Origin of the sequence: Paenibacillus sp. MAEPY2, from assembly GCF_000499205.1 — a bacterium.
Classification (GTDB): domain Bacteria; phylum Bacillota; class Bacilli; order Paenibacillales; family Paenibacillaceae; genus Paenibacillus; species Paenibacillus vandeheii.
The window spans coordinates 1-99998 of the sequence record NZ_AWUK01000035.1; the positions used below are offsets into that span (position 1 = coordinate 1).

A 99998-nucleotide genomic window follows, 5' to 3' on the forward strand; every position below is an offset into this window, starting at 1 on the left:
TTATCCCCAGATTTCTTTGATTCCCTTCTCTAAAAGGGAAAATCCGGTGATAAAGGCGAACGCTTCGCTTCTCCAGGTTATTTCTGTCCTCTCCGCTATCGTGTAAATGTTTAGTTGAACATATCGAATTCCTGTTTTAATTTGTAATTAATATACAGTCTTCACATAAGGCTGTCAAGTCTTGATATACATGAATTATTCTATAGCGATTGAACTGACCATGCCTCAAGTGAAAGTCCAGGATCTGCTTTGGCATCGAATTCCGAGATTTCTCCCCGCTGCCATTTCAAATATGCCGCAGCTCCAATCATCGCTGCATTGTCGGTGCAATATTCCATCGGCGGGATCAGCAAATCTAGCCCTTCCTTCGCACAACGCTCCTGCAAAGCTGAACGCAATCCCCGGTTTGCCGCAACGCCACCGCATAACAGCAATTGACGTGATCCATACTCACGGACAGCCCTTACCGCTTTCTCTACCAGCACTTCAACAACCGCTTCCTGAAAGCCCCTTGCCACAGCAGATGGTTCAAGTGTTTCTCCACGCATTTTGGCTTGATTCAACACATTCAGTACAGCAGATTTCAAACCGCTAAGGCTGAAATCATACGAATCCGCTTCAAGCCAGACACGCGGCAAAGGTACCGCCTGCTCTGCTTCAGCAGCCATCCGGTCCACATGCGGTCCTCCCGGGTAGGGACATCCCAAGGCTCGTGCCACTTTGTCATAAGCCTCGCCTACCGCATCATCACGCGTACGCCCGATCAGTTTAAACTTGCCTTCGGATTCCATATGCACAAGCTCTGTATGACCACCCGAAACAACCAATGCCATCGCTGGATATTGCAGCTCATGAGTAAGTCTGTTGGCATAGATATGTCCTGCAATATGATGTGTACCAATAAGCGGTTTGCCAAGCGCCATGGCCATCGTTTTCGCTGCCACGATACCGACCAGCAATGCACCGACCAGACCAGGCCCTTGCGTGACGGCGATCGCGCTCAGATCACGGGGACGAATGCCCGATTGCTCAATAGCCTGCTCCAACATCAATGTAATGACTTCAACGTGTTTACGCGAAGCCACTTCAGGCACAACGCCGCCAAATGCCTTATGTGTCTCGATCTGACTGGAGATCAGATTGGACAGCACTTCCCGTCCATCCTTGACAACCGCAACGGATGTTTCATCACAGCTTGTCTCCACGGCCAATATATAAGATGGTGCCGAGCTTAGCTTTTCCTTGAAATCATTCATGAATCCGTTACGCTTCCTTCCTCTTCGCCGCTTCGGTCTGCGGGCGGCAAATTCGCCCACATAATCATCGCATCCTCCCCATTGTCGGAGTAATAGCCTTTGCGAAGACCCGCCGATTCAAACCCTTTTTTCTGATACAAGCTCTGGGCAATCCGATTCGAAACCCTAACCTCCAGGGTCATTCGTTCCATCCCAAGATAAGCCGCTGTTCTCATTAATTCGTCCAGCAGCTTCTCGCCGAGCTTTCGCCCACGATAGGCTTCCCTGACCGCAATATTGGTAATGTGGGCTTCATCCATGATCGTCCACATGCCGGCATAGCCGATCGCCGTTCCTTCCAATTCCATGACCATATATTTTGCAAAATGATTGTGTGTCAATTCATTCTGAAACGCTTCTTCCGTCCAGGGCAGGGTGAAGGCTTCATGTTCAATAATCATTACATCGGGAATATCATCCAGAGTCATGAACCTGAACTGAAGCGCTGCTTCCTGCTCTTCTTTCTCCACGTTGTCCATCTGCTTCCCCTCCCCTTTTAGTGCGTGTTCAAAAAGACCGGTTTTCAGTACCGAGAAGATGGGATGAAGCTAGAAATGGAGTAGCGGAGCGTAGGGAAAACTACGTGAGCAACGGACATTTCGGCTGAATTCCATATTCGATGCTGATGATGCCACTAGGCATCCTTCGTAATCAAAAGCGGACTTTTTGAACAACCTCTTTTAGCCTTTGCGCAGCAGGTTGGCTTCCGCTTCAGCCAACTGGGTATAGTTGGGCACCAATGCATGCACGTCATCTCGCTGACCAGCAAGCAGCGCTTCGGCGCCTAAGCGCCCAACCCAGCGGCCCTCCAGCTCATAGGGTACGAGCTGGAGCGCGGTTCCTGCGGGGCAGCAAAGCTCAGCCGCTGCTGCCGCATGCGGGCCCGTCTCGCCGACAATCCAGACGGCAGCGGGCCGCTCTTCCGGCGCCGCCTCCGCCATGCGGGCGGCGAGGGCTTCCAGCCATCCGTCCACCTGACGGATGGCATCTGGCGCCAGCCGCCGGGGCGCAGCGCTCCCGGCGGAGGCAAACAGCGCGGTATAGGCTTGACCGCGCCGTGCATCCACGAGCGGAACGATCCAGTGGACAGGGGCGGCACCTGTGCCGCCCTGGTCCGCGGATGGCGTTCCGCCAGCCCCTGCTGCGGCATCCTCAGCCGCAGCTTCGGCCTTGGCGGCGAGTCCGCTGTGCCAGCCGCCCCAGGCCAGGGCCTGAAGGCTGGACACCCCGGCAACGGGGATGTCCCATGCCCAGGCCAGCGTCTTCGCCGCGGTCACCGCAATGCGGATGCCCGTGTACGAGCCTGGGCCAATGCCGACGGCAATGCCGTCCAGCTGTCCCGGCTGCGTGCCGCTGGCTTCCAGCAGCTGCTCCATCACAGGCACCACGTGCACTGAATGGTTGCGTTCTGCCCGTTCATTGCGTTCTTCCAGAAGGGCGTGACCTTCCATAACTGAGGCTGCCATCACCGCAGTCGACGTATCCAACGCCAAAAACCGCTGGCGCGGCTTTTTTTGTAAATCTTCCATCATCATTTGACTCCATTCTGTCTGAACTGTTGGCACATGGCAGCATACGTCTCACCATACCCATCCAGCGTAATCGTTCGATCCTCAGGACCTGTCGTCTCGATCTGCACATGCAAGTGTTCTTGCGGCAGCAATTCGGGAATAATACTGGACCATTCCACCAGACTGACTCCGGCTCCATAGAAATACTCATCCAGTCCAAGCTCGTCCGCTTCTTCCAGTGATATGCGATACACATCCATGTGATACAAGGGCAGACGCCCTTCATATTCCTTAATCAGTGTAAACGTGGGGCTGTTGACCACATCACGTACACCCAAATGCCAGGCAAACTTCTGTGAAAATGCTGTTTTGCCCGCGCCCAGATCACCGTCCAGTGCAATCACCATGCCGGCGGTTGCCTGTTCAGCGAGTGCGGACGCGAGTACTTCTGTATCTGCAATGCCATGGGAGTGATACACCCACTGCTCGTGCGTCTGATTCAATATACGCCCCACCTTTGGCGGTCCTGCCGCCTGAGTTCACTTTGAACCTTATTATATCGGTCCCATTCTTCCCCCGCAACATCGAAGGATCAGAAGCAGGACAGAAGCCAAGCCAAACATTCACACGAACGACAAATAAACCGGCCCCTGACGGCACCGGCCTTTCTTGGACATCCCGCAGCACGTCCTTTTGCTTCTATTCTTCCAAACGATCTACACGGACAGTCTGGGTATTCCCCGGTCTGCTTCCTACCTGTACCGTTGCCATGCCGTTGGCTTCATCCACATTTTCAATCCAGACCGGGTCTCCCTCCAACGTAACAGCAATCGTATCCTTTGATTCAAAAATAGCTTTGGCGCGTTGCACATCCATCATGATTATTCATACTCCCCTTCCGGATCTTCATGTGATTCCCGAACCATACTGTCCGTTGTACTTTCACCTATATAACCGTTATCTTCCGTGACTTGTCCCCCGCCCAGGCCCTCATTCACCATCCGGTCAATATCCAGCATGAACGACTCCCGGTCCAGCGGCAGCTCTTCTGAAGTGACAGCCTCCCAGTTAACCGCTGTTGCAGGCGTATGAAAATCCTCAGATCCTTTGGACTCAGCACGAGGATACGGAGAGAACGTATGGGCGTGAGCTTCATCTTCGTCTCGTTTGTTCTTCATAGGGTACCTCCTGACGTGGTAGTTAATAACTAATATCATCCTCTTTCTAACCAGCGTTTACATATGCAGATCTTAAGGATGTTTCTGTTATCATCCCCCACTCTTTCTGAAGCATACCGTTCCGGGCAAATACGGTTATCCCGCCCGTGAAATGCCCATACTAATCATAAAATGTTCTCGGAAAGGAGCCGTTCATGCATACGGTCTGGAAAGGTGCAATTAGCTTTGGTCTGGTTCATGTTCCTGTCAAAATGTTTTCGGCTACCGAAGACAAAGACATCTCCATGCGTTATATTCACAAAGTCTGCGGTAGTCCACTCGCATATGTACGCAAATGTCCTTCCTGCGACGTTGAGGTTCAATGGGAAGAAATCACCAAAGGATATGAGTATGAGAAAGGCAAATTCGTCTTGTTCGAAAAGGACGAGCTTGAGGCGTTAAATGAGTCCAGCAGTAAAACCATTACCATTCTGGACTTCGTGGATTTAACGGAGATTGATCCGATTTATTTTCAAAAAACGTATTACCTCTCCCCCGATCAGGCGGGTGGAAACGCGTATCAGCTGTTAATGACTGCTATGCGCGATACAGGCAAAATTGGCATCGCCAAAATATCCATTCGTTCCAAAAGCAGTTTGGCTGCGATTCGTGTGCTGGAAGATTGCCTCTCCATGGAAACCATTTTCTATCCGGATGAGATCCGTCCCGTTTCTCAGGTTCCCAACCTCCCAGAGGTTCTGAACGTTAACGAGAAGGAATTGACCATGGCAAAACTGCTGATTGATCAGTTATCTACTCCTTTTGAACCCGGTAAATATACAGACGACTACCGCGCCAAACTTCTGGATCTGATCAATCACAAAGTGGCAGGTGAAGAAATCAAGATCGCCCCTGCCAAACCGGAAGCCAATGTCATGGATTTGATGGCAGCGCTGCAAGCAAGTATAGAAGCTGTGAAGCCCATACCTTCCGACCCTGGAACCACCACAGCCAAACCCAAAAAACGTACTCCCAAGAAAACCTCGGCACAAGCGACGGCTGGAGGAGAAACGGACACTCCTGCTCCTGCCAAAAGAAAAAAAGCTGCTCCCAAACCCAAGGCGTAAGCGGCAAGAAGCATATAGATTGATTTGTCCTCAACATCAACATTGGAGATCCGGCCCTGAAGCCGGATTTTTGTTTTGTATTTATAAACCGAAAATACAATTGACGAAAGTTGGTTTATATTTTATATTAACTTATGAAAAGTAACTTATTTATAAATGTACAGATGAGCCTCATATCTACATGAGCCAGACCTTACAATAGCTCGAATACATTGCCGAGGACAGCACCTTAAAAACCACTAAACTTGTTTTCAGGAGGAAATCATTATGACTACTACTTATCAGATTCCTGCTACAACCCATCTGGGTGAAGTAAGTCTGCGAATCAGCAATTTGGAGCGATCCATTCAATTTTACACCGAGGTGGTCGGGCTTAAACTGCTTGAACGCAGTGAAAAAGTCGCTACGTTGACAGCCGATGGAAAGCAGTCCCTTCTGCGCCTTGAGCAGTTAACTGATGCAGTGACGATGCCTGTTCGCTCCACTTCAGGCCTGTATCATTTCGCTATTCTGCTGCCTGACCGTAAATCGCTGGGCCTTGCCCTCCGTAATCTGGCTGAATCCGGCATCGAAATTGGTCAGGGTGATCATCTGGTCAGTGAAGCATTCTATATTTCCGATCCGGATCAGAACGGGATCGAAATCTATGCAGACCGTGCCCGCGAAACCTGGAAACGGGATGCAGATAATAACTACATTATGTCAAGTGATCCTGTTGATGTAGACAGCCTGTTCGCTCTGGCCGCAAACGAGCCTTGGCAAGGCCTGCCGGCCGGAACGATCATTGGTCATGTTCATTTCCATGTACGCAGTCTTGAAGAGTCCCGTCGCTTCTATACGGGAGTGCTGGGTTTTGATATCGTTGGCAATTTCGCCAACATGTCCGCCCTGTTTGTGTCGGCAGGTGGTTATCACCATCACATCGGCCTGAACATTTGGGCTGGTGCAGGTGCGCCAGTGAATCCGGACAATGCCACGGGAATTGACTACTTCACAATCATTTATGACGGAAAAGAACCATTGGAACAAGCTGTAGAACAACTGCGTCAATCGAACGCGTCTATTGAACAGCAAGGTACGGACTGGTTTACTGTAGACCCACAGAATATTCGCATTCGCTTGACTACAACAAGCTAACACGGGAAATTCGTGACGAGAATGTTATGCGGTAAGTTGAGTATATTGATTAGCCTGGACACAAATTTTCTCGCTCCATATGGGGAAATTAGTTGTCCAAGGCTTTTTTGTTTTTTTTATATTGATATGTCTTTATCCATTACCTAATAAAATTGGTGTAATTGGTGCATCCTAACCAAATATCTAGATCGACATGCGAAGGAGATCCCACATGATTGAGAAGGGGCGTATAACCGTAAGACAACTGGGTTCCCTGATGTTCTTGTGCACAATTGGTGAACAGATTATCGTCTTCCCCTCTATGATCACCTCATATGCGCATCAGGATGCATGGTTATCCGCATTAGTAGGTGTTGCTGGAGGTATGGGAGTATTGGCCATTATGCTCGTTGTATACAAACTGCAGCCTCAGATGAATTTGATTCAACATGTACTACATACTTTGGGACCCTGGATTGGGGCCTTATTCAGCTGTTTTTATTTATTCTATTTTCTAATGGGTACCTCCACTTTCATAAGAGAAATTGGGGATTTCATGACGACCCAGATCCTGCCTGAATCTCCACTCTTTATTGTTAATTTTCTCTTTGTTTGTACTCTTGTCTGGGGACTCTTTTCCGGTCTGGAACCCATAGGCAGGAGTGCCGAAGTTTTTCTTCCCCTGATTGTGGTTTTCCTGCTCATTCTGACTGTATGTCTGTTCCCACATTCACATCTGGACAACATCAAGCCCATTCTTGCGGAAGGCTTTCTAAATCCCTTTAAAGGCTTTGTCGCTGTGCTTACCTATCCTTATTGTGAATTGTGCATCTTTCTTATGCTCTTTCCTTATGCCAAAAAGGAAACTCATTGGGAAAAGGATATCCTTCTGTCAGCCATGATAGGTGGATTGATGCTCACCCTAACGCTAACCATCTGTCTACTGGTCATGGGGCCATTTATGACGCAGCACCATTGGTTTGCAGCATTTAATCTGTCGCTGAAAATCAATATAGGCAACTTTTTGCAGCGCATTGAGGCCTTTATGGCCTCCGTCTGGATTATTGCTGTCTTTTTCAAGAGCATTCTGTTCTTCTATAGCTTTGTACTGGGAATCACTCACCTCTTCAAATTGTCCAGCTATCGTCCACTCATTTTGCCGGGTGCACTGCTCATTCTGGCCATTTCCATCGTTCTAGCTCCCAACGAGAATTTCTATCTGAAGGTTGTTATTCCGTATTGGATTGATTGGGACCTGACCTGTGGCATCGGAATTCCTTTGCTGCTCATTATGGTACATAAACTAAAGACACGGCTGCGTAAGGGTTAAACTTGCGCCAATCAACCTTGGAAGATCAAGCTCAGGCAGATTTGAAAGAGGAAAGGAGTTTTAAGCACATGTTCAATCCCCTGGTTCCTTTTGAACCTGTATCCCGAGATGTAATCCCTACCGGGCCAAACTGGATTGCCCAAATCAAATGGGATGGGGTTCGTATGCTTGCTTACGAGGACGGACAGGGAATTCAGTTGATTAATCGCAGATTGCACAACCGAACTGCACAATATCCTGAGTTGGTCCAGCCACGCAATCTGTGCTCCGTCCCTTCTTATATTTTGGATGGAGAGATTATTGCCCTGGATCCGGATACGGGAAAACCGTCCTTTTATCACGTGCTGCGACGAGATCGCATGAGCAGACCGGATGGCATTGCCCAAGCTGTACACCAGATTCCGGTAACTTATATGGTGTTTGATATTCTTTTTTGCGATGGGGTATGGGTCACAGATCAACCTCTTGCAGAACGTCAGCACCTGCTGCATCAAGTTCTGAATCCTGCTCCCCATGTTCAGGAGGTGACCAACACGTCAGATCCCGACGCCCTGCTCACGGTTATGAGACAGCACCAGATGGAGGGAATTGTATGTAAAGACCTTTCCAGCACCTATGGAATCAACGGCAAGGATCAACGCTGGCAGAAGGTCAAGATTTTCCACGATCTATATGCGATGATTGGCGGGGTCACGTACCGCAGTGGTATCGTCAATGCAATCGCCGTCGGTGTATATGATGGGCCTAACTTTGTCTATATTGGTCATGTCGGCACTGGTAAACTGAACTCGGACTCCTGGCGTAAACTAACCGAAGAAGTACAACCTCTTATTCGGAAGGATAGACCATTTCACAACCTACCCGAGAGAAGCGCGGAGACGACATGGATCGAACCGCAAATCGGTGTCAAAGTGCAATTCATGGAACTCACCCATCATCGAACACTACGCCATCCCAGTATCCAGGCTTTTGCTTCCGTGACCCGGGAGGAGTGCCAGGCCAGTCAGATCAGTCACCTTTTAGTTGAACGATAAACCCTTTTTCCATCCGCTTGAGATAGTAAGAGGGCTTTCTCTTCCCCTTTAAAATCATACTTGTTCACTACAGGAGGTGTTCTTCATGCCCCGTTCGATCAAGGGCACCATAACCATTAATGGAATGGAACTTACAGTGACCAATCCAGACAAGTTGTTATGGCCTGAAGCAGGTGTAACCAAGGCCATCTATTTGCAAAAGTTGGCGGCTTTGGCTCCCTATCTGCTGACTTACACGCGAAATCGGTTGCTTACCACAATACGTTATCCCCATGGTGCAGGCGGTGAGTTTTTCTATCAGAAAAATGCTCCAGATCCCGTTCCCGAGTTTGTACGAACCGAGGTGCATGAGGGGATACGATATGTGGTGATGAACGACCTTCCAGACCTGCTATGGCTTGGGAATTTGGCTGCTCTGGAGTTTCACCCTTCCTTGCATGCCGTAGGCAGCCATCTTCCTTGTGAGTGGATAATTGATCTCGATCCTTCCCAGGAAGAAGAACCTCGCATCATGCAGGCTGCCCTAATCGTGGGCGAAACCCTGACTTCGCTTGGTTTGCGATCGGTACCAAAGACCTCTGGTGCTACAGGTGTACAGATTATTGTTCCGATTCACCAAGGTGTAACCTTCGATGAGTTAAGGGACATTGGTTATTTTGTAGGCAAATATGTCACTCAAAAACATCCCGATCTATTTACACTGGAGCGTCTTAAAAAAGACCGGGGGGACCGCATTTATTTCGATTACCTCCAGCATTACGGTGGTAAAACGCTCGCAGCTCCCTATACTCCCCGCGCCAAACCAGGCGGCACGGTGTCCACTCCACTCACATGGGATGAGGTTCGGAGCAACGTTTCGGTCAAGGATTACCACTTAATGAATATCGTGGAACGCCTGACGCAGACCGGGGACCTGATCGCAGCTCTCGAGCCCCAGCCTGTTGAACTGATCATCCAGCATTTAAAACAAAAATAGCCGGTCACCCTCAAACAAGGGTACCGGCTATCTTTCTGTTTATGTGCGATGAGATTCGCTAATGTATACCTTTTTTCTTGAAACGTCCGCCCTTCACATCGTGAATGTTACCAATCGCCACAAAGGCATGCGGGTCCCAATCCTCAACAATGGATTTCAGCTTCGCTTCTTCCAAACGGGTAATAACCACAAAGATAATTTTCTTCTCGTCTCCGCTGAAGCCGCCCTCTCCATCAAGATAAGTGACGCCACGACCCAGACGATCGGTCAACGCTGAACCAATATCACGATACTTCTCGCTAATAATCCATACCGATTTGGATTGATCCAATCCTTCATTCACAATATCAATCATCTTCATTGCAATATAATAGGCAATCATGGAATACAGGGCGTTTGGCCAGCCAAATACAAAACCTGCACCAGCAAAAATAAATACGTTAATGAACAGTACGATCTGACCTACAGACAATGGTGATTTCTCACTCAGCAGAATGGCGACAATCTCCGTACCATCCAGTGAACCGCCGGAACGAATGACGAGACCAACACCGACACCCAGGATCAATCCGCCAAATACAGCTCCAAGCAGTGGTTCACCTGGCGTCAGTGCAGGAACACGGTGCAGCAACGACGTTCCAATGGACATCACGACGATCCCGAGCAATGTAGATAACGCAAACGTTTTACCAATTTGTTTATACCCCAGAATGAGGAAAGGCAAGTTAAGCAAGGTTAGGAAAATTCCGAGTGGCAGATTCGTAAGCTCTGACACCATAATCGAGATCCCTGTTATTCCGCCATCAATAACGCCATTCGGCACGAGAAATACTTCGAGTGACACAGCCATCAGTGCAGCACCGACCAGAATCATCACAATGCGCTGCAGAAGCTTCAGTGAAAACACCGAGCTTTTAACATTGCGGTCCGGCTTGGATGTTAGTTCTTTAACCGATACATTGGACATCGTATCCCCCCGTTATGATCAATATGTGAATCCATTTCATAAATCATTTAAGTACCCGAGAGGAACCCTGCATACAGAAGAACAACACCGTCCTAATGCGATATGCACCCCGTTATCAAAGCACCTAAAGGCTATATGAAATGTATTCAAGTATGTCTTAATTCTGGTTAACACTTCCAAAAGAGAGCAAAAGGGAGCCTGTTATCCCGCAGACTCCCCTCCTTCGCCAAGACATAATTTATATAAACATTATATCATAAAAGATCAAATTTGAGCAAAATAGTTAGCAAAAAGAAGATAAATTCACAAAAAGTGAACTTATCTTGAGAAATTCGCCCTATAACGGCTAAAGCAGCGGAGAAAGCATGCGAGAAAGGATTTCTGCCCCTTTTTGCCACCGTGAACGCTGCTGGAACACCTTCACTTCAATCTGGCTGCATTGATCCAGATCACGTTCAAAGTCCTCAGTCAGCCGATCCATGGATGAAGTATCAAACAACACGGCGGTCAACTCGAAATTGCAGAAAAAGCTGCGCATATCCATATTGGCCGTGCCTACCGTTGCAAGCAATTCATCCACAATCAGGACCTTGGCATGCACAAAACCTTTACGATATTGATAGAACTTCACTCCAGCACGCAACAATTCTTCTACATAGGACATCGAGGCCCAATGCACAAGTCGGGAATCCGATTGATACGGAATGATGATTTTCACATCCACGCCACTGACAGCGGCCGTTTTGATTGCTTCATACAATGCGGGATCGGGAATGAAATAGGGTGTTGTGATGTATATGCGCTCGCAAGCCACGGAAATCGCACCAAAGCACATTTCCTGAATGGCATCCCAGTCCTGATCCGGTCCACTGGACAGAATCTGAATCCGCTCTTCTCCGCTGCAAATATGTGGTGGGAACAGTTGTGTCAGTTGAGGCTCTGTAATCTGCTCGCCGGAAGCAAGCTTCCAGTCGTTCAGGAAAGTATTTTGCAGGAAATATACGGCATCTCCCTCGATCTGTACATGGGTATCACGCCAGAATCCAACCTCCGGATATTGTCCGAGATAATCGTCTCCTATGTTAATTCCACCCACAAATCCAATCCTTCCATCCACCACCACAATTTTACGGTGATTCCGGTAGTTCACCCTTCGGTCAATCGTTGCAATGAGCGGCGGCAGAAAATAATGAAATTCCACGCCTGCATCCTGAAACTTGCGAATAAAGCTCCAGCTCATCTTGTGACTGCCGAGTCCATCGCAGATCAACCGCACCTTGACGCCTTCTTTCGCCTTGCGAATCATCACGTCCTGAAACTTGGTACTGATGACATCATCCCGAAAAATATAAAATTCAACATGCAGATGGTGCTCTGCCTGCTCCATTGCCCTCAACATGGCTCCAAATGTCTCTTCACCATTCGTAAGTACTTGACTCCGATTGCAGCCTGTAATTGGGCTCTCAGACAGGTGTGACAGCATGTTGAACAAACGGTGCTGATGGGTATATCGGCTGCCCGACATCTGATCGGCATGATCAATAATATGAGCCTGCTCCCAGATCGTTTCCCGTATTTCCCGAAAGATACGCGAACCGCCTTTACGAACCTTCTTGCGTTTGTTATAGTCTTGGGCCACAAAATAATACACAACAAAGCCGATCAAAGGTACACAGAATAAAATAAAAAGCCATGCCACAGCTTTCGCCGGATTGCGGAATTCCAGCAACAGAATGGTGGCTGCCTGAAAAGTAAATACGAGCAATATAATGACCAGCCAAAACATTCGGCTTCCTCCTCATGGCAAGGTGTAACCCTGCCGTTCTCTCTCACTGTATAAGCTTTGACGATAAAGCCTTTAGCTAATCATTAGATACCCAATGTATGCCCTGTTCGTAACGTTTGCTTAGATAAAATTTTACATACAAAGCTGATATGCAAAAAGCACTAAGCCATTTCATTCCATGCTTCGCTGTTGTATATTCTGACTGTGTTCCCTTCTACATATGCTTCTTCCCAGTCAGCAGATCAGCACTCCATCGCCATTTCGCACACATTGCCTTCCAGACTCTTCCTCTTTTCTTGACCGGAAGGTGGTCTTCTTACGTAAAATTAGATATAATATTCGTTAAAAACTTATTACTTAAAGGAGAAGACTAGTTAATGGACAGTGAGAGGTATGCGTTAAATTTAGTATTGGTTGCGATTTTGATAGGATTTTCGGCGTTTTTTGTTGCGGTGGAATTCGCATTGGTGAGGATTCGTCCGAGCCGGATCGACCAAATGATTGCAGAGGGAAACAAGCGTGCCTTGGCTGTCAAACAAGCCGTTGCCAACCTGGACGGATATTTGTCCGCCTGTCAGTTGGGTATCACGATTACATCTCTGGGACTGGGCTGGCTGGGTGAACCAACGGTTGAGAAAATTCTCCACCCTGTGTTCGAAAGCATGAACATGCCTGAGACGGTTTCTTCATTCTTATCGTTTGTTATTGCGTTTGTTGCCATCACGTATTTGCATGTGGTTGTTGGTGAACTTGCACCTAAAACGATTGCAATCCGTAAAGCCGAAGCCGTTGCACTGTGGACGTCTACACCTATCATCTGGTTTAACCGAATTATGTATCCTTTTATCTGGCTGTTAAACAGCTCAGCGAATCAACTGGTCAAGTTGTTCGGAATCAAACCTGCATCGGAGCATGAGGATGCGCACTCAGAAGAAGAATTACAGATTATCATCAATGAAAGTTTTGAGAGCGGCAAAATCAATCAAGCTGAGTTCGGATATGTAAGCCGGATCTTTGCTTTTGATGAGATGCTTGCCAAAGAAATCATGGTACCCCGGACTGATATGGTCTGCCTTTATGTCAATAGATCAAACGAGGAAAACCTGGATATTATCCGGCAAGAGCAATACACCCGTTTTCCAGTGGTAAATGAGAGCAAAGACGATATTATCGGTATTATTAATACCAAACAATTTTTCCTGGAGTTGTATGGAAATGAAGAGCCCGTCGATCTATCTTCCCTGATTCAGCCTGTATCGGCTGTTCACGAAACGACTCCCGTTAAGGACCTGCTGAAAAAGATGCAGAAAGATGGCGTGCATATTGCCGTGCTAGTCGATGAATATGGAGGTACATCCGGGATCGTAACGATTGAAGATGTACTTGAACAGATCGTCGGGGAAATCCGGGATGAGTTCGACGCAGATGAAGTGGAAGATATTCAAGTCATCAATGAGAACTATGTGATTATGGATGGCAAGGTATCCTTGTCCAAGGTAAACGACATGTTCACCTCAAACCTCGATGCTGACGAATGGGACACCATTGGCGGATGGCTTTATAGCCATCGTCCAGAGATGAATGAACAGGAAGAATATGAGTTCGAGAATCTGATTTTTGTTTTGCTGGAAAAAGACAAGAATCGTTTCTACAAAGTCGCTGTTGTTCCCAAGGAACCACTGACCATGTCCGACTACACGGATGAAGACGAGTCGAATTCATAAGCTATATTAGTTGATCATTTAAGCTTCGCAATATAGGTACTTTAAAAGGGGTTGACCATCGTCGTAAAGATGATGGCCAACCCCTTTTCATAGGGCAGGCGTATTGGGTATGTGTGACTCTTGGACCTCGGTTGAATTAATTGGCTGGATCGGCCTTTTCCTCGACAATTCGATTCTGAATTTTCCGGAAAATGATTTTGATAATCATATATAACGGTATAACGATAATCATCCCAAGAATGTTTCCCAGGTCCGCCCCTACAAGCAGCAAGATGACGGTAGTCAACGGATGAATATCCAACTGTTTGCCATAGACATATGGAGAGATCAGATTGTCCTGGATTTGCTGGGCAATGACAATGATGACAAGCGACCAGATCGCCATCGAAGGTGATTCAATGAACCCCACAATGACGACAGGAATAGCCGCCAGCAAGGCCCCCACATAAGGAATGAAGTTCAAAATGATGGATACAACTGTCAGAAGAAGTGCATACGGCAACCCTAGAAATAGAAAACCAATGTACATCAGAATTCCCAAGGCCACATTGACAATGACACGGCCTACAATATAGCTGCTTAAAGCTTCATCGATTTCATGGACCGTCTCTTCTCCATCTTTACGATAACGTCTCGGGAGCAGAAGTGTGAGATTGGTTCCAAATTTGCTGCCTTCCTTAAGCATGTAATACAGCATGATCGGGAACGTCGCCAGAATGATAACCAGATTGGATACGACCGAGAATAACCCGGATACATAATCCGTTACCTGAGCAATCCCTTGACTCAGAAAATCAGAAAAGCGCGAGAAGAGATCGGAATCCTCAGGTAAATATTTTGAAAGGAAACCGCTCCTTTCGAATTCAGCCAATTGATCACTGAGCGAAGTAACCAGTACCGGGGCATTTTCCACAAAGTTCAACAGCTGCTCACGCAGTGAAGGCCATACAAGCACACTGAATCCTGCCAAAATTAAGGCAATCACCACGTAAATGATAAGGACTGACAGTGCACGCTTCATTTTGTGCCGTTCCATATAGTCGACAAGCGGACGCAGCAGATAATAGAAGAAGCCAGCAATCAGCAGCGGAATGATGATGATGTGTATCAGCGAGGTCAAGGGAGTGAAAATAAAGTTGACTTTATCCCCCAAATACACGATGAGCAGCAGCAAAATAATCGCTGTGCATATACGGTAAAACTTGTTGTTTATCAAGAAACGTGATCCCTCCATACGCTGCTCTGCCAAATGCGACTGCGGCGATAATATGTATGTAATTAATGCAACTTACTACAGCTTGGGCAGCGTGTTCCATTCCAAGCCATATTCTCATGTATGATTATATGTACCCTTAAATGCTAGTCATGCCACAGCGAATGCTGAATATACTCTCTTTTCCACCCTGAAGTAGAAATTGGGCAAAAAAAAGAAGCAGGCGATTAGCCTGCCACATCTCTTTTGTTGAATACAACCCATGAGATCACCATGAAAATGACATAATATACAGCCAGTACGGCAACAGAAAAACCAAGTGTCATGCCTGCATTGCCTCCACCAAGTAGTCCCAAGTCTGTTGCTGAACCCATGTATCGACTGAGGTCCATGTTATTAAACAGAACATATTTGGCCCACTCGTACCGTTCGGGGTTGAAAATTAGTGAGAACAAATTCTGTGTAAACATGATAAACAGAGAAAGCCCGATTGCCAGAGCTCCCGAACGAAACACGGAGGAGACCATAAAGGCAATAGCGAGTGTAATAAACAAGTCCACGTACAGATATCCCCATAGTGCAAATGCGTGCGAAGCAGAAGCACCACTTCCATCCTGAACTACGGAATGGGAGAACAACATATACGACATTACGGTTGCCAGAATAACAACAAGTAACGTACTCAGAATACTAAATCCAATCACGGACAAATATTTGGATGCCAGTATTTTGCTGCGTGACCACGGACGAATCAGCAGTAATTTAATAGTTCCCCAGGTGAATTCTCCAGCTACCGCTTCAGCCGCAATGACGACACAGAAGATGGTATTCAGGAAAAAGACGATCTGAACGGTAGTAATCGCTGCTTGCCAGTATGGAACCTCACTGGACCCCATGCCTTCATTGAGCAGAACCGGCATCAACAGCGAGATTAATGCCAGAATGGATAACATAATCCAGGTACGCGGACGACGGAAAATTTTCATGTTTTCATTCAGTATGAGATTGCCGAAATTACCCAATGCTGCCGCCCCCAGTCACTTGCAAAAATTGATCTTCCAGCGTATGGGTAACGTTACGGATACCATATACCTGGAACCCTTCACTGACCAGCCTCGCATTCAAGTCCGGAATCTGCTCACGGGATAACCGAATCACAATAGCATTGCCCTGAACTGTAGCCTCACTAATCAGTTCAGCTGCACGCGGTGCATCATTCACCTCAAAAGCAACTTCAGTAAGGACATCTGCCCCCGCCTCAGCTCTTAGATTTCTCACATCAATCAGCTTACCGTTCTGGATAATTGCAACGGTATCACACATCAATTCCATCTCCGACAGCAAGTGGCTGGATACAAAGACGGTGATGCCTTCTTCCTGACAGAGCTGACGCAAATAATCCCTAAGTTCCCGTATTCCCTGTGGATCAAGCCCGTTGGTGGGCTCATCCAATACCAATAGCTTTGGTTTATGTAGTATGGCTTGGGCAACACCCAGACGCTGTCGCATACCCAGAGAATAGGTCTTTACCTTATCATGAATGCGGGCTGTGAGCCCGACACGTTCAATCGTCTCGGCAATGCGTTCTTTCGTAATGCCAGGCGACATTCTGGCAAAGTGCACTAGATTCTGGTATCCAGTCAGAAACTTGTACATTTCAGGATTTTCAACAATAGCCCCAACCTGAGCTATGGCCTGCTCAAATTCATTCTTTACACTGTGTCCCGAGATGATGATATCTCCTTTACTAATGGACATCAGTCCCACCATCATTCGAATCGTTGTTGTTTTTCCCGCCCCATTGGGTCCTAAAAAACCAAAAACCTGCCCCGGAGAAATATCCAGAGTCAGGTCACTGACCAATGATCGGGAGGAGATGATTTTACTGACGCCCTGAAGACGGACGACCGGCTCCTGCTGCATTCCATTTCCTCCTTCATCGACGGACATTCACATCATGCCCGTTTCTCATATGAACACAGTGTATCATAATCTTTAGTATATTGTCCCGCAAACTGGGATTTCCCCTGACGTTTCGTATGAACTACACACGCTTCACAGCATCCAAGCGGCATTTCGCTCCGATAAAATCCGGTGCGAAATACGTGATTGCCTCCACAGTCCTCTTCCTTTAGTTCGACAGAGCCCCTAGCGACCGACACAATCATCCCACAACTGACACAGTAAAAGCGGTCCATTTCGATCAATGATATTCCTTCCCCTCACAAGGAGCATTGAAGTCCCTGTTATTTGTCGTTAGACGCTGAATTTTGATACATTTTGTATCTAACTCGTAATTTACTTGACACCGGGACTAATGTCAACCCCTTGCAGGTTTAAAAAGAAATGAAATGCAAAAAAAGCTCTATAAATGCGACTAAAGTCTCGCATTCATAGAGCCTTTTTAAGTTCAAATGATACAATCCGGTTCATAGTATGGGTTAATACTATCAATCAGTTTTGTCATGCTCGGTCTCGTTGTCCCCATTCTTCGGATAATACCAAAGCAGCGTCCAATCATCCCCATCCTTTACAATATAACAATCCTGCACGATTTTAAATTGACCAAAGGTTCCCGTAAACTTCTGGGTAACCCCAATGCGATATGCCTCTGCAAATGGCTTAACGCCATCAATTACCGTAACGTCAAACTCCCGTTCCGGCTTCTCCATCTCCAAATCAAAGGTTTCCACCCCGAAATGCTGCATGAAAATATGCGCTCTGGACTGTAAATAAGCGCTTTTGGGAAAACGCTCTTTCATCAGCGGATGAAACAACTCCCATGAACTGCCGAAGTCACCTGTCTGCTCATATTTGTAAAACTCTTCGGCAAGAGCAGCAGCTTCGTCTGGTGCATCCGCACGAAACAGATATGGGATGGTTCTGCCGATGAGCCACAACAAAAGCAATACAAGTGCTATGAATCCGATCTTTTTAAGTAATGCATTCCGGTTCCTTCTTCGCAGCATGCCCCGTCCCCCTTGTCCTACTTCCATACTTATGATGGATAGCAGGCAAGTAGAAGCTGGAACTAACGAGCAGCATTTCCTGGGAAATCACTTTCTTTTGATTGAAGATTCTCTTGGAGACCTGAATCTTCTGAAAACGGCATTAACCCCCATATATATGGCAATTCCGCCACATCCGCCAAGCAGATCCACGCCGACATCACGGATCGAACTCGTCCGGTTAGGGCTGAACTGCTGAATATATTCATCAATGGAGGCGATCATTGCTACTACGGTCAGGGCAGCAGCGATACAAGCCAATATTCGCATTTTCCTGTATCTCAGCCCACCATAGATAAGTATCGCCAACACAGCATATACAAATAAATGGGCACTCTTCCGAAATATAAACTCAACAAAATCATAAGGTCGTTGTCTTAAGGAATAATCAAGCTCACCGTAAGTGAACTGCACATCGGGTAATGCAAATCCGATCTTCACTTTTTCAGACCACTTATGCAGCCAAGGCTGGATGGTCTGCTCCTGATACGATTGTGTCGAGAAGTGCCAGATCACCAGAACCCAGGCCGCAATCAGCAGCAAAGACAAGATATAAACATAAGGTCGCTGTTTACGTCTATGCTTATACCTTCGTTTCCCGTACTCCTCCTCCATAAGCAAGGTCCTCACCACTTTCATAAACCTTTCATTGAATCTGTTTATTTCTCCAAATGTTCTTCAATTATTCCGTTAATGCGATCTCTTTCCTGCTGGTCCACGATGTAATAATAAATCCCATTGATTTTCTCACCTTTGCCCTGGATCTCCACCGTATCTACATTCTCCAAATCATTACGATAATCGAGGAGGAGTTCCTTCATCTCATCAAAAGTTACATCCGTTCTGACATGATTACCTAGTTCATCAAGCATATTTTGGATATTAAATACACTGGAGAATTGCATCGTATTCTTAAGCATCTGCTTCAGTATCTCTCGCTGTCGATCATTACGTCCCAAATCCCCTTTCGGGTCATCATAACGCATTCTTGAAAAACCAAGCGCAGCAACACCATCCAGATGAATATTCCCTTGATCATAACGCTGGCCCTCATAATCAAATGCAAAAGGATTATTTACATCTACACCGCCGACCAGGTCAATAATTTTGGAAAACCCCTCCATATCCACTTTCATATAATAATGAATGGGGACTCCCAGAAATTGCTCGACGGTATTTACCGACATGTCCACGCCCCCAAAGGCATAAGCATGATTGATCTTATCTACCGTATTGTGTCCCACAATATCTGTCCGTGTGTCCCTTGGAATATTAAACATGAGTACTTGTTTTTTTCCTGGGTTTACACTTAGTACGATAATCGTATCCGAGCGTCCTCGATCATTCGGACGCTCATCCACGCCCAGAATAAGCGCATTAAAAGGCTCTTTGCTGTTAATATCCACCGGTAGCCCACCTCTGCTATCTGTGACCGAGACGGGCTTTACAGGATTTCGAGGCTCATAAATTTGGTCAGCGGTTGTTTTCACGGATTGGTAGAGATATATGGCATAACCAAATACAACAACTACAAAAAAGGAAACAATCCAAATCGAGATTTTCATCCACTTTTTCATTCGTTTTTCCTCACTCACAATCAAGATGAAAGCTAAATGTTTGAGCTCGACCTAAATAGCTGCTGATTAAATAATGGCTGCCGTCTTCCCCTTCGCGGATGTCAACCCCGGACGACCTACAGAATAATATTGAAGACGGGATGCACGAATCTGCTCGGGACTGTACAGATTGCGTCCATCAATCATGACAGGGTCATTCATCAGATCAGCAAGTTCCGCTAAATCAATATGGACGAATTCCTTCCATTCGGTCAAAACACATAATGCGTCAGCCCCTTTGGCGGCTTCAAGTGGATTTTCTTCCCACGTAACGGAAACGGCATTAACTTCCTTGCAAAAATTGTCTGTTGCAATCGGGTCATAAGCCTTAATCATTGCACCGGCTTCGCTTAACTGCTGGATAATGTCAATAGCTGGAGCATCTCTTACATCGTCAGTATCAGGCTTGAAAGCAAGTCCCCAGACTGCAATTGTCTTTCCTTTCAATGACCCTAACGCTTCTTCCAATTTGTGAATGACATGAAAACGCTGCTCCTGATTGACTTTCACCACAGATTTCAATATTTTGAAATCGTAGTCCACCATTCCCGCAATCTGAATTAACGCCTGCGTGTCTTTCGGAAAACATGAGCCCCCGTATCCAATGCCTGCTCTCAAAAAAGCCGATCCAATACGCTTATCAAACCCCATACCTTCGGCTACGCGAGTAACGTCGGCTCCTACTTTTTCACATATATTAGAGATTTCATTGATGAATGATATTTTAGTTGCCAGGAACGCATTGGATGCGTATTTAATCATTTCAGCTGAACGAATGTCTGTAATTATAAGATTCTCCGTTAATGGACGGTGAAGCTTCTTCAGCGTTTTAATCGCCCGATCACTGTCTGTTCCGATAACAATGCGATCCGGATTCAACGTATCCTTTACAGCCGAACCTTCTCTAAGGAACTCGGGTACAGATGCCACATCGAAAGGCTGCGATGAGATACTGCTAATCAGCTCACGAACACGATCATTGGTGCCTACAGGAACAGTGCTTTTGGTCACGATAATTTTGTAGCTCTCAATATGGCTTCCAATCTCTATAGCTACTTGCTCTACATAGCTTAGGTTGGCTTCGCCGCTCGGAAGAGAAGGAGTGCCTACAGCGATAAAGATAATATCCGACTGGCTAATCGCTTCAGCAATATTGGAGGTGAACGATAGATTGCCTGCTTGCATGTTGGAAGCCATCAACTCTTTGAGGCCAGGCTCATAGATGGGAACGTTACCCTTGTTGAGCATCTCTACTTTGGCCTCATTGTTGTCTACACAGATGACCTGATTGCCGATTTCTGAAAAGCATACTCCTGATACCAGACCTACGTACCCTGTTCCAATCACTGCAATATTCATCTTGTTTTCCCCCAATTCACGCAATTTTGGATAATATCTGTCCATTCCATCTCTACTCGCACGATATCCTCTTCCACCAGTTCACTGCCCATCTGCACTTCAATGATCTCAAGTTCGGTTACAGCCTTCACGCTATGTTTACTGCCAGCCGGAATTGAAAGGACATCTCCCTGATGAATCCGACTCAGTTCACCATCGAGAATCAATTCGCCATGCCCTGAAACGACCGTCCATACTTCGTTTCGTTTGAGATGATACTGATAAGAAAGATTCTTCGCCGCTCCTATAATCATCCGCTTGGTTAAAACCTCTTCCGCTTTATCATTGCGTGTGTAGTCCAGGACCTTATAGCAGCCCCAGCGGCGCTCCTCATACATAGGGCGTTCAGTGCTATCTTTGAGCACTTCCTTAATCTGCGGACTTGCTTCCTTTTCGCTCACAAGAATACCGTCAGGACTTGTAGCAACAATGAGATTGGAGACGCCAAGCACACAAACTGGGATATTCAATTCATTGATTAAATGGGTATTTACAGAGCTGTTCGTCATGACACCTTTGCCTACGATGTTGGTACTCATCTCATCTGTTAATGTGTTCCATGTACCCAAATCTTTCCAATATCCATCATACGGTGTTACTACAATATGTTTAGCCTTCTCAACCACCTGGTAATCAAAGCTGATTTTCTTCAATCTTCCGTATTGTTTCAGCATCTCTTCATACTGTATTGGCAGTTCAAGCAAAATGAGAAGATTGATTAAATAATTCAATTGAAATGCAAAAACCCCGCAATTCCAAAGGGCAGATTGTTCGATCATCTCTGCCGCTTCAGTCTCACAGGGTTTCTCTTGAAAACGTGATACTTTGGCGTAATGCTTGTGTTTTTCAGCTTCATGTTGATCTGGAATAATATAACCGTATTTTTCTGAAGGATAAGTGGGTTTCACCCCGATTAATGCCAGCTCCGCACCAGACTCAGCCAATATCCCTTCAAGCTCCGTTACTTTATAGAAAAAGGATTCCTCCACATATGGGTCAACAGGAAGTACAGCTATCGTTTCGTTCAGACTGACACCCTGTACGGAGTACAGATATACAGCTGCCAAGGCAATCGCGGGAAAGGTATCTCTGCGCTCCGGCTCAACCACAAGATTAACCTCATCGCCCAGCTGACTCCGTAAAATCTCCACCTGTGGCTTGCTCGTTGCTATCGTGGCCTGTTCGCTTAGTCCCGTATGCTGTAGCTGCCTCCATACCCGTTGAACCATGGATTCAGTTTGCCCTTCCGGGCCCTCCAGTACTTTTAGGAACTGTTTCGATCTCGTATCGTTGGATAAGGGCCATAACCTCTTGCCTGATCCACCGGAGAGAAGTACGATTTTCATGTTTATCACTCCACTCTCTATATTTTCACACACATTAAGCATTCATCCTGTCTCATTTCAACATTTTTTTCTCGTTCAGGCGTTTTAGCAAAAAATGAATGTCTTCTTTGTTAAAGATCATTTGTCTCATCGGAATATTGTATATCTTTTTTAATGAGATCAGAGAAACCATAATCCGCACTACAGAACCTGTGAGCAAAGCAAGACCAATTCCGTATAATCCGTAGTGAGGTGTAAGCAGGAAGAATAAAGTAATGGTTATGGCAACTGCTGAACTTTGTCCAACCAAGATGACTCCTGGCCGCCCTAGAGCGTTAAATGAAGAAGCAAGTATGCCCGCTCCTCCGCCCACAACACATTCCAATGAGAGTAGATAAAAAGCACCACTAGCTTCCAAAAATTCTTCTCCAAACAATAACCCTATAAAGAAACGACCAATGATCATACTAGGCACGACAATGATCATCATAAAAATCATACTGATTCTAAACGATCTGCCTACAAGGCTAAATACTTTGTCTTGTTCCAAACCAGCAGCTTTTGGGAATATAACGTTCGTTATCGCCGTCTGGAATACATTAAACATACGGGATAGTGCGTATACAACTGAATAGAGACCAAAATCACGCGGAGTTAACAACGCTAAAATAATAATTTTATCAAACTGATTATAAAGTGTATTGAGCAACTCGACTCCGCTTACTTTTGCAGCAAAAGTAAACAAGTGCAAACTAGATTTGATACGACCTATAACTTCGGAAATCTGTCTTGAAATATGCATCCGAAGTGTATATGCATAAAAGCACAGTACAATAACGAAGGATATAAAACTTACGATAATAGCTCGTTCCAATGATAGGGTTCCGCTAAGCCATAAAAAAACTAGCCCTACGAAATTAATGAGTGGCGCAAGCATCCTCGCAAAATTATAGATCTGAAACTTCTCTGTGCCCTGTGCCGTCGCTGCTAATACGCCAATGATCAGGAAAATGGGAGAAAGGGAGATAATATACACTCTCGCGATGGAAATAACTGAATCAGAATAATTCGATAACCATGATGACACCCCAAACCAACTTATGATTCCGAGAATAATACTGATTGGAATCTGTACCAGAAATCCCATCCCCGTATAAACAGAGATTTGATTACTATTCTTTTTGATATGATAGATTAGTGCCGTTGGCAAGCCTAACGTTGCCAGATTGGTAAGAAATCCTGGCCAAAACAGAATCGCAGCCAGTTCCCCCTTGCCTTCCGCTCCAAACATTCTACTGGTAATAATAGATGTCACTGTTGTAATTCCCATAATCAGAATGTTGGCGAAACTGGTCATTAATATAGACGTGTACATACTTCGCTGCTTGATATTTCCTTTCGAAGCCAGTTCTATCATATAGATTAACCTCTCTCTGTTTAACCAGGCATAATTATAATTCTACCTCCACGCTCCGTGTCCTTAGAGATCCCTTCTTTTCTTTCTGATAGAGGACCTCTTCAAAACTGTCTAAATATTTCCTGGACATCATTTTCCAATCATTGCGTAATGCAATTTCCCTAGAAACTTTCCCCATTTTTTTCATGTCTATCTCGTTGAGAATAAGAGAATTGAGAGTATTAGTTAACTGATCAGCATCGTTTGGATCACTCAGGACGATTCCTGAGGGCATATTTTCGCCTGAGCTCTGTATAATTTCAGTTACGCCCGATTGCTCTGTTATAACGACCGGTATTCCTGAGGCAAGAGCTTCGAGTACAACCAGACTGCAAGCCTCATAACGCGACGGAAAGATAAAGAGATCCACATTGCGCATGATATGTCCCATATCCTTGCGGTAACCCAAAAAATGAACCCTATCTTCAATATTCAAATCTTTGGCCATCTGAGGATATATACTTCTGTCAGTAGAACCAGCAACAACAAGAGCTAACTCAGGCACGGTTACCATTGACTTTAGCACGGTGTCTAGGTTTTTTCTTGGACTACTGATATCACCAGCAAAAAGACCTACAACCCGGCTGGGGTCGACATCCATTTTGCTCTTCTTCCCAGCTTCACTGGGATAAAATTCACGCACATCCACTCCATTATGAATGACTTGTATCTTATCATGCTTAATGCCCAATTTTATTAGTTCGTTCTTCACTTTCTCAGAAACAGCAATAATCTTACCGCTTTTGCGAAAAGCGTACCGTTCGAGATACGCATTCACAAGAGTATAAAGACCAAAGTACCAACGTTTCCAAGAGCGATTTACGTGGAAACTATGTACGGGGGATTTAATCCATGTGCTGTGTACAAAGTGAACTGCATTGATGTCCCCTTTAGCCCAGGTGATAAAACCATTGACCATGACCAGATCAACCTGTTTTGTTTTTCTTAGCTTGCGAATATGAGTCGCACTTTTAAAGGCAAAGATCTGATAGCGCAATAGCTGTGGCAACTTGAGAGAAGGAAATACCTTAATCCATATAGCACCCTTATATTCAAGTAACTGTGGTTCCACCTCATTGGCAATCATAATAACTTCATGCCCCTGTTTCAATGTTTCAACTGCAACCTCATAGTTGACTCGGCCCTGTCCCTCTCCTTTTACAATCCTATGAGTAACAATACATATTTTCATCCTTAATCCTCCTAAATTGGGACATGAAGATTGTGGATACAATTAGATCAGTTTCTTCAAAAGCTGACCGCGATGCGACCATAGGCAGTGATTGATAACCCAATCATAACCGTTATTCCCCATTGTTCTGGCCAGTCCCTCATCCGTAATCAATTCTTCAATACGATTGGCAATTTCCTTATCATCCGTAGGATTTACGAGATAACCAGTTATTTCATCCTTTACCGCATCAGGAATCCCACCACTATTCCCCGCAATTACAGGCAATCTGTAGTAATTAGCTTCAAGGAATACAATTCCGAAACCTTCAACATCACCTTTTTCTTTAATATCACGGCTAGGCATGACAAACAGATCAGAACATTCATATAAACAATGCAGCTCATGGTCAGTGATGCCGCCTGTGAACACAACTACAGAATCTAAACCGTACTGCGTTACCAGACGTTCCAATTCCCCTCTGTGTGGACCAGCTCCACATATCAGATATTTCAGATTAGGAATCTGCTCGATCACATGACTAATAGCTTTAAGAGTGACATCATGTCCCTTGCGCTCAACCAGACGAGAGACGGTTATCATCACTTTTTTGCCATGCAGATCATATTTATCCCGGATATCTTCATTGAAATCAGAACCACCAATTAGTTTGCTTACGTTTAAGCCTGGTGGAATAATGACAATCTGCATCTCCGGAATGCCTAGCTCCATCAGCTTTGACTTGGTATACTGACTATTCGCAATTACCTTGTCAGAACGCCTCAAAATGAACAACAGGATTGGGAACAATCTGCTGTTCACCATCCCCATAACATCTAAGCCATGGACATAAGGGAAATATTTCACTCCAAAAAAAGTTTTCATAAACGGGCCTGCGATGCCTACCGGAAATATGTTGACAAAGTGTATCTCGTCCGTCTTTTTACCCCATTTCAGAATAATCAGCTGAATGATCAGAATAAACTGCGATAAGATGAGCAGGAGCTTATTGGAATTCCAAAAAATTCGCTTCCGGATAATCTTAAAATCGGTCTTCTGGTCAAATTGTTCGGACTCTGCAACATTCTTTATTTTATTCGTTAGAACAGTGGTCTCTTCTGCCGGAATCTGAGATATAAGTCCATAGGCATAATCATGAATCCCCCCTTTTTCGGGCGGAAAATCAATAGCAACAAACACTTTATTCATAGGTTCTATCTCCCTTGAGAGGCCTTATGGAAACAAGTATCTACATCGTGTTCATAATGATGTTCACCGTGTCTTTAGCACATTTGTTCCAGGAAAACAGACCCGAGTGGTCTTTTCCTTTATAAGACATCTGCTTGCTCAATTCTGGATCTGATGTAATTTCAATCAACCTTAATGCTGCTTCTTTTGGACTGTCAGGATTAAAATACAATACGGCATCTCCGCAAACTTCAGGAATGGATGCACGGGAAGATACAATAACCGGACAACCGGATGCCATTGCTTCCAACGGCGGCAATCCAAAACCCTCATATAATGAAGGGAAAATAAATCCTGCTGCATTTTCGTAAAGCGCCTTTAACTCCCCATCTGTTACATAGCCCACCCAATTGACTGCATCGGATTCGTCCCATGTTTGATCACCAAATACTTTGCTGTTCTTGGAACCAACAATAACAACGTTCAAATTATGAGCTTCGATCTCGGGTAATACTTCAAAAATTAGATTGAAATTTTTGTAGGGATTCATCGTACTTACAGCCAGAATGTAGGGAGATTGTATACCATATTTTTCAATCGTACCTGTAGCAGCCTTTTTCCTATGAATATGATCGATTCCCAGATGGGTGACCTCGAGCTTGTGCTCTGCTATTCGACAGTGCTGTATCAGCTCTCCTTTGGAGAAGTTAGAAACCGTAATAATTTTTTTTGAGGTTTTACCCAGTTGAACCATCAGAAATTTGTACCAGACACGGAAGGCAAAAGAAAAAGCCTTTGGGTAATTGAAGACAGCGGCATCATGGATCGTTACAATTTGGTTTTTGTTAAACGCCGGGCCAGTATTACATAGATTGATTAACAATCCTCCCTTAACGTTAAAAGGAAGTTCAAGTTGCTCCCAGAGATGTCCCTTCAGTTTACCGACTGTTTTGTGGCGTACATGTTTGAATTCCGGTTGGGTAATTATATTTGAGGGAGATAACAGACAAAATTCATACTCCCTCCCATCAATTTCCCCTCGATCTATCAATTGATCGATTTCTTTCACGAGTTCTAGTGCATATCGCTGTACGCCTGTGATGGTCTGGGTTAAAAAACGAGCATTAATATATATCTTAATCATGTGCATCTCCAGCTCTCTTCGAAAATTCTAAGGAACCCTTAACGTTTTTTTCCTGAAAGGAAGCTCCTTTATATGCCTCATAATAGAGTTCCACAAGCTCTTCATTCATCCGAGCTGCACTAAACTTATCCTTATAAATGGCATAACCTGCTTCACCCATTTTCACCAACTCAGTCTTGTTAAGGTTCTTCAGGATGTTCAACAGCTCATGAGAATGTTCAATGTCAAAAATGTATCCACTCTCACCCTGTTCGATGAGTTCCGGTAAAGCTCCGCGATTGCTTCCAATGACCGGTTTATGGTTCTTCATCGCCTCGATCGCAACAAGTCCGAACCCTTCCCATCTGGATGGCATAATGACTGCATCACATTGCTGGTAATATTGATCTATCTCCGCATTATTCACCCATCCAAGACGAATAACATTTTCAGGAAATTCCCATACTTTGTCCTCAAGTATGGTGTCTCCAATAACATACAAGCGAATGTGTTGCTGCAATTCCGGATTTTTTTTAAACATATTCAGTACAATATCAAGCCCTTTTTGACGGTCATACCTACCCACGAATAACAACTGAATAATATCCTTCTCTTCAGAAGATTTGCTTAAGGGTATAATCTTACTAGCTTCGCTTTCACGTATACCGTTATAGACAAGCTTAGACTTAGAAACGGATAATCCCAAACGTAAAGATTGCTCCAGTTCATATTTGGAAATATTAACAATGACATCCGTTTTGTATTCCATAAGTTTTTCTATTAAAAAATAACCTTTTCTGTACAACGTTTTGGTGTCCATTAGAAAAGCCCAACCATGAGAACAATAAAAAACAGTAGCCTTCTTGGGTTGAAAAAAAAATAAGCCCCTTACGAGAAGACCCGCAAATGAGCTGTGAACGTGAATAATATCCGGTTTAAGTTCTTGGATGACTTTAAGGATCTGCCGCATTGCCGAAACAAAATACTTAGGATGACGTTTGTATTTATAATTCAAAATATGACCCGGCTCCAATTCAAAATTGGTAGCACTTTGATATTCACTCATCAGCAGATAAACATCGAAAAATTGACGTTGGTATCCAACAACTTCATTAAGATAGGTCGCCATTCCACCAACGACGTATTCGCCGATGTGTAAAATCCTCAAATTCTTCACCTAGCTCTCTGTGGTATTTCTCCTGAATTACGAGAATGAACAATAGCCATGCCAATGAACATCCAGAAGAAAACGTTGGCAGGAAACAACTCAAGTACATTCGTTGTAAAGCTAGCAGCTGCTACTCCTGCACCAAGTGCGAGTGCCATCTGTGGCAGACGCAAAGGGCTTGAGTCAGTTGACGTATTCATTTCCTTAACAAGCGAGACAACAATCCACATAAATAAAACGATAAAATAAATAATTCCGATCCAACCTGTCTGTTCGTATAAGGAAAAATACTGATTGTCTACCGCAAAATTACTTGATTCCAAACCGATCATATGCGTTCTCCGGCTTGCAGCCCCTACCGAACCGATTCCATTGCCTATCGTTCCATTCATCGTAAACGGAGAAGTGAGACTGTTCCCCCATGTCTGCAATCGATCCAATAAAGAAGAAATAGAAAGAAGATTATTGGACTCAAGCGCTCGCCCCCCGAAAAACACAACTATTGGAAACAAAATGAAAGTGACTGCCAATATCAATGTGTTCTTTTTGCTATACTTTCGAATCTGGAGGAAAAACATCACTACCTGATAAACAACCCAAAGAACCAAAGCGGAACGAATAGTGGATAAGAGCAAAAAGCCGATCGTCAGAAATTGAATGATTACTCGAAATACCCAATGTTTCAATGCCATTTTAGTTCGTTCTGCAATCAATCCTGTTATAAGCAAAGCATACGCATAGCCGTCAGGTGAATAGGTTATAGATGACAGGCGAGGTACACCTTCTAAATAGTTTTTAATGTTCACTCCATAGATAAAACCAAGCGAAATCAATTTTTCAATCCCAAGTGAGTACTGAACCAGCCAACCAACGATTAATAAAATAAATATAATCAGGTTTGTTCTGGCAAACGCATAGAAGCCTTGACATTGGGAGATAAGCATCCCAGTAAACATCATAATTAACGGTAAAAATGTGATTTTAATCCCATATATAAATGTTACAACGCTTGCACCCAGCAACAGATTTAACGCACCTAGTGCAATAACCGACCCCAATATGAATAGAAAAGGTCTAATGAATAATGTCTGGCTTCGGTATACTTTTCTTAAAGCAAAGATCGCGACCAACACCATGCCTAAGTCCTTTAGTGAACGAATGATGATGTTATCGACATAGATAGAGATCAAACCATAGATAGACAAATAGATCAGCAATATATGGACGGTTGGAATGAATAGTGAATACTCTGATTCCGGTTTCACATAAACATAAGAATGGGGCCTGGCATTCAAGGAAGTAATTTGCATTTTACCCTCCACGCCTTATTAACTTATCGTATATATTGATATGTTCTTTAAGAAGATAGGCTTCATTAAAAGTCTGGCTATGCGCATAACATTGTTGTTTCAATTGAATCTTATCCTGTTCGGATAAATGATAATATTTAAGAATTCCTTGAGCAATAGCCTCTGAATTGTAGGCAGGAAATGAAAAATCCCCAGGTTCAACCAGAATCTCTGGCATGCCTCCCACACGAGAAGCATACACAGGTGTGCCTACCTGATAGGACTCGATCACTACTCTTCCAAATGGTTCAGCCCACGTGGAGGGAACAACGGTAATATCCATCTCTTTCATCTGTGAGGCAATCTGAGATTTATCCAGTTTCCCTCTGAAAATAATGCGTGGTTCTGACCCTGCTAACTTTTTCAAATGATGCAGCAGTGGACCATCACCAAAAATATGCAGGTTGCACACAATATCCTGTCCAAGACTTTTTACCGCATCAATTAGATATTGAACACCCTTTACTTCCGTTAATTGCCCAAAATAACCGACATTTAATGGCTGATGATGGTGAATCTCTTTCTGTGCATACAACTGCTGAACATTGTTATTCTCCTCTACAATGTTATGAATGACATGTTTGGAGGATCGTTCGAAGAAACCAAGCATTGTATGACTCCCAAGGATATGATTGGATATACCAATTACCGAAGATATCATTCGGCTGTATCTTCTTGATATTTGTCTATATAACCTGGAGTAGGCAGATATTTTGATCGGGTCAATTAATGAAAAGTCACGTAGTGTATGCACGACTGGAATATTCAACTCATGTGCGGCCTTCCAGATCGCCAGACTTAGACCAGGGATATTCTGGGTATGAATAATAGCAGGTTGTAGACTGGAGAGATACGCCTTGATGTATCGGTATTGCCTGATATTAAAAATATCCTGAACTCTCCACATGATCTTATTCGCGGTTGACACTTCCTTTGCAGAATCCCCGATCCAGTACCGATTATTGTAGGGAAGCCGTGAGATTTCGATTCCGTTAATTGTGTCACTACGCACTTCCCGTTCTTCATGTCCACCCACAGTAATCACTTTGACATCATAGTTTTGACTCAACGTCTGCGCCAGGATTTGTGTTGATATCTCTGCACCCCCAATGATATTTGGGGGATATAAGCTGTGAGCAATTAATACTTTTTCCATTCTTCTCAACTCACTTTAATCAGCTTCATGGGGTTTCCTGCAGCATCGCCCGGTAATGGTCAATCGTAAGTTTTAATCCTTCTTCCAAGCCAATCTCTGGTTCCCAATTTAAAATTTCTCTAGCCTTGTCAATTACCGGACGTCTAACCTTAGGGTCATCTTCTGGCAAAGGTAAAAATACGAGATTGCTGTCTGATTGGGTAAGTTCTTTAATCAAAGAAGCAACTTCAAGTATGCTATATTCCGTTGGATTACCAATGTTGATAATTTCCCCATTTGCTCGATCTGCAGCCATCAGTTGCTGTAAACCTCGAATGTTATCATCCACATAACAGAATGAGCGTGTCTGTGATCCGTCCCCGTACACTGTAATATTCTGTCCTGTTAGTGCCTGTGTTACAAAGTTGGAAATGACACGCCCATCATCGTTCCGAAGTCCTGATGAATACGTATTAAAAATACGCGCCACTTTCACGGAAACACTGTGTTTCGTGTAGTACTCATAACAAAAGACTTCGCCCAAACGCTTGGCCTCGTCATAACAGGCTCTTGGTCCCCAAGTGTTCACATTCCCTCGATAACTTTCAGGCTGTGGATGAACTTCGGGATCTCCATAAGCTTCACTCGTACTCGAATACAGGAACTTTGCTCCTTTAACACGGGCCAGTTCGAGCAAATGATAGGTTCCTCGAGTGTTCACCCAGATCGTACCGATCGAATCTGCTTGATAGAATTTGGGTGAAGCAGGTGAAGCCAGATGGTAGACTTCATCCACTGGCTGATCTATCAGAAAATCCAGTGAGTCGGACAGCGTAACATCAGCTTCACGGAAAAAAAAGAGGGGGCTATGAGCCACCTCTTGCAGATTACTAGCAACGCCTGTTGAAAGATTATCTATTCCGGTAACCTGATGTCCCTGATGAATTAATGATTTGACTAGATGTGAGCCCAGGAAACCGGCCGCGCCTGTCACTACAACATGCTTCAATGCGATCACGCTCCATATTATCTAAATGAGTAGGTTAAAATGTATTACTTTTGATCATAACACCAACGGTTTTAAAAATGATAATGATATCCATCTTCAGAGAGACGTTTGAGATATAGTGAAAATCATATTGCAAATTATGATGAATCGGCTCCTTGCGAGCATTACTTACCTGCCATAAACCAGTAATTCCAGGTTTCACTAGAAAACGTCTACGCTCCAGATCCGTGTAGCTTTCTTCTACGATTCGCTTCATTTCAGGTCTGGGACCTATGAAGCTCATATCACCTTTGATAATATTAAGCAATTGTGGCAGCTCATCCAGGCTAGTTTTACGAAGTAATCTACCCAGCCGTGTAATTCTCGGATCATCGCTTGTTGTGGGGGAGGCGCTGTACTTCGGAGCGTCCGTACGCATGGTTCTGAATTTATAGATACTAAATTTAACTCCGTTTTTCCCGTAACGTTCTTGTCTGAATATTACGGGTCCTTTAGAGTCAAGCTTAATCATAATCGCTGCAACAAGCATGACCGGTGATGTAATCAGCAACAGCACCGCCGCAATAATAAAATCGATAAACGGTTTTATTACGTCAGCATATCCGCCAACACGCTGCGAGTAAGGCTGTTCCAATACTGTCGAAGTGCCATCCTTAGCTAGGGCTTCTCCACTGCCAAAGTATTCCGGTCTTGAAAGTTTCACAGACTATCCCCTCCAGCTACAAGCAATTGATTCAATTGTTCCTTCATCAAAATCTCTTCAATCGCCATGAGGACAGGTGCACGCAATTCTTTATTTTTAAGAGCAAAGTCAAGTGTAGTCAAAATATAGCCCAGCTTCTCACCCACATCAAACCGTGAACCTTCAAAATCATAAGCACTAATACCTTCATCCCGATTCAGCATTTGCAAAGCATCAGTAAGCTGAATTTCTCCACCAGCACCTACGTTTTGTTCTTCCAGATATTCGAATACCTTAGGTGTTAAAATGTAACGACCCATAATAGCCAAGTTGGAAGGCGCTGTACCCAACGGAGGCTTCTCAATCATGCTGTTTACAGAAGACAAGCGCCCCTCTGTATGCAGGGGATCAATAATTCCGTAGCGGTAGGTTTCACTCGGACTCACCGTTTTCACACCGAGTACAGACTGGTTGACCTTCTCATATTGCTGGATGAGCTGCTTTGTGCACGGCACATCAGACACCACAATATCGTCACCCAGCAATACAGCAAACGGTTCATTACCAATAAAGTTTCGAGCACACCATACCGCATGCCCGAGTCCCAGCGCTTCCTTCTGCCTTATGTAATGAATATCAACGTTGGAGGACTTCCGGACTTCTTCCAGTAAGCTGAGCTTTCCTTTTTCGAGTAGATTTTGCTCCAGTTCAAACGCGCTGTCAAAATGATCTTCAATCGCTCGTTTACCCTTGCCAGTTACAATAATAATATCCTCTATTCCGGAAGCTACAGCTTCTTCCACGATGTATTGAATGGTCGGTTTATCCACAATAGGGAGCATTTCTTTAGGCATTGCCTTTGTAGCGGGTAAAAATCGGGTTCCCAATCCGGCTGCGGGAATGATTGCTTTCCTCACTCTAGTCATAAATACCACCCTATCCATTATTATTTTGTATGTTTAAAAGCATGAGTTGGATCATTTAAATCCATGAAACCATGAAATAAATTGATGCAATTCTTACTTTTAATTTCATAAAAGGGCATTAAACCCATCCTCACATCACACCCTTGACGATATACGTCTAAGGTACACTACCCACAGTGTGACCGAGTGCCTACCTTGATAAAGGTATAGTAGACATAACCTTGACGATATTATTTGTGGGACCATTATGCAAATTCGTTAAGCATTTTCCCCATAATAGGCATTCCGTCTTTTGGGCACCTGTACATTGTTCAAGACAGCTCCGAGAATACGTGCGTTCACATGTTCAAGATGTGCTTTTGCCTTTTTAACGAGATCCTTCTTCACCTTGCCCGCGCTCACAACAAGAATGACACCATCACACAATGAACTAATAATTAAAGCGTCCGTAACTGCAAGAACAGGAGGTGTATCAAATAAAATCACATCGTATACTTCCTTCAAATCTTCAAGCAGAGCTGTCATTTTACGTGATCCTATCATCTCTGAAGGATTAGGAGGTATTGGGCCAGAGGAAAGGACATGCAGCCCTTCCACTCCGGTTTCCCGAAGGACTTCCGTAACCTTATATTGGCTGGATAATACACTAGTCAACCCCACGTGGTTGGGAACATTAAACATGCGATGTACCGCAGGTTTACGTAGGTCCGTATCCATAAGCAGCACTTTTTTTCCTTCCTGGGCGTAGGTAACTGCCAGGTTGCCAATCGTTGTCGTTTTCCCTTCACCGGACAACGCAGAAGCTATCATGATGGTTTGGATCTGACTATCAATAGATGAGAATTGGATATTAGTTCTTAATTTCCGATACGCTTCAGACGACGTAGACTTGGGATTGGCCATAGTAACTAGGCTCCCTTTTTCATTGGTTAACCGTGGCATACTGGCCATCACCTACCTGTTTTTGAGATGTCGTTGACTGTTTAGAAAAACGGGCTTCTTCTTTTCTGATTCTGGAAATAACAGCAAGTGTAGGTATACCAAGTTCTTTTTCCAGTTCATCTTCCGTTTTTAAGGTATCGTCCAAGTATTCCAACAGGAATACAAATCCTATTGCTAGCAGAAGTCCAACAAGGAAACTGATCAGGATGTTTATAACGGGATTGACATTAATGGGTCTGGAGGAATCTGTAGGCTTGGCTTCACTCAGAATGGTTACGTTGTCTACTTTCATAATTACGGGGATTTGGGATTTAAACACTTTGGCAACCGCGTTTACCGTTTTGGCCGCTTTTTCAGAAGATAAACCAGTGGCGGTCAAACTCATAACCTGGGATTCGTTCGCGGTCGATACCCGGATGCTCTGTGCCAGTTGATTCCCGCTCATGCCTAGATCGGGGTATGTAGCAGCAACTTTATCGAGGATTGCTGAAGATTTAATAATTTCGATATAAGAATTAATCACCTTTATATTGGTTTGAATCGAACTAATATCCAGAGTTGGTACTCCTTGAGCATTATATGCCTGATTAACGATTAGTTTAGCGTTAGCTTCATAAACAGGAACAGTTAAAAAATAACTTTTCACCCCTGCTCCTATACAAGCAACCGCAACAAAGGCAATGATGATCCAAATTCGTTTTCGTAAAATTTGCATATACTCTTTTAGCTCCATCTCGTATTCCTCCCATTTAAGTTAGCAAATTATGATAAAAATCGTTTTCTCTAAGCCGGCTACCAGAACAACAATCTACGCTTTATGATCACAGTTTCTTCCGGTTCTATGATTTGGTTGTTCCATACCGACCAAGCATTATTTTGCAAACTTTGAACGAGTCGGCTTCCAAATCGACGCTCAAGCAGGTGATAGGCAGCTGTCATCATAAACGTTCGATCTTCCAGGTTATGAGCATCGGATGAAATGAAATGAAATCCGTTTTCTTTGCAAAAATGGAAACACCATTTCTGAACTTTTCGCCCGAAAAGTCCCATGACCGATTGAGCCGTGATTTGACATAGAGCACCTTGCCCAAGATATTCAACCAATAAATCGGGATTGTTCTGGATTGGACGATTTCGTTCGGGATGAGCAATAATAGGAATGATACCCGCTAACTTAAGTTCTTGGAGTATCCCGGGGAACTGCGAGGGGATATGACCAAAGGGCAATTCCAGCAACATGTAGCGGCTCCCGGCGAGTGTGCAGCACTTTCCTGCGTATAAGTCTGCAATCAGGTTGTCATGCACCCTGATCTCCTGTCCGGGACGGATCTCCAAGCGAATGTTGCGTTTGCGAAGTTCTGCATGTAGCAGGTCCACTGCCTGATTGACCACGTTGGGTTTATTGTTGTACTGCCCGTTCAGGTGATGCGGAGTAGCAATGATCGAGGTAATTCCTGAGGCTGCCGCTTTCTCAACCATCGCAATGGACTGTTCCATATGAACAGGACCATCATCCAGACCGGATAAAATGTGGCAGTGCATTTCAACCATATCCAAACTTCCTCAATGTATGATCCCCCTCGCCCCTTTATTCATTGCGCAAATGCTTTTGGTGTTAAAGAACTAATGCATAACGCTATGAAATATAGTAAAATGGCGTTAAGTACATGCTTGTTCAGAATATGTTTAGAATGTGTTCAACTCATATGGTAAAATCAATGGAATGATAGGTTTCCTGCAAGTTAGGTTGTTCCGATGCCTTCTCATACTGGAACCGGGAAATGGTCGGAAACTGTACTTCTCGAATCATTGTATTTAACTGTCCCGTTATATATAGTGTCTGCTCTTGCTGAATATGCAAGTTTGAATGATACAATGTGAGCTCACCGAAGGGCTGTTTCCATTGCAACCTTGCGTGGAGTCGTACACATACATGGCTATCTTCTACATCCAAACCGATCAGCATCTCTGATGATATTGGCAAGTCCAGGTCGCTCAGGAAGGTGATCGCTCGTGTGTCCATACCAAGCAACAGAACGGGGCGTCTTTTGCGGTCTACCCATTTGCCATGGAACTCCTGAATGTACATATGGACATTTAATTTGAGATCCGCCCATTCCTGAATCATTGAATTCATGGCTTCATTCCTTTAGAATGGTTTAGCTTGCAAGAGTTGCCTACACTCCTTCTCACAGGTATATTGGCTAGGCAACGTGGTCATACTTAAAATATCCCAAATGATACATTTTGTAACTCCATACGTCCAATTTACGATACAATTTGTATCATGTCAAGCAGTATTTGGACATGGTTCTTTTGATTTACGACAATATGAGATGTCCTTAGACAGACCTATATACAACTAGGACTACTAAGGCATTACGATTATGCAGGAAAGCTGCCCTGATCAAACACTTGGCTCAGGATTGTTTCAATATATATTTGATGGCGTTCAGGGGGAAATAGCATATGAGCTACGGAAATCGCATTGCTGAATTAAGGGAACAGCGGGGACTTACTCAAGAAGAACTTGCGAGCTCCATTCATATTACAAGAGCTGCTCTCTCCCACTACGAGAAGAACCGACGCAAACCGGATTTCGAAGTGTTAACGAGACTTGCTGACATCTTTGGCGTATCCATTGATTATCTCATTGGACGGACGAAACAAAGTGATGTCGTGATGGATGAGGACGTAAGGGAATTCGTCGACGCCCTTGAATTATCGGATAAGGAAGTGCTGGAACGCTTCGGCCTGATGATTGATGGTAAACCCTTAACAGAAGAAGAGGCACGTCGTTTTATTGCTTTTGTCCGCATGGAACGCAGCATGGATTAATCCGCAAAGAAGACCCAGTACCGAGAAATACACTTCTCCGGTTTCTGGGCTTTTTTAAGTCTTGTGTTCCCTCCATCTATTCTATGCTTGTCGATGTGTTGTCAAGCCCGCTTGTTGTTGTCGGAGGATACGAAATGGTTCCAACGCTCCGGGTCGATTCCGCATTGCAGTAAAACTTTCATGATGTCCATCTGGGTTGCTTCGACTGGTTTACCTTTCGGCTTACGATCGCCCCTGTTTGGATGCTTCATATTCATTCCGCTAACCTCTCTTATCTTTATACTTTCCCTGCACTCCAAAACTAGCCTTATTATACTTGAGAAACTTCCTCAATGTTGTCGTCTCATGGCGATAGCGTTTTTTGTATGGGTTCTAATTTTGTCGAAAACCAAATAGGAGCCCTACGGCGCCGTCTCGGACGCCATAAAGCTCCTATTATTCTTAATACAACCAGTTCATGCACTCGAAAAGGAACAAATTAACCTCCTGTACGTGCAAGCTCACGCATATTGGCTTCAAAAGCTGCCAGCAAAGCAGCCTCTCCAGTCAGACCTGTTGCCTGGATCCGTTCGATTTGCTCTGTCATTCGTTTGAAGTCCTTTGGTATAACCCGAACAAATTGATCTACGGACTGCTGCCAGTTATCCAGAATGCGCTGACCAGCCAGACTGCCTGTATTCGCAACATGGCGCTGAATCATGCCCCGCAGATCTGCACTTTCAGAAACATCTTCGATACGCTCCAAAAGTACCATTTCCAGATTACAACGTTGCAGGAATGTGCCTTTTGGATCATAAACATAAGCAATACCTCCGGACATCCCCGCTGCAAAGTTACGGCCTGTATCACCCAGAACGACAACACGTCCACCCGTCATGTATTCACAGCCATGGTCGCCCACACCTTCAACAACGACTTTGGCACCCGAGTTCCGTACAGCAAACCGCTCCCCGGCGATACCACGAATATAGGCTTCACCACTGGTTGCCCCGTATAGAGCGGTATTACCAATGATGATGTTATCCTCGGCATCAAATGTGGCTTTTGGTGAAGGCATGACGATCAGCTTACCTCCGGACAACCCTTTGCCTACATAGTCATTGGAATCTCCTTCAACGGTCAATGTCATACCTTTAGGTACAAAGGCCCCAAAGCTTTGACCAGCAGAGCCGACAAATTTGAATTGAACCGTATCTTCTGGCAATCCTGCAATTCCATATTTGCGTGTAATTTCGCTACCCAAAATGGTTCCCACTGCACGGTTTACGTTGGTAATCGGAAGCACCGCTTCAACCGGTTGACCGAATTCGATCGCAGGTTGTGCCAGTGGCAGCAACTGCTGCATATCCAGCGTCTCTTCCAATTGGTGGTTCTGATGCTGTGTACGGTAACGTGCAGAGCCTTCAGGCATTTCAGGCACATGCAACAATACAGACAGATCTACACCTTTTTTCTTCCAATGGTCTACAGCCTCTACCGTTTCGAGGCAATCGGTACGGCCCACCATTTCCTGAATGGTACGGAATCCAAGATCAGCCATGATTTCGCGAACATCTTCAGCAACAAAACGCATGAAGTTAACGACATGTGCAGGATCTCCCGTGTAATTTTTACGCAATTCAGGGTTTTGTGTCGCTACACCTACCGGACATGTATCCATCTGGCAGACACGCATCATGATACAGCCGAGTGCAACGAGTGGTGCTGTAGAGAATCCATACTCCTCAGCTCCCAGCAAAGCAGCGATAGCCAAGTCACGACCATTCAGCATTTTACCGTCTGTTTCAAGAACAACACGATCACGCAGATTGTTCAGCATCAACGTTTGATGTGTCTCTGCAAGACCCAGCTCCCAAGGCATTCCCGCGTGACGAATGGAGCCTTGCGGGGATGCACCTGTACCACCGTCATAACCGCTGACGAGAATGATATCGGCACGACCTTTGGCTACACCCGCCGCAATCGTTCCAACGCCGACTTCGGATACCAATTTAACGTTGATCTCTGCACGTGGATTCGCATTTTTCAAGTCATAGATCAACTCAGCCAGATCCTCAATCGAGTAGATATCATGGTGTGGTGGCGGTGAGATCAGACCTACACCCGGTGTGGATCCACGAACCTCAGCAACCCAAGGATATACCTTACGTCCAGGCAGCTGTCCACCTTCACCCGGTTTTGCTCCCTGTGCCATCTTGATCTGAATCTCGTCGGCATTGACCAGATAGTTGGATGTTACACCAAAACGTCCGGATGCCACCTGCTTGATCGCACTGCGACGAGAATCACCGTTGCTATCTTTAATGAAGCGAGCCGGATCTTCCCCGCCTTCACCTGTATTGGATTTACCTCCAACACGGTTCATCGCAATGGCAAGATCTTCATGTGCCTCTTTACTGATCGAGCCAAAGGACATTGCTCCGGTTTTGAAACGGCGCATAATGTCTTCCACGGATTCCACTTCTTCCAAAGGAATCGCAGGACCGACCGGTTTCAGTTTCAGCATGGAACGAATGGTCAGCAACTGATCGTTTTCGCCTTGCACAAGTTTGGAATACTTTTTATACAGCTTGTAGTCCCCGGTCCGTACTGCATGTTGCAACGTATGGATCGTCTGTGGATTGAACAGATGCTCTTCTCCGTCATTACGCCATTGGTATTCCCCGCCGGAATCCAGCACTTTGTCATTACCATCTTTGTCCGTAAAGGCACGGTTGTGATGGGTCAGCGCTTCAGCTGCCACTTCTTCCAGACCAATCCCGCCAATTCGGGAAGGTGTCCAGGTAAAGTAACGGTCAACGAAGTCCGATCTCAGACCCACTGCTTCAAAAATTTGAGCTCCGCGATAGGATTGAATCGTCGAGATTCCCATTTTGGACAATATTTTAATAACACCCTTGGTAGCGGCTTTAATATAATTCTTCACGGCTTTCTCATGTGAGATGCCACGCAGCAGTCCTTGCTGAATCATGTCATCCAGCGTTTCAAAAGCCAGATACGGGTTCACGGCACTTACGCCGTAACCAAGCAACAAGGCATAGTGATGAATATCACGCGGCTCTGCCGATTCAAGCAAAATGCTGACTTTGGTTCTGGTTCCTTTACGAATCAGATGGTGATGCAAACCTGCTACAGCCAGCAATGCAGGAATAGCCGCATTCTCGGCGTCCACACCACGGTCAGACAGGATCAAAATGTTATGGCCTTTGTCAATGACACGGTCCGCTGCTTCAAAGAGCAGTTCCATCGCTTTGCGAAGTCCCTCTGCGCCCTCTTTTGCTGTAAAGAAGATCGGAATCGTCATCGAGCGGAAGCCCGGACGACGAACGTGGCGAATCTTCGCAAAATCCTCATTGGAAAGTACAGGTGTATCCAACCGAATCTGACGACAGCTCTCCGGTTCAGGATTCAACAGGTTACGCTCGGGTCCGATCGTTGTTGCCGTTGACGTTACAATCTCTTCACGGATCGCATCGATCGGTGGATTGGTAACTTGTGCAAACATTTGCTTAAAATAGTTATACAGACGCTGCGGACGATCCGACAGAACCGCCAGTGGTGCATCATAACCCATGGAGCCTGTGGCTTCCATACCTGTTGAAGCCATAGGCTCCAACACTTTGCGCAATTCTTCAAATGTATATCCATAGGCCAGCTGAAGCTGGGTCACGTTAGCATGTTTTGGATCAGGCAGTTCCGGTGCATCCGGCAGCTCATTCAGGTCCATCAGATGCTCATCGAGCCAATCCTGATATGGATTCTCGGCTGCAATGAGAGCTTTCACTTCCTCATCCGCAATGATACGTCCCTGCTGTGTATCGACAAGCAGCATCCGTCCTGGACGCAGGCGGTCTTTGTAGAGAATTTCTTCAGGAGCGATATCAAGTACCCCAACCTCGGAGGACAAAATAATACGGTCGTCTTTCGTTACATAGTAACGTGCAGGACGCAGACCATTACGGTCAAGTGTTGCACCAATCTGCAAGCCGTCGGTAAAGGCCATTGCTGCCGGTCCATCCCAAGGCTCCATCATTGTGCTGTGGTATTCATAGAATGCCTTTTTGGCAGGGTCCATTCCCTCATCCGTACTCCAAGGCTCAGGAACCATCATCATCGCCACATGTGGCAAGGAACGGCCACTCAGATACAGGAACTCCAGCGTGTTATCAAACATCGCAGTATCCGAACCATCCGGGTTGATAACCGGTTTTACTTTCGAGATGTCGTTACCGAACAATTCGCTCTCGAACAGCGACTGCCGGGCATGCATCCAGTTCACGTTACCACGCATCGTATTGATCTCACCGTTGTGGATCATGAAGCGATACGGGTGGGCACGTTCCCAGCTTGGGAATGTATTCGTACTGAAACGGGAGTGAACCAGCGCAATCGCGGATTCCACGAGATCTTCCTGAAGATCCAGGTAGAACTGTCCCACCTGTTCAGTTGTCAGCATGCCTTTATAAACGATTTTACGACAAGACAAGCTTGGCAGGTAAAATGAACCGCCTTCCGCTTCATCCGCTGAATAACGAATAGCCAGCTCAGCGCGTCTGCGAATGACGTACAGCTTCCGTTCAAATCCTAATTCATCCTTAACTTCTGCCGATCTTCCAATGAACACCTGACGTACATAAGGCTTCGCTGCAAGCGCAGAACGTCCAAGCATCTCATCAAACGTAGGCACATCCCGGAAACCCAGGAATGTCTGGCCTTCTTCTTGGATAATCTTCTTAAGACTCTCTTCATGTGCACTGCGAATGACCGGGTCCTGTGAAAGGAACAACATTCCGACGCCATAGAAGCCCTGTTCAGGTAATGCAAAACCAAGACGGTCCGCTTCCTGTACAAAATAGCGATGTGGAATCTGGATCAATATACCGGCTCCGTCACCGGAATTCGGCTCACTGCCCTGTCCTCCGCGGTGTTCCATGTTACTGAGCATGGTCAGTGCCTGACTAACGATGTCGTGTGAAGGTACTCCTTTGATGTTGGCAACAAAACCCATTCCGCATGCGTCTTTTTCGAACTGTGGGTCGTACAGACCCTGTTTAGGAGGTAATCCGATGTGTCTCATGGAACGCAACCTTTCTATAATGAAGTATTTCGGAAAGATCAAGAACATAGGCAACAAGCAACAATAAATCGGGAGGAGCGGGCATTTATTCATTGGATTAAAAGCCTGCTAAATGGACGAGGGTGACAGCAATATGGCTGTCAATCTTATAAGTGCTGCTATTGCGACAGGCCATCCATGAGAGGAGCTGATCCGGATTATCCGGCAAACAGCTTGGTATAACAACATGCAACCGCTGGCACGGCCGCTGATATGGAGCGACGTTTTTTGATATAGTTCTATTATTTTAACACCGACCTAACATCAGCGCAATTTAAACTTTTTAATACCTCTGATAAGAAATGTTTTGCAGTACAGCTTTAATGTACTGATGCTAAAATTCATCTCTTTTTCGAATAATTATACACATTTCATGTCAGAGTACAACTGATTTTAATTACTGACAAAAGAAAATCATTCCATATGTGGCCTGTGTTTATCCATAGTTTGGCCGATATCTCATGCCATGCTCTAACGATTATCTGCATCCCTATGCATGGGTATACAAAAAGAGTCTGCAACCCATTTTCGGGTCACAGACTCTTTGCACTATTTGACTACTATATTGCATAATTTTGATACTTGAGTTCAAAGTTTATTTTCAATATTTTGTCCTGTTCCGGTCCAATTCCGCTTATGCCGTCACAACTTGACCGGATTCAGCCACTTCGGCTTCTTTTTTGCGACGTCTGCCGCTCCAAAGGAAGTAAGCCAAGGTCAGCAGCACGGATACGCCTGCATAGATTGCCAGAATGCCGACCTGATGCCACATCACATCGAAGTTGCCACTGGATACAACTGCCTTGAAGCCCATGATGCTGTGCGTCATTGGCAACCAAGGGCTAAATGCCTGAAGCCACGACGGAATCAGCTCTACCGGGAAGGTTCCCGCACTTGCTGCAAGTTGGAAGACCAACAACAGAATGACAACATAACGTCCTGGCAGGTCAAGCCAGGTAACGAGGGCCTGAACAATAAACATAAAGGTCAGCCCCGTAAAGATCGTGAACAGATAGAACAGCGGTACGCTGTGTGTTTCCAATCCAAGACCGTACAGCATGAAGCTTGCTACGATCACGGATTGGATGATGCTCACAAAGCCGAATACGAGTGTACGGCTGACGAAACGGTTCCAGCCCGTTGCGCCCGGTACGGAAGTTTCCCGCATTTTCAAAACAATCGTTGAGATCAGCGATCCAACAAACAAACCGATGGACAGGAAGAACGGTGTCAAGCCTGTACCGTAATTACTTACGTTCTCTGTTGTGTTCTCGGACGTATTCACAGGTTCTGCGAACATGTTCACCACATCGTCTGTCTTTTTGACTTCTGACGTTTTCTGAGCAGCATCATTCAGCTTGGTAGCCAGTTCGCTTGAGCCGTCTTTCAGCTCTGTCAGGCCGTCCGCCAGCTTGCCTGCTCCGTCACCGAGTTGTTTAGAGCCGTCCGTGAGTGAACTCACGCCACCGCTCAGTTTACCCACACCTGTTTGCAGGGCTGTTGTACCTGAGCCCAATTGCTTGGCTCCATCTGCCAGCAACGTACCGCCACTTGCAGCTTCGCCCAGCTTGCCGCTGAACTGCTTCAGACCATCGGAGAGCTTCGCTCCGCCTTGGCTAAGCTGACCGGCGCCTGCCAGCAATTGCTGCTGTCCATCCACCAGCTGATTTGCGCCCGTAAGAAGCTGCTTTTGGCCTCCATGGAGCTCAGCTGCACCTGCTGCCAGTTGCTGATTGCCCTGATGCAGTTGATCTGCACCCTGCGCAAGCTTCTGTTCGCTCTCATGCAGCTGCTTACTTCCTTCGGCTACTGCCGCACTGGCCGCCAGCAGCTTCTGTACATCCTCACTGGCTGCCAATTCAGGGTTGGATGCAGCAAGCTGCTTCAAACCGTCTGCAACGCTCTGTGCACCGTCTGCAACCTTGCTGCTGCCGTCTACTGCCGATTGCAGGCCAGTTGCCAATGTGCCGCTGCCTTGCACTGCGCTTTGCAGACCATCGGACAGCTTCGCACTGCCCTGCTCAGACGATTGCAGACCCGTTTGCAGCTTGCCTGCTCCGTCCACGGAAGACTTCAGTCCAGTTTCCAGCTTGGCACTGCCATCCTTCAACTGGTCTGCACCACTCTGAAGCTGGCTTGTTGCCGCCGCTTGAAGCTGCTGCAAACCGGATACCAGATTTGATGTTCCACTTTCAAGTTTGGTCGCACCCGTGTGTAGTGCACTGACACCATCACTTAATGGAGACAAGCCATCCTGCAGCTCCAATGTTCCGGATGCCAGCTTTTCCAAATTATCCTTGAGCTTCACAGCCCCATCATCGAGCTTGCCTGCGCCGGTATTCAAATCTCCTGCACCGTCGCCCGCTTCAGCCAATCCGTCCGATACTTCGGAAAACTTGTCGAGCAGTGTCTCTGCATAGGATTCCGTTACTTTGGCCGAAACCTTAGCTTTCAGATCCTTGATGGCCGTCTTGCCAATCTGCGCACCCACGAAGCTGTAATTGCCATTTGGTTCGTAGATCAGATCAGCCGGCTCGGGCTTGTCGTCAAGCAACGTGGTTGCCTGGGATGAAAAGTTTTCCGGGATCGTAATTTGCATATAATACTTGTCGTTTTCCATGCCTTCTTTGGCCTGGCTGGCACTGACAAAGTCCCATTTAAAATCTGCATTTTTCTTCAATTCATCGACGAGGTCGCTACCAACATGCAGCGATTTGCCCTCCAGCTCTGCACCTTTATCAAGGTTGACCACTGCAACCGGCATTTCATCGACATGACCATATGGGTCCCAGTAAGCAGCCAAGTAAATACCGCTATATAGAATTGGAATAAACAAAATAGCAATGACGGGGATCAACACCTTCGGGTTTCTCACGGCCGATCCCACATCCTTGAAAAACACGGATAAAGATTTCATGTTATTTTCTCCCCTTGTTCTCTCTGCTCCATGAGCAGAATAACCAAAATATGAAATTCATTTGACCTGTTACGGAAAATTACCGAAACACGAAGTGACTACTTTCCTCAAACGGTCACTTTAGAGCAAAAAAACAAACCTGTCTCTCGACAAGCCTCACTACCTGCATGCTTATAATTAACCCATATTATAGTAGAATAAATTCGGGTTACGTTGCGGCAGCAATTCCTTCCATTAAGAAAAGGCGAAAGTAATTCTTGATTTCCTCTTTGCTCAGCGGCTCGTGCTGCTTGCTCCAATCTGAGGTGAGGGCAATGTACAAACGAATCATCATAAAGGCTACTACCTGTGGATCACAGTCACGAATCTCTCCGTTGCTCCTTGCCTTCTCTAGCTCCTGTGCCAGAAAATCAGAGATGACTTTCTCCACTTTCTCCAAACCTTCCTTGGCCTGAAGAGTTCCAAAATCCTTAAGCTCCTGGGACAATTTAACCAGCAAATCGTGATCACGGCGAAACTCCAGCAATGAATCAAGCACACGAAACAGATTATCAAAAAAAGCACTTTCCTGATGAACTTCACGGTGAGCAATGTTTTTCATTTCCTGGATTACTTCCACCAAAATCTGATCGAACAATTGTTCCTTATTCGTAAAGAACGTATAGATCGTTCCCTTGCCAACGTTTGCAATCTTCGCTACCTGATCCATCGTGGTTGCCTTGTATCCAAACATGGCAAAAGACTGCGAGGCTGCATGAATGACCTGCTGTCTCCTGTCAATCGGAGCCATCATATCCCTCCTTATTTTCTTGATCGTTCTCTTTAAATGACCAAAAATACAATTCGGTCACTCGGTCAAAAACTAGATTACCACTCTCATCATCAGATTGCAACCCTAACATTAAAAATTTGTGTTAATTTTTTTTAACCGAAATGCAGTGGAAACTGCTCGTGTCGTCGTCTATAGTGTAAGATGACTCCAACAACACGGATAAAGACGAAGTTTCGATGTATCAGAACATCAACTATAGTGTAAATATGTAACGAATGAACATGATTTTCCGCTTCGCTGTATATTCATGTAGTAATGCAACGTGCGGTATGACTATGAGATGTTAAATTTAAATTGATGAATAAAGGTGAACTCATGCGAAAACCAAGAGTGCTCTTGTTATCCGAAGGTTTCGGCACCGGTCACACCCAGGCCGCCCATGCGCTCGCAAGCGGCATTAAGAAAGTCAGTCCACATGTGCATAGTCGGGTCATTGAGCTTGGCAAATTTTTAAATCCAACCATGGCTCCGCTTATTCTGTCCGCTTACCGTAAGACGCTAACGGTTCAGCCCAAGCTGGTCAGTCTGCTGTATCGGACACAATACAACAAATCACTAAACGGATTTACCAAACTGGCCTTGCACCGGATTTTCTATACACAGACGGCCCAAGTCGTATCCCAATTAAAACCTGATGCCGTGATCTGTACCCATCCTTTTCCAAATGCGGTCATCTCCCGACTGAAACGTCAGGGACTCGATATTCCATTGTACACGCTCGTCACAGACTATGACGTACATGCAACATGGATCAATCCCGAGGTCAACAAATATCTGGTATCCACACCGCAGGTAAAAGCTTTGCTTGAAATCAGGGGTGTTGAGCCCTCTCGCATCCAAATCACCGGCATTCCTGTACATCCTGATTTCTGGGAAGCTGGAGACAAAGTGAGCCTCCGACAGGAAATGGGGCTTCAGAACATGCCCACTGCTCTGCTGATGGGTGGCGGATGGGGACTTTCCTTTGATGAAGAGCATATGAAGGCTCTCGCCTCCTGGGCGGATCGGGTACAGCTGCTGTTCTGTCTGGGAAGCAATGAGAAAATGATTGCCAAGTTGAAGGAAATGCCCTGCTTCCAGCATCCGAATATACGCATTCTAGGCTATACCCGCGAGGTTAGCAAACTGATGGACGTATCCGATGTGCTCATTACAAAGCCAGGCGGCATGACTTGTACGGAAGCATTAGCTAAAGGCTTGCCGATGTTATTCGTGCCTCCATTACCGGGGCAGGAAGAAGAAAACTGTGAATATTTTGTACAAGCCGGATACGGCCAGGTCATTCACTCTGCTGACGTTATTACCAATCGCTTCAAGTATTTGAGTGAGCAGGTCTATGCACCACGTCAAGCTGAAAGCCAGCTGAAATCAGTCCACAAACCAGGCAGCAGGAGTACCTATGATCCAACATGTTGTGCCCAGGCTGTTCATGATTTATTGTTTCCGGCTACAGCGGAAGTCACATCCGCACCCAAGGAGCGCTTCACAGCCGGAATTGGGGCAACTTCGCTGTCAGGTACCCGAATCCCATTCTAGCAGCTCTATGACCCCTTCTAATCGTTCTACGAGGACGTTTCATCTCTTAAGGACATGCATAAAGAAGGTTCCCCTCCATTGATCCGGAAGGGAACCTTCTTTTATTTCCTTCATATCTCCGTATGATTTGCTGGAAAAAAGGGTAATTTAAATAACAAGCCCTCATCAACAATTCAATTAAAAACGATGAAATAAAACTGTATTACAGGGCTTTTCGAGGTCTATGTAGTGAATACATAGTTAACTACCCTGCCTGTTTGCAGAATTTAAAGGTCAATTACTTGTAAAAAGTATGATGCCCAATCGTTTTTACTTTTTTCTGAGAACGAGCCACTGTCAGATCATCCGCAAGCGTCAATGACAAGAAATAATACGTATCATCGGCGACTTCCTTTTTCCCATTCAACGCTGCATTAACAGCCTTGATACTGTCCTCATTGGGAGTAACACGTTTCAAGCGCCCGTTCGCTACAGGACTGAATTGGGATTTTTGATAGATAACTTTGTAAATAGTATCGGGAAAATTGGCTGACCGCAGCCGGTTTAAGACAACATTGGCAACTGCCACTTTGCCTTCGTACGGTTCACCTTCCGCCTCTGCCATGACGATTTTTTGCAGCAGAAGCAGCTCTTTATCGGACACACTGTATGACCAGGCTGCAAGTTTCGAGTCTTCCTGGTTCAGAAGTTTGGTCCGTGTAAAGTAAAGTTTTTGGGGGGGAGTCGTAATTGCAGCTACCGCTTTGGCACGCTCTACTTTGGCCAATTTCAGAGCTGCCTCTTTTTTCGCTTTGGCCGCAGCTGCCGCTCGGGCCGCATGTTTAGCCTTGGCTTCTTTCTGTTCCTGCTCTTCCTGAGCAGCCGTCAGCCAGTTTTTGGCTGGGAGCGATTGGGTCCAGTAATCGGCCTGAATAGACGCATCAGCAGACAGACTTGTCCCGTCTCCCATCATTCGCCTGTCTTCGCTAAAAGAATTTTCGCTATTTTCTGCCGAACCCGCAAGTTCAGTCATCTGTTTGCTATCACTTGCCTCATTCCACTTTCCAGTCGCCTGAACGACATTAGCCCCCACTATACATACAAGCAGCACAGATAACATCGGTGCCACCCAACGATTCTTGCTTATAATATCCATTCGAAGATTCCTCCTGTCGAAACAATTCCCTAATCTAAGTAACCACAAAAAAAGAATTTGAATAACGTTGGCTAATATTACATAGGGAATAACGTAATGTCAATGTGATTTTATGTCATATCCATGAGTTTCAGGAAAAAGAAAACGCATCCACGACCTCATACATCGGCGACTGACCTGGCTGTGTCACATAAAGCACAAAATCTTGTACCATCCAAGAATTAACACCCAAAAAGTCTTCAGGAAGCACTCCAAATATCCCTTTATCTTCATTTCCTGGGTCCTTACCCATAAATTTACGCGCAATCGTAATATGAGGAGAATACGGTCTTAATTCGGCCTCGAATCCGAGGGAGGAAGTTGCGTCCACAATCCGTTTTTGTAGAAGATGAAGTTGATCCATATCTCCCTCAACACCTTTCCACAGCACCTTTGGTGCCTCTTTTAACCCAAACGTTCCCCATCCGGATAATTGCAGCTCAAAAGGCTGAAATCCGTCCGTCGCCGAGCGCAGCGTTTTCCGAAGATGTCCAATGTCACTAACAAGGGTATCTCCCAGAAATTGCAATGTAATATGATAATCTCTATAATCGGTCCACTTGCGAAAATCAAGCTTTCCTTGCACTTGTTCGGCAGTCATCCGAAGTGAGTTCTGAATGGGTGCAGGCACCCGAAGTGCAGTGAATAATCGTTCCCGTCGGGATGGAAGATCCGTATATGAATATTTACTCATGGTAAACACCTCTTCTAAAGTTCGTTTTATTATTTCCTAGTCGTCTCTATGGTTTCAAGTTGGTTAATTATAGAGTGACACAATTTTTGGGATTTGCACATGAGGCTGTATTCCTGCCTTTTACGCACATCACCTTCTTTTCTGCTAAACTAAAACCACAACATATTTGAATTCAGGAGGCCACTAACTATGGGTAAAATTGTATGTTTTCCATCCCTGTCCACGAAACAGCAGCAACGGATTCTGGATGCAGCGCCAGGTTATACACTTACGATTGGCAAAGCCAAAGAGATTAATACATCGGAGTTAAAAGAAGCCGAAATTATCGTAGGCTGGTCTCCTCTCGTAACCGAGCATGCACTCAAAGAAAACAGCCCTCTCAAATGGGTTCAAGTCTGGTCCGCAGGTGTGGACAACCTTCCATTCTCTGATCTGGAACAAAAAGGAATTTCATTAACCAGTGCTAATGGCGTACATGCCATTCCCATTACCGAGATTATTTTGGGCATGATGTTGTCCCACAGCCGCTGGCTCAGACAAGCGATGCTGCATCAGCAGCAGGCGGAGTGGAAATCACCAGGCAAAGCGCTTCCGGAATTGCATGGAAAAACAGCTGTTATCGTCGGTGTAGGAGAGATCGGATCAGAAACCGCGCGCATTCTCAAAGCATTGGGCATGAACGTAATTGGGGTTCGGCGCTCCGGAAAGGACGTTCCGAATGTAGACCAAATGTACAATATGTCTGGTCTGCATGAAGCACTGAGTCAAGGCGATTACGTCATTAATATTTTGCCACTTACAGATGAAACCCATCATATTTATAATCAGGCTGCATTTGAACATTTCAAATCCGGTACCTGCTTCGTCAATGTGGGACGTGGTCCAAGCGTGAATACGGAAGCCCTGCTGGATTCACTGGACAGTGGACAGGTTGCCTTTGCTGCACTTGATGTATTCGAGGAGGAACCACTGCCTTCCGACCATCCCCTGTGGAGTAAGGAAAACGTCCTGATTACGCCACACATTGCTGGAAGTACAGAACAATACACCGAACGGGCTCTTGATATTTTTGTGCAAAATCTGAAAGCGTATATCGACGGAAAGCCCCTGCCTGTCAATCTGGTAAATTATAGTCATAAATACTAAAAACGCTTGATGTTCCTATGTGAAATTGTACAAATCCATGTGAGGTATTTTTCCTATGAAAATCAAAAACCTCCACACCGGAAAATGGATTTTTTCCCGTGTGGAGGTTTTTTCTGTTATTTTCAATACAATCGTGTTAAGTACATAGCCAAATGTGACGTATAAACGTGCCTTTGCTCACCGTTCGATACTGATCGATGTTCCACCCGGCATCCAGAATGTGCCCCTCCACCCATTCGGTGGAAACGATAACTGCCCGTCCTGTCAGCTTACGCAGACTAGTTAACATGGCAAGTTGTTCCTCATCCGGAAGAACCGAGCACAGATTGTAAGGCATGTCCAGGATGGCTGCATCGTATGTCCCTTCCAGATCATTCATATCTCCGAGGGTAATTATGGCTGGATCATAACCATAATGAGGAAGATTAATGCGCGCACCCTGTACCGCCAAAGGGTTCAAATCATTTCCCTTTGCCTCAATGCCCAACGACAATGCTTCAATGACAACCGTTCCCATTCCGCAGCACGGATCGAGTAACTGACGCCCCTGCACTTGCGGAATCGCAATATTGACCAATGCTCTGGCTAACGTTACACCCAGGCCTGTGGAATAATTTTGCGGCTTCTGATGATGGGTTTGCCACGAGCGATCAGCTTCTGTCCATTGACCAAGGAGCCATTTCCCATTCGCATGGATTAGTCCGAAAGTCACATCAGGCTGTTTCATCATCGCTTTGCCTCTAATACACATGCCCAGTTCTTTTTCCAGCAAACGGGAATGCGCATAATCCGGCATGTCATCTCCCTCTTTCAGGCAGACAACCTTGAACGTTTCACCAGAAGACAGATCGATTTGTGAAGCCGCAGGCTTCAAGCCCTCCACCGTATCTGCTTCAGCCATCATATCCAGTCTGCCTCGGACAAATGGACTTCTACCTGGTGGGATACATAGATTGGAGCGAACATAAGCATGATCACCGGAATGAATATCTGTGCCAGGAACGAGCATCGTTTCCAACTCCAGTTCACATAAAGCACGTTCATTCTCATGGCAAGCAAAGGTGTATACGTAACTTCCAGCAACTGAATCCTTGCTGTTTGTAGAGCTCAACATGGTAGCCGTCCTTCATGTTTCTTCTATTATAAGAAGAGGTTATATTTTTAATTTTTCAATGGAAACAAGTAGGTCTTCGGACAATTCTTTCAAGGTTTGAATATTGCCGCTAATCGTTTCCATGGAGCTCACTTGTTCCTCAGCCGACGCTGACACTTCCTCTACACTGGCCGCGGATTCCTCCGATACTGCCGAAATTTGTTGACTGAAATCGTTCATGCGTCCACTCGCCTCCTGCATGCCCTCCAGACCATCCGTCATTGTACCAATAACCTGAACCATGCCCTCTACCGACTCACTAATGGTACGGAACAGATTGCCGGAATTACGTACTTGCTGCTGCCCGCGCTCTGTCTCCAGTACACCTGTTCGCAATTCCTCAACCACACCCTGGGAATCCTTCTGAATATCCTCCGTGATGACGGTAATCTCTTCTACAGATGTCCGAACGGCTTCGGACAATTTACGCACTTCTGCTGCAACAACTGCAAATCCGCGTCCACTCTCTCCTGCACGGGCAGCTTCGATGGAAGCATTCAATGCGAGCAGGTTGGTTTGGCGCGCAATGTCATGAATGACTTGAACCAACTGCGATATATCTTCGTTTTTGCGATCCAGCTGTTCCATCTTGTGCATGGAAGACGAAACTGTCCCAGCAATCTGCTGCATCTGGTTCACGGATTGCTCCATGGACTCGCGGCCGGTCAGTCCTTGTTTCAGAATAAGGTCTGACATCAAGCGAAGCTGGTTTCCCTGCTCCGAATGTTGCTGAATATGTTCGTTCAGTCCCTCGACGGTACGAGCAGATTCAACAGCCGTTTCCGCTTGACTCTCTGCTGCTTTGGCCGACTCTTCCATCGTTATGGCAATTTGGCGACTGCCAATCTTAACCTCTTCAGAAGAAATGGCCAATTCGCTGCTTTGACGGTTGACGGCTTCAGCAATCCGTCTAACATTCAATACCATGGAGGTCAGATTACCTTTCATGTCGTTTACGGCTTTGGCAAGCACACCAACCTCGTCTTCATGTTTGGTATGTATGTCCTGAACATTCAATTGACCTTCCGCAATCAGTTTCACAGCACTGATTACTCGAAGCAGCGGTTTCACGACTTGTGAACGGATGATCGGGATACTGATTGCCGTGATGAGAATCATCACCAGTACACCAATGACGATAATGATTCGGCCATCCTGGACGGATCTGATCGTCTGAGCCGCAGAGAGATCGGACTGCTCCTGATTGTAATTCACCAGATAGTCCAGATGGACTTGCATGGCATCGAAGGATGCTGCCCCTTTTTCCGAAACTTCCTTAGCCAGTTGTTCCTGACCTTCGTCACTCAACTTAATGGATTGCGTATTAATCTTGAGATAAGCTTCCCACTTCATCTTGAATGCTTCCCAATGTTCTTTTTCTTCAGCCATCTTTTCCTGTTGATCATATATTTTAATAGCCTGAGCCGTTTCGCGAATGTTTTTGGTGCGCTCTTCAGCGAGGTCTGCTTTGGCCCCTGCCTGTGCATCATAATGGCGATAGCTCAATGACAAAATATGTTCTGTTGTATAATTCAAACGGTTAATCTGCTGGATGGAGGGCATCCAGTTATTGGTGATCATATTCGTGTCTTTTTCCATTGAGTTCATTTGCGTAACAATCGTGACACTAAGAAGAATTAAACAGAGGATTAATAGATAGAACGCGATGCTGATACGCAGACCGATACTCTTGATCCTGAATCTGCTGAACATATGATTTCCCCCTTGTGCCCATCTTCGGCCACTTCCGTATTTTAGGTGCTTTTGTCGTTGTTTTACCCTTCTTTTGGCATCTTGCAAAATACTCTTTTCTATATTATATCTATAGGAAAAGAGACGTAAAGTATTATAACATTCTTTTGTTTTAAACATGCTTTATTTTGTAAAATCTTGTGATTATTCCACATTACCTGTTGAATGGAATCGAACCATGTAAAATTTAGACTAAAATGAAACAAAAAAGAGCTGCAGCATACGGCAAATATCCGATCTGCAGCTCATAAGATTTGAATCTAACAGAGGGGCAGGTATGGAACCCGCCATTCTTTGTATCATAACAGCTAACAAGCCACCCTTATGCGTTCGCAAGTAACTTGTATGAGGCCAACCTTCGCTCGTAATCCGGTCCAGTGGTCACCACAAGCAGCCGATCCGTGTCCAGTCTGTGGCACACCTGCTGTAATTGGTTCCAAACCTGTGCAGGTGTGCCGGCGTAATGTCGTTGTACTTCTTTCCCATCAGCATCGGCACTGTTGTCGTTGGAGCGGGTACTCGTGTTGGCAATGTCAGACTGCGTCGAATGCTCTTTCCCTCCGGCTCTGCGTCTCTCTGCCATCTCGCGGCTCCAGGACACCGCCTCTTCCTGCGTCTCCGCACACAGAACACTGACCGCAACCATAACCTCCGGTTCTTTCCTGTTGGCGCTGGGGATAAACCCCTCCCGATAACGCCGCACAGCCTCTGTACCATCCGTGTCACTCATAAATTGTCCGAATACATACCCCATACCAAAACGGGCGGCAAACTCGGCACTTTTTACGTTGGTACCTAGCATCCATAAGGATAACGGAAACTCCGGAATCGGTCGGGCCGTCACCGGATGCTCTTCATAGGTGTAACGGTCTTCCAGCAGTTCGGTCAGTGCTGCGAGCGATTCAGGCAGCTTGGACACATGTTGCAAGTAATTGCCACTCAGAGCCATTGTCGCATGGGGGCCGCCCCCAGGAGCACGTCCCAAGCCTAGTTCGATGCGCCCCGGATAGAGCGCCGCCAACAATCGGAACGACTCTGCTACCTTAAGCGGGCTATAGTGCGGTAACAGCACAGCACCGGAACCAAGCTGAATCGTGTTCGTTCGTGCGCCAATATGGGCAAGCAGCACTTCCGGCGATGCCGATGCCAGTTCATCCATGTCATGATGCTCAGACGTCCAATATCTCGAATAGCCCCACTCTTCAGCACGCTGCGCAAGTGTAACGGATTGTTGCAGCGCCTGTTCTGCTGCGGCTCCGTTCAGCCTTGGAACAAGGTCAAGTACGCCCAGATTGTATTTTCCACTGATGTTCGCACCCAAGCGTCTCATCTCCCTTCGTCACGCTTATCTTAGTCCAGATCGTAGATGGAACCGACCTTGAGACCGTAAAGTTCATTGTATATTTTCTCGGCAAATGCATCCGTCATCCCGGCAATATAATCAATCACCATGTGCTCCCAGGTCCAGATCGGGTTCGCCTTCGCCTGATCCTTCTCATAGCGTTGCAGCCAATCGGACGGAATAATGGATTTGGACGTTTCAGGATCAAGGAAAGCATCCCACAGACGCTTAATCATCCATTCACTGCGCTTTTGCAACCTCTGCACACGCAGGTCACGAATCATGGTCACCCAGGCAAAGCTCTTGAGCACACTCACCGTGCGCAGCATATCGAGATCCTCGGCACCTTCACGGACAAACGTTACCTTTTTCCAGTCTCCGTTATCAATAACTCCCAGACTTGCGACAAAAAGACTGACCCAGTAAGCTTTGACCTCCCGGCGGGTGCGTGAGTAGTCATGCTCACAGAATGGCATCTTTTCATTCCAGATGCGCAGGAACGAAGCAAGGACTTCTTCGACTTTTTTGCCAATCGCTTCCCTTGTCCATCCGTTCCAGAACAGATCCTCCAGCGTTGTAATCTTATCCACAATCAGTCGATTGATATGCGGATCTTGCAGGAAATGCTCATGTACTTCGATTTTGCCTGCCTTGATGCCATCTTCCAGATCATGTGCGGAATAGGCAATATCGTCGCAGAGGTCCATCAGCTGTGCTTCCAGCGTCTTTTTGCCAGCAGGAATATCCCAACGATTGCGAATCTCGCGGATATACTGCCATTCATGATGGTACATGCCCTTCTTGCTCTCCGTACCAGGATACGGATACTTGTTGATGCCGAGCAGTACTGCATCGGACAGGTTCAGTCCATCGATATCCTCCCGTTTCTCCAAGTACATAATGAGACGGAAGTTATGTGCGTTGCCTTCAAAATGCTCATATTTCCGCTTCAGCTCTGCACGAATCTCCTGTTCCGGTTGGGGTGATTTCGCCCCACGATTTTTCTTCATGATTTTCTTGACCTCAGTGTTAATGAGATCATCGAGGATACCATCCAGTACCTCTTCTCCTTTATGCCCAAAAGGCGGGTGACCGAAGTCATGCGCAATCGCGGCACACTCCACCACTTCCGAATCAATAATCAGTCCCGGGCTGTCTGCCTGGTTCAACTCCACCTCCGGGTAGCGTCGCAGCAAGCTTCTTGCCGCTTCTCGTGCAATCTGCGCCACCTCCAGGGAGTGGGTCAATCGTGTGCGATAATAATCGCCCGTTCCTGCACCAAACACCTGTGATTTGCCCTGCAGCCGACGGAAGGTCGGTGAATGTATCAGTCTGGAATAGTCGCGCTCATAGGCTGCACGAACCCCATCCAGTTTCGTTAGTTCAGGATATTGTCTATGTTCTCTCAGATCGTTCCATTGCATGTTGATCACTCCTAGCCGACTGTCTCTATTTTGAGTGATTATACACATATTCTGCAGTTTCGAAAAGCAAAACCTGTCTGCGATTGTCATCTCTTCTCACATCAACTTGTGATGCACAGTCGTCTTCTCTTATTATACCCTGTCAGACTATCATCCGTGCACCTAAAAGGTAATGATTAATATTGAAAGTAACTTATGACGAAAAAAGTGCCTTATACAGTTTGCGTGGCCGTTCCGGTTACGGATCGTTCTTTTGATCGCTGTTATTCCCAAATTTCTTTGATTCCCTTTAGAAAGGGTGAAATTCGGGAATAAAGGCGAACGCTTCGCTTCTTCAGAATCGATTCCGTCCCCTTCACTACTTTCGCTGTTTGATTCACACCCAATCTAAAATGAAATTACATCCCTATAAAGGGGGACTTCAATCAAGACTTTGAGAGGCTAAAGAATACCATTAAATTGTTTATTTCATCACTTCATTAATAGTCTGTCTTCCCCATCCCCTCCCCGCAATAGGAAAGGTGAAAATAAAAAAACGACAGGGCGGAAGTGCCCTGTCGGGGTGGTAATTATGGTTTAGACCATAACCTTGCAGATATCGTTGGTGAACTCTACCGGATCTTGAATTGGCAGTCCTTCGATCAGCAATGCTTGATGATACAGCAAGCTTGTATAAAGGCTCAGTTTTTCTTTATCCTGTGCAAATGCGTCTTTCAGGGATTTGAAGACATCGTGATTTACGTTGATCTCCAGCACTTTATCTGCCTGTACATTTTCACTGTTCGGCATAGCTTTCAGGATTTTCTCCATTTCAATCGTCAGCTCACCTTCGGTGGACAAACATACCGGATGGCTTCTCAGGCGTTTGGAAGCTTTAACAGCTTTTACTTTGCCGCCGAGCTGCGCTTGCATCGCTTCGAACAACTCTTTGTTGTCGTTGTCCTGTGCGTCTGTTTCTTCTTTATCTGCACTGTCCTCGATGCCCAGGTCACCGCTGGAGATGGATTTAAATTCTTTCTCCTTGTAGTTCGTGATCATTTTAATTGCAAATTCGTCGATGTCGTCAGTAAAGTACAAGACTTCATAGCCTTTGTCGAGTACACCCTCGATCTGTGGCAGCTTCTCAATCCGTTCAATGGATTCACCTGATGCGTAGTAGATGTACTTCTGATCTTCCGGCATTCTGGAAACATACTCGTCCAGGCTCACCAGTTTCTTCTCTTTGGAAGAAGAGAACAAGAGCAGGTCCTGCAACGTATCCTTGTTCACGCCATAGTCACTGTATACGCCATACTTCAGCTGACGGCCAAACGCTTGATAGAACTTCTCGTAATTCTCACGCTCATCCTTAAGCAGGCTTTGCAGCTGGCTCTTGATCTTGTTCTTGATGTTCTTCGCGATCAGGCTGAGCTGACGGTCATGTTGCAGCATTTCACGGGAAATGTTCAGGGACAGATCTTCCGAATCGACCATACCTTTGACAAATCCGAAGTAATCCGGCAGCAGGTCACCGCATTTGTCCATAATCAATACACCGTTAGAGTACAGTTCAAGGCCTTTTTCATACTCTTTTGTATAATAATCAAACGGAGTGTTCTCCGGGATAAACAGGATCGCATTATATACCACTGCGCCATCTGCGCTGATGTGCAGGTGTTTGAGCGGTTTGTCAAAACCGTAGCGTTTTTCCATATAGAAGTTGGTGTAGTCTTCTTCAGTCAATTCGCTTTTATTTTTACGCCAAATCGGCACCATACTGTTCACGGTTTGCTCTTCTTTGTACTCCTCGAACTCGTTCTCTGTACCCTCTTTTGGTCGCTGACCTGTCACATCCATCTTGATCGGGTAGCGAATGAAGTCGGAGTATTTCTTGATGATGGATCTCAGGCGGTACTCTTCCAAAAATTCGTCATACGAATCTTCTTCGGTATTTTGTTTGATGGTCAGGACGATTTCCGTACCCACGGAATCTTTCTCGGCTGGAGAGATCGTGTACCCATCCGCGCCTTCGGATTCCCATTTCCATGCTTCGTCGCTGCCCAGCGTTTTACTCGTTACAGTCAGCTTGTCCGCTACCATGAATGCGGAGTAGAAACCAACCCCGAATTGTCCGATGATGTTGTGTCCGTCTTTGGCTTCATTCTCTTTCTTGAACGCCAGCGAGCCACTCTTCGCGATAACCCCCAGATTGTTCTCCAGCTCTTCCTGGGTCATCCCGATTCCTGTATCGGTCAGTGTGAGCGTACGGTTCTCTTTGTCGATGGTGAGCTTAATGTAGTAGTCCTCTTTGTTGAAGACGAGTGTATCGTCCGTCAGTGCTTTGTAATATATTTTGTCAATGGCGTCACTGGAGTTGGAGATCAGTTCTCTCAAAAAGATTTCTCTTTGGGTGTAAATGGAGTTGATCATCATATCCAGCAAGCGTTTGGATTCAGCCTGGAATTCTTTTTTAGCCATGAATGGGTGTCTCCTTTCAAATTTGGATATAGAATGATTAGATTGAATATAGAAAGCAAACCTTTGAATTGTTCATGCAGACCGTAACATTGCTAGAAAAGCTTTCAATCGCTTTGATCCCCAGATTTTTATGATTCATTCTATTGCTCATTTAAAATAAGTGCATGATTTTCTGCGATCTAGCCGTTCCGGTTACGAATCGTTCTTCCGATCGCTGTTATCCCCTAATTTTCTTGATCCCCTTTTACAAAGGTTAAAATTAGGGGATAAAGGCGAGCGCTTCGCTTCTACAGAATCGATTTCGTCCCCTCCACTGCTGCCGCACCATTCATCAACTGATTTTAAACATTGCGATTTTTTTTCAAGTAAAAATCTGTTGATCAATCTCGCTTGCGTGCCAAGTTTTTCTAGCCCCTCCACGCTCATGCATGTCCTATTCAGGTTTAACTTTATCCATATTCAAAAACACAATCATTCCATATGTAGTCGTGTAGTAAAAAACATCATTTGTTAGCACTCCGTTCGTCAGAGTGCTAAACCCTTCCTTTTATATAACATATGGGAAAATTGGGTGTCAATACGAAGCCGGTTATTTTAACAAAATGATCGAATAACACTTCAAGTTTTGCACATCTCTAACCATTTTAGCTCAATACATCATGCAATACAAAAGCCGCCCCGAACCAAAGTTCGAACCGGCTTGGAGGACAGATTAATGAGTATGTGCAGTATTGGCAAGCCACACGCTAACGAACCTCACAGACGTTAATTGGCCTTTATAGGATGATTTCATAATCTAAAGAATCGTCGACACGCTATTTCTCACCTTTTGCCAACCTTTCGAGGCTTTCCGCAGGTTTTTCGCAAAATAGGGTGTGTGAAATTCGTTAGTCTGGGGAATTGGCAGTAAATCGTTGAATAATGCTTCCTAGGTTCGTTAGATTTGAAACAGAGTCGGAGACTTAATTAGAGATGCAACTAGAGTTGAAACTATATAAATTGAACTAAACATTTACACGATAACGGAGGGACAGAAATAACCTGAAGAAGCGGAGCTAAAAGCTTTCTGAAAGAAAGCTGCATCGGAAGCATACACCTCGCCTTTATCCCCGGATTCCCCCCTTTATATTAGGGATTTTAAAAAAATTTGGGGATAACAGCGATCGGAAGGTTCTTCTGTCATCGGAGTGGCAAGTGTAAATATTCTTTAGTTCAATTGATATAGAAAAGCAACCAGAGATGCAAACTGCTACTTTTTGGCCATCTTTGGATCTAGGGTATCGCGCAGGCCGTCCCCGAGCAAATTGAAACCGAGCACGGTGAACATGATGGAAAGTCCAGGGAAGATGAGCGTCCACGGCGCTTTTTGCAGAAACTGGCGGGAATCCGACAGCATTTTGCCCCATTCCGGATCAGGTGGTTGCGCACCCATGCCGAGGAATCCAAGTGCAGCTGCTTCAATAATCGCTGTTCCAATCCCCAGTGTGCCTTGTACGATGAGCGGGGTGAGGCTATTGGGCAAAATGTGCCGGAACAGAATTCGCATATTGCCAGCCCCCAGCGTACGTGCCGATGTAATAAATTCCTCCTGTCTCAAGCTAAGTACCCTTGAACGTACCAGTCGTCCGTAGGTCGGGATGTTTACGATCGCTATCGCGAGCAGTGCGTTCTGCAAGGATGGACCCAGAATCGCAACAATGGCGATTGCCAGCAGAATAGCTGGAAAAGCAAGCAAGATATCGAACAAACGCGAGATGAGCATGTCAGCCCACTTCCCATAATACCCGGCAATCAGGCCGAGCAATGCACCCGCAATAATAGAGCCAATAACCGAAAAGAAGCCGACCCACAATGAAATGCGCGCTCCGTGCAGCACTCTGGAGAATACGTCACGCCCGAGATCATCGGTACCAAACCAATGCTCTGCCGAAGGGGCTTGCAGCCGATCTGTGAGTACCTGCTCTTTGTAGTCATACGGGGCAATATACGGGGCCACAAAGGCCAACAGGATGAAAAAAACGATAATGATCAAGCCTGCCAGCGCAAGCCGATTTCTCCGAAACGTTCTCCACGCTTCCCGCCATGGACCAGATGCGCGTGCCGACGCGGCGTCAACGGTTGCTCCGGTGTTGGTCGATAATTTGGCCATGCGGCGTCTCCCTTCTTGGATATGAATGAAATACAAGATTAACGAGTTCTATTACACTTACACTAAAGCATTACGATTGCAGTACCATCTTTCGATCGCTGTTACCCCAGATTTTATTGATCCACCTATTTAAAGGTGACAATTCGGTGATAAAAGCGAAGCTTATGCTTTCGAAGCAGCTTTCTTCCAGAAAACTTTTAGCTTCACTTCTACAGATTGGTTCTGACTCTTTGTGTCGTGTAATTTTTTAAAGTTATCTTATATGAAGTTCCATTCATCAACCCAAATGATGAATTCCTATTTATAACTAATTCGAGGATCAAATACGGCGTACAATAAGTCCACAATCAGGTTAATCACCACGAAGAAGAATGCCACGATCAGAATACCGCTCTGGATCACCGGATAGTCCCGCGAACTAATTGCTTCATATATATAACGACCGACACCGGGCCAGGCAAAGATGGTTTCGGTCAGCACGGCTCCCCCCAGTAAAGATCCTGTTTGTATGCCGATGACGGTGAGCACAGGAATAAACGCATTTTTCAACGCATGTCCATATACAACGAAAAAAGGGCCGAGTCCCTTCGCCTTCGCGGTACGGATATAATCCGAACTCATCACTTCCAGCATGCTGGAACGCGTCATCCGGGCAATAACGGCCATCGGAATCGTACCGAGCGCGATACTTGGCAGCAGCAAATGTTTCGTGACCGTCCACAGCTGATCCCACCGTCCGGCAATCATTGTATCCAGCACGTACAAGCCCGTAATGGCTTCAATCGGATCACGCGCATTCATCCTGCCGATGGATGGCAGCCAGTGCAGTTTGTTTGCAAACAGCCACTGTTCCATCAACCCAAGCCAGAAGATTGGCATCGATACACCAACCAATGCAATGACCATGCAGCAGTAATCGAACCACGAGTTATGTTTCCACGCGCTGACGATCCCGGCATTCACGCCTATGATGATCGCAAACAGCATACTTGCCATCGTTAATTCGAGGGTTGCTGTCAGATACGGCACAATTTCCTGGGCAATGGGAACCTTGGTGCGAATGGATGTGCCAAGATCTCCCTTAAACAGATCGCCCAGATAAGCGAAATATTGTTGAAACCATGGTTTGTCCAGTCCGAGCTGGTCACGCAGGGCTTGCTTGGATTGTTCGGTGGCCTTTTGCCCGAGTATGGTCTCTGCCGGATCACCCGGAATGGCGTGGATAATGGAAAAGACGATCAAGGTCATGCCCAGCAGCACGGGCAGTAACACGAGTACACGTTTGACGATGTAACTGTTCACTCCTCATTCACCTGCCTTTAACGTATAAAAAGCGCTGGCAGACATGCATGCTTTAGATAGTTACATCCGGATGTGGGTTCTGCCAAGCATTACGTGTTCGCCAGCGCTTTAGACTAATGAATCGTAAAAATATGAGTTTCAGCTCGTATATAAGTTATTCAAAATAGGCATTGGCATAGGATTCCGTACCCAATGGGGACGGTACAAAATCTTTCAGGTTCGCTTTACCTGCCAAAATAGGTGTGGTGTGCACAAGTGGAATCCACGGAGCATCTTCCTTAATAATCACTTGCGCCTGCTTGTACAGATCCGCACGCTTGTCCTGATCCGTTTCTTTCTGCGCACTCGTCAGCAGCGTATGCAATTCTTCGTTGACGTAGAAGCTGCGGTTGTTGCCCGGGATCGCATCCTTATCCAGCAGCGTGTACAGAAAGTTATCCGGGTCCCCGTTATCACCGGTCCAACCGAGCATGTAAATGTCGTCTTTCTCCCCGGCTTTGGCATCATCCAGATACGTTGCCCACTCCGGTGATTCGATGTTGACGGTCACTCCGATTTTCTCAAAATCGGCCTGGATTGCTTCGGCGACCTTCTTGCCGTCAGGCATATACGGCCGGGATACCGGCATTGCATAGAACGTTACCGGGTCAGGCAATCCGTCAGGGTAGCCAGCTTCGGCAAGCAATGCTTTTGCTTTTTCCAAGTCATAAGCGTAGTCCTCGATACTGTCGTTATATCCCCAAAGCGTTGGCGGCATCGGATTGACCGCTGGCTGCGCTTGTCCCGCAAAGAAAGCATCAATAATGCCCTGTTTGTTTACCGCGTGGTTGAGGGCTTGTCTTACTTTCACGTTATCAAACGGTTTTTTCTTAAAGTTGAAGCCAATGTATGACACGTTAAATGGTGGACGTTCGATCTTTTGCAGCTCGCTATTCCCCTCAAGGATGGACAGATCGTCCGGGTTCAGGTCCTCCATGATATCAATCTCGCCATTTTGCAACGCATTGAAGCGAGCCGTGTTATCCGGAATGGAACGCACGATCACCTTGTTCAGCTTCGGCAGTCCCTCTTTCCAATAATTCGGATTCTTCTCCAGGGTGATGGAGTCGTTCCGCTTCCACTCTTTGAACACAAATGGGCCTGTGCCTACCGGCTCACTTTTGAAATTTTCCTTTTTCTCCTGAATCGCGGTTGGGCTTGCAATGCCAAATGGCGTCATCGCAATGTTTTGCAGGAAAGGCGCTTGTGGCTGGTTCAGGGTGAACTCGACCGTTGTCTCGTCAATCGCTTTTACTTCCTTGATTACGCGTCCGTCTTCCGGACCAAACATGGAATCGTAATAATCGAAGGAATCCCCCTCGAATTTATATTCACTGGCCGGATCACTCCATCGGTTGAAGTTGAACACCACAGCCTCTGCGTTGAAGTCGGTACCATCGTGGAATTTTACACCGGACTTCAGCTTGAAATCATACTTGAGTCCATCCGCCGAAATCTCCCAGCTCTCAGCTAGCCCCGGAACAACCTCGGTTCCACCTTCTTTGTAGTCCAGCAATGAGTCGAATACCTGATGTCCAATCTTTAGTGACTCCCCGTCTGTAACGATTGCCGGGTCCAGCGCCACCGAATCTCCGCCACGTCCCATAATCATCGTATCCTGTGCTGCAACTTCTGCCGGAGGCTCGCTACCTTCCGCTGGAGCAGGAGAGTTACCCGTACCCTCGTTACTTGCGCTGGAGCAGCCCGATAGAATCAACACTGTGCTCATGGCCATGGCCATGACCCCGGATAACCATTTTTTTCTCATTCGCATACGTACAACACCCTTCCCTCTCTCATAATGTGTGTGATACTGGCGTGAAAAAACTCCAATGATTACAATGGTTCGGTTTGGTGCTTTGTATTTTATAAAAGGCTTTAAATGCCTTCGATACCTGTGATGTAAATCTGGATAAGTTGAGGCACATATGTGAAATGTTAAACGGGATGTAACCGTACACATTTTGTTAGTTTTCCGGATGATTTGACGAGTTCTAAATGTCTGTGGTTGTTGCATAATAATTGAACTTAGGTCAATAAGCAACAGTAGAATGGTACCGACTTTGTGGCGCTGAACAAGTCTGATTTTGAGAGAACGGTTGTGTTGACTGGTGTGGAGTTTGGGATCTGACTTGGAGTTAGATCGTCATGTCTAAAGTGTCATTGGCAAAAATCTAATGGTCGCGATTAGCTGGAACAGAAAGTTGGTAAACAGAACATTTTAGTGGTTTCTCAAGCAGGTTGGATTGAATTGTTTCAAAACGTTGTTAAATTGATCTAGAGATGATGGATTTTACAACAGGGAGACATTACATTAACTTTTCATGTTAAAGTCTTGTCATGATGAGGAGGATTGTGTAATTAAACAGTGGTGAAAATCGATTTCGTGTAACTTACTTTACATCACATTCATCAATTAGACAAGAGATTTACGGACATAAGTCTTCAACTTTATTATATATGTTAATATCATTTACATAAAACACAAAAAAGGAACACCCTTCGACAAAAAACGTCGTGTGTCCCTTGTTGTGTTCTCTCTTTTTTAACTGGGTCCAACTTGTATTTTAAGTTATGTCAGCTTATTTTTTGAATAAACCTCTGCGGTACATGACCGTGATAAAACGGTAAAAATCATAACTCGCCCCACTATCAATGCTGAACAATGGATTTTTGGTATCATATGCCAGTGCTGCATCAACGGCAGCTTTTGCCCAGACTGGAACTTCCATCTGCTGGCGCGCCTGCAGTTTATCGACCTGGGATTTCAACGCATCAAACGCTGCTTTCTCTTCGGCTGTCATCGGTTCGCCCCCTTTCGGTGGTTCGGTTGGTTTCGTGGGATTGGTCGGTTCGGATGGCTCTGGCGGCTTTGGTGTTGCTGTTGCATATCTCGCTCTCAATTCCGCTGCCGATCCTTCAAACTCATTCATATCCACGTTGCCGCTGATCCCGCTCACCTTGCCCGAGTCCGTATACTGCCAGAACGTCCAACGCTTCCAGGCAGACTGGTCATCCGGTACACGCGTGTTGCTGTAACGCGCAATCCATAGATCGTATGAGCTGAGTGATGTATCAAAATTTCCGGCAAATGAATTGCCCGTGTATATGATCGGTTTTACACCTGTGAGACGTTGTAATTCCGTTAAAAAAGCCTTGGCGACCGTGTTAATCTGAGCTTTGCTCAGGTTACCCGGATTATTCTCGTAGTCCATGACAGGAGGTAATTGCAGCGCCTTCGCGCCTCCTACTTTTTGTAATGTCGTAGCATAATGCGCAGCTTCAGCCTTGGCACCATCGGTAGTCGTTGCGCGGAAAAAATGATACGTCCCGACCAGCATGCCCGCCGCCAGTGCGCCAGTTACGTTTTTTTGGAAATTCGGGTCGATGTACGTCTGCCCTTCGGTAGCCTTAATGAATACAAAAGTCATGCCGTTTGCTTTCACTTTGGCCCAATCGATCGTGCCCTGGTAACGGGAGACGTCAATTCCCTGCGTGTTGCCCGAGCTTCTCGTTTGCATGTTTCTCACACCCTTTATGCGGCAAATTGCCGTTTGTATATAGTTAATGCTTGGGGATCAGGGGTTGCTTGTGTGCATGTCCTGATTGTTGGTAAAAGGTAAGTTTGGATGGCTAGGTGTAGCTACTTTGTGCCATCTCTTGTTTGTGAATTTGTGTCATCTGGATCTGCCTGTGAAAAAGAGTCTTTGCCACTCGGGGAGAAGTTACCGGGCAGTTCCCCGGTTCCTCCCTTGCCCTTGAGCACTTCAATAGCCTGCCGGATCACAGGTGGAATTGGTGCGCCCAGGTTGCCCCCATTTTCAATGATAGACAATAATTCATTCGCGATATAAAAAAAGGCGACCGCATCCCTGAACAAATGTCCGTCTCCCAGAACACCGTCCACCAGATGAGCCACCGATACCATTGCAAATATAAATACCTTTCGGGCGATACCGAACATGCCAACATTACTTTCCAACTTGCCAGTCATCCCTGCCGCCGCAATGCCTGTTAGGTAATCGAGGATGACGAAGACGAGTAACACACCTAGCACTCCTGACCAGCCGCCGAAGAAGTAGGTTACTGAGCTGCTCATGAGTGCAATTCCCCATTTCCATAGGGTGTCCCATCGTTCCATGGTTTCACCTCCTTAGGTTTATAAATACCAGCCTCAGTGGGCATAAAAATAGCGCTCCGATTTCGGGACACTTGTTACTCAGTAATCAGAAACTCCAAACCACTATCGGTCAGGATCTCTTTGACATCAGGTTGCAAAGTAGTGGGTACCGCTTTGTACTCGGTTTTACCCAAGATCACACGTTGAGCAAAAAACATAGCCATCATAATTGTGTCACCACCTTCCATGGTAGCCAACCTTGAAACGTTATATCACTGGTAAACCTGAGCGGCTATCTCCGCAATAACGTCTTCAATAAAGTCCGCACGTTCAGTCAAAGCTGCATTCTGTGCTTTCAGGAGAATGTTTTCCTGTTTGAGCTTATCCAACTCAGAAGGCTCTTCCGACTGCGGCTTGGTCAGCTCGTCAATCTCTTCCTGGCTCAGACCTTCTCTCCACAGGTCAGGAAACATTTCCTGCGGCCCATCCTCCAGTGCTTTCTGGTATGCCTCCCACCCCGCAATGTCAAAGCGTGGATGAAACAGGCCAGAAGGTACTGGCAGGCCGATCAAATAACCGACAATCTTCGGTTCCTGTTCTTCTTCCGGAGTTTCGGGCAGTTCTCCCTTCAGCTCAGGCAATTCGATCGGCGCATAAAAAGGGACGACACCAGAAAAGGCATCGTCCACCAACTCGTCCTCCAGATAGAGGCCATCTGTATTTACTTTAGGTACGGCTTTCATGTGATCCCTCCTTTATTGTTCGGCTAAGAATGATATGTTTATGGTTAGGTGTGTACTCTGCGTAGGGAAATTTGCTATTACATTCCCGCTTGCGTTCACATCCAAGTACGCAACGAAAGCATTTGTTCCAGACATAATAATTGACGGGATTCTGTTTGACATTTTAGGGCGGTATCCTGTAGGGAGAATAAACACTACCGTATTGGACACGCCACCAGTTATTATGCCGTTCACATGCACAAAACCCAAACTGTCCTTGTAGTACTGCGCTGGAAACGCCCCGTTACTGGATAACGTCCACCCGTTAAGTAACGTAGGCGTAATCCATGCCGGGACGTCCTTCTCGGCCTTTTTCGACTCAACAACGCTGATTCGTGCAGTAGCCTGTTGAACGTCCTGTACTAAGTTTGTAAGCAGTGCCTTTTCGTTCTCGGATACCGATCCAGTGAATGGAGCTATCGGTGACGTGTCCAGCATTAGGTACGTTACCGTGTATGCAGCCGAAACGTCGTATCCTTCAGGAACTTTCCGGGCTTTATAAGTCCCATACGCATACTGATCGGATATAAATTCCCATCCGTAGTCAAGTTGACTGTTTCGGTACATGGACAGTGGTTTAGACATTTTATTTTTCAAGGTTGTTCCTGATAAAGTTGTGTCATTGAATCGATAGTAACTGTTCGCAAGGACAGGCTTAATGCTCTCACGCAACACAATTCCCGTTCCTACTTCCACCTGATTACTGCCCTCAATTAACGTCAATTGTCCTTCTGACGTGATCGGTTCGACGACTGGCGTAGCAAGCTGGTAAAGGAGTTGGTATGGAGTCCAGTTCGGCGCTGGTGTTGTCGGGAGTATCTGCGTTGCCCCCGTAAAATCACCACCAGTTGAGCCATTCACTCCGTCAAAACGATAGCACCACGCCTTTATTTCCCCGCTTGCTCCGGTATATGTTGATGTACCCGCAGTATTCCAGTTGTACATTTTCCATCCCATGAAATACGCCTTAATCTCGTCGGCAGTCGGTGTATAGTTATCACCCCACCCACTATCACTAGTTGGAACACTTACCCCAATATAACCTCTAGTAGGGTCATTCCAATCCTGAATACTAAACTGATTTATGGTTACAGAAGGAGAACCGGGAGTAATAATCTCCCCGTTATATTTAGTCATAATGGGATATATACCTCTACTCCCTAGAGTAGCATCAAATGTAAACCGAACACACTTTCCGCCTGTGTATGAGTTGTAGTAGGAATACGTATTGGATTGATCTATAACTTCTTTCTTCCATTTTGTATATACAAAATATCTACCCTCTCGTTCAAATACCTGATCAGCGTTTTCTCCACTGGATGGATCAGCATGTAATTCCGTTTGCAAACTTAGTAAGGAATTTTCATTAACTTTAAACTGGCTAGCTGTATCTCCAATATTAAGCATTATATTACTAAATTCAAAAACGCCTGATTTATCCTCATTAATATATGCTTCAATTAATATATATTGGCAATCTTCGGGCGTTTTGAATGGGCCATTAACCACATCTATTGCAAGACTCGCTGGAAAATTCACACCATCAACTGAAAACCATATCTTCAACGCAGATTGAGAACCATTATTCAAGTGATAATAAGTGTTTGGTAGCGCAGACAGTGCTTTTGAAGAAGAAGACTCAGCAAAGCCAGTTGTTGTCTTGCTATGTGTCAAACTATAAGGTCCAGTGATTTTTGCATTAGTGTGAATCCTCTGCCACTCATAAAATGGTGGAAGTAGATTTTCACCATATCGAATAACATAAGGATTGGTCACAGATGATATGCTGTTCACATAAGGATAACTAGAAGCAATCATTTCATTGCTCATTCTAGTAATATTGTTTAACTGCACGGTGTCAATTTCATATAATCGGATCGAATCGAAAGCAATATTTCCTGTTAAATTTTTTACTCCACAATAAATGCCGGTAGCTAACTCCGTTCCATCAGCCTGAAAGGAAACAAAACTTAATGATTTTGCTATAGAACTAACTCTGCTTCCTTCATGATAACTACCATCTCCTTTACGAACAGCAATAAATGCTGCCATACCAACGTTACTAGTGCTTAAATCTGCAATTGCAATATAATATTTGCCCGCTGCCAATTTAGTAGGAATCATAAAAGACCTTGAGGTCCCAGTATTTTCTGAATCCCATGTTGCTCTAATTCCGGCAATCCCTTCCGTACGATCTGTAGTAGAGGTTACAAAACTGGTTGGTGATGCAGAACCATATATCAAACTAAATGGAGCAGTAGACTCACACCCACCATCACGCCCCAACAAATTCACGAGAGTCCGGCCCTTCAATCCTTCCAACTTAAACGCCGAGGCACGCTCAGCATGGACAATCTGCAATCCAGGCTCCAACGTAACGGATCTCCGCTTCTCCGTATCCAACCGTTCTTGAATACTACTCACCTGTGCCGCGGTTTCCTCAGCTTTTTCTTCGACTTTCCCCACACCCTCATCAACCTTCTCCCAGTTCTGATCCAAATATTTATCCAGATCAAAATAGGTCGTCGATGGCGAGGAACGGTCAATCTTATTCAAACCCAAATTCGGTGTTTTTGGTTCATTCATTTAAGCTCCACCTCCTGCAAATTTATCCTGTCGGGTCTGTTCGATCTCCTCCAGCGTCATGCTTTCAACTTCCGCAATCGTCAAATACCGTAGACGATACTCCACGGTCATATGTGTTGGTTTAATATCCTCAATTGCTGCTTTCAGATCGTCCAGATTGGGTGGCAAGCCCCATGTGTCGATGAAGCGGATTCGGATCAGATATTCCTCGGGCGAAACGGATACATCAATCCCGCCGCTCTCATAAGCCTGGGCCACGTTCTTAAGCATCGACCCGGAAACTTTGCCACTGCCGCGCATTTTGGAAATGATCACCGATCTCCGCTGGTCGTCCGGCTTGGCTTGATTCGTCGGAATTTGCAGATCCCGCTCATACCGATCCAATGCCCATGTCGCAGACTCCGGGTAAAACTGATCCAACACGCCATCCAATCCCTGAACTAGCCTGTCCAACTCCTGGCCTTCCGTCTGCGTGAGCAATTGCATTTCCAGCACATTCTCATACAACGGGGGCAAAAGAGTCATTAATACCTCTGCTTTACTCATGTCACCTTCACCGCCCCAAGAACAGCTACTGCGCCGGGTGCGATCTCCAGATTAGACATGCCGCCATTCACCAGCAGATCGCTATAATCAATCACGGGCGGAATGTCCAGAATGACATTAGCAATGCGTGTCCAACGGACAAGCGGATCAGCAAACGCCAGCTCTTTCAGATAGGCTGTAACACCCTTTTCAATTAGCGTTTTTACACCCTCATACGTAGAACCTGATGCAAGCGTGACCTGCACCTCAATATGAATGGGCACTTCCTCCGCACCCACCACTGTGACCACAGGTCCGATCGGAGCAGCGCCTTCGCCCATCCCATCCTGGGTTGGATCGATATAATTCTGCACTGCTTCAATCACTGCCTCAGCGGGTGCGTGCATTTCATTATTTAACAGCGCCACTTTTACCGTGCCCGGACCATCCCACAGCGGAAAAGCCTTCGCTTTACCTACTCCAGAGTTTTCTCGTGACCACAATTCATATTGATATTTGTTCGCACTTGTTATCGGACGGGATACTTTATCCTGATAGCGATCATATAACGCCTGATCCGTTTCCTCGTCCTCACCAGGAACAAGCAACTGTGTCAGTTCGGCTGTCGTCAGCCCAGCTATATAATCGATGGGCAGCAGCGTCCCTGTATATTCATTGCCTACAGCTCCCGCGACTTCACACTCCAGCACATATTGCCCCGCCGCTATTCGTTCCACAGTCAGATACACCCGGTCTCCTGTAGAAAAACGACTCTCCAAAGGAATCTCAACGGGTTTGCCTCCAGTATCTTTGAAGCTACCGACCCAACGTGCCTTAGTTGCCACTTTCCGCGTAATTCCTGACCAGGCCACTGCCCGATCAAGATACTCCCCGGAAGCTGTGTCCGCAAACTTCAGATTGGCGTTCACATCCAGCTCAATATACATCTGAGCCATTTCCACAGCAGCTGGCGCAAGCGCATCATAGATAATGCTGCCTTCACGCTTATCCACACCATCTGGCACCTTGTCCAGCATTCGATTCAAAATGACTTCAAACGTCTGCTCCTCATACATTCATGTTCACCTCCGTCTCTTGCCTGAAGCTGCCAAAATCCGTTTCAACGGTAAAAGATACCCGTACCCCATCTGCCTCGTGGACAAAATCGAACTCGGTTACATCCGAAATGCGATCATCCAGAAGCAACGCTTCGCGAATCCAGCGTTCCAGTTCCGATTCCACCATGGATCTCCCAGCCATTCCTTCCCAAGACCATTCCATGCCGTAATCCGAAGAATAGATTAGGTGCTCGTAGCGGCGTGTGGACAACGCTTTATACACCGCCTGTTTTACCGCATCTTTTCCATCCAGTTGCAGTCTTCCAATTCGCTGACCAGAAGCTTGGAACACATACGTCAGGCTTGGAAGAACAGCCACTTCTTCCTGATCTTCTGCGCTAATCTGCGCCCCCTGTGGAATCATGGATTCACCAGCCGATCCAGCACAACAAAGCTGTCCCCACCTTGAACACGTAACAACAAGACATGGTCACCCACTGTCCAAGCTTTGTTCGCTACGGATTCCGGCAGTACCAGAAAAGGCTCAGCCAATGCCAGCCGTTGTTCAACGCTAACCTCCAGAGGCTGTGTATTAGTCACGGTTCCGTACATTACCTGAACGGGAGACTTGGCATCTACAGCGGCCACCGCCGCCTTTTTAATCACGTCCAGCATCATTTATCGTTACACCACCTTCAAATCCAGTGACATCGTGTGCACGCCCCCCTGTACCTTGTGCGTACACTCATCCACCAGAAAATATTGATTTATCTTCAGTTCCTCAATCTGGATGTTGACATAACTGCCCGCCCTCACCTTGAAATCGCCGAGTGCATCCACTTTCAACGTCTGCGTCTCGCGGTTACGGAGCGTCATCAGGGTCTTCAGCATGGCATCAATCTGGCCTTCATTCAGGCCATCGTCCGCTTTTTGGTACAAAAAAAGCAGCCCCCATTGACGGATGCTGCCTGAGTCCTGATGAACAAACGTTTCTCTTTTTCCCGTATCCTTGTTATCCCGATACAGCTTGATCTTATTATACGTCTGGTCGTCAATCGACCGCGTATAGCTGTAATCCGTAAGCAGACTGTTATCCCCAATGACAAAGCCGTAAGGCATCTCTTCCACATCCCGAAGCACAAGCTTGCCGAAATCATCGTAGAAGATGTAGTTTTTGCCGCCATAGATCAGCGTCCGGTCCAACGCCTCACAGATCATATCGATCAGTTTTTTATTATCAAACAACATACGAGGAATAACATATTTCGGCTGGATCAGATCGCCCATCTTCAACTGAAAGTCAGTGGCAATTCGTTTGATCACATCCGTAGCGGTTGCGTTAACAAACTTGTACGTCTGATTCGCGGTTAGATAACGAGTCTGGTCATAAGCCTTGATTTTGACACTTTCGTCCTTGCTGCTATCCACCGAGAAGATGTATCCGTAAAATATGCCTACCTCGTTGCTGGTATATTTCACGACATATCCATTCTCATATGTGAATTTCGTATTCTGGTACAGACTGCCCTTGATCAACGTGAATTCCAGAGAGGAAGGCTTGCCGATGCGGGAGGTTTTGTACGTAATGTCGCTGGCAATCTCGCTTATGTCCCAGATGTTGCCCTGCTTGTCATCGATCCATAACCGCTCCTTCATGTTCCCCTGCTTATCGTCCAAACTTATCTGCTGCTGCATGTCCCCTCTCCTTTCACGGAAGCTTGATCACAAGTCCAATCGGTAGCTTCTTCAGTTGTGCATCCTTGATGCTATTCAGCTTCTGCAATTCTTTCCAGCGAGATCCATCTCCCAAATGGGCTTTAGCTAAAGACCACAAGGAGTCTCCAGCTTTGAGTGTGACGGTCTTGGGCTGGATTTTTTCATTGGGCCGTGAGGCTTTGGTTTTTGTTTTTGAAGCAGCAGTATCCTTGCTGTCCTTGAGTGGCACTACTTTTTTGGCGGCATAGAAAATGAACTGCTTCAGCTTGATATCATACTGGATATCGCCCACCGTACCCGCTGTCTCCTTCCAGTCAAAGCTTTCAATGGAGACAGCCATATTAATCGTGTATCGGGCGCTTGAAAAGAACAGTCTGACGGGTCTGCCTGTTTGCATCCAGCGAATAATCTTTTTCACATATTCATACGGATCACTGTAATACTCCTTCTGTACTGCCGGATGACTAGCATCGTAATTCAGATGATACGGACTGTAGTCCGCCGGAAAAATCCCGCTGAAACTGACTTCACGCAGCTTGGGTGACTTGATCACGTTAATCTCACCTAGCGCGCTAACATTGAACGTACTGCCATCCCCCGCATCCGAGAACTCGATGCTCTCTGGTGTCACCGGGAAATACATGTATTCGGATCGGTTATTGAAACTCAATTGAATGTAATATTCCATCTAACCGTACACCCCCTGGGCGCTGGAGACGATTTGACTGTTCAGTCCATCGGTGATTTTGCTGATAATGCTGTCAACGTCATGTCCACTGTTAATATCTCCTGTGGTGACCTGAACGGTTGGTGTCAGACTGACAAATCGCTGAATAGCCTGCATCTCTGCAAGCTCACGCATCAGTTTGAGATCCTCGCTCGTCACATCCACTGTGCCTTCTATGCCAGCAATTTGGTCCACTTGCCCCACGTTGTTGATCTTGTTGATGTTGCTCATGTTATTGGGGACGACTGCGGGAGCAGGAATTGTTGGCGTGGATGGCATGGATGGCATGGAAGGTGCTTGGGGTATTAAATCCTTGCCAAAATTGCCTGGTAATTCTCCTGAAATACTCGAAAATTTATCTTTTGTTGTATCCACCAAACCTTGCCCCTGATCCCAACCCGCATCGAATGCATCTTTATAATCTGCTGAGGCATCCATTCTCCACAGTTTCACAACATCCTTTTCGCTCTCAGGTGTGCTTGCTTCAAGATCATCCATCAGGCTTTTTATCTTATTGCTCATCGAATGAACATTTGAATCTGTAAGCAGATCAATACCTCCCCAATTTGTACCAAAAATCTTATTTAGGTAAGGTATCACTTTGTTTATGCCTTCTATGATCCAGTTGATCTGATCTTTGAAACCACCTGCGAAATCCTCAATTCCCTTCGTGATGTTGAATAGGATCTGTAGCACAATGAGTCCCATGTCAACAAACAGCTTTTTGAATGCATAGACCGGATCAATGAATAAATTAATGAAAAATTCAGCCCAGGACATTACATAATTAAGAATCGATGCAAAAATCGATCTCATGTGTTCATATACCATATAAAAATAACCGATTATCGTCCCAACCATATCTCCGGCTGTAACTCCGCATAATTGCAAAATATAAATGAGTAGTGCAATTGCAGCAATAACAAGCAACACAGGCCAATTAGCTACCAACCATGCCGCAGCGAGAGAATACACCTCAGCGATCACAATACCAAGTGAAATAATAATATTGTAAAGCAGCACCATAGCGATAGCAGTCAAAATAGGTGCAATAATATCCCAGTTTTCTTGCACGACTGTAGCAAAATTAATGAACCCATCCACGATAAACGCAACTACCTGAGCGATGATTGCAAATGCCCCACCAATCCATTCAATAAAAGCACTAAACTGGCCTGAGCTTATTGCTTCATTTAACCGATCAAGTACCGGAGACAAAACTTCCAACGCTTTCGTTCCGATTTCAGACAATATACCATTGAACTGGTTCACAAGAGCCGTCCATTTTTGCAATGGAGAATCAAGCATAGTATCAAAGGCCTGTTGTGTGTATCCCTGCATTTCAAGAACCGTCTGCAATCCTTGTATGAAGCCGTCAAGGTCTTTCGTTTGAATAAATTCACCCAAGCCAGCTCCATTCAATGCAATTTCCGGAATGTTAAATTGACTTGCCAAATCTGAGTTTTTTCCATTCATGGCACTAACAATGGCCTTTGACGCATCGGATAAACCTTGTCCATCCGGTGATAACATGCTCAAACGTTGAGTCAGTTCATTTAACTGATCTACCTGACCTATATTCTGTGCCAAAGGCAAGAAGCCTAGAGAAGATTTCAGTGAATCATTAGTGTTCTGACCACTTTTAGAGGCTTGATCTCGAAACTTATTATAGATGCCTTCCCCGAGCACCGGATCTTCGGCAGCAACCATGTAACGATACTTGAAGTCTTCTTCCTCAGCAGCCGCTTTTAACACGACGCTTCCAGCCGACTTGATCATTTGCAGCCACTTGGAGAGCTTGTTCAAATTATCGCCCAAGGAATCGCTTGTATCATCAGCCGTATCCTCCAGCTTTTCCATCAGATTAATGGTTACATTCAGTTGCTGGTTTACTTGATTAAAGTGGTTGGATATGTTCGTCTGATTAAATTGATTCAAATTAATCCGGTTAATCTGGTTGAAATTATTCAAAATTTCGGTTGTTCTCACCTGGACCAGATTCAAGTTGTTGATCAGATTATTTACGGATGGAGGATTGATTACATCAATCCTTGTATCGGACATTGATTTCTCCCTCCTTTCCCTTTTATTTCTTCCGAGCGCGACTCTTGGACCGCTCTTTCTTCTCTTCTTCCACCCGAATGGAGATCATGGCATAGATGGCCGCTCGCTCGCGTATGGAGAAGGCCATTAGTTCATGCGGAAGAATATTCAATTCATGGAGAGCGTAATAAGCCAGATTGGCTTCCGAATCGCCCTCTTTAATTAGTTTTTTACGTCATCCACCAGTTCGTTCATATCCTGATTGAAGCCGTTCAGCTTCTGTACCTGTTCTCCGAGTGAAGCAAATTCGCCAGGCAACAGCATTTTCCGCAAAAGCGATTCTGCCCCCATCACGCCATACGAACGTTGAAGCTCCGCATTTTTCAGATCAGGGTACACCACGCTGGCACTCATCAGGCGAGCCATGTAATCGTTGGCATCGATGTCAGGTGTGTAAACACCGTTCTTACCTTTGATTTTGCGCGTTGCTGCTTTACGGCACTCCTGGTTCTCGTCCTCGGTCATGCTTCGTAGTTTCCAGGCAACCGGCACGCCTTTCTCATCCTTGAAACGGTTAGATACGATAAATTCCTCCGTTGTATCCGCCGCTGCATTTTGTGCAAAAAACATACTCAATCCACTCATGTATAATTCCTCCTCTAAAGTTAAGCTCCCCACCGCATGAAGCGGCGAAGAGCAAATGTAATATGCCTAAATGCTTAGATGATGCACGTGAAACTAATATGATAATAGTGTAGCTACGGGCAATTATGTGCAGCTTATCTTCAAGTGAAGAGAGAGTGCACCAAGATTTGGTATGCCAAATAGCCCGTAACACAGGCAAGTTGAACAGGTTTATTTTACTAACCCGCTTATAAGTCAAACTCGTTATACATGTATGGTTCGTATGCCCGTAACAACTTTATTACTTTGGCAGATTAAACGATACAGGCATATCGACATCTTCAAAAGTAAAGCTCACTTCTTCCTCCAGCGCCTCCGCTTCGGTATCCAGGGATGCCATGATCACACTGTCAAGGTTTACACCTTTGAGGGTTACGGTCTGTTTGCCAATGGTAGACGAAGGATCTTCGTTGGTCACTTCAATGTCGAAGTAAGTGTCCACACCATTTTGCATGTACTGAAGCATCAGCTCACGGAAACGGGACGTGGTATAAAAAATCGTCATGGAACCCGAACCAGACCAACCGGTTGCTTTGTGCTGTACGCCACGGCGGCCCAACGTTTTAACCTCTGCTTTTTGTTTCTCCACCGTTGCTTCGAGTGTCTTCACATAGAACATTTCTTCCGTCTGTCCATTAATCGTTGCGTATGCGCGGCCTTCCTGGCCGGAGATCGTATCGCTTGCTTTCAAAAATGCCATCTTAAACCACCTTCACTTTCATATATACTTTTTCAACGGAATCCACAGGTTGGACCTGAATCTCGATCAGAATACTGTCGGTTTCATTTCCCGGAGTAACTGTGATATCTGTTTTGGAATCAAAATTTTGAATCGCCCCGATATCCTGAAGCTGCTTCAGGTAGGTGACACATTGGGAACGGAACAGGCTGCGCCCATCTTCGTTGTTGTTTACTTTGCCGATATAATAGGACTCGAAAATCCGTTTCATATCGTTAGCGATCCCATCGAGAACACGCACCACACGGTTTTTAGCAAAATGACGCGCCTTATCAGGTGTAGTGGAACGGAATGTATTCAAGTCCTGCTCTACTACCGCGCGGTTGCTGCTCGCCGTAAACACAAACTCGCCATTGCGCAGTGCCGCTTCCGTCTCGCTATGTGTCAACCGTCCATTCACATCCACCGCATCGTCATAGGCACGGAACGTCAGGGATTCATTTAGATTGGCCCCGGCTGTGGCTCCGGCTGTCCATGCTACGGTTTGTTTTGGTGTAAGAATGGTACCGTCTGTGAGCACAACACCATTTTTAACACTAATCACCCCTTCATGATCCGCAGCCGGGTAATCCGACAACACCAGTTGTACCTTCTTGCCCTCAGTGTCGCGCAAACGTTTGATGTAAGCAGTGTAGACTGACTTGAGTGTGGCATCGTCTGAGATCAGACCGACCGTGTTAAAATCCAGCACCTCTAGCTTGGTGAGGAAATCCGCATGCTCCTGGTTGGTTGCTGTATCATCCTGTCCACCTATTAGTGGAAGTGCAGCAGTTGTTGTGAGCGTGCCTTCGCCACTGAAGGTAGCATATGCGTTAGATTCCAGCGCTTCAATGGTAGACGCGGTTTGTTTGTCTACTTCTTTACCCGCAAGCAGAGTTGAAACATCGAATTGGTCCGGTTCATTGATATTGGCTGAGATTACAACTGCCAGATCATTACCGCGCACACCGCCATGCTGTGCAGTTACGGTTAGCTTGTCCAGTGTTGCCTTGGCTTTGGTCCCAGCATTTAGTCGGTAAAGAAGCAATGTCTGCGCCCGTTTCAATGCCTCGCGGATCAGCAGCAATTGCGGTGCTGTCCAGTCATAGCCCAATTTAGCTTGAACATCTTCACCTGCCTGTACGGTCAGGATTGTGCCAGCTTGTCCCCAAGACAATGGAAGTGCCAATGCTACCGTTCCCCGCTCACCTACCGTACCCGGCAATGAGCCCTCTGATGCAAAATTCATATATACACCGGGGCGTACCTTGTTTTGAGTCGTCCATGTTCCTCCAGCCATTATTGTGCCTCCCCATTCATAAATTGTTGGATGTGTTGTTGTGCTTCTTCCAATGTGTAAGTCTCTTGTTCAAGCAGAACTGCCGCCAAAATGTCTTTCTCCACCCGGCTGAGTTGCCGGGATTCGGCGAACTGTGCTTTGCTGTATTTTTGGATGGTTGCCTTGTTGCTTTCCTGGCTCTTACGCTCCGATTCCTTTTTCGTGAACATCGCAAATGCGCCTCCTATTCCTTTCATATAAATCCCTCACTTAATCAGTTATTCTTTAGTAGCTTTAAGTGTGGTGGGTCGCTGTTCCAGTTGCTGCATGGTAGAGGTGGACTCCGACACTTTGGTCGTTCGCATCGTGTAATACACCAGCAGCTTGGGTATCTGCCCCCATGTTTTCCATCGCAATTCGGTAGCACGATACGGCGTCCCTTCTACTTCAATGGTCTCTAATGCTTCGAAGAGCCTGTCCGGTAAAGCGTCTGGAATGTTGCGTGCATCAAGCCAGCGAATTTCAAAAGTATGGAACTGCACGAAGCGATCACTGCGTTCCCTAGTAAGTTTGGCAGATAAAAGGCGGTAGGTAAGGCCTGGGCTGTCTGGAGCAGGTGTAGTGCCGCCATTTGCTGGGTGGACCGGGATGTGAGGGAAATGCTGTGTGAGCGTGTTTGCGATGGTTGTAGTTAGTTGGTTTGTGGTCATGGTTCACCTCCTTTTATGTTTTATAATCCATAAACACTCCAACCTACGGTAATATATTTTGGATTATACCCTACTTCATCCGTTATGCTAATTCTTAATGTGCGACTTGTAGTATTCCAACCTACAGAGATAGAGAAAGAAAATTTGGCACCAGAACCTCCCCAAAGTCCCTCGGAGCTAATCCAGCTTGATGGAAAAGTATTGGTTCTTGAATCAAATTTTAGAGAAGCTCCCGCTTTAAAACTTCCAGAATCATAACTATTTGAATTTCTATAAGATGTTTCAAGATTCACTGTGACAATCTTAGGAACGAAATCTAAAATAGTGCTAATAACTTCCTTACCGCTGTATCCTTGTTCATTATTAACAGCTATACCTGTGTTACCACTTATATTTTTAAAATCACTTGAAATCTGAGATATTTTTGTAGTCAAACTATCGAATGTATCGCTGCCTGATGCTGCTACTCCCTTGCCAGTAATGGCGGCAGCAATACTTGCTTTCCCGTTACTGACAGATTGAAAAAGGTCTTGGGTCCAAGCTGTCCAAGTTCCATTACTTTTAATTCGCATTCTGAATGATCCTGAACTAAATAAATCATATGCTTTCTGAATAACCCAACTATCAGAAGCCATTGCCTGTACTTCGATGTACCACCATGCACCACTCGCGGTTGTTGGTGCATTTGCGATATTCTCACCAACATAGAACCCTGCAGCGGCTAAATTATTGGCGTTCCCATTACTGACATTGATCGAAAGACCATTGTCTTCAGTCAACTTCCGCTTTTGCCACGGTACAGCTTGATCAATAATCTGTATCCACGGCCCCCATGTATCGTTAGCAGTCGTACCAGTACGATGGTACATTCCTCCGGTCGTTCCGCCGGATGCATATTCGTGGGTGACACCTCCGCTGTCATCATTCCAGCCCTTTAATCCATGTAATACGACAAAGAGTTCGGCGGGTAAGCCAATCGTTGAACCTGATTTAAATGAGTATGCGATGTTTTTACGATAGTCGCTCGGCTTTGTAGCAACCCCACGGGTATCTGGAATCAGTCTTGGAATGGCACCATCCACTGCTCCTTTCACCGCTTCACGAAGCGTGTTCAAATCCGCCTGCGTAGCTACACCTGCATCAATCTTCTCAAAAATCCCATTAATACTCTCCCGGGTTACGTTCTCATTTCCTAATGGAAGAGGCAATTTTAGTCGATCCGTTTCTTTTGGCATTACGCCCACACCTCCAGTTCATTCCACGTCAGGGACGCGGCGTCCAGTTCATCCCAGGTCATCTGTTTGTTGTCCAGATCGTCCCAGATCAGATAGCGATACTCATATTCCACGGCCATGTGGGCCGGTTTTAGTTCATCAATCGCCCGCTTCAAATCATCTATATTGGGCGGGATGCCCATCGTATCCACAAAGCTCACCGTAAAGCTCCACGCTTCCGGCTGAAAGGTTACATCCACTTTGCCCCCAGCGTACGCCTCAGCTACATTCGCAACCAGTCTGCCCGAAAACTTCCCTGCACCACGCAGCTTCGATTCCACCACGGCACGCCGTTGCTCCACTGGTTTGAGGCGATCCGTCTCAATACCAAGCTCCTGCTCCCAGAAATCCAAGCCCCACGTCGCCGTGCGGACAAAGAACTGATCCAATGTCTCATCAATTGCCTGATACAGCAGATCCATCTCGGTTCCTTTGGATTGCATATCGGCCTGCATAACGCGGGAAGTCTCATAATAGCTCGGCAAATACGAGAACAGCTCATTCCCCTTCGGGCTCGTGATTTTAGAATCCATAACACCGGGCACACTACTCATGTACATCCACCGTCCCCAACACCGCCACCTGACTCGCGGTCATCTCGATATTCTGGTCGCTTACACCGTTCACGGTCAGCTCCGAATAATCGATAATCGGCGGAATATCCAGCAGGATCGCGGCAATACGGGTGTAGCGCACAAGCGGATCGGCAAAAGCCAACTGCTTCAAATAAGCGGTCACCCCGCGCTCGATCAACGCACGTACATCTGCCAACGTTGCATCACTCGCAAGGGTCAGTTTCACCTGGATGGCCATCGGTACTTCCTCTGCCGGCATGACGGTTACCACCGGGCCAGCCGGGGCAACGCCTTCCCCCTGTCCATCCTGCGTTGGGTCCACGTATTTCTGCACAGACGCCACCAGATCGGTTCCCGCCGCACGTTTGTCCGTATCCAGCAAATACAATCCCACCGTGCCCGGCCCTTGCCATAACGGAATAACCCGCGTTGCACCAACACCTGGTACCTCACTGGCCCATTGCACATATTGCGATTTGTTGCCGCTTGTCCCCTGATTGCGGACTTTGGCATAAAAGCGTTCCAACAGCGCCGTATCTGCCTCGATATCCGCACCGCCTTTAATCACCTCAACGTTGGTGACAGAGGTAACGCCACTCACTGGTGTGGACAGCACGGTCACGGTGCCCGTAGGCACATTGCTTTCTTTTCCGGCAACGAGCGCCCGCACACCAACACTACCCAGACCCTCTTCTCCCAACTCCACACGACCAACGGTTTCATATTCGAGCGAAGCCTCGCCAGAGATTTCATCGGCCAAAGTAGCCACAACCGTTCCCGCAGGAATCACCTTGCCCGGCGTACCGGCAAATCTAACCGTACCTTGTGCCGCCACCGCAGCCCGCCGCGTAATGCCATGCTCTCCCACCCGCAGATCCAGCTCTTCCGAACGAAAATTCGGATCGCTGCTCGCCGCAGTACTCGCAAATCCCCGCCGAAGCAATTCCTGCGCCCACAAAGCCGCCTCAGACAGCATAAACGCGACCGGAGCCTCCGCATCCCACAGAAAAGAACCTTCCGACTTGTCCAGATCCGCGGGCAGACGATCCAGCATACGCTGCATAATCTGTTCCTCCGTCTGGTCCTCCAAATAACGCGGAATCTCAGCCATCCCGTCAGATCACCTCACTTTCCAAAATAAACATCTCTTCCTGCACACTCGCCACCCGGCACGAGAACATGCACTGCTCCCGATTCCAATCGTACGTAAATTGGTCTACCGAATCCGTGCGCGGATCAGCCAGCAGCGTCTCCGTAACCATCCGGGTAATCTCACTTTCCATCACGCCCCGGCTGTCACCCTGACCCACCAGATCCTCCAGCTCCGAACCGTAGTTCCGGGAGTAAATCACATGTCTGTACCGCGGCGTTTTCACTGCTTTGATGCACCATTGCACCCAGGCTTCATGCGCACCTGCCGCAGCGACTTTGCCACTTGGAGTCAGCACAAAATCCCCCGCATCGTAATCGAATCGCCAGCTCCGTCCAAATCGCACCTCTTCCGAGGCCGCCCCCGACAGATCTTCTTCATCTCCCCATACCAAACCCGTTTCCGGGAACAAACTAGGCATTCGCACTCACCACCTTACACAGCACCACAATGTCGTTACCGCCATTCACCCGCATCGCCAGCACACGATCTCCCGCTTTCAAGCCTTTACCAAGAGACCAGACAGCTTCTTCCACTTCCCCTTCTTGCAAAAGAAACCTTCCCGTGCCCGTCGTTCCGCCGTTTGCCACGTCAGATATACCGGAAATCGCGCCAGCAGCCTCGCGCTCCGGCAACCCAAGCGTGCCCGGCAGCTCGGCCACGAGATAGTCCTGCACTTCGTGCTTGAAATCATCCAGCTTCACGCCGGATGAAGTCATCGTACCCAGCACCGCGCCCATGCCGCTCACGGCCTGACGGGTATGCGTACTCATTGCACCCCGCATGACCTCGGCAAAATGCCCATACGGATCATCTTTATTCAAGGTAAACCCTCCTTTTCACCATCTCGACCGTGCCCAGTTCCAACGTCATTGTTCCAGGTCCAGCGGATAGATCTCGGCTAACCGACATGACGATCAGTTTCAGCCCTTTGAGCAGCACCGCGTCTCCGGCACGAATCGTATTTACATCTGGTGCAGATACGGTAAAGGTCTCCTGGATCCCCGTCAGAAGGCTTTTCGCCAGCTTCTTGGCGGCCGTCGCTGTTTTGACCTGATCGTCCTCGATCAGCTTTTGCAGCGTGCCCAGCTCGGCTACACCATCCTGCTCAATCGCGAGCACTTTGGAAGGAACCTCTTTGCCACTGCTGGACTCCGAGGCCGCCATCACTTTAACTTTGGTAACCGCGCCTTCGAGCGTACGCATTTGAGTCAGATCGATCAGCCGATCCAGCTCGTGCACCTTCGCATTACTGCCCACTTTAAAAAGCTGCAACCCGCCCGGCGTCATCCGCGGATGATACATATCCCCGCCAGACTTCACCGTTTCTTTCAGATCGGCAAACATCATCGAAAAAATCGTCTGCGACCGATACACCGCTTTGCTCAGCTTCGTTTTGGTATCCGGCAGCGCTGCGTATGGGATTTTCCATTCCTTGGCGTACGTTTTGAGACGTTGTGCGGCAGTCTGGTCTTTCGGCAGAAGGAACTCGTCCTCTGATTTTTCCAGATAAATCATCCGGTCGTAGACGGTCAGGGACAATCGCTTGGTGCCGCTGTTCGAGCTTTCCACTTCCCAGATGACCGCAGGGTGCAGCAAGTGAACCATTGATTTTTCTCCAAAAGGAATCCCGCTGATCCGCACCGCCATACCCGGTGATATCGCAGGTAGACCCGAAGACGTAGACACCGCCAGCCGGATGTTAGCTTGATACGCAATCTGGTCGAGTGAATCCTTCAGCGTAATCGTCTCCACCAACTTGGTGATGTCATATTTGTCGTCGACAATGACCTTGTAGGTCATGGCATCACCAGCTTTTGTCCTGGCTTGATCCGATTCGGATCGCTGCCGATGGTCTTCACATTGAGCTTGTAAATCTCGTTCCATTTGGAACTGCTGCCCAGCTCAAGCTTTGCTATTTTGGACAAGGAATCGCCAGATTTGACAGTGTAGGTCTTGCTGCTCGTTTTCAGATCCGTACGAGAACCCGACTTGCTCGCAGATGTTGCACCGCCAACCTTCTCCACTTTGGAATCCCGCCACGTGCGCAGCGTAATGTCAAAGTAAATATCCCCGCTCTCTCCGCCCCGAAAAGTCGTATTATGCGAGATCAGATATACCGGCACGTTCACCCCCGTGTTGGTGATGATGAAGCGCAGCGGCTTTTTCGATACCAGAAACGTATTCAGCATATTCATCGCTACACGTGGATCTGGAAAATCTTTTTCGTACATGCAATAGGACGCATCATATTCTTTTGGGAAAAAAGAAGAGAAGGTGATCTCCTTCACCTTCTCCCCCTGTGCAAAATCAAACTCGCCATGCTCGAGCATATTGATTGTCTCGTACCCTTTGGATCGAGAGATCGTTAGCTCTTCCGGTTTCACCGGAAATTGAAACTTCGTTTTCCCATCAATCAGGGTAAATTCCATTTTGATACCTTCCACGTTATCTTCAAATACAGTCATGACAGGCCTCCTTTCTGCTTAGGCCATAATGGTTTTTCGGTTTTCCATCGCACGACGGAACTCTCCGGAAATTCGCTGTCCAACTTGGAGTGAAAGTGCATCGTAGTCGATGGCATTCTCCCGGACAGTCACCTGCACAGCACCTTGTGGTACGTTGACGGAGATCTGGTTAGTCGTCTCGGTTTTAAAATCCTTGAGGTAACCGGACAGACTGCTCATCTGATCTTCTGAAATTTGTACGGTCATCGTGGACGATTTGCCCGTGGCATTCGCAGTTGTCTGCGCTCCGTTACCGAGTGCCATCGCCTGGGATTGCATCACGCTTGGCCCCATGAATGCCGCTGACGTCGACTGGCCGCCCATGCTGTTCATATAACCCATCGGACCTGTTGTAGTGAGTGCAGATGGAATATAGGCAGGTGGCGGCATCGGCGGGCCGGCGGGTACTGGAGTTGGTTCAGCAACCGTTGTTGCCTGAGCTATTGAGGCTGTGGACGGTGATGCAGCAGGAGTTTCTTCTTTGGAACCACCAAAGAAACTGGAGATACCACTGAAAAAATCTTTCGTTTTCTCCGTAATATTATTAACTCCCTTTAAAGCATAGGCAGTCATTTTCGTAACACCCTCCGCACTGCCATTAATCAATCCACCTACCTTATCGCCAACCCAGCCACCAGCTTTCTCGCCAAGCCAGCCACCTATTGCACCGCCTACCAGGGTTCCACCCACCGGAATTACACTGCCAAGGATGCTGCCAAGAGTAGTTCCTACTGCACTACCAGCAACAGAACCGACCGCACGCGCGCGTTCCTCTGGAGGGGCGCTTGCAAGATCATTAATATTGCTAAACATACGAATCGGTGCAAATAGCTTGCCTGCTCCCTTAGCTAACCCGCCACCCAGTTTACTCATTATTCCAGAGGCTCCACCACCTCCTGCTCCTCCACCACCAAACAGTCCTTTGACATCTCCCCACATTCCATCTATACCACCGATTAAATCGGAACCTGCGGTCGAGAAATCGTTCATAAAAGTAGCTCCGCGTTTCGTAACCCTAACCGCTTTCTTCCATTTATTACCCGGGGTAGATGGACTAGTTATTTCTCTCCACAGCTTTTTCCCACTACTTCTCGCGTCAAATCCCTTTTTTACTCCAGAAGAAATCGATTTGCCTCGATCAAACATGCCTTTCATCTTTTGTAAAAAGGATTTAGGCTTTTCTTCGCCTCCTGATGCCGCCCCAATATTGATGGAATCCAGCTTGTTACTCAACATAAGAATAGATTGCGTGTTTACACTCAAAGCATCAATTAATGGTTGTGAATTCACATTCAATGGCTGTGAATTCACATTAACGGACACACCTGAAATTTGGTGCTTGACTTTGAGCTGTACATTAGCTGTAGCATTCAGCATCTTAGATCGGATTTGCTTCATTTTTTTCAACAAGCCATTTAATGCTGGAGTAGCACTGTCAGTCAACCCAACCGTCGGCGTAATCCGCAGCCTGCTCAACCGAACAGCCGTACTATAGATGCTTTCCAGCCTGCGCCCGGTCGTTCTAAGCTCATTGTTTACCTTGATCAAACTCTGATAGCGAACTCTGCCCAGACGTTCGGTCGAACGCTGGATCTGATCCAGATACCGGATAGTCGTCCGCATTTCCGCATTGGATTTGGACAAACCCACAATCATTTCTGCCATTTCTTTCACCTCCTGCCCTTTCTAATTATCGATTCATTTGCGAGGTGATCGCTGCCATTTCCTCTTCCGAGAAAGCAATCAACAGCGAACGTTCCCCGCGTGGCAAAGACCAGAACTCTCCGGGCCGTAGATGATGACGCACCCACATGTGATACAGGAACGTGGTCATCCCGCCGGAGTGAATCAGTTTTTTAGGTCTTCAATCTCCACACCGAAGCCGGACAGCTCAAGCACCTTGTCGCCAACGGCATCCAGCTCACCCGCGAGCAGCATGCGACGAACTGCTTGTTCCCCACCGGACAGCTTCATGCGGCCTGTGATGCGATTGTCTCCCCAACCGGACAATTCGAGTCCGCGTACATTCATTTTTACCGTCGCTTCGGAAATCAGCAGCGCATTAAACGTTTCGGTATCCACCTTTTCCTCGCTGCGGCCTTTGACCGTTTTACGAATCGTACAGCGCTCGCGGATCTGATCCACTTTGGAGGACGTTAATCCACGCAGGGTAAGCAACAGATCCAAACGTTGAATACGTACATTCTCTTCCGGCAAACGCTCTGCTGCTTCAAACAACTGATCCAAAATTTGTTCTTCAGATAGATTGTCATTCATACTCATAGGGTGCGATCTCCTTCTCATTTCACAATTGGGTTAGTACATCTCCATATTTAGGGACAACAAAGAGACCGAGAATTTCTCGGCCTGCATATGTATCCCGCTTCTGTTAAATCTCGTTGCCCGTACGCCTGATCAGACAAGCTTCGTTACGAGTCTTTCCGAAGTCCGAAGTCATTCCATCCTTAGTTCGCAACAATAGGATTCAACAGATCAAATCCTTCAAACGTAAAACCTGTTTCCTCCGGCACTTCCTCACCCGCTGTCCAGTTGGCAAGCTGGATTTTATCCACCATGCAGCCTTTCAGCAGGACACTTTCATGTCCGTAAGACTCGGGGTCGTTCAGCTTCGAGATAATTTGAAACTTGGTGAAGCCGCGCTGAATCATATCCGAAGTGACTTTGTAACCCGTCATCGTACCTGTTCCTTTTTTCGCACCATTCTTGTGTACTTTCCAGTCGTTGCCGACCAGATTCAACTCACGCTTCTCGATTTCTACGCTGGCCTCCAGCTTATTAATATTCGTCTGCCACACACCATCAATATGCAGCTGACCATGGGTACCGAGAATTACTCTTGACGCATCCAACATGACAATTCCTCCTTGAGATTAGAAAATATCGAATATACCATCCGTTAAACGAATCGGCGTTTCTTTTAAAACACCCTATCCTTCTACACAAACCTTATTGCACGTAAAACGTTCCAAACAACTGCTCCATTACATCCGTCAGCTTCACATTCCATTGCAGGAATACCTGATCTGCCTCCGGCTTGAGAATTGGTGCAGCACCATAATACGCCGGGTCGAGAACGACATCGTATCCCTCAGCTTCAATGACATTGCTCTGTGCGAGCAGCGCCAGATAGGCCTTCATCGCACCGATCAGCGCTTGACGACCCTCTTCCGTATTGTTCACTTTGCCGATATACGTATCTTCAGCAGAGCGCTGCAAATCCGTATTAATCGCATCCATAACACGAATCGAACGGATTTTTTTCCAGGCATTATTCTGTCCTGCAGCAGGGGTTACAAGTGTATTCACTCCGCGAAGTGCCTTCACCTGACGTCCATCATGGAAGAAAATAAATACGCCGTTCTGTACCGCCTGCTCCTGTTCTGCACGCGTCCAGCGGCGCGTCACGTCATCGAACGGAGAAGGTGCATATGTTGTGGATTCATTCAGACGTTGTCCGGCAATCAGACCCGCGACATAAGCTGATGTTTCCGCCGAGCTATAGAACGCATCTCCCAATCGCACACCCGTACCGACATTAATTACGCCTTCGTGATTCAACGTAAGTGAACGTGCAGACGCCTTCTGTGCAGCTGTTGCGGAAGTATCATCCGCCGTGGTGCCGCCGAATACAGCCATCACTGGTTTACCCTCACTGCGCACACGTTTGACCCATGCTGCAAAGCTCGCCAGCAAAGGTGCATCCGCCGCATGATCCAGTGCCAACACGTCAAATTGCTCACCTTCCAGTGCGCCCTGCACAGCAATATATTCTGCATTCGTCAGACCATCGTTGCCACTTGCGCCACCTTTGAACGCCGCTCCTGCAACGGTTGCCACGACACCAGTACCCTCACCAATCGCCTGAGCGTTAATCCAAATGTTGCTTTCATCCGCATTGATCTCTTTCGCCAGCGACGCTGCCGAAATATCCGCAGTCAGCAGTGCATACAGCATCCGGTTGCCTTCAAACAGGCGAACCTCATGCTTCGTATTATCAATTACACCCGGCTGAATGGTGACGTAGAATCCGTTACCCCGGTCACCTGGATACTTGGCGTCCAGTTGCAGCACGGCAGCATCACTGCTGTCTTTCAGGGTTAGCGTGGCTGCTTTTGCTGTTGCTCCGGCCACGCGGTAAGCGAGCAGCTTTTTCGGCCCACCCAGCAGGGCGAGCTTCAAGGAAGTATAAGCTGTCCCGTTATCCAGGACATGTGCCGAGAAAATACGTTCAATTGCAGCTTCACTGCCGACTTCTACAAAAGTGCCCACCGGACCCCAGTTTGCCTTAATCGGCACAACAACCGTTCCGCGATTACCAGCCTGAATGGCTGAAGATGCCGCCGCCTGAAAATTCATATATAAGCCCGGAAGTACCGGACGATTCGTTTGCTCCCAAGTTCCGCCTGCCATTATCCCTTCACCTTCGCTTTCATAAATTGGTTGATACGTTCCTGTGCTTCTTCAATGGAAAACGTTTCTTGCGCTGCTTCGTACAGCGCACCGTACAGCACCTCTGCCTTAATGGCAAAGAGGGCTTCAGCATGATTCATCAGTTCCGCCCGCGAATACTGCGGTGCAGCCTGTTTGCTTTTTTTAACGGAGCTTGCCATGGCCATCTCACCTCATTGTTTGACTACTGAATTCGTGGAACCTGATCTTGCACTAACATTTTGACCTATGAATTTTTGTCCCTATGAACCTATAAATTTGAAGCTAAAGCTATGATATTAACTCTCTCATCTGGAACCCATCTATAGTTCCTCTCGACTAACGTTTACTCGATCCCCTTGCTATGGTGAATCTCGCGGATCAATGGTGCATCCGTTCCTGGACGGCGAATACGCTGCTGCAGCGTCAGACGAATCTGTCCGTTCAAGTAGGCGTCTGCCTGCAAGTCGGCAGAAACTTCATCCACCGTCACATATCGCGTATCGCCTGTATCCGTCAAAGCAATCCGGGTCTGCACAGCCAGTTGTTCAACCAGATGTGTGACCGTTTGACGGACATCTCCTACATTCGCAGCCAACACATGCCCAATCCATTGCTTCCGAATCTCCAACGCCGAAGTCCCCCCCGCTGTTGTACTGCATCCCGTCAATCGCCACAGTATGGACTTGGTCGCATAATCTCCAGGCCAAACATCCCCATATACGGACCATTCCTGTCCGAGCTGAGTTCGTGTCCAACCTTGAAGTGCAGCCATCCACGAATCTGTTGTTTCAGCCTGAGCGTGTTCCACCGCTTCCGGAACATACACCCCAAAGCGCAAGCTACGCGTAACCAGTCCAGAACTGGCGTCCACACGATCACAATCCGAAGAACCCAGGTAGATACAGGTAAATGCCCCGCCTTCTTCATCCTCCAGCCTGACCTGGTGCAGTCCTTCCATCAGCAATGAGGACCATGCCTCCACTTGTTCTGCGCCTCCATCTTCGGAGCGTGCATATGGAGAGATTTTGATGATCCTCCTATACCCCGCCCAAGCAGACTTCGGGACTTCTTCCGCAAAAGCAATTACGGCACACGGTCCAGTCAATACTTCTCCCGGCGCAGGTACATCCAGTACGCGGCCATTCCATGCCGGAACAAGAGCCGCAAGCTTCTGCTTCAACGTTCTCCTGATGACGTTACTCAATTGCCCTGTATTGGCTGTGTTGTTTAGCCCACTACTTATAGACACATTCATTTCGCCCCCTTCGGCTGCAAGTTTGCGTTCTGCTCCACACAGTGCAGCGACCATGTTGCAGTGATGAACTCCCCCTTAACCGATCTGTTATAGGAAAAAGGAACTCATCGCCAGTACGTCTCTGTACTTGCGGTTCTCCATCGAATTGGAAGCTGAACACCAATCACCGCATCAAAAAGACCGGCCCCTTGTGGCCGGTCTGTACATTAGCGTATGTGCTTTCGGTGTGTGTCCTTTGCTATTGATCCGATAATACAATCTTACACCCTTTCATCCCTAGCGCAGACGGTAGTTCGTACGACTTCGGTGCGATTAAGGGTGCATCTGGGGTGGAAAAAAGACGACTCAGTGCGTCTCATGCCGTCAACACCTTATTTCAGCGTAACCTTCGGATTCAACGTAATCTCAAACGCACGTCCCCAGATGAAATCGGGGTTCGCATATTCCAGCAGCGCGCTGCAATACTCCGCGTAGACTGCTTCGCCATTACAGATTTGTTTGATCGCCACATTACCTTGGGCAAAAGCAGGTTTTCCCGTCAGCGTCGCTGTATGGGTCTGCATCAGATCCCTGAGTAAATTCTGCAGATAAGCGTAATCCTCTTCAGAGTTAAACAGTGACATATTCTGATCCGCTAGGGTTGTCACATTGGTATACAGCGCATGCGCTCTGGAATACGTACGGATGTCTGCAATCGCTACAGCTTTATAGTAGTAATCTTTCAGGAAGCGTTTGAACAACAATGACCCCTGGGCATTCATGGCATCTCGCAACGTGTGGGCATGTGTTTCAGTTGTAATCAAAGCATAACGGGATTGCCCCATGCCCACAGCCATACCGATTTTGTTCCCCGGCGTATTCCATGCACTGTAACCCAGAACCCGACCCGTATACGGACTGCTCAGGAGTGCTTCGGCTACATCGACGTTGGCCGGACCTTTTCCTACAAAATCAATCAACACCGAAGGAAGGCCCTTCTCACTATTACTCGTCAATTGCGCCACAGCCGCCTGCACCTGATCCAACGCCGTAATGGCAATAATCTCAATGTCCACCGGTTTTTTACCCGGTTTACCTGGATGACGGTTCGTCATGCGATCCAGCTCAGACGCCATGTCAAACGAAGCCGCTTCATCGGCAGATGTAGCATTCGTCAATTCATTTCCATTTTCCACATCGGAAGTTGTATCCGTTGCCACATCAGGCTCTGGATAAGCGGAATCCGCTACAACCACACCACCTACAATATCCACATGGCGCACCACATTTTTGTGCAGATCCATATATTCGTAGGCATTGATAATCGTTGAACCATGAGGGCCGAAATATTTTACCGCATAACGTGTCTTCGCCCCACCGCGAAGCAATTGATTCGCCATGCGTGCCACTAGAGCGTGACCTAGACCGTCAGCATCCGGGAGAATAATCGCCCGATCCGGATTTTGTCCATCTGTCCCACCAAGCCATTCATTAATTCGTGCTTCCACATAATTGATCTCATTAATCTGAACGCCTTGTGTATTCGCATCGTCGACTCCTACGGCGAGGAAGTCAATATATCCTTTGCGAGCAAGCTGATCCAGAATGTACAGATTTGTTTTGAATTTATGTTGTCTGGTGTTGTAGTACTTTTCTTTATTAAAATATGTCGTTTCCCCATATTCCGTAGACTCTGGAGAAAGGTTATACCCGTTCACAATATCCTCGAATGCTGTAAAGGACTGCCGCGGCTGCTGCATCAGAGCACGAGATTCGTTGTATGCATCCAATGCGAGACCATCTGCAAATGAAGTGGTAGCGAGTCGCATAATGGTATCCATCACATACACCGGTTTGCGCGGGTATTTCTTTTTAATGGCTTTAATCACATCGAGCAAACGGGTTGCGTCCTGATCATAGTTCGGATATGCGCCACCCTCATCTTCACGAAGCTGACGACTGCCGATCAGACCACCATATGCTAGCATATCCGAAGAGATGATGAAGCCATCAACTTTGGCGGCATTTTTCAAAATGAAATCATGAATGTTGGACGGTTTCCCATACGTAGGCGTAGACGTTCCTAGCAATGTGGTGCCATCGACCGTTTTCTCGGAATCCAGACGATTTTGAATGTCACCCAGGTGCGGTGTAATGATATGGATACCGGCTGCTTTTCCTTGTACAACGACGTCATCCAGATTCGCTGGACGATCATCCAGTGGAACATACAATACTGTTTTCATATCCTAAAACCTCCTGTTAGATATATTCAGTCTTTCTTTAGTACCCGATCAGAGCAAGTTTGCAATCACCGCATAAAAAAACGGCCGCCCCCCAGGCCGGTCTGTACATTAGCGTATGTGCTTATCGGGATATGTCACTTGCTACTGATCCGATAGTACAATATTACATGTTTAAATCGGTCGCGCTGACGGTTATCCGTACGTATAAAGTCTGAATACCGACGCCATCATAGCGGTTAAACGTCGGTTTCTTGCAGAGACTTCTGCCGGATCATCCAACCAATCCATTCCTGGTGCTGTTTATATGATATAAAGTAGCCTTGCAAACCCTATTTACAAAAAAGGATGGATACGATCATGAAAAAAACGGATTACTTCTATCTGTGGATCGCTGTTACCAGTTATATGGCTGGCCCCGTTATGTATGCATTGACAATGTACATCTTTTATCAGGAAACCGATGTTGTAACTTCATCACTCATTGGATGGACCACTGCATCATTCTCATCCGTTGGTATCCTGTTTATCCTGGTCACAGTCATTCTGCTCCGAGTGTTCCACATCTATTATTTCTGGTTGCAAACCCTGATCCTTGAGTTGCTGTTCCTTGTGCTCGTCTATATGACCCCTGTTCTTCTAGGGGTTGGTCTCAGTACACTGCCCACACTGTCCTTTCCATTTACGCCCGAAGGCATTCCCTTGTGGATGTTCTGGGGGAGTATTGCACTGATGAGTTCCTGGGGAATATGGACAGCGCGCCAGCCTATCCGAAAATCACCATACATGCTGGTGTCCAGAGTCATGCTGATCCTGTTTATCCTTGAAATCTGGCACCGTTAAAAGATAAAACGGAGCACCGCCTTCTCAGGCAGTGCTCCTTCTCTTAAATGTATGTTTTTCTCAAGCAATAATATAGCGAAAGTTTTCCCAGCTTTCCGGAACTGAATTTCCGTTTCTGGCATGATGGTAGAAGCTGAATGGAAATTTGAACAGATGACCTCCATGCCAATCGCGGGAACGTCTGTCGGTCAGCCAATATTCCAGTTCATGTGGAAGTGCAACAGAACGTTCTGCACGAATCAATGGCAGACGATCGACTGGAGATTGCAGCGTTGGCATCTCCTGCTCAACGTCCACATCCCGGCTCAGTCGCAAAGCCTTGATCATCGTGAGGAAAGGGGGCATGCCTTTGTGAAACAAAGCAGGATAATCCAATTCATATAATATGTTAAGCGCGTGCCCATAGGTCAGCATATGGCCGATCAGATCATGATGCGCTTCCGCGTGATAGATCGTGCGGAACGCTCCAAGCTCATCCAGAATTAGACGGGACAATTGTTCAGGGCTCTCAACTTCAGGAAAACCGTCTGCCTCATCTACTTTTAAGCCGCGAATTTCTTTCACAGTCGTGTTCATCCAGGATCTGCCTGGGATGGTTCGTTCAAAAGAATCAATAAGTGCAACCAACTGATTCAAGTCGTGCTCCGAGCCCCAACCATCCAGTTCCCGAATGGCTTTCAGGCTAAGGGCACCGTAGATGGCCTGATGGCCAACCCAATGCAGCTCTCCGATCGTTCGATCCAGCGCTGCCGTAATACACGCTTCGGCCTCTTCCCTTGGCAATACATCTCCCTTCTGGGAGGTCAAACCATCGTTCAATCCATGCTGGCGAAGCATCGCTTTCGCTTCAGCCGTAACACTGCCCGCTGCAAGGGCAGTGAGACGATTTTCCCGCACCCAAAAATAGGCCGCAATAGCTCCCGCCCCATAATGGGCGTGCCACAAATCTCCTGTACGCTCCCGACTGGACACCATAATATCCAGCCCTTCCTCCAACAAACGTCGATCCAACATGCCACCACCCTTCTATCGATGCCAATTCTGAAACACAAACGACCATAGACCGTTATTTTAGCTAAACACTCCTTTTAAAGCGTTTACTTCTATAAGATGATTCAAAGGGTGCACATATGACCGTTTTACCTGCTGCTTCCCATATTAACCAATTCGAAGTTTTCCCACTTCACGAATGGACACTTCCAGCGGATATATGTTAGCTTTTTGCTCCGAAAAGAACCAAACGCGTTCCTTCTTCACCACAATAAACAGTCCGTTCACATCCCCTACAGGGGCAAAGGTATCACTAGCCTCACCCCAGAGCTTCAACCCCATCTGCTCAAGTTCATCCACCGTGGAAAGCACATCTTCCGTAACTATCCCCACCTCACACACCTGCAGCAGATCCTGCTTCGAAAAGGGATGGTCACTCTCGTTATGAACGGTATGATGAGCAATCAGCTCCAGAATGTTACCGACAGGATCTTCGAAATAGAGCGAATTCGAGTTCCAATTGGTTGAATAGGTCTCATCCTTACCTTCATACCTACTTAGACGGACACGTGCCGCAGCCCACGCTTTGGCCTCTTCAAAACGATTCTTCGGAATCATCCAGGCAACGTGATAAAAGGGTTCCTGCTCCGTGCCACTCTCCGCGAATATCATCTTCGTCAAACCGACTCGAATCGTAAAAGAATGTTCAGACTCCTCCAGCAACTCCAATCCCAGAGTATCCACATAAAATGGTTGGATGTCTTCCAGTCGTGCTGTATATAATTTGACTTCTTCAAAAATCATGCCGTGTCCTCCTTCACCCGACCGTGCATCTTCTCCCACTCACTCCAAGGCACCATGCCGAGTTCCGGCTTTGCTTCATCCGGGAGCATCGATATGAATTCCAGAGAATGACCATCCGGATCGGTAAAATACACGGACACCGCAGGCATCCACCCAAATACATATAACTCGCCAATATCATCATCCAGAAAGTTATGTGTCTTGATCCCTCTCTCCTCCAAATAAGGGACCGCTTGCTTCATGTCCTCCAACGATACCTGAAAGGCAAAATGCTGCCGCTGCACTTCAGAAGGGTCCTTTTGCCACAGTCCGAGCATCGCGTTGCCTTCACCGCCAATCCAGTAAAAGGAGTTTCCACGTTCCTTCTGCCCATAGGCATGCCGTAATCCTACAATCTGTTCATAGAAATGATGCGATCTCTCCAAATTGGTTACGTTCAGATGCGTCTCAAATATACCTTTAATCATGATGAAAACCTCTTTTCTCTCTTTATCTATGGTTAGCATCCCATTACTGTTTTCTCTCAACTCCCGGAGGATTTCCGTACTGAAGTTAACGTCTCGGCAAGGTGCAAAAATGAACCAAGCACGCGTTTGATCCGGTCTTCAATGTCCTGACTGCCTTCAAACTCTTCGTATCCGTCAAACGTTGCCTCAAACCTTCTCCGCTGCGCACCACCAATGGAAATCCACTCCTGCGCGTTAATCCCGTGCAAATTGCGAATGATCACCTGCAGCTGCAAAAGCGAACTTACCCCCACCGCGCCTCCTGCAGAGCTGATGGACAATACCGGTTTACCACTGAAATGAGCCTGGCTCAGGTGATCCAATGCATTCTTGAGCACACCGCTGATGCTGCCGTGATACTCTGGTGTAGACAGAATAATGGCATCTGCCGCGAGCATACGTGTGTTCAGGTCGGCGAGGTTCTGATCATCGTTCTGTTTTTCATCCGGTGCATAGAATGGAAGCGGTCTTTTATACAAATCAAACAGGCTGGCTTCATGTCCCTGACCCCTGATTACTTCCACGGCATATTCCCCTAAACGTGTACTGGTTGCATTTTTCCGATTACTGCCTGCCAAAATCAAGATATTCATCTATGTCACTCTCCTACGTTTTAATAGTCGTTCCTACGCTGCGTTATAAATTTCGTTACTCTCATCTTACCGTGCTTCCGTCTCCGAATCGTCAGCAGATAGACTTAACTTCCAGCACAAAAAAACTCAACCTTTGGGTTGAGTTTCTACGACTTTAGTCTGAGAATATTGGAAGATGGTCAGACAACCCAGCCATTTCTTACAGCATGAAGCGCAGCTTGGGTCCGGTCTGCCAGGCCTAATTTGTCCAAAAGATGACTGACATGGGTTTTTACCGTTTTCTCGGTAATGATCAGCTTTATGGCAATCTCTTTATTACTCAAACCTTGTGCGATCAGTCCCAAAACCTCTCGTTCCCGCCGGGTGAGCATGTCCGGTCCATGAGAAGTTTCTCTCCCAAGCCCATCCCGCTCTTGTTCTGGAGGCTGAGTGGACGTAAGGGGATTGGCACGCCCATGGGCTTCATTCATAGGAAGTTCAGACGAAGCCATCACATGCATTAATTGACCCGCTGCCGCAGGATGCAATTCTACCTGACCCGCGTGCACATTGCGGATGGCAACGGCAAGATCCTCTGGCTCAATGTCTTTGAGCAGATAGCCCTTCACTCCTGCGCGTACGGCTGGTACCACATGGTCCTGATCCGAGAAGGAGGTAAGTACGATGATACGGATTCCAGGTAAAAGCGCACGAAGTCTTCTCGCCGTCTCGATCCCGTCAAGCACTGGCATATGCAGATCCATTAATACCACATCCGGATGCAGCTGTTCTGCCTGCTCCAGTGCTTCCTGTCCGTTGGAGGCTTCTCCGACGACTTCCATATCTGGCTGTGTGGACAAAAAAACGTGCAACCCGCGTCTTACCATCGCATGATCGTCAGCGAGTAAAATCGTAATCGGCATCTCTTCATCCCCCTGATTTTATACAGATTCGGACGGGAGTGGAATGACTACCGTTACCGATGTTCCCTTACGGGATGAACTTACAAGTTCTAGTCTGCCACCCAGCGATTGCGCCCGTTCCCTCATGATGGACAGACCAAGTGAACTGGCAGGCAAGGCCTCACGCCTTTTGGCTCCACCTTTGCCCCGATCTGTAACGATGAATATCGCTTCCTGATCGCTTAGCTGGAAGGATATCTCAGCGGAAGTAACTTCCGCATGTTTACGTACATTATTGAGCGCTTCCTGTCCAATACGCCATAGTCCTTCCTCAATACTTTGAGGCAAGGACCGCATACCCGTCCGGTGTACAACGACTTGCAACCCCTGTCCTGTACCATACTCCTGCAAAGCACTGAGCAGACCAGACTCCAAACCTGCCGGGCGAAGCTGCATAATCAAGGCACGCATCTCCTTCAAGGCTTCCTGTGACAAGGTACGTATATCCTTCATTGCTTCCGCGGCTGGATGCAGCTGCAATGATCCGGATAACATGCTCTCTGCACCTTTGGCTGTCAGGGACAGGGAGAACAAAATTTGATTCACTGAATCATGCAAATCCCTTGCGAGCCGATTTCGTTCCTCCAGTCGGGTTAATTCCCGGCGTTTGTAAACCAGTCTCAGACTTTCCCACGAGGCTGTTATATGTTCAGCAAGTGCATCAAGAACCTCACGATCTGCCTGAAGGAAACCATTGGAAGAACCCAAGCCAACCACCAGTATTGCCGTTTCGCCAGGAGAACTTAAAGGGATGGGAGCAGCCAGGCCCGAGGCCAAAACGGACATAGGGAGCAGAGTATTGCAAAGTGCTGAAACTTCTTGAATCTCCATTGCCGCCAATACCGTCGCACGATGAGAATCAATCACTCGATGCATGCGACTCTCCCCCTGTGGAGAAAGTTGAGAACGTGTCAGCATCTCGAACTTGCCAAGAATATGGGCAGCTTGTACCATAAAACTTCCGTTCTTCTGCGATAACAGTGCAACAAAAGGCCAGTCATAATGCTGCCCTAGCAGCTGTACAACCTTCTTCGCCATGTCGTCTGAATTGCTGCACTCGTTCACTGCCAGGCCCAGCGATCTGCTGTACTCTCCCAGCCTGGCATACAGATCCGCTCGCCTTTGCTCCGCGCTGTATAATCGCATCCGCTCCATCGCACTGCCGATCTGATAAGCTACAGCCTGCAAAAGTGCCAGCTCACTATCACTAAAATGCTCTTTGCCCGGAGCAGCAACATTCAGCAGTCCCAGCATCTTCTCCCCTGAGCGGAGCGGGACCGTCGCATGATGGGTGATGTCATGGGTATCTCCCCATTGATGTTCAACCGCATCCTCCAGACGTTTGCAATTAATAATATTTACAGCATTATCCAATCTCCCGTCACGGAAGCGATTCACGCACCAGCAAGACCCGCAGCGCATCGGTTCCTTGTCATGATGCATCAGTGCAGGAGGAAGACGGTGATCAGCAATACAGACGTATTCTCCCTGAGTATCGATCAGGAACACCCAGCCCGCAGTCAGTCCCGTCAGTTCCAACAGTTTGCCGAGCACCGTATCCAGCATCAAATTCAGGTCGTTGGATGTGTTGAGCGTTTCTGCGATCGTCTTCAGTGTGTACATCTCCTGCATTCCGGCTTGTTCCGTCATGCGGATTCCTCTCCTTTGACTGATCCTTAGTGTTGTTTTTCAATTATTGTATACAATCAGCGAAGGATATAAAAGGATGAACTTCCGGCTTCACATCTAACCCAGCTTCTGTCGTTCTTTACGAGATGCAGATAAAGGCTCCATATTGATCAGACCGCGGTCCGACAGAGCCAGCGCCATTTTATAGAAGGCACGCGTCCGAATCTTCGTATACGTATCCTTGCTGACAGGCGGATCAAACACATGGTTGTACACTTTGTAGTCAAATACATCGTCATCCTTCAAATAACGTTCGCTGACGAGTACACGTTCCTTCTCGCTCAGTCGAGAGACTACAAAATCAATCGTATCGCAGTAAGCCTGACGTGCACGCTGCACATCCACATTATAGATTGCCGTTCTGGCTGTGGAATCCCCGGTCACATTCGTTGCACCATGGAAACGCTCAGCGTAACTCGCCGTCACCATCACCTCTCGTTCTTCAAAAGCAATCGTTTTATAAATCCGGTATTTTTCCAGCGTGGCTTCTACGGCAGTCTGTGTTTTGCGTCGGTCCAATTCGGGCAGCATCAGTTCCATATTCATTCTCCTCCTTAAACATTCGTTATAGAATGAAAGTCTAGTAGCTTCGCATGCTCCACTCCGATGACAGAAAAATCTTACGATCGCTGTTATCCCCAGATTT

At 46.6% G+C, this 99998-nt stretch carries 92 protein-coding genes; 10 read left to right on the plus strand and 82 right to left on the minus strand.

Translation table 11 applies throughout. From position 1 onward, the window contains the following. Window positions 1-200: 200 nt before the first annotated feature. From tsaD to P364_RS37905, 6 genes are all read right to left on the minus strand, one after another. Entirely contained in the window at window positions 201-1256 is a 1056-nt protein-coding gene (tsaD, locus tag P364_RS0125465) for a tRNA (adenosine(37)-N6)-threonylcarbamoyltransferase complex transferase subunit TsaD (protein ID WP_024632863.1), read from the minus strand. Then, the gene (gene rimI, locus P364_RS0125470) at window positions 1253-1774 is read right to left on the minus strand and encodes a ribosomal protein S18-alanine N-acetyltransferase (RefSeq protein ID WP_024632864.1); all 522 of its coding nucleotides are present in this window, start codon (window positions 1772-1774) and stop codon (window positions 1253-1255) included. The genes tsaD and rimI overlap by 4 nt, the downstream gene beginning before the upstream one ends. A gap of 201 nt (window positions 1775-1975) precedes the next feature. Next, entirely contained in the window at window positions 1976-2824 is an 849-nt protein-coding gene (tsaB, locus tag P364_RS0125475) for a tRNA (adenosine(37)-N6)-threonylcarbamoyltransferase complex dimerization subunit type 1 TsaB (RefSeq protein ID WP_024632865.1), read from the minus strand. Between the two features lie 2 nt (window positions 2825-2826). Beyond that, window positions 2827-3309: a tRNA (adenosine(37)-N6)-threonylcarbamoyltransferase complex ATPase subunit type 1 TsaE gene (tsaE, locus tag P364_RS0125480; protein WP_024632866.1), complete on the minus strand. Its 483-nt coding sequence runs from the start codon at window positions 3307-3309 to the stop codon at window positions 2827-2829. A gap of 196 nt (window positions 3310-3505) precedes the next feature. Beyond that, the gene (locus P364_RS0125485; RefSeq protein ID WP_024632867.1) at window positions 3506-3682 is read right to left on the minus strand and encodes an H-type small acid-soluble spore protein; all 177 of its coding nucleotides are present in this window, start codon (window positions 3680-3682) and stop codon (window positions 3506-3508) included. 5 nt (window positions 3683-3687) lie between these two features. Next, window positions 3688-3984 (minus strand): hypothetical protein, encoded by a 297-nt coding sequence (locus P364_RS37905; protein WP_024632868.1) that lies wholly within the window; start codon window positions 3982-3984, stop codon window positions 3688-3690. 194 nt (window positions 3985-4178) lie between these two features. Between P364_RS37905 and ku the strand changes: the two genes are divergently transcribed. The 5 genes from ku (at window position 4179) to ligD (ending at window position 9546) form a co-directional block, all read left to right on the plus strand. Next, entirely contained in the window at window positions 4179-5090 is a 912-nt protein-coding gene (ku, locus tag P364_RS0125495; RefSeq protein WP_024632869.1) for a non-homologous end joining protein Ku, read from the plus strand. Between the two features lie 267 nt (window positions 5091-5357). Beyond that, window positions 5358-6227 carry a VOC family protein gene (locus tag P364_RS0125500; RefSeq protein ID WP_024632870.1) on the plus strand — a complete coding sequence of 290 codons (870 nt, stop codon included), beginning with the start codon at window positions 5358-5360 and terminating at the stop codon, window positions 6225-6227. A 211-nt stretch (window positions 6228-6438) separates the two neighbouring features. Beyond that, complete coding sequence (locus P364_RS0125505) at window positions 6439-7536, plus strand: GerAB/ArcD/ProY family transporter (protein WP_024632871.1); 1098 nt, start codon at window positions 6439-6441, stop codon at window positions 7534-7536. Between the two features lie 68 nt (window positions 7537-7604). Then, window positions 7605-8570: an ATP-dependent DNA ligase gene (locus tag P364_RS0125510; RefSeq protein WP_024632872.1), complete on the plus strand. Its 966-nt coding sequence runs from the start codon at window positions 7605-7607 to the stop codon at window positions 8568-8570. Between the two features lie 85 nt (window positions 8571-8655). Further along, window positions 8656-9546 (plus strand): non-homologous end-joining DNA ligase, encoded by an 891-nt coding sequence (gene ligD / locus P364_RS0125515; RefSeq protein ID WP_024632873.1) that lies wholly within the window; start codon window positions 8656-8658, stop codon window positions 9544-9546. Between the two features lie 58 nt (window positions 9547-9604). Here ligD and P364_RS0125520 read toward each other — a convergent pair whose 3' ends face one another. Next, the gene (locus tag P364_RS0125520) at window positions 9605-10513 is read right to left on the minus strand and encodes a YitT family protein (protein WP_024632874.1); all 909 of its coding nucleotides are present in this window, start codon (window positions 10511-10513) and stop codon (window positions 9605-9607) included. 346 nt (window positions 10514-10859) lie between these two features. Next, window positions 10860-12299, minus strand: a complete 1440-nt coding sequence (cls, locus tag P364_RS0125525; protein WP_024632875.1) for a cardiolipin synthase — start codon at window positions 12297-12299, stop codon at window positions 10860-10862. Window positions 12300-12676: 377 nt separating this feature from the next. Here cls and P364_RS0125530 point away from each other — a divergent pair, with 377 nt between their 5' ends. Next, window positions 12677-14023, plus strand: a complete 1347-nt coding sequence (locus P364_RS0125530) for a hemolysin family protein (RefSeq protein ID WP_024632876.1) — start codon at window positions 12677-12679, stop codon at window positions 14021-14023. Window positions 14024-14159: 136 nt separating this feature from the next. On the opposite strand, the gene P364_RS0125535 is transcribed toward P364_RS0125530, so the two are convergent. The 22 genes from P364_RS0125535 to P364_RS0125640 all read right to left on the minus strand — a co-directional run bounded on the left by P364_RS0125535 (window position 14160) and on the right by P364_RS0125640 (window position 36869). Next, window positions 14160-15239 (minus strand): AI-2E family transporter, encoded by a 1080-nt coding sequence (locus tag P364_RS0125535; RefSeq protein ID WP_024632877.1) that lies wholly within the window; start codon window positions 15237-15239, stop codon window positions 14160-14162. 224 nt (window positions 15240-15463) lie between these two features. Beyond that, window positions 15464-16258 (minus strand): ABC transporter permease, encoded by a 795-nt coding sequence (locus P364_RS0125540; protein ID WP_024632878.1) that lies wholly within the window; start codon window positions 16256-16258, stop codon window positions 15464-15466. Next, window positions 16251-17159 carry an ABC transporter ATP-binding protein gene (locus tag P364_RS0125545; RefSeq protein WP_024632879.1) on the minus strand — a complete coding sequence of 303 codons (909 nt, stop codon included), beginning with the start codon at window positions 17157-17159 and terminating at the stop codon, window positions 16251-16253. Before P364_RS0125545 ends, P364_RS0125540 begins: the two co-directional genes overlap by 8 nt. 527 nt (window positions 17160-17686) lie before the next feature. Then, the gene (locus tag P364_RS0125550; protein WP_024632880.1) at window positions 17687-18205 is read right to left on the minus strand and encodes a hypothetical protein; all 519 of its coding nucleotides are present in this window, start codon (window positions 18203-18205) and stop codon (window positions 17687-17689) included. Window positions 18206-18292: 87 nt separating this feature from the next. Then, a complete protein-coding gene (locus P364_RS0125555; RefSeq protein ID WP_024632881.1) occupies window positions 18293-18859 on the minus strand; it encodes a VanZ family protein in 567 nt (188 codons plus the stop codon). 44 nt (window positions 18860-18903) lie between these two features. After that, complete coding sequence (locus P364_RS0125560) at window positions 18904-19821, minus strand: LCP family glycopolymer transferase (protein WP_024632882.1); 918 nt, start codon at window positions 19819-19821, stop codon at window positions 18904-18906. A 66-nt stretch (window positions 19822-19887) separates the two neighbouring features. After that, window positions 19888-21219, minus strand: a complete 1332-nt coding sequence (locus tag P364_RS0125565; protein WP_024632883.1) for a UDP-glucose dehydrogenase family protein — start codon at window positions 21217-21219, stop codon at window positions 19888-19890. Further along, entirely contained in the window at window positions 21216-22604 is a 1389-nt protein-coding gene (locus P364_RS0125570; protein WP_024632884.1) for a sugar phosphate nucleotidyltransferase, read from the minus strand. The genes P364_RS0125565 and P364_RS0125570 overlap by 4 nt, the downstream gene beginning before the upstream one ends. A gap of 52 nt (window positions 22605-22656) precedes the next feature. After that, window positions 22657-24000, minus strand: coding sequence for a lipopolysaccharide biosynthesis protein (locus tag P364_RS0125575; RefSeq protein ID WP_052016773.1), 1344 nt, complete (start codon window positions 23998-24000; stop codon window positions 22657-22659). A 34-nt stretch (window positions 24001-24034) separates the two neighbouring features. Beyond that, entirely contained in the window at window positions 24035-25231 is a 1197-nt protein-coding gene (locus tag P364_RS0125580) for a glycosyltransferase family 4 protein (RefSeq protein WP_024632885.1), read from the minus strand. Window positions 25232-25273: 42 nt separating this feature from the next. Further along, a complete protein-coding gene (locus P364_RS0125585) occupies window positions 25274-26419 on the minus strand; it encodes a glycosyltransferase family 4 protein (RefSeq protein ID WP_024632886.1) in 1146 nt (381 codons plus the stop codon). Between the two features lie 40 nt (window positions 26420-26459). Then, window positions 26460-27542, minus strand: coding sequence for a glycosyltransferase family 4 protein (locus P364_RS0125590; protein WP_024632887.1), 1083 nt, complete (start codon window positions 27540-27542; stop codon window positions 26460-26462). Further along, complete coding sequence (locus tag P364_RS0125595) at window positions 27535-28698, minus strand: glycosyltransferase (protein ID WP_236642167.1); 1164 nt, start codon at window positions 28696-28698, stop codon at window positions 27535-27537. The genes P364_RS0125590 and P364_RS0125595 overlap by 8 nt, the downstream gene beginning before the upstream one ends. After that, window positions 28695-29999, minus strand: coding sequence for an O-antigen ligase family protein (locus P364_RS0125600; RefSeq protein WP_024632889.1), 1305 nt, complete (start codon window positions 29997-29999; stop codon window positions 28695-28697). The genes P364_RS0125595 and P364_RS0125600 overlap by 4 nt, the downstream gene beginning before the upstream one ends. A gap of 1 nt (window position 30000) precedes the next feature. Next, window positions 30001-31194, minus strand: a complete 1194-nt coding sequence (locus tag P364_RS0125605; protein WP_024632890.1) for a glycosyltransferase family 4 protein — start codon at window positions 31192-31194, stop codon at window positions 30001-30003. Between the two features lie 25 nt (window positions 31195-31219). Beyond that, entirely contained in the window at window positions 31220-32182 is a 963-nt protein-coding gene (locus tag P364_RS0125610) for an NAD-dependent epimerase/dehydratase family protein (protein WP_024632891.1), read from the minus strand. A gap of 34 nt (window positions 32183-32216) precedes the next feature. Then, on the minus strand, window positions 32217-32885 hold the full coding sequence (locus tag P364_RS0125615; RefSeq protein ID WP_024632892.1) for a sugar transferase: 669 nt from the start codon (window positions 32883-32885) through the stop codon (window positions 32217-32219). After that, entirely contained in the window at window positions 32882-33790 is a 909-nt protein-coding gene (gene galU / locus P364_RS0125620; protein WP_024632893.1) for a UTP--glucose-1-phosphate uridylyltransferase GalU, read from the minus strand. Before galU ends, P364_RS0125615 begins: the two co-directional genes overlap by 4 nt. A gap of 258 nt (window positions 33791-34048) precedes the next feature. Then, entirely contained in the window at window positions 34049-34732 is a 684-nt protein-coding gene (locus P364_RS0125625) for a CpsD/CapB family tyrosine-protein kinase (protein ID WP_024632894.1), read from the minus strand. Then, the gene (locus P364_RS0125630) at window positions 34713-35465 is read right to left on the minus strand and encodes a YveK family protein (protein WP_024632895.1); all 753 of its coding nucleotides are present in this window, start codon (window positions 35463-35465) and stop codon (window positions 34713-34715) included. Before P364_RS0125630 ends, P364_RS0125625 begins: the two co-directional genes overlap by 20 nt. Window positions 35466-35524: 59 nt before the next feature. Beyond that, window positions 35525-36283: a tyrosine-protein phosphatase gene (locus P364_RS0125635; protein WP_024632896.1), complete on the minus strand. Its 759-nt coding sequence runs from the start codon at window positions 36281-36283 to the stop codon at window positions 35525-35527. A gap of 151 nt (window positions 36284-36434) precedes the next feature. Beyond that, window positions 36435-36869 carry a hypothetical protein gene (locus P364_RS0125640; protein ID WP_024632897.1) on the minus strand — a complete coding sequence of 145 codons (435 nt, stop codon included), beginning with the start codon at window positions 36867-36869 and terminating at the stop codon, window positions 36435-36437. Window positions 36870-37201: 332 nt separating this feature from the next. Here P364_RS0125640 and P364_RS0125645 point away from each other — a divergent pair, with 332 nt between their 5' ends. Continuing rightward, window positions 37202-37570 (plus strand): helix-turn-helix domain-containing protein, encoded by a 369-nt coding sequence (locus tag P364_RS0125645; protein ID WP_024632898.1) that lies wholly within the window; start codon window positions 37202-37204, stop codon window positions 37568-37570. Window positions 37571-37671: 101 nt separating this feature from the next. On the opposite strand, the gene P364_RS37640 is transcribed toward P364_RS0125645, so the two are convergent. From P364_RS37640 to P364_RS0125665, 4 genes are all read right to left on the minus strand, one after another. Then, a complete protein-coding gene (locus tag P364_RS37640) occupies window positions 37672-37827 on the minus strand; it encodes a hypothetical protein (RefSeq protein WP_161634243.1) in 156 nt (51 codons plus the stop codon). Between the two features lie 221 nt (window positions 37828-38048). Then, entirely contained in the window at window positions 38049-42647 is a 4599-nt protein-coding gene (gltB, locus tag P364_RS0125655) for a glutamate synthase large subunit (RefSeq protein WP_024632899.1), read from the minus strand. Window positions 42648-43320: 673 nt separating this feature from the next. Further along, window positions 43321-45603 (minus strand): YhgE/Pip family protein, encoded by a 2283-nt coding sequence (locus tag P364_RS0125660; RefSeq protein ID WP_024632900.1) that lies wholly within the window; start codon window positions 45601-45603, stop codon window positions 43321-43323. A gap of 208 nt (window positions 45604-45811) precedes the next feature. Continuing rightward, window positions 45812-46393: a TetR/AcrR family transcriptional regulator gene (locus P364_RS0125665; protein WP_024632901.1), complete on the minus strand. Its 582-nt coding sequence runs from the start codon at window positions 46391-46393 to the stop codon at window positions 45812-45814. A gap of 357 nt (window positions 46394-46750) precedes the next feature. Between P364_RS0125665 and P364_RS0125670 the strand changes: the two genes are divergently transcribed. Then, window positions 46751-47971: a UDP-N-acetylglucosamine--LPS N-acetylglucosamine transferase gene (locus tag P364_RS0125670; RefSeq protein ID WP_024632902.1), complete on the plus strand. Its 1221-nt coding sequence runs from the start codon at window positions 46751-46753 to the stop codon at window positions 47969-47971. A gap of 277 nt (window positions 47972-48248) precedes the next feature. Here P364_RS0125670 and P364_RS0125675 read toward each other — a convergent pair whose 3' ends face one another. Further along, window positions 48249-49106 carry a cell wall hydrolase gene (locus tag P364_RS0125675; RefSeq protein ID WP_024632903.1) on the minus strand — a complete coding sequence of 286 codons (858 nt, stop codon included), beginning with the start codon at window positions 49104-49106 and terminating at the stop codon, window positions 48249-48251. 130 nt (window positions 49107-49236) lie between these two features. After that, on the minus strand, window positions 49237-49839 hold the full coding sequence (gene thpR, locus P364_RS0125680) for an RNA 2',3'-cyclic phosphodiesterase (RefSeq protein ID WP_024632904.1): 603 nt from the start codon (window positions 49837-49839) through the stop codon (window positions 49237-49239). Between the two features lie 189 nt (window positions 49840-50028). On the opposite strand from thpR, the gene P364_RS0125685 reads away from it, so the two are divergent. Then, window positions 50029-50985, plus strand: coding sequence for a D-2-hydroxyacid dehydrogenase (locus tag P364_RS0125685; protein WP_024632905.1), 957 nt, complete (start codon window positions 50029-50031; stop codon window positions 50983-50985). 136 nt (window positions 50986-51121) lie between these two features. On the opposite strand, the gene P364_RS0125690 is transcribed toward P364_RS0125685, so the two are convergent. The 39 genes from P364_RS0125690 to P364_RS0125880 form a co-directional block, all read right to left on the minus strand. Further along, complete coding sequence (locus P364_RS0125690; protein ID WP_024632906.1) at window positions 51122-52099, minus strand: TRM11 family SAM-dependent methyltransferase; 978 nt, start codon at window positions 52097-52099, stop codon at window positions 51122-51124. Window positions 52100-52138: 39 nt separating this feature from the next. Further along, entirely contained in the window at window positions 52139-53851 is a 1713-nt protein-coding gene (locus tag P364_RS0125695) for a methyl-accepting chemotaxis protein (RefSeq protein WP_024632907.1), read from the minus strand. A 361-nt stretch (window positions 53852-54212) separates the two neighbouring features. Beyond that, window positions 54213-55211 carry an MsnO8 family LLM class oxidoreductase gene (locus P364_RS0125700; protein ID WP_236642168.1) on the minus strand — a complete coding sequence of 333 codons (999 nt, stop codon included), beginning with the start codon at window positions 55209-55211 and terminating at the stop codon, window positions 54213-54215. Between the two features lie 29 nt (window positions 55212-55240). After that, a complete protein-coding gene (locus tag P364_RS0125705; RefSeq protein WP_024632909.1) occupies window positions 55241-56656 on the minus strand; it encodes a deoxyguanosinetriphosphate triphosphohydrolase family protein in 1416 nt (471 codons plus the stop codon). Between the two features lie 576 nt (window positions 56657-57232). Then, window positions 57233-59113, minus strand: a complete 1881-nt coding sequence (htpG, locus tag P364_RS0125710) for a molecular chaperone HtpG (RefSeq protein ID WP_024632910.1) — start codon at window positions 59111-59113, stop codon at window positions 57233-57235. A gap of 1249 nt (window positions 59114-60362) precedes the next feature. Then, the gene (nikC, locus tag P364_RS0125715; RefSeq protein WP_024632911.1) at window positions 60363-61262 is read right to left on the minus strand and encodes a nickel transporter permease; all 900 of its coding nucleotides are present in this window, start codon (window positions 61260-61262) and stop codon (window positions 60363-60365) included. 297 nt (window positions 61263-61559) lie between these two features. Further along, a complete protein-coding gene (locus P364_RS0125720) occupies window positions 61560-62564 on the minus strand; it encodes an ABC transporter permease (protein ID WP_024632912.1) in 1005 nt (334 codons plus the stop codon). 154 nt (window positions 62565-62718) lie between these two features. Further along, a complete protein-coding gene (locus P364_RS0125725; RefSeq protein WP_024632913.1) occupies window positions 62719-64371 on the minus strand; it encodes an ABC transporter substrate-binding protein in 1653 nt (550 codons plus the stop codon). An 814-nt stretch (window positions 64372-65185) separates the two neighbouring features. Then, window positions 65186-66124, minus strand: coding sequence for a glycoside hydrolase family 25 protein (locus tag P364_RS0125730; protein WP_024632914.1), 939 nt, complete (start codon window positions 66122-66124; stop codon window positions 65186-65188). A 122-nt stretch (window positions 66125-66246) separates the two neighbouring features. After that, the gene (locus P364_RS0125735; RefSeq protein ID WP_024632915.1) at window positions 66247-66744 is read right to left on the minus strand and encodes a phage holin family protein; all 498 of its coding nucleotides are present in this window, start codon (window positions 66742-66744) and stop codon (window positions 66247-66249) included. A gap of 74 nt (window positions 66745-66818) precedes the next feature. Next, window positions 66819-66971, minus strand: coding sequence for a hypothetical protein (locus P364_RS37910; protein WP_173405250.1), 153 nt, complete (start codon window positions 66969-66971; stop codon window positions 66819-66821). A gap of 24 nt (window positions 66972-66995) precedes the next feature. Further along, on the minus strand, window positions 66996-67466 hold the full coding sequence (locus P364_RS0125745; RefSeq protein ID WP_024632916.1) for a hypothetical protein: 471 nt from the start codon (window positions 67464-67466) through the stop codon (window positions 66996-66998). A 12-nt stretch (window positions 67467-67478) separates the two neighbouring features. Further along, a complete protein-coding gene (locus P364_RS0125750) occupies window positions 67479-70091 on the minus strand; it encodes a hypothetical protein (RefSeq protein ID WP_024632917.1) in 2613 nt (870 codons plus the stop codon). Next, entirely contained in the window at window positions 70092-70637 is a 546-nt protein-coding gene (locus P364_RS0125755) for a putative phage tail protein (protein ID WP_024632918.1), read from the minus strand. Continuing rightward, complete coding sequence (locus P364_RS0125760) at window positions 70634-71692, minus strand: baseplate J/gp47 family protein (RefSeq protein ID WP_024632919.1); 1059 nt, start codon at window positions 71690-71692, stop codon at window positions 70634-70636. Before P364_RS0125760 ends, P364_RS0125755 begins: the two co-directional genes overlap by 4 nt. Then, on the minus strand, window positions 71685-72098 hold the full coding sequence (locus P364_RS0125765) for a DUF2634 domain-containing protein (RefSeq protein WP_024632920.1): 414 nt from the start codon (window positions 72096-72098) through the stop codon (window positions 71685-71687). Before P364_RS0125765 ends, P364_RS0125760 begins: the two co-directional genes overlap by 8 nt. Continuing rightward, the gene (locus P364_RS0125770; protein WP_052016775.1) at window positions 72095-72352 is read right to left on the minus strand and encodes a DUF2577 family protein; all 258 of its coding nucleotides are present in this window, start codon (window positions 72350-72352) and stop codon (window positions 72095-72097) included. Before P364_RS0125770 ends, P364_RS0125765 begins: the two co-directional genes overlap by 4 nt. Before the next feature lie 6 nt (window positions 72353-72358). Continuing rightward, a complete protein-coding gene (locus P364_RS0125775; protein WP_081718143.1) occupies window positions 72359-73369 on the minus strand; it encodes an XkdQ/YqbQ family protein in 1011 nt (336 codons plus the stop codon). Between the two features lie 13 nt (window positions 73370-73382). After that, window positions 73383-74078: a LysM peptidoglycan-binding domain-containing protein gene (locus P364_RS0125780; protein ID WP_024632923.1), complete on the minus strand. Its 696-nt coding sequence runs from the start codon at window positions 74076-74078 to the stop codon at window positions 73383-73385. Continuing rightward, a complete protein-coding gene (locus tag P364_RS0125785; RefSeq protein WP_024632924.1) occupies window positions 74079-76181 on the minus strand; it encodes a hypothetical protein in 2103 nt (700 codons plus the stop codon). Window positions 76182-76382: 201 nt separating this feature from the next. Next, window positions 76383-76805 (minus strand): phage tail assembly chaperone, encoded by a 423-nt coding sequence (locus P364_RS0125790; RefSeq protein WP_024632925.1) that lies wholly within the window; start codon window positions 76803-76805, stop codon window positions 76383-76385. A gap of 280 nt (window positions 76806-77085) precedes the next feature. Then, window positions 77086-77544: a phage tail tube protein gene (locus P364_RS0125795; protein ID WP_017690162.1), complete on the minus strand. Its 459-nt coding sequence runs from the start codon at window positions 77542-77544 to the stop codon at window positions 77086-77088. A gap of 1 nt (window position 77545) precedes the next feature. Then, window positions 77546-78862 carry a phage tail sheath family protein gene (locus P364_RS0125800; protein WP_024632926.1) on the minus strand — a complete coding sequence of 439 codons (1317 nt, stop codon included), beginning with the start codon at window positions 78860-78862 and terminating at the stop codon, window positions 77546-77548. After that, window positions 78862-79071: a hypothetical protein gene (locus tag P364_RS35645; RefSeq protein WP_024632927.1), complete on the minus strand. Its 210-nt coding sequence runs from the start codon at window positions 79069-79071 to the stop codon at window positions 78862-78864. Before P364_RS35645 ends, P364_RS0125800 begins: the two co-directional genes overlap by 1 nt. A gap of 48 nt (window positions 79072-79119) precedes the next feature. Beyond that, entirely contained in the window at window positions 79120-79551 is a 432-nt protein-coding gene (locus P364_RS0125810; RefSeq protein WP_024632928.1) for a phage tail terminator family protein, read from the minus strand. 20 nt (window positions 79552-79571) lie between these two features. Beyond that, complete coding sequence (locus tag P364_RS0125815) at window positions 79572-80786, minus strand: pyocin knob domain-containing protein (RefSeq protein WP_024632929.1); 1215 nt, start codon at window positions 80784-80786, stop codon at window positions 79572-79574. Next, entirely contained in the window at window positions 80786-81379 is a 594-nt protein-coding gene (locus P364_RS0125820) for a YmfQ family protein (RefSeq protein ID WP_052016780.1), read from the minus strand. The genes P364_RS0125815 and P364_RS0125820 overlap by 1 nt, the downstream gene beginning before the upstream one ends. Continuing rightward, window positions 81372-82511 carry a baseplate J/gp47 family protein gene (locus P364_RS0125825; RefSeq protein WP_024632931.1) on the minus strand — a complete coding sequence of 380 codons (1140 nt, stop codon included), beginning with the start codon at window positions 82509-82511 and terminating at the stop codon, window positions 81372-81374. Before P364_RS0125825 ends, P364_RS0125820 begins: the two co-directional genes overlap by 8 nt. 4 nt (window positions 82512-82515) lie before the next feature. Beyond that, entirely contained in the window at window positions 82516-82971 is a 456-nt protein-coding gene (locus tag P364_RS0125830) for a DUF2634 domain-containing protein (RefSeq protein WP_024632932.1), read from the minus strand. Beyond that, entirely contained in the window at window positions 82964-83374 is a 411-nt protein-coding gene (locus P364_RS0125835; protein ID WP_024632933.1) for a hypothetical protein, read from the minus strand. The genes P364_RS0125830 and P364_RS0125835 overlap by 8 nt, the downstream gene beginning before the upstream one ends. After that, the gene (locus P364_RS0125840) at window positions 83367-84353 is read right to left on the minus strand and encodes an XkdQ/YqbQ family protein (RefSeq protein WP_024632934.1); all 987 of its coding nucleotides are present in this window, start codon (window positions 84351-84353) and stop codon (window positions 83367-83369) included. Before P364_RS0125840 ends, P364_RS0125835 begins: the two co-directional genes overlap by 8 nt. Continuing rightward, the gene (locus tag P364_RS0125845) at window positions 84350-84982 is read right to left on the minus strand and encodes a LysM peptidoglycan-binding domain-containing protein (protein WP_024632935.1); all 633 of its coding nucleotides are present in this window, start codon (window positions 84980-84982) and stop codon (window positions 84350-84352) included. Before P364_RS0125845 ends, P364_RS0125840 begins: the two co-directional genes overlap by 4 nt. Window positions 84983-85036: 54 nt before the next feature. After that, window positions 85037-86722: a hypothetical protein gene (locus P364_RS0125850; RefSeq protein ID WP_024632936.1), complete on the minus strand. Its 1686-nt coding sequence runs from the start codon at window positions 86720-86722 to the stop codon at window positions 85037-85039. A 183-nt stretch (window positions 86723-86905) separates the two neighbouring features. Further along, window positions 86906-87340, minus strand: a complete 435-nt coding sequence (locus tag P364_RS0125855; RefSeq protein ID WP_024632937.1) for a phage tail assembly chaperone — start codon at window positions 87338-87340, stop codon at window positions 86906-86908. 182 nt (window positions 87341-87522) lie between these two features. Further along, on the minus strand, window positions 87523-87930 hold the full coding sequence (locus tag P364_RS0125860) for a phage tail tube protein (protein WP_024632938.1): 408 nt from the start codon (window positions 87928-87930) through the stop codon (window positions 87523-87525). Between the two features lie 94 nt (window positions 87931-88024). Then, entirely contained in the window at window positions 88025-89488 is a 1464-nt protein-coding gene (locus P364_RS0125865; RefSeq protein WP_024632939.1) for a phage tail sheath family protein, read from the minus strand. Further along, complete coding sequence (locus tag P364_RS0125870; protein ID WP_024632940.1) at window positions 89488-89688, minus strand: hypothetical protein; 201 nt, start codon at window positions 89686-89688, stop codon at window positions 89488-89490. The genes P364_RS0125865 and P364_RS0125870 overlap by 1 nt, the downstream gene beginning before the upstream one ends. Window positions 89689-89852: 164 nt before the next feature. After that, window positions 89853-90818 carry a hypothetical protein gene (locus tag P364_RS0125875; RefSeq protein ID WP_052016777.1) on the minus strand — a complete coding sequence of 322 codons (966 nt, stop codon included), beginning with the start codon at window positions 90816-90818 and terminating at the stop codon, window positions 89853-89855. Between the two features lie 317 nt (window positions 90819-91135). Further along, window positions 91136-92989, minus strand: a complete 1854-nt coding sequence (locus P364_RS0125880; protein ID WP_024632942.1) for a DUF4127 family protein — start codon at window positions 92987-92989, stop codon at window positions 91136-91138. A gap of 357 nt (window positions 92990-93346) precedes the next feature. On the opposite strand from P364_RS0125880, the gene P364_RS0125885 reads away from it, so the two are divergent. After that, window positions 93347-93829 (plus strand): hypothetical protein, encoded by a 483-nt coding sequence (locus P364_RS0125885; RefSeq protein WP_024632943.1) that lies wholly within the window; start codon window positions 93347-93349, stop codon window positions 93827-93829. Between the two features lie 60 nt (window positions 93830-93889). On the opposite strand, the gene P364_RS0125890 is transcribed toward P364_RS0125885, so the two are convergent. From P364_RS0125890 to P364_RS0125920, 7 genes are all read right to left on the minus strand, one after another. Beyond that, on the minus strand, window positions 93890-94843 hold the full coding sequence (locus tag P364_RS0125890; protein WP_024632944.1) for a hypothetical protein: 954 nt from the start codon (window positions 94841-94843) through the stop codon (window positions 93890-93892). A 144-nt stretch (window positions 94844-94987) separates the two neighbouring features. Continuing rightward, window positions 94988-95623, minus strand: coding sequence for a hypothetical protein (locus tag P364_RS0125895; protein WP_024632945.1), 636 nt, complete (start codon window positions 95621-95623; stop codon window positions 94988-94990). Continuing rightward, window positions 95620-96090 (minus strand): VOC family protein, encoded by a 471-nt coding sequence (locus P364_RS0125900; RefSeq protein WP_024632946.1) that lies wholly within the window; start codon window positions 96088-96090, stop codon window positions 95620-95622. Before P364_RS0125900 ends, P364_RS0125895 begins: the two co-directional genes overlap by 4 nt. A gap of 56 nt (window positions 96091-96146) precedes the next feature. Then, window positions 96147-96722 carry an NADPH-dependent FMN reductase gene (locus P364_RS0125905; RefSeq protein WP_024632947.1) on the minus strand — a complete coding sequence of 192 codons (576 nt, stop codon included), beginning with the start codon at window positions 96720-96722 and terminating at the stop codon, window positions 96147-96149. 179 nt (window positions 96723-96901) lie between these two features. After that, window positions 96902-97624 carry a response regulator gene (locus P364_RS0125910; protein WP_024632948.1) on the minus strand — a complete coding sequence of 241 codons (723 nt, stop codon included), beginning with the start codon at window positions 97622-97624 and terminating at the stop codon, window positions 96902-96904. An 18-nt stretch (window positions 97625-97642) separates the two neighbouring features. Next, window positions 97643-99313 carry a GAF domain-containing sensor histidine kinase gene (locus P364_RS0125915; RefSeq protein ID WP_024632949.1) on the minus strand — a complete coding sequence of 557 codons (1671 nt, stop codon included), beginning with the start codon at window positions 99311-99313 and terminating at the stop codon, window positions 97643-97645. A gap of 96 nt (window positions 99314-99409) precedes the next feature. Further along, window positions 99410-99892 (minus strand): ArpU family phage packaging/lysis transcriptional regulator, encoded by a 483-nt coding sequence (locus P364_RS0125920; protein ID WP_024632950.1) that lies wholly within the window; start codon window positions 99890-99892, stop codon window positions 99410-99412. Window positions 99893-99998: the final 106 nt, after the last annotated feature.

What these genes read in the sequence shown, in the direction of transcription:
- tsaB (WP_024632865.1), bottom strand. Translation starts at nt 2,824, where the DNA reads ATGGAAGATTTACAAAAAAAGCCGCGCCAGCGGTTTTTGGCGTTGGAT.
- P364_RS0125550 (WP_024632880.1), bottom strand. Translation starts at nt 18,205, where the DNA reads ATGCTGCGAAGAAGGAACCGGAATGCATTACTTAAAAAGATCGGATTC.
- P364_RS0125500 (WP_024632870.1), top strand. Translation starts at nt 5,358, where the DNA reads ATGACTACTACTTATCAGATTCCTGCTACAACCCATCTGGGTGAAGTA.
- P364_RS0125820 (WP_052016780.1), bottom strand. Translation starts at nt 81,379, where the DNA reads ATGAGTAGTGTGCCCGGTGTTATGGATTCTAAAATCACGAGCCCGAAG.
- P364_RS0125570 (WP_024632884.1), bottom strand. Translation starts at nt 22,604, where the DNA reads ATGAAAATCGTACTTCTCTCCGGTGGATCAGGCAAGAGGTTATGGCCC.
- P364_RS0125625 (WP_024632894.1), bottom strand. Translation starts at nt 34,732, where the DNA reads ATGCCACGGTTAACCAATGAAAAAGGGAGCCTAGTTACTATGGCCAAT.
- P364_RS0125770 (WP_052016775.1), bottom strand. Translation starts at nt 72,352, where the DNA reads ATGATGCTGGACGTGATTAAAAAGGCGGCGGTGGCCGCTGTAGATGCC.
- P364_RS0125800 (WP_024632926.1), bottom strand. Translation starts at nt 78,862, where the DNA reads ATGGCTGGAGGAACATGGACGACTCAAAACAAGGTACGCCCCGGTGTA.
- P364_RS0125765 (WP_024632920.1), bottom strand. Translation starts at nt 72,098, where the DNA reads ATGATTCCACAGGGGGCGCAGATTAGCGCAGAAGATCAGGAAGAAGTG.
- P364_RS0125510 (WP_024632872.1), top strand. Translation starts at nt 7,605, where the DNA reads ATGTTCAATCCCCTGGTTCCTTTTGAACCTGTATCCCGAGATGTAATC.
- P364_RS0125860 (WP_024632938.1), bottom strand. Translation starts at nt 87,930, where the DNA reads ATGTTGGATGCGTCAAGAGTAATTCTCGGTACCCATGGTCAGCTGCAT.
- P364_RS0125695 (WP_024632907.1), bottom strand. Translation starts at nt 53,851, where the DNA reads ATGTTCAGCAGATTCAGGATCAAGAGTATCGGTCTGCGTATCAGCATC.
- P364_RS0125885 (WP_024632943.1), top strand. Translation starts at nt 93,347, where the DNA reads ATGAAAAAAACGGATTACTTCTATCTGTGGATCGCTGTTACCAGTTAT.
- P364_RS0125755 (WP_024632918.1), bottom strand. Translation starts at nt 70,637, where the DNA reads ATGAGTAAAGCAGAGGTATTAATGACTCTTTTGCCCCCGTTGTATGAG.
- P364_RS0125640 (WP_024632897.1), bottom strand. Translation starts at nt 36,869, where the DNA reads ATGAATTCAATGATTCAGGAATGGGCGGATCTCAAATTAAATGTCCAT.
- P364_RS0125910 (WP_024632948.1), bottom strand. Translation starts at nt 97,624, where the DNA reads ATGCCGATTACGATTTTACTCGCTGACGATCATGCGATGGTAAGACGC.
- P364_RS0125485 (WP_024632867.1), bottom strand. Translation starts at nt 3,682, where the DNA reads ATGGATGTGCAACGCGCCAAAGCTATTTTTGAATCAAAGGATACGATT.
- P364_RS0125880 (WP_024632942.1), bottom strand. Translation starts at nt 92,989, where the DNA reads ATGAAAACAGTATTGTATGTTCCACTGGATGATCGTCCAGCGAATCTG.
- P364_RS0125685 (WP_024632905.1), top strand. Translation starts at nt 50,029, where the DNA reads ATGGGTAAAATTGTATGTTTTCCATCCCTGTCCACGAAACAGCAGCAA.
- P364_RS0125555 (WP_024632881.1), bottom strand. Translation starts at nt 18,859, where the DNA reads ATGGAGGAGGAGTACGGGAAACGAAGGTATAAGCATAGACGTAAACAG.
- rimI (WP_024632864.1), bottom strand. Translation starts at nt 1,774, where the DNA reads ATGGACAACGTGGAGAAAGAAGAGCAGGAAGCAGCGCTTCAGTTCAGG.
- galU (WP_024632893.1), bottom strand. Translation starts at nt 33,790, where the DNA reads ATGACTAGAGTGAGGAAAGCAATCATTCCCGCAGCCGGATTGGGAACC.
- P364_RS0125785 (WP_024632924.1), bottom strand. Translation starts at nt 76,181, where the DNA reads ATGTCCGATACAAGGATTGATGTAATCAATCCTCCATCCGTAAATAAT.
- P364_RS0125865 (WP_024632939.1), bottom strand. Translation starts at nt 89,488, where the DNA reads ATGGCAGGCGGAACTTGGGAGCAAACGAATCGTCCGGTACTTCCGGGC.
- P364_RS0125530 (WP_024632876.1), top strand. Translation starts at nt 12,677, where the DNA reads ATGGACAGTGAGAGGTATGCGTTAAATTTAGTATTGGTTGCGATTTTG.
- P364_RS0125505 (WP_024632871.1), top strand. Translation starts at nt 6,439, where the DNA reads ATGATTGAGAAGGGGCGTATAACCGTAAGACAACTGGGTTCCCTGATG.
- P364_RS0125920 (WP_024632950.1), bottom strand. Translation starts at nt 99,892, where the DNA reads ATGGAACTGATGCTGCCCGAATTGGACCGACGCAAAACACAGACTGCC.
- P364_RS0125580 (WP_024632885.1), bottom strand. Translation starts at nt 25,231, where the DNA reads ATGAAAATATGTATTGTTACTCATAGGATTGTAAAAGGAGAGGGACAG.
- tsaD (WP_024632863.1), bottom strand. Translation starts at nt 1,256, where the DNA reads ATGAATGATTTCAAGGAAAAGCTAAGCTCGGCACCATCTTATATATTG.
- P364_RS0125745 (WP_024632916.1), bottom strand. Translation starts at nt 67,466, where the DNA reads ATGAAAGCCGTACCTAAAGTAAATACAGATGGCCTCTATCTGGAGGAC.
- P364_RS37910 (WP_173405250.1), bottom strand. Translation starts at nt 66,971, where the DNA reads ATGGAAGGTGGTGACACAATTATGATGGCTATGTTTTTTGCTCAACGT.
- P364_RS0125890 (WP_024632944.1), bottom strand. Translation starts at nt 94,843, where the DNA reads ATGTTGGATCGACGTTTGTTGGAGGAAGGGCTGGATATTATGGTGTCC.
- P364_RS0125725 (WP_024632913.1), bottom strand. Translation starts at nt 64,371, where the DNA reads ATGAGAAAAAAATGGTTATCCGGGGTCATGGCCATGGCCATGAGCACA.
- gltB (WP_024632899.1), bottom strand. Translation starts at nt 42,647, where the DNA reads ATGAGACACATCGGATTACCTCCTAAACAGGGTCTGTACGACCCACAG.
- P364_RS0125775 (WP_081718143.1), bottom strand. Translation starts at nt 73,369, where the DNA reads ATGCAGCAGCAGATAAGTTTGGACGATAAGCAGGGGAACATGAAGGAG.
- P364_RS0125875 (WP_052016777.1), bottom strand. Translation starts at nt 90,818, where the DNA reads ATGGTCGCTGCACTGTGTGGAGCAGAACGCAAACTTGCAGCCGAAGGG.
- P364_RS0125905 (WP_024632947.1), bottom strand. Translation starts at nt 96,722, where the DNA reads ATGAATATCTTGATTTTGGCAGGCAGTAATCGGAAAAATGCAACCAGT.
- P364_RS0125585 (WP_024632886.1), bottom strand. Translation starts at nt 26,419, where the DNA reads ATGAATAAAGTGTTTGTTGCTATTGATTTTCCGCCCGAAAAAGGGGGG.
- P364_RS0125850 (WP_024632936.1), bottom strand. Translation starts at nt 86,722, where the DNA reads ATGGCAGAAATGATTGTGGGTTTGTCCAAATCCAATGCGGAAATGCGG.
- P364_RS0125660 (WP_024632900.1), bottom strand. Translation starts at nt 45,603, where the DNA reads ATGAAATCTTTATCCGTGTTTTTCAAGGATGTGGGATCGGCCGTGAGA.
- P364_RS0125665 (WP_024632901.1), bottom strand. Translation starts at nt 46,393, where the DNA reads ATGGCTCCGATTGACAGGAGACAGCAGGTCATTCATGCAGCCTCGCAG.
- P364_RS0125810 (WP_024632928.1), bottom strand. Translation starts at nt 79,551, where the DNA reads ATGACCACAAACCAACTAACTACAACCATCGCAAACACGCTCACACAG.
- P364_RS0125630 (WP_024632895.1), bottom strand. Translation starts at nt 35,465, where the DNA reads ATGGAGCTAAAAGAGTATATGCAAATTTTACGAAAACGAATTTGGATC.
- P364_RS0125520 (WP_024632874.1), bottom strand. Translation starts at nt 10,513, where the DNA reads ATGTCCAATGTATCGGTTAAAGAACTAACATCCAAGCCGGACCGCAAT.
- P364_RS35645 (WP_024632927.1), bottom strand. Translation starts at nt 79,071, where the DNA reads ATGTTCACGAAAAAGGAATCGGAGCGTAAGAGCCAGGAAAGCAACAAG.
- P364_RS0125675 (WP_024632903.1), bottom strand. Translation starts at nt 49,106, where the DNA reads ATGGATATTATAAGCAAGAATCGTTGGGTGGCACCGATGTTATCTGTG.
- P364_RS0125735 (WP_024632915.1), bottom strand. Translation starts at nt 66,744, where the DNA reads ATGGAACGATGGGACACCCTATGGAAATGGGGAATTGCACTCATGAGC.
- P364_RS0125560 (WP_024632882.1), bottom strand. Translation starts at nt 19,821, where the DNA reads ATGAAAAAGTGGATGAAAATCTCGATTTGGATTGTTTCCTTTTTTGTA.
- P364_RS0125705 (WP_024632909.1), bottom strand. Translation starts at nt 56,656, where the DNA reads ATGCAATGGAACGATCTGAGAGAACATAGACAATATCCTGAACTAACG.
- P364_RS0125830 (WP_024632932.1), bottom strand. Translation starts at nt 82,971, where the DNA reads ATGCCTAGTTTGTTCCCGGAAACGGGTTTGGTATGGGGAGATGAAGAA.
- P364_RS0125790 (WP_024632925.1), bottom strand. Translation starts at nt 76,805, where the DNA reads ATGAGTGGATTGAGTATGTTTTTTGCACAAAATGCAGCGGCGGATACA.
- P364_RS0125645 (WP_024632898.1), top strand. Translation starts at nt 37,202, where the DNA reads ATGAGCTACGGAAATCGCATTGCTGAATTAAGGGAACAGCGGGGACTT.
- P364_RS37640 (WP_161634243.1), bottom strand. Translation starts at nt 37,827, where the DNA reads ATGAATATGAAGCATCCAAACAGGGGCGATCGTAAGCCGAAAGGTAAA.
- htpG (WP_024632910.1), bottom strand. Translation starts at nt 59,113, where the DNA reads ATGGCTAAAAAAGAATTCCAGGCTGAATCCAAACGCTTGCTGGATATG.
- P364_RS0125575 (WP_052016773.1), bottom strand. Translation starts at nt 24,000, where the DNA reads ATGATAGAACTGGCTTCGAAAGGAAATATCAAGCAGCGAAGTATGTAC.
- P364_RS0125670 (WP_024632902.1), top strand. Translation starts at nt 46,751, where the DNA reads ATGCGAAAACCAAGAGTGCTCTTGTTATCCGAAGGTTTCGGCACCGGT.
- P364_RS0125870 (WP_024632940.1), bottom strand. Translation starts at nt 89,688, where the DNA reads ATGGCAAGCTCCGTTAAAAAAAGCAAACAGGCTGCACCGCAGTATTCG.
- P364_RS0125815 (WP_024632929.1), bottom strand. Translation starts at nt 80,786, where the DNA reads ATGCCAAAAGAAACGGATCGACTAAAATTGCCTCTTCCATTAGGAAAT.
- P364_RS0125565 (WP_024632883.1), bottom strand. Translation starts at nt 21,219, where the DNA reads ATGAATATTGCAGTGATTGGAACAGGGTACGTAGGTCTGGTATCAGGA.
- P364_RS37905 (WP_024632868.1), bottom strand. Translation starts at nt 3,984, where the DNA reads ATGAAGAACAAACGAGACGAAGATGAAGCTCACGCCCATACGTTCTCT.
- P364_RS0125760 (WP_024632919.1), bottom strand. Translation starts at nt 71,692, where the DNA reads ATGTATGAGGAGCAGACGTTTGAAGTCATTTTGAATCGAATGCTGGAC.
- P364_RS0125825 (WP_024632931.1), bottom strand. Translation starts at nt 82,511, where the DNA reads ATGGCTGAGATTCCGCGTTATTTGGAGGACCAGACGGAGGAACAGATT.
- P364_RS0125780 (WP_024632923.1), bottom strand. Translation starts at nt 74,078, where the DNA reads ATGGAATATTACATTCAATTGAGTTTCAATAACCGATCCGAATACATG.
- P364_RS0125635 (WP_024632896.1), bottom strand. Translation starts at nt 36,283, where the DNA reads ATGGTTGAAATGCACTGCCACATTTTATCCGGTCTGGATGATGGTCCT.
- nikC (WP_024632911.1), bottom strand. Translation starts at nt 61,262, where the DNA reads ATGGCCAAATTATCGACCAACACCGGAGCAACCGTTGACGCCGCGTCG.
- P364_RS0125855 (WP_024632937.1), bottom strand. Translation starts at nt 87,340, where the DNA reads ATGAGTATGAATGACAATCTATCTGAAGAACAAATTTTGGATCAGTTG.
- ku (WP_024632869.1), top strand. Translation starts at nt 4,179, where the DNA reads ATGCATACGGTCTGGAAAGGTGCAATTAGCTTTGGTCTGGTTCATGTT.
- P364_RS0125590 (WP_024632887.1), bottom strand. Translation starts at nt 27,542, where the DNA reads ATGATTAAGATATATATTAATGCTCGTTTTTTAACCCAGACCATCACA.
- P364_RS0125795 (WP_017690162.1), bottom strand. Translation starts at nt 77,544, where the DNA reads ATGGCATTTTTGAAAGCAAGCGATACGATCTCCGGCCAGGAAGGCCGC.
- P364_RS0125900 (WP_024632946.1), bottom strand. Translation starts at nt 96,090, where the DNA reads ATGATTAAAGGTATATTTGAGACGCATCTGAACGTAACCAATTTGGAG.
- P364_RS0125750 (WP_024632917.1), bottom strand. Translation starts at nt 70,091, where the DNA reads ATGAATGAACCAAAAACACCGAATTTGGGTTTGAATAAGATTGACCGT.
- P364_RS0125690 (WP_024632906.1), bottom strand. Translation starts at nt 52,099, where the DNA reads ATGTTGAGCTCTACAAACAGCAAGGATTCAGTTGCTGGAAGTTACGTA.
- cls (WP_024632875.1), bottom strand. Translation starts at nt 12,299, where the DNA reads ATGTTTTGGCTGGTCATTATATTGCTCGTATTTACTTTTCAGGCAGCC.
- P364_RS0125600 (WP_024632889.1), bottom strand. Translation starts at nt 29,999, where the DNA reads ATGCAAATTACTTCCTTGAATGCCAGGCCCCATTCTTATGTTTATGTG.
- P364_RS0125545 (WP_024632879.1), bottom strand. Translation starts at nt 17,159, where the DNA reads ATGCAGCAGGAGCCGGTCGTCCGTCTTCAGGGCGTCAGTAAAATCATC.
- P364_RS0125845 (WP_024632935.1), bottom strand. Translation starts at nt 84,982, where the DNA reads ATGGAATTTACCCTGATTGATGGGAAAACGAAGTTTCAATTTCCGGTG.
- P364_RS0125605 (WP_024632890.1), bottom strand. Translation starts at nt 31,194, where the DNA reads ATGGAAAAAGTATTAATTGCTCACAGCTTATATCCCCCAAATATCATT.
- P364_RS0125730 (WP_024632914.1), bottom strand. Translation starts at nt 66,124, where the DNA reads ATGCAAACGAGAAGCTCGGGCAACACGCAGGGAATTGACGTCTCCCGT.
- P364_RS0125895 (WP_024632945.1), bottom strand. Translation starts at nt 95,623, where the DNA reads ATGATTTTTGAAGAAGTCAAATTATATACAGCACGACTGGAAGACATC.
- ligD (WP_024632873.1), top strand. Translation starts at nt 8,656, where the DNA reads ATGCCCCGTTCGATCAAGGGCACCATAACCATTAATGGAATGGAACTT.
- P364_RS0125840 (WP_024632934.1), bottom strand. Translation starts at nt 84,353, where the DNA reads ATGACCTACAAGGTCATTGTCGACGACAAATATGACATCACCAAGTTG.
- P364_RS0125915 (WP_024632949.1), bottom strand. Translation starts at nt 99,313, where the DNA reads ATGACGGAACAAGCCGGAATGCAGGAGATGTACACACTGAAGACGATC.
- thpR (WP_024632904.1), bottom strand. Translation starts at nt 49,839, where the DNA reads ATGAGTAAATATTCATATACGGATCTTCCATCCCGACGGGAACGATTA.